The 105,584-nt window shown below is 37.0% G+C and carries 97 protein-coding genes, 1 tRNA gene, 1 other RNA gene and 1 other annotated feature (1 of these 100 only partly in view); of the genes, 14 read left to right on the top strand and 85 right to left on the bottom strand.

Features of this window, described 5'->3' with window-relative positions; translation table 11 throughout:
* Nucleotides 1–62 precede the first annotated feature (62 nt).
* From RYK16_RS03540 to RYK16_RS03420, 25 genes are all read right to left on the bottom strand, one after another.
* Nucleotides 63–2,654 carry a type I restriction-modification system subunit M gene (locus tag RYK16_RS03540; protein WP_314850809.1) on the bottom strand — a complete coding sequence of 864 codons (2,592 nt, stop codon included), beginning with the start codon at nucleotides 2,652–2,654 and terminating at the stop codon, nucleotides 63–65.
* On the bottom strand, nucleotides 2,651–2,875 hold the full coding sequence (locus RYK16_RS03535; protein ID WP_314850807.1) for a helix-turn-helix transcriptional regulator: 225 nt from the start codon (nucleotides 2,873–2,875) through the stop codon (nucleotides 2,651–2,653). The genes RYK16_RS03540 and RYK16_RS03535 overlap by 4 nt, the downstream gene beginning before the upstream one ends.
* A gap of 347 nt (nucleotides 2,876–3,222) precedes the next feature.
* Nucleotides 3,223–4,518: a group II intron reverse transcriptase/maturase gene (gene ltrA, locus RYK16_RS03530; RefSeq protein ID WP_314850806.1), complete on the bottom strand. Its 1,296-nt coding sequence runs from the start codon at nucleotides 4,516–4,518 to the stop codon at nucleotides 3,223–3,225.
* 602 nt (nucleotides 4,519–5,120) lie between these two features.
* Nucleotides 5,121–5,921 carry an ATP-binding cassette domain-containing protein gene (locus tag RYK16_RS03525; protein ID WP_314850805.1) on the bottom strand — a complete coding sequence of 267 codons (801 nt, stop codon included), beginning with the start codon at nucleotides 5,919–5,921 and terminating at the stop codon, nucleotides 5,121–5,123.
* Between the two features lie 3 nt (nucleotides 5,922–5,924).
* On the bottom strand, nucleotides 5,925–6,815 hold the full coding sequence (locus tag RYK16_RS03520; protein ID WP_314850804.1) for an ABC transporter permease subunit: 891 nt from the start codon (nucleotides 6,813–6,815) through the stop codon (nucleotides 5,925–5,927).
* Between the two features lie 8 nt (nucleotides 6,816–6,823).
* The gene (locus RYK16_RS03515; RefSeq protein ID WP_314850802.1) at nucleotides 6,824–7,792 is read right to left on the bottom strand and encodes an ABC transporter substrate-binding protein; all 969 of its coding nucleotides are present in this window, start codon (nucleotides 7,790–7,792) and stop codon (nucleotides 6,824–6,826) included.
* Between the two features lie 58 nt (nucleotides 7,793–7,850).
* Nucleotides 7,851–8,089, bottom strand: a binding site (T-box leader).
* Nucleotides 8,090–8,140: 51 nt separating this feature from the next.
* Nucleotides 8,141–8,794 carry an ABC-2 transporter permease gene (locus RYK16_RS03510; protein WP_314850801.1) on the bottom strand — a complete coding sequence of 218 codons (654 nt, stop codon included), beginning with the start codon at nucleotides 8,792–8,794 and terminating at the stop codon, nucleotides 8,141–8,143.
* The gene (locus RYK16_RS03505) at nucleotides 8,794–9,633 is read right to left on the bottom strand and encodes an ABC transporter ATP-binding protein (RefSeq protein WP_314850800.1); all 840 of its coding nucleotides are present in this window, start codon (nucleotides 9,631–9,633) and stop codon (nucleotides 8,794–8,796) included. Before RYK16_RS03505 ends, RYK16_RS03510 begins: the two co-directional genes overlap by 1 nt.
* Nucleotides 9,626–10,012 (bottom strand): GntR family transcriptional regulator, encoded by a 387-nt coding sequence (locus RYK16_RS03500; RefSeq protein ID WP_314850798.1) that lies wholly within the window; start codon nucleotides 10,010–10,012, stop codon nucleotides 9,626–9,628. Before RYK16_RS03500 ends, RYK16_RS03505 begins: the two co-directional genes overlap by 8 nt.
* A gap of 79 nt (nucleotides 10,013–10,091) precedes the next feature.
* The gene (locus RYK16_RS03495; protein ID WP_314850796.1) at nucleotides 10,092–12,608 is read right to left on the bottom strand and encodes a DNA translocase FtsK; all 2,517 of its coding nucleotides are present in this window, start codon (nucleotides 12,606–12,608) and stop codon (nucleotides 10,092–10,094) included.
* Nucleotides 12,608–14,275 (bottom strand): ribonuclease J, encoded by a 1,668-nt coding sequence (locus tag RYK16_RS03490; protein ID WP_314850794.1) that lies wholly within the window; start codon nucleotides 14,273–14,275, stop codon nucleotides 12,608–12,610. The genes RYK16_RS03495 and RYK16_RS03490 overlap by 1 nt, the downstream gene beginning before the upstream one ends.
* A gap of 61 nt (nucleotides 14,276–14,336) precedes the next feature.
* Nucleotides 14,337–15,770 (bottom strand): tRNA (N6-isopentenyl adenosine(37)-C2)-methylthiotransferase MiaB, encoded by a 1,434-nt coding sequence (miaB, locus tag RYK16_RS03485; RefSeq protein ID WP_314850793.1) that lies wholly within the window; start codon nucleotides 15,768–15,770, stop codon nucleotides 14,337–14,339.
* A 67-nt stretch (nucleotides 15,771–15,837) separates the two neighbouring features.
* A complete protein-coding gene (locus RYK16_RS03480; RefSeq protein WP_314850791.1) occupies nucleotides 15,838–16,536 on the bottom strand; it encodes an N-acetylmannosamine-6-phosphate 2-epimerase in 699 nt (232 codons plus the stop codon).
* Nucleotides 16,529–18,028 carry a PTS transporter subunit EIIC gene (locus tag RYK16_RS03475; RefSeq protein ID WP_314850790.1) on the bottom strand — a complete coding sequence of 500 codons (1,500 nt, stop codon included), beginning with the start codon at nucleotides 18,026–18,028 and terminating at the stop codon, nucleotides 16,529–16,531. Before RYK16_RS03475 ends, RYK16_RS03480 begins: the two co-directional genes overlap by 8 nt.
* 57 nt (nucleotides 18,029–18,085) lie before the next feature.
* Entirely contained in the window at nucleotides 18,086–18,922 is an 837-nt protein-coding gene (locus tag RYK16_RS03470) for a PRD domain-containing protein (RefSeq protein WP_314850789.1), read from the bottom strand.
* Complete coding sequence (locus RYK16_RS03465) at nucleotides 18,909–19,373, bottom strand: PTS glucose transporter subunit IIA (protein WP_314850787.1); 465 nt, start codon at nucleotides 19,371–19,373, stop codon at nucleotides 18,909–18,911. The genes RYK16_RS03470 and RYK16_RS03465 overlap by 14 nt, the downstream gene beginning before the upstream one ends.
* Nucleotides 19,374–19,537: 164 nt before the next feature.
* Entirely contained in the window at nucleotides 19,538–19,717 is a 180-nt protein-coding gene (locus tag RYK16_RS03460; protein WP_294206100.1) for a 4Fe-4S binding protein, read from the bottom strand.
* Between the two features lie 62 nt (nucleotides 19,718–19,779).
* Nucleotides 19,780–20,556 (bottom strand): TIGR00282 family metallophosphoesterase, encoded by a 777-nt coding sequence (locus tag RYK16_RS03455; RefSeq protein WP_314850785.1) that lies wholly within the window; start codon nucleotides 20,554–20,556, stop codon nucleotides 19,780–19,782.
* Nucleotides 20,557–20,603: 47 nt separating this feature from the next.
* Nucleotides 20,604–22,172, bottom strand: a complete 1,569-nt coding sequence (gene rny, locus RYK16_RS03450; RefSeq protein ID WP_314850783.1) for a ribonuclease Y — start codon at nucleotides 22,170–22,172, stop codon at nucleotides 20,604–20,606.
* A gap of 95 nt (nucleotides 22,173–22,267) precedes the next feature.
* On the bottom strand, nucleotides 22,268–23,815 hold the full coding sequence (locus tag RYK16_RS03445; RefSeq protein WP_314850782.1) for an ATP-binding cassette domain-containing protein: 1,548 nt from the start codon (nucleotides 23,813–23,815) through the stop codon (nucleotides 22,268–22,270).
* A gap of 228 nt (nucleotides 23,816–24,043) precedes the next feature.
* Nucleotides 24,044–24,535: a phosphatase PAP2 family protein gene (locus RYK16_RS03440; protein ID WP_314850780.1), complete on the bottom strand. Its 492-nt coding sequence runs from the start codon at nucleotides 24,533–24,535 to the stop codon at nucleotides 24,044–24,046.
* 91 nt (nucleotides 24,536–24,626) lie between these two features.
* Nucleotides 24,627–25,679, bottom strand: coding sequence for a recombinase RecA (gene recA / locus RYK16_RS03435; protein WP_314850778.1), 1,053 nt, complete (start codon nucleotides 25,677–25,679; stop codon nucleotides 24,627–24,629).
* A 49-nt stretch (nucleotides 25,680–25,728) separates the two neighbouring features.
* Entirely contained in the window at nucleotides 25,729–26,322 is a 594-nt protein-coding gene (gene pgsA, locus RYK16_RS03430; protein WP_314850777.1) for a CDP-diacylglycerol--glycerol-3-phosphate 3-phosphatidyltransferase, read from the bottom strand.
* Nucleotides 26,323–26,429: 107 nt separating this feature from the next.
* An RNA gene (gene rnpB, locus RYK16_RS03425) (RNase P RNA component class B) lies at nucleotides 26,430–26,768 on the bottom strand.
* 14 nt (nucleotides 26,769–26,782) lie between these two features.
* Nucleotides 26,783–27,115, bottom strand: a complete 333-nt coding sequence (locus RYK16_RS03420; RefSeq protein ID WP_006526167.1) for a DivIVA domain-containing protein — start codon at nucleotides 27,113–27,115, stop codon at nucleotides 26,783–26,785.
* A 109-nt stretch (nucleotides 27,116–27,224) separates the two neighbouring features.
* Here RYK16_RS03420 and recU point away from each other — a divergent pair, with 109 nt between their 5' ends.
* From recU to RYK16_RS03405, 3 genes are all read left to right on the top strand, one after another.
* Entirely contained in the window at nucleotides 27,225–27,815 is a 591-nt protein-coding gene (gene recU, locus RYK16_RS03415) for a Holliday junction resolvase RecU (protein WP_314850775.1), read from the top strand.
* Nucleotides 27,805–30,477 carry a transglycosylase domain-containing protein gene (locus RYK16_RS03410; RefSeq protein WP_314850774.1) on the top strand — a complete coding sequence of 891 codons (2,673 nt, stop codon included), beginning with the start codon at nucleotides 27,805–27,807 and terminating at the stop codon, nucleotides 30,475–30,477. Before recU ends, RYK16_RS03410 begins: the two co-directional genes overlap by 11 nt.
* Nucleotides 30,478–30,611: 134 nt before the next feature.
* Nucleotides 30,612–30,773: a hypothetical protein gene (locus RYK16_RS03405; RefSeq protein WP_294020383.1), complete on the top strand. Its 162-nt coding sequence runs from the start codon at nucleotides 30,612–30,614 to the stop codon at nucleotides 30,771–30,773.
* 73 nt (nucleotides 30,774–30,846) lie between these two features.
* On the opposite strand, the gene RYK16_RS03400 is transcribed toward RYK16_RS03405, so the two are convergent.
* The 13 genes from RYK16_RS03400 to parE form a co-directional block, all read right to left on the bottom strand.
* Nucleotides 30,847–31,629 carry a ZIP family metal transporter gene (locus RYK16_RS03400; RefSeq protein WP_314850772.1) on the bottom strand — a complete coding sequence of 261 codons (783 nt, stop codon included), beginning with the start codon at nucleotides 31,627–31,629 and terminating at the stop codon, nucleotides 30,847–30,849.
* Between the two features lie 76 nt (nucleotides 31,630–31,705).
* Entirely contained in the window at nucleotides 31,706–32,641 is a 936-nt protein-coding gene (locus RYK16_RS03395; RefSeq protein ID WP_314850771.1) for a hypothetical protein, read from the bottom strand.
* A 57-nt stretch (nucleotides 32,642–32,698) separates the two neighbouring features.
* Nucleotides 32,699–34,573 (bottom strand): flavocytochrome c, encoded by a 1,875-nt coding sequence (locus RYK16_RS03390; RefSeq protein ID WP_314850769.1) that lies wholly within the window; start codon nucleotides 34,571–34,573, stop codon nucleotides 32,699–32,701.
* Between the two features lie 172 nt (nucleotides 34,574–34,745).
* On the bottom strand, nucleotides 34,746–35,648 hold the full coding sequence (locus RYK16_RS03385; RefSeq protein ID WP_314850768.1) for a DegV family protein: 903 nt from the start codon (nucleotides 35,646–35,648) through the stop codon (nucleotides 34,746–34,748).
* Nucleotides 35,649–35,681: 33 nt separating this feature from the next.
* The gene (gene nth, locus RYK16_RS03380) at nucleotides 35,682–36,335 is read right to left on the bottom strand and encodes an endonuclease III (protein WP_314850766.1); all 654 of its coding nucleotides are present in this window, start codon (nucleotides 36,333–36,335) and stop codon (nucleotides 35,682–35,684) included.
* On the bottom strand, nucleotides 36,335–36,871 hold the full coding sequence (locus RYK16_RS03375; protein ID WP_314850765.1) for a DnaD domain protein: 537 nt from the start codon (nucleotides 36,869–36,871) through the stop codon (nucleotides 36,335–36,337). The genes nth and RYK16_RS03375 overlap by 1 nt, the downstream gene beginning before the upstream one ends.
* A 12-nt stretch (nucleotides 36,872–36,883) precedes the next feature.
* Nucleotides 36,884–37,576, bottom strand: coding sequence for a YjjG family noncanonical pyrimidine nucleotidase (locus RYK16_RS03370; protein ID WP_314850763.1), 693 nt, complete (start codon nucleotides 37,574–37,576; stop codon nucleotides 36,884–36,886).
* 60 nt (nucleotides 37,577–37,636) lie between these two features.
* Nucleotides 37,637–37,969, bottom strand: a complete 333-nt coding sequence (gene rsfS, locus RYK16_RS03365) for a ribosome silencing factor (protein WP_294206132.1) — start codon at nucleotides 37,967–37,969, stop codon at nucleotides 37,637–37,639.
* Nucleotides 37,962–38,762: a bis(5'-nucleosyl)-tetraphosphatase (symmetrical) YqeK gene (gene yqeK, locus RYK16_RS03360; RefSeq protein ID WP_314850762.1), complete on the bottom strand. Its 801-nt coding sequence runs from the start codon at nucleotides 38,760–38,762 to the stop codon at nucleotides 37,962–37,964. The genes rsfS and yqeK overlap by 8 nt, the downstream gene beginning before the upstream one ends.
* Entirely contained in the window at nucleotides 38,759–39,049 is a 291-nt protein-coding gene (gene yhbY, locus RYK16_RS03355; RefSeq protein WP_294020398.1) for a ribosome assembly RNA-binding protein YhbY, read from the bottom strand. Before yhbY ends, yqeK begins: the two co-directional genes overlap by 4 nt.
* Nucleotides 39,046–40,095 carry a ribosome biogenesis GTPase YqeH gene (gene yqeH, locus RYK16_RS03350; RefSeq protein ID WP_294206139.1) on the bottom strand — a complete coding sequence of 350 codons (1,050 nt, stop codon included), beginning with the start codon at nucleotides 40,093–40,095 and terminating at the stop codon, nucleotides 39,046–39,048. The genes yhbY and yqeH overlap by 4 nt, the downstream gene beginning before the upstream one ends.
* Nucleotides 40,096–40,097: 2 nt before the next feature.
* A complete protein-coding gene (gene parC / locus RYK16_RS03345) occupies nucleotides 40,098–42,605 on the bottom strand; it encodes a DNA topoisomerase IV subunit A (protein ID WP_314850760.1) in 2,508 nt (835 codons plus the stop codon).
* Nucleotides 42,605–44,524 carry a DNA topoisomerase IV subunit B gene (gene parE / locus RYK16_RS03340; protein ID WP_314850759.1) on the bottom strand — a complete coding sequence of 640 codons (1,920 nt, stop codon included), beginning with the start codon at nucleotides 44,522–44,524 and terminating at the stop codon, nucleotides 42,605–42,607. Before parE ends, parC begins: the two co-directional genes overlap by 1 nt.
* Before the next feature lie 178 nt (nucleotides 44,525–44,702).
* Here parE and plsY point away from each other — a divergent pair, with 178 nt between their 5' ends.
* Both plsY and RYK16_RS03330 read left to right on the top strand, forming a co-directional pair.
* Nucleotides 44,703–45,329: a glycerol-3-phosphate 1-O-acyltransferase PlsY gene (gene plsY / locus RYK16_RS03335; RefSeq protein WP_314850758.1), complete on the top strand. Its 627-nt coding sequence runs from the start codon at nucleotides 44,703–44,705 to the stop codon at nucleotides 45,327–45,329.
* Nucleotides 45,317–46,105, top strand: coding sequence for an alpha/beta hydrolase-fold protein (locus RYK16_RS03330; RefSeq protein ID WP_314850757.1), 789 nt, complete (start codon nucleotides 45,317–45,319; stop codon nucleotides 46,103–46,105). Before plsY ends, RYK16_RS03330 begins: the two co-directional genes overlap by 13 nt.
* A gap of 34 nt (nucleotides 46,106–46,139) precedes the next feature.
* On the opposite strand, the gene RYK16_RS03325 is transcribed toward RYK16_RS03330, so the two are convergent.
* From RYK16_RS03325 to RYK16_RS03270, 12 genes are all read right to left on the bottom strand, one after another.
* Nucleotides 46,140–46,979, bottom strand: a complete 840-nt coding sequence (locus RYK16_RS03325) for a DegV family protein (protein ID WP_314850756.1) — start codon at nucleotides 46,977–46,979, stop codon at nucleotides 46,140–46,142.
* Nucleotides 46,980–47,114: 135 nt separating this feature from the next.
* Nucleotides 47,115–49,430 carry an endopeptidase La gene (gene lon, locus RYK16_RS03320; protein ID WP_314850755.1) on the bottom strand — a complete coding sequence of 772 codons (2,316 nt, stop codon included), beginning with the start codon at nucleotides 49,428–49,430 and terminating at the stop codon, nucleotides 47,115–47,117.
* Nucleotides 49,431–49,509: 79 nt separating this feature from the next.
* Entirely contained in the window at nucleotides 49,510–49,848 is a 339-nt protein-coding gene (locus RYK16_RS03315; RefSeq protein ID WP_314850754.1) for a hypothetical protein, read from the bottom strand.
* Nucleotides 49,848–51,188 (bottom strand): replication-associated recombination protein A, encoded by a 1,341-nt coding sequence (locus tag RYK16_RS03310; protein ID WP_314850753.1) that lies wholly within the window; start codon nucleotides 51,186–51,188, stop codon nucleotides 49,848–49,850. Before RYK16_RS03310 ends, RYK16_RS03315 begins: the two co-directional genes overlap by 1 nt.
* 76 nt (nucleotides 51,189–51,264) lie before the next feature.
* Nucleotides 51,265–51,816: a hypothetical protein gene (locus RYK16_RS03305; RefSeq protein ID WP_314850752.1), complete on the bottom strand. Its 552-nt coding sequence runs from the start codon at nucleotides 51,814–51,816 to the stop codon at nucleotides 51,265–51,267.
* Nucleotides 51,813–52,394, bottom strand: a complete 582-nt coding sequence (locus RYK16_RS03300; RefSeq protein WP_314850750.1) for a hypothetical protein — start codon at nucleotides 52,392–52,394, stop codon at nucleotides 51,813–51,815. Before RYK16_RS03300 ends, RYK16_RS03305 begins: the two co-directional genes overlap by 4 nt.
* Nucleotides 52,395–52,407: 13 nt before the next feature.
* Nucleotides 52,408–52,986, bottom strand: coding sequence for a hypothetical protein (locus RYK16_RS03295; RefSeq protein WP_314850748.1), 579 nt, complete (start codon nucleotides 52,984–52,986; stop codon nucleotides 52,408–52,410).
* 1,287 nt (nucleotides 52,987–54,273) lie between these two features.
* On the bottom strand, nucleotides 54,274–55,116 hold the full coding sequence (locus RYK16_RS03290; RefSeq protein WP_314850747.1) for an ABC transporter ATP-binding protein: 843 nt from the start codon (nucleotides 55,114–55,116) through the stop codon (nucleotides 54,274–54,276).
* Between the two features lie 15 nt (nucleotides 55,117–55,131).
* Nucleotides 55,132–55,509, bottom strand: coding sequence for a GntR family transcriptional regulator (locus RYK16_RS03285; protein WP_294206176.1), 378 nt, complete (start codon nucleotides 55,507–55,509; stop codon nucleotides 55,132–55,134).
* A 100-nt stretch (nucleotides 55,510–55,609) separates the two neighbouring features.
* A complete protein-coding gene (locus RYK16_RS03280; RefSeq protein ID WP_314850744.1) occupies nucleotides 55,610–56,272 on the bottom strand; it encodes a hypothetical protein in 663 nt (220 codons plus the stop codon).
* Entirely contained in the window at nucleotides 56,263–57,030 is a 768-nt protein-coding gene (locus RYK16_RS03275; RefSeq protein WP_314850742.1) for a GNAT family N-acetyltransferase, read from the bottom strand. The genes RYK16_RS03280 and RYK16_RS03275 overlap by 10 nt, the downstream gene beginning before the upstream one ends.
* Nucleotides 57,030–57,842: an enhanced serine sensitivity protein SseB C-terminal domain-containing protein gene (locus tag RYK16_RS03270; protein WP_314112247.1), complete on the bottom strand. Its 813-nt coding sequence runs from the start codon at nucleotides 57,840–57,842 to the stop codon at nucleotides 57,030–57,032. Before RYK16_RS03270 ends, RYK16_RS03275 begins: the two co-directional genes overlap by 1 nt.
* Nucleotides 57,843–57,931: 89 nt before the next feature.
* On the opposite strand from RYK16_RS03270, the gene RYK16_RS03265 reads away from it, so the two are divergent.
* Both RYK16_RS03265 and RYK16_RS03260 read left to right on the top strand, forming a co-directional pair.
* A complete protein-coding gene (locus tag RYK16_RS03265; RefSeq protein ID WP_314850740.1) occupies nucleotides 57,932–58,489 on the top strand; it encodes a rhomboid family intramembrane serine protease in 558 nt (185 codons plus the stop codon).
* Nucleotides 58,490–58,640: 151 nt separating this feature from the next.
* Nucleotides 58,641–60,017 carry a trypsin-like peptidase domain-containing protein gene (locus RYK16_RS03260; RefSeq protein ID WP_314850738.1) on the top strand — a complete coding sequence of 459 codons (1,377 nt, stop codon included), beginning with the start codon at nucleotides 58,641–58,643 and terminating at the stop codon, nucleotides 60,015–60,017.
* 99 nt (nucleotides 60,018–60,116) lie between these two features.
* Here the strand turns inward: RYK16_RS03260 and RYK16_RS03255 are convergent.
* A tRNA-Ser gene (locus RYK16_RS03255) sits at nucleotides 60,117–60,207 on the bottom strand.
* A 113-nt stretch (nucleotides 60,208–60,320) separates the two neighbouring features.
* Between RYK16_RS03255 and RYK16_RS03250 the strand changes: the two genes are divergently transcribed.
* Complete coding sequence (locus RYK16_RS03250; RefSeq protein WP_314112147.1) at nucleotides 60,321–60,884, top strand: TetR-like C-terminal domain-containing protein; 564 nt, start codon at nucleotides 60,321–60,323, stop codon at nucleotides 60,882–60,884.
* 23 nt (nucleotides 60,885–60,907) lie between these two features.
* On the opposite strand, the gene RYK16_RS03245 is transcribed toward RYK16_RS03250, so the two are convergent.
* The 12 genes from RYK16_RS03245 to RYK16_RS03190 all read right to left on the bottom strand — a co-directional run bounded on the left by RYK16_RS03245 (nucleotide 60,908) and on the right by RYK16_RS03190 (nucleotide 73,518).
* The gene (locus tag RYK16_RS03245) at nucleotides 60,908–61,807 is read right to left on the bottom strand and encodes a PfkB family carbohydrate kinase (protein ID WP_314850737.1); all 900 of its coding nucleotides are present in this window, start codon (nucleotides 61,805–61,807) and stop codon (nucleotides 60,908–60,910) included.
* 10 nt (nucleotides 61,808–61,817) lie between these two features.
* The gene (locus RYK16_RS03240) at nucleotides 61,818–62,129 is read right to left on the bottom strand and encodes a rhodanese-like domain-containing protein (protein WP_294206195.1); all 312 of its coding nucleotides are present in this window, start codon (nucleotides 62,127–62,129) and stop codon (nucleotides 61,818–61,820) included.
* On the bottom strand, nucleotides 62,130–63,395 hold the full coding sequence (locus RYK16_RS03235; RefSeq protein ID WP_314850735.1) for a histidine phosphatase family protein: 1,266 nt from the start codon (nucleotides 63,393–63,395) through the stop codon (nucleotides 62,130–62,132).
* Nucleotides 63,396–63,519: 124 nt separating this feature from the next.
* Entirely contained in the window at nucleotides 63,520–63,915 is a 396-nt protein-coding gene (locus RYK16_RS03230) for a hypothetical protein (RefSeq protein ID WP_314850733.1), read from the bottom strand.
* Nucleotides 63,916–63,937: 22 nt separating this feature from the next.
* Complete coding sequence (locus tag RYK16_RS03225; protein WP_314850732.1) at nucleotides 63,938–65,305, bottom strand: aminopeptidase; 1,368 nt, start codon at nucleotides 65,303–65,305, stop codon at nucleotides 63,938–63,940.
* A gap of 3 nt (nucleotides 65,306–65,308) precedes the next feature.
* Complete coding sequence (gene hflX / locus RYK16_RS03220; protein WP_314850731.1) at nucleotides 65,309–66,550, bottom strand: GTPase HflX; 1,242 nt, start codon at nucleotides 66,548–66,550, stop codon at nucleotides 65,309–65,311.
* 13 nt (nucleotides 66,551–66,563) lie between these two features.
* Nucleotides 66,564–67,055: a GNAT family N-acetyltransferase gene (locus tag RYK16_RS03215; RefSeq protein ID WP_314850730.1), complete on the bottom strand. Its 492-nt coding sequence runs from the start codon at nucleotides 67,053–67,055 to the stop codon at nucleotides 66,564–66,566.
* Nucleotides 67,048–68,619 (bottom strand): amidohydrolase, encoded by a 1,572-nt coding sequence (locus RYK16_RS03210; protein ID WP_314850728.1) that lies wholly within the window; start codon nucleotides 68,617–68,619, stop codon nucleotides 67,048–67,050. The genes RYK16_RS03215 and RYK16_RS03210 overlap by 8 nt, the downstream gene beginning before the upstream one ends.
* Before the next feature lie 101 nt (nucleotides 68,620–68,720).
* A complete protein-coding gene (locus RYK16_RS03205; protein WP_314850727.1) occupies nucleotides 68,721–71,477 on the bottom strand; it encodes an ABC transporter ATP-binding protein/permease in 2,757 nt (918 codons plus the stop codon).
* A 108-nt stretch (nucleotides 71,478–71,585) separates the two neighbouring features.
* The gene (gene trxA, locus RYK16_RS03200) at nucleotides 71,586–71,897 is read right to left on the bottom strand and encodes a thioredoxin (RefSeq protein ID WP_294206221.1); all 312 of its coding nucleotides are present in this window, start codon (nucleotides 71,895–71,897) and stop codon (nucleotides 71,586–71,588) included.
* Nucleotides 71,898–71,958: 61 nt separating this feature from the next.
* A complete protein-coding gene (gene nagB / locus RYK16_RS03195) occupies nucleotides 71,959–72,687 on the bottom strand; it encodes a glucosamine-6-phosphate deaminase (RefSeq protein ID WP_314850725.1) in 729 nt (242 codons plus the stop codon).
* A gap of 18 nt (nucleotides 72,688–72,705) precedes the next feature.
* Nucleotides 72,706–73,518 (bottom strand): aldose 1-epimerase family protein, encoded by an 813-nt coding sequence (locus tag RYK16_RS03190; protein ID WP_314850723.1) that lies wholly within the window; start codon nucleotides 73,516–73,518, stop codon nucleotides 72,706–72,708.
* A 165-nt stretch (nucleotides 73,519–73,683) separates the two neighbouring features.
* Between RYK16_RS03190 and pta the strand changes: the two genes are divergently transcribed.
* Nucleotides 73,684–74,688 carry a phosphate acetyltransferase gene (pta, locus tag RYK16_RS03185; protein ID WP_314850721.1) on the top strand — a complete coding sequence of 335 codons (1,005 nt, stop codon included), beginning with the start codon at nucleotides 73,684–73,686 and terminating at the stop codon, nucleotides 74,686–74,688.
* Between the two features lie 93 nt (nucleotides 74,689–74,781).
* Here the strand turns inward: pta and RYK16_RS03180 are convergent, their stop codons facing one another.
* From RYK16_RS03180 to RYK16_RS03165, 4 genes are all read right to left on the bottom strand, one after another.
* Nucleotides 74,782–75,177 (bottom strand): NusG domain II-containing protein, encoded by a 396-nt coding sequence (locus tag RYK16_RS03180; protein ID WP_314850719.1) that lies wholly within the window; start codon nucleotides 75,175–75,177, stop codon nucleotides 74,782–74,784.
* 37 nt (nucleotides 75,178–75,214) lie between these two features.
* On the bottom strand, nucleotides 75,215–75,778 hold the full coding sequence (locus RYK16_RS03175) for a haloacid dehalogenase-like hydrolase (protein WP_314850718.1): 564 nt from the start codon (nucleotides 75,776–75,778) through the stop codon (nucleotides 75,215–75,217).
* A gap of 87 nt (nucleotides 75,779–75,865) precedes the next feature.
* On the bottom strand, nucleotides 75,866–77,479 hold the full coding sequence (gene groL / locus RYK16_RS03170; RefSeq protein WP_314850717.1) for a chaperonin GroEL: 1,614 nt from the start codon (nucleotides 77,477–77,479) through the stop codon (nucleotides 75,866–75,868).
* 20 nt (nucleotides 77,480–77,499) lie between these two features.
* On the bottom strand, nucleotides 77,500–77,781 hold the full coding sequence (locus RYK16_RS03165) for a co-chaperone GroES (RefSeq protein WP_298666106.1): 282 nt from the start codon (nucleotides 77,779–77,781) through the stop codon (nucleotides 77,500–77,502).
* Between the two features lie 130 nt (nucleotides 77,782–77,911).
* Between RYK16_RS03165 and RYK16_RS03160 the strand changes: the two genes are divergently transcribed.
* Both RYK16_RS03160 and RYK16_RS03155 read left to right on the top strand, forming a co-directional pair.
* Nucleotides 77,912–79,756, top strand: coding sequence for a phospholipid carrier-dependent glycosyltransferase (locus RYK16_RS03160; RefSeq protein WP_314850715.1), 1,845 nt, complete (start codon nucleotides 77,912–77,914; stop codon nucleotides 79,754–79,756).
* Entirely contained in the window at nucleotides 79,753–81,432 is a 1,680-nt protein-coding gene (locus RYK16_RS03155) for a hypothetical protein (RefSeq protein ID WP_314850714.1), read from the top strand. The genes RYK16_RS03160 and RYK16_RS03155 overlap by 4 nt, the downstream gene beginning before the upstream one ends.
* A 15-nt stretch (nucleotides 81,433–81,447) precedes the next feature.
* Here RYK16_RS03155 and gnpA read toward each other — a convergent pair whose 3' ends face one another.
* The 6 genes from gnpA to RYK16_RS03125 all read right to left on the bottom strand — a co-directional run bounded on the left by gnpA (nucleotide 81,448) and on the right by RYK16_RS03125 (nucleotide 88,084).
* The gene (gene gnpA / locus RYK16_RS03150; protein ID WP_314850712.1) at nucleotides 81,448–83,589 is read right to left on the bottom strand and encodes a 1,3-beta-galactosyl-N-acetylhexosamine phosphorylase; all 2,142 of its coding nucleotides are present in this window, start codon (nucleotides 83,587–83,589) and stop codon (nucleotides 81,448–81,450) included.
* Between the two features lie 16 nt (nucleotides 83,590–83,605).
* Nucleotides 83,606–84,697: a sn-glycerol-3-phosphate ABC transporter ATP-binding protein UgpC gene (locus RYK16_RS03145; protein ID WP_314850710.1), complete on the bottom strand. Its 1,092-nt coding sequence runs from the start codon at nucleotides 84,695–84,697 to the stop codon at nucleotides 83,606–83,608.
* Nucleotides 84,698–84,708: 11 nt separating this feature from the next.
* A complete protein-coding gene (locus RYK16_RS03140; RefSeq protein ID WP_314673756.1) occupies nucleotides 84,709–84,876 on the bottom strand; it encodes a DUF6903 family protein in 168 nt (55 codons plus the stop codon).
* A gap of 8 nt (nucleotides 84,877–84,884) precedes the next feature.
* Nucleotides 84,885–85,754, bottom strand: coding sequence for a carbohydrate ABC transporter permease (locus RYK16_RS03135; RefSeq protein WP_314850708.1), 870 nt, complete (start codon nucleotides 85,752–85,754; stop codon nucleotides 84,885–84,887).
* An 8-nt stretch (nucleotides 85,755–85,762) separates the two neighbouring features.
* Complete coding sequence (locus tag RYK16_RS03130) at nucleotides 85,763–86,656, bottom strand: carbohydrate ABC transporter permease (RefSeq protein WP_294207160.1); 894 nt, start codon at nucleotides 86,654–86,656, stop codon at nucleotides 85,763–85,765.
* Between the two features lie 81 nt (nucleotides 86,657–86,737).
* Nucleotides 86,738–88,084 carry a carbohydrate ABC transporter substrate-binding protein gene (locus tag RYK16_RS03125; protein ID WP_314850706.1) on the bottom strand — a complete coding sequence of 449 codons (1,347 nt, stop codon included), beginning with the start codon at nucleotides 88,082–88,084 and terminating at the stop codon, nucleotides 86,738–86,740.
* Nucleotides 88,085–88,271: 187 nt separating this feature from the next.
* Here RYK16_RS03125 and RYK16_RS03120 point away from each other — a divergent pair, with 187 nt between their 5' ends.
* Nucleotides 88,272–89,108 (top strand): helix-turn-helix domain-containing protein, encoded by an 837-nt coding sequence (locus tag RYK16_RS03120; protein ID WP_298666083.1) that lies wholly within the window; start codon nucleotides 88,272–88,274, stop codon nucleotides 89,106–89,108.
* A gap of 39 nt (nucleotides 89,109–89,147) precedes the next feature.
* Here the strand turns inward: RYK16_RS03120 and pheT are convergent, their stop codons facing one another.
* The 8 genes from pheT to RYK16_RS03080 form a co-directional block, all read right to left on the bottom strand.
* Nucleotides 89,148–91,544, bottom strand: a complete 2,397-nt coding sequence (gene pheT, locus RYK16_RS03115) for a phenylalanine--tRNA ligase subunit beta (RefSeq protein ID WP_314850705.1) — start codon at nucleotides 91,542–91,544, stop codon at nucleotides 89,148–89,150.
* 13 nt (nucleotides 91,545–91,557) lie between these two features.
* On the bottom strand, nucleotides 91,558–92,595 hold the full coding sequence (pheS, locus tag RYK16_RS03110) for a phenylalanine--tRNA ligase subunit alpha (RefSeq protein ID WP_314850704.1): 1,038 nt from the start codon (nucleotides 92,593–92,595) through the stop codon (nucleotides 91,558–91,560).
* 456 nt (nucleotides 92,596–93,051) lie between these two features.
* Entirely contained in the window at nucleotides 93,052–94,851 is a 1,800-nt protein-coding gene (locus RYK16_RS03105) for an ABC transporter ATP-binding protein (protein ID WP_314850703.1), read from the bottom strand.
* Entirely contained in the window at nucleotides 94,817–96,634 is a 1,818-nt protein-coding gene (locus RYK16_RS03100; protein ID WP_314850701.1) for an ABC transporter ATP-binding protein, read from the bottom strand. Before RYK16_RS03100 ends, RYK16_RS03105 begins: the two co-directional genes overlap by 35 nt.
* A 90-nt stretch (nucleotides 96,635–96,724) precedes the next feature.
* The gene (locus RYK16_RS03095; protein WP_314850700.1) at nucleotides 96,725–97,705 is read right to left on the bottom strand and encodes a GHKL domain-containing protein; all 981 of its coding nucleotides are present in this window, start codon (nucleotides 97,703–97,705) and stop codon (nucleotides 96,725–96,727) included.
* Complete coding sequence (locus RYK16_RS03090; RefSeq protein WP_314850699.1) at nucleotides 97,702–98,427, bottom strand: LytTR family DNA-binding domain-containing protein; 726 nt, start codon at nucleotides 98,425–98,427, stop codon at nucleotides 97,702–97,704. The genes RYK16_RS03095 and RYK16_RS03090 overlap by 4 nt, the downstream gene beginning before the upstream one ends.
* Before the next feature lie 73 nt (nucleotides 98,428–98,500).
* Nucleotides 98,501–99,130 (bottom strand): GNAT family N-acetyltransferase, encoded by a 630-nt coding sequence (locus RYK16_RS03085; protein WP_314850698.1) that lies wholly within the window; start codon nucleotides 99,128–99,130, stop codon nucleotides 98,501–98,503.
* 21 nt (nucleotides 99,131–99,151) lie between these two features.
* Nucleotides 99,152–99,859 (bottom strand): hypothetical protein, encoded by a 708-nt coding sequence (locus RYK16_RS03080; protein ID WP_314850697.1) that lies wholly within the window; start codon nucleotides 99,857–99,859, stop codon nucleotides 99,152–99,154.
* 75 nt (nucleotides 99,860–99,934) lie between these two features.
* Here RYK16_RS03080 and RYK16_RS03075 point away from each other — a divergent pair, with 75 nt between their 5' ends.
* Both RYK16_RS03075 and adhE read left to right on the top strand, forming a co-directional pair.
* Nucleotides 99,935–100,213, top strand: a complete 279-nt coding sequence (locus RYK16_RS03075) for an acylphosphatase (RefSeq protein ID WP_294025322.1) — start codon at nucleotides 99,935–99,937, stop codon at nucleotides 100,211–100,213.
* Nucleotides 100,214–100,382: 169 nt separating this feature from the next.
* Nucleotides 100,383–103,052: a bifunctional acetaldehyde-CoA/alcohol dehydrogenase gene (gene adhE, locus RYK16_RS03070; RefSeq protein ID WP_314850694.1), complete on the top strand. Its 2,670-nt coding sequence runs from the start codon at nucleotides 100,383–100,385 to the stop codon at nucleotides 103,050–103,052.
* Nucleotides 103,053–103,082: 30 nt separating this feature from the next.
* On the opposite strand, the gene RYK16_RS03065 is transcribed toward adhE, so the two are convergent.
* From RYK16_RS03065 to RYK16_RS03050, 4 genes are all read right to left on the bottom strand, one after another.
* On the bottom strand, nucleotides 103,083–103,487 hold the full coding sequence (locus tag RYK16_RS03065; RefSeq protein ID WP_314850692.1) for a hypothetical protein: 405 nt from the start codon (nucleotides 103,485–103,487) through the stop codon (nucleotides 103,083–103,085).
* A complete protein-coding gene (locus tag RYK16_RS03060; RefSeq protein WP_314850691.1) occupies nucleotides 103,484–104,215 on the bottom strand; it encodes an RNA methyltransferase in 732 nt (243 codons plus the stop codon). The genes RYK16_RS03065 and RYK16_RS03060 overlap by 4 nt, the downstream gene beginning before the upstream one ends.
* 19 nt (nucleotides 104,216–104,234) lie before the next feature.
* Nucleotides 104,235–104,987: a class I SAM-dependent methyltransferase gene (locus tag RYK16_RS03055; RefSeq protein ID WP_314850689.1), complete on the bottom strand. Its 753-nt coding sequence runs from the start codon at nucleotides 104,985–104,987 to the stop codon at nucleotides 104,235–104,237.
* 68 nt (nucleotides 104,988–105,055) lie between these two features.
* Nucleotides 105,056–105,584, bottom strand: the 3' portion of a protein-coding gene (locus RYK16_RS03050) for an RNA methyltransferase (RefSeq protein ID WP_314850687.1). It continues 188 nt past the right edge of the window; 529 of the gene's 717 nt are visible here — the last part of the coding sequence; its start codon lies beyond the right edge, outside the window; the stop codon is at nucleotides 105,056–105,058.

Genomic DNA, 105,584 nt, shown 5'->3' with positions numbered 1-105,584 from the left:
CCAACTTACGCTGTTCCCAAGGGTCAGTAAAACCTGAAAAACGGATTTCAGGAACCATCTTTCTATTCTCCATCTTCTTCACCTCTTAGGAGTTTTTTAAATTCTAATATACCCTTGATATCATAGTCATTCCCTGTAAGGTCTGAAAGCATTTCAGATAAAGCCTTTTCTGATTCATCAATCTGTTGAGATATATCATGCATAGTAATATCGTATTTTTTAGTTAAATATTCAAGTTTCTTTAAATGCTGGTTTATAACTTCTTTACCAAGTCCAATAAGCGATTGACACAATGGATCAATCCATTTTTTCTGTAGTAATTCTCTAACTTCTGTGTCGGAAAGGTTCTCAATCTTCGATATTGTCTCAGACTCGAGGTCCTCCTCCAAGTCTTTGATATCCTTTTTGAGTTTCTTCATTCTATTATTGATATCATCAATTTTTATTATGATACTTTCATAGGAACCATCCTCAAAAACCGCACCATTTTTTTGTTCTTTTTTCAATTTTGAAAAAACAGCATTCAGTTTTTTAGACACTACTTCTCCATCATCATCCACGAGTTCTGCTTTATCATTAGGATCGATTGCGTCAAATAATTCATCCTTTTCGTTCTTTTCAGAATCAAGATTTGAAATCAAATTCTCAAGTTTACTTTTTTCTTCTTTAAAATAGATTGACTGAATTAGCTCGAATGGTAATATTCTTCCAATCCAACCTTCCTGTTTTTCATATAATTCATTTGTTTTACTATTTTTCTTTATTACCATCTTTGGATCAACTGCTCTAGCAGCCAATATGCCATCTTTTTGAAGAATCTCTAAATCTAAAGCTATTGTTGTCCAATTATCATCAAAAATCTCATATGCGCTATAATAATCTACCAATGGTATATTACGTACAATCTTCTTCAGTTCTTCTGCTATTACAGACTCTTCTCTAGCAATTTTCACTTTAGAAAAATTATCAATTAACCTATTTGAAAGATACGAAGGAAATGTATTAAATGCTGTTTTACATTCATCTAAATAATACTTAACCTCTTTATTTTTTAATGTAACATTTCTAATATCATCAGTAATAATTTGCGAGTATGGTATTTCACTGTCTGCAAATAATTCATGCTTCAAAGAAGGGAACGTACTCCACAATTGATCTAAATCCGCTAATTCATTGTTAGGGATTCCACCAAACATTGTTGCATAAATATCCCACTTTTCTTGTGATTCACTTGAATCCACATAGCGAGGAATATTTAAATTATAATCATTTTCTTCTATCTCTTTTTTCTCAACTAATCTTGAGTAACCATCTATAGTTTCCCTGTTAATAGCAGTATCAACTATTTTCCGAACATCTTGTGCTCTTAATTTATTCTTATTTCCATCTTTAGCAAATCCTTTTGAAGCATCAATAAATAACACATCATTTGTATTTCTTTGCTTCTTTAGAATAATTATTATCGTAGGAATTCCTGTACCAAAGAACATATTGGCAGGAAGGCCAATTATAGTTTCTATATTATTTTTTTCAATCAGATTCTTTCTTATAATTCCCTCATCGCCACCTCTAAACAAAACTCCATGAGGCATGACAATTGCCATAATACCATCTGACTTTAGATGGTATAAATTATGAAGTAGAAAAGCATAGTCCGCTTTCGATTTTGGTGCAATACCATAGTCATTAAATCTTATATCATTATCAGCATCATCATTCTTCCATGATTGTGAATATGGTGGATTTGAGCAACAACCATCAACAAAAACAGGATAGTATGTACGTTCCTTATCATTCTCATCAAAAAATGGCCAATCATTAACAAGTGTATCTCCATTTCTAACAATAACATTATCAGGTAATATATCATGCATGATAAGATTCATTCTTGTAAGGTTATACGTCTCTGGTATTAATTCTTGTGCAAAGTATTTTATTTTATTAGGATTATCAACATATTTAGCTACTGATTTACCAATGTTAATAAGTAATGAACCTGAACCAGAAGTTGGATCGTATATACTAATCTCATTTCTATCCTTTAAATGATTGGCTATTATTTCACTCATAATGATAGATGCCTCATGTGGTGTATAAAACTCTCCAGCTTTTCCCGCATTAGCCGCAAAATTCTTTAGAAGAAATTCATAAACAAAACCTAATACATCATAGTCTTGACTACCATCAACAGGAATTTGTTGAATTAGATTAAGAAGTTTTCTTATAGCTTTTGTTCTTTCTGAATCACCAGTTCCAAAATCGTTTAACCCGCTACTAAGTGCGTCAAAAATTGAATCGTAAACTTTCCTATAATTAGATCCAATATGTCTATCAAATGCTGACAATGCTGTTCGAACATCTGCAATTGTAAAATCAGATCCCTGATTAATCCAATATGAGAACAAATTCTTATTTTCAATAAAATAACCTATATTATCCTCACAGTTTTTTACAGTATCTTCATCGTCTTCTGTTAATTCACTAAAGTCTTCATCAAAATATAGTTTTTCATTTAAGTACCTTTCTTCTTTCTCAGATAAATACTTATAGAAAATTAAACCAAGCATATAGTCCTTATATGAACTTGCGGAAACTTTTCCCCTTAATTCATTTGCACCTGCCCAAATTTTTGATGCTAATTCTTGTTTATTCATACCTCTTTATCCTCCTTATTATTTTTCACAACTTCCATGATATCCGAAACATCACAATCTAAAGCTTTACAAATCTTTACTAAAATATCAGTAGTAACATTACCGTTCTTTCCAAGCTTAGCTAAAGTTCCTGTACTTAAGCTAGCAGCTTCTAACAAGTCCATCTTACTCATATTTTTGTCAATTAGAAGTTTCCAAAGCTTTTTGTATGAAACACTCATATTTCACCCCAAAAATAATCTTTCTACTGATGACAGAATAGCACTTTTATATACGAAATACCAATATATTTTTATTTTCATGAAAGTTTACTCTACAATATGAAAAATACATAAATTAGAAATCTTGCAAAAAAGTTAATATTATAAATTAAACATTAATTACTATATTAAGAATCTTATACATGCATGCACTAAAAATAGTTAACCTTCTCTTTTTGAACCTTCAAACTATATTAATCTAAAAATAGAGTAGAGTGAGAATATCTTATTCAGATATTCTTCGACCCTCTCATTGCACCGTACGTACGGGTCTCGTATACGGCGCTACATTTGTATTGTTTCTACCTTTACTTAGATTGATAATATTCTAGTGGATTGATTAATCCCGGTCTGTTTTTGTTTTTCATCGATAGTACCTTTGGACTTAATAAGAAGTTTATTGTGTTCCCCTTTGTCTGTCGATACAGTCCTAGTCTAGTATTGGCTGTACTGTAGATTCTTTCATCAGGGATATTTAATTTGAGTATCCGATTAAGGTTTTGTAGGTTGGTATAGATACGTTTTGGTTTCTTCCATTGTTTTAGAATTATTACACGTATCTTGTGTCGCAACCATTCTCCAAATTCTGTTAAGAAGGTCTTCATCGAACCAATCCTGAAGTAGTTTATCCATCCTCTCACGATTTGGTTTACTTTGGTGAATACAGTTGATAAAGGAAGTGCGCTTGCCTTTTTACGGCATAGCACTTCTTTTATTTTCTTACATAGTTTTTGTTTCCTGTCATATGTAGGCTTACTTTTCCATCCATCTTTGTTTCTCCAGAACGTGAAGCCAAGAAACGAACTATTGCTAGGTCTTACTACTTTTGTTTTTGTCATGTTGACTTTTAGAAATAGTTTTCTTTCTAGCCAACTTGATACAGACTTCATGACTCTGTTGGCTGACATCTCACTCTTTACGAAGATATTACAGTCATCTGCGTATCTTACGAATCTTAGTCCTCTGCTCTCCAGTTCCTTATCAAACCTATCTAGGTAGATATTGGATAATATTGGACTGAGTGGACCTCCTTGTGGAACGCCTTCCTCATTTCTGCGGATGATTCCATCCTCCATGATTCCGGCCCTCAAAAAGGACCTTACGAGATGTAGCGTTACATCATCTTTTACTTTCTCTCTAAGTATGGATATCAACTTATCATGATTCACTGTGTCAAAGTACTTTTCAATATCTAGGTCTATTACCCATTCACATCCTTCGTTTAGGTAGAAGAGCACTTCCTCCATCGCTTGGTGGGCACTTCTGTTTGGTCTGAATCCATAACTATGCTCGCTAAAGCACTCGTCATAGAGTTCACTAAACACTTGTGCCACTGCTTGTTGGATTACTCTATCCACTACAACAGGTATCCCCAATGGTCTTTTCTTTCCATTTGGTTTTGGGATATAAACTCTTTTCACTGCCTGAGGTCTATATTTCTTTTCCCATATCGAAGTTTTGATTTCTTCTATATGTTTACTGAAGTATTCGTCAATTTCTTCCACAGACATCTTGTCAATGCCCGATGCACCTTTATTACTCTTGACTCTTTTCATCGCCTCTTGCAAGTTCTTTTGACTTAGAATCTTGTCCATTAATTCCATGGCTGCTCCTCCTTCTATTGCACAAATAATGAAATCCTCTTCTTGCCTTTCACCATCCATAGTTACGTTCTATGGTTCAAGGTGATATCTCAATTCCAGAGTATTCATTTTCTTACATATAGCGATTTGCACTATACAAACATTAACCCCTTCAGTATTGGTGTATACCTACTATGGGCTCAGCTGACTTCTTGTGATAGACCTTTTCCGACCGATGGTACTATAGTTGTTTGAAAACGTCTAGGATTCATCGTCCACAAGACCTCACGGGGTAAGTCACATACCTTTCTCTCTTCTTTCACAAGTTCCTGATTTACTGTTTTGGTTTTACGTTTACCTTTTGGGCTTTGATTTGTAATGCAATCTCACCCACCATTTAGCCTTATATCAGGTTTCTGTTCGTAACCTCGAAAGAATCGCTACACCACTTCCTTCACCCAAAGTCTCACGACTTACGGCTTGTGGTTCGCTACGCTTGGCGGTAACTACCTACGGCTGGACTTTCACCAGTTAGGTTTGTGACATGCCCGTCACACATTAAGACAGCAAAGAGTTCTCTCTCTGCTGTCTTTTTCTTATTAACTTTCTATTTTTATCTATACTTATTTTGCAAGTAAGATACGATCATCTGCAAGATTACTTCCTGTATTGGCATGGAAGCGTTCCATTAAGTCATAAACTGACATATTCGCTCTTTGCTCACCTTTGATGTCTATGACAATATGGCCATCATTCATCATGATTGTACGGTCGCCAACTTCAAGGGCTTGTTGCATCTGGTGTGTTACCATCATGCATGTAATATGATGCTTTTTAACAATTTCTTGAGTAAGTTGCATAATTTTTGCAGCTGCCTTTGGATCTAATGCAGCTGTATGTTCATCTAGTAATAATAATTTTGGTGGTACAATCGTTGCCATTAATAATGTTAACGCTTGGCGCTGTCCTCCAGAAAGATTTCCGACTAGCGTATGCATGCGATCTTCAAGTCCCATATCAAGCATTTTTAGCTGTTCTTTGAATAGTTCGCGTTCTTTGTTTGTAATCCAAGAAAATGGTGATTTCTTTTCCTTTGCACTTAGACAAGCAAGTGCTAGATTTTCTTCGATTGTCATATTAGGTGCAGTACCCTTTAGTGGGTCTTGAAATAATCGTCCAATATAACTTGCTCGTTGATACTCTTTGACATAAGTGATATCAATATCATCCAGAAGAATCTTACCTTTATCTGGGATAATATTACCGGCAATGGTATTTAGAATAGTGGATTTACCTGCTCCATTTGAGCCAATGATACAAATGAATTCACCTGTTTCAACATGTAAATTCAAATCATGAAGTACATTTTTTTCATCGATACTTCCTGCATTGAATGTAACGGAAAGATTTTGTATATCTAACATTAGTTATTTCCCCTTTCTCATATGTAAAGAAAGTTCTTTTTTGATTGTCGGTGCTGCTACTGCAAGTGCGACAATCAAAGCTGTCACTAGTTTTAATGATTGCACGTTGATAATCTTTGTCTGTAAAATAACCGCATAAATCATTCGATATACAACATTACCAACAAAACAAGCTGTTAAATTACGTGATAATGACTTTCTACCTTGAATCAATGATTCACCAATGATTAAACAAGCTAAACCAACCACTACAATTCCAGTACCTGCATTAATATCGCTTGTTTTATTGAACTGTCCAACGAGTGCTCCACTTAAACCAACTAGCATATTAGCTATGACTAGTCCAAGCGTAATCATATTTTTAACATTTACACTAGACGCTGTTACCATCGCACGATTATCGCCTGTTGCACGCAAAGATAATCCTAGTCTAGTTGATAAAAATAAACGTAATAGAATCATGCATACAACCAATAAAACAATCACGAATATGCTAGCATACCAACTACCACCAATATTTATTTTCTTTAGGATTGTAAATATTGTTGTTTGTTTTAAAAGTGATATTTGGCTTGACCATCCCATGACAAATAGATTAACTGTGTATAATCCTGTGCTTGTAATGATTCCTGAAATAATGGATGGAACACCCATACGAGTTTGTAAAAAGGCTGTAATATAACCTGCAGCACCACCTGCAAGCATACCTAATAGGATACCTAAAATTGGATAACCAGCAAATGCACAAGATACAGATATCGCCATACCTAGGACAAAGCTTCCATCTGTTGTTAAATCAGCGATATCCAAAAGTCGATAACTAATAAATAACGCGATTGATACAAATGCATATAAAGCACCTAATTCTAAAGTAGTTTGCAAAATACTTAGCATAGTATCCCTTACTTTCCTGTTGTTTCAACTGTTAATACTTTTCCGAAATCTGCGAAAATATCTGGGTTTATACCTAACTTCTCTGCTACTTCTGTATTTACAGTGATGATACCACCATCTAGTGTGATAAATTCTTCTGTCTTTTTGAATCCTGGCTGTAAGACTTCATATGCAAGCTTGGCTGTCTTACTACCAGCATCTGTATAATTCACTCCACATGTCGCAAATGCACCTGATCTAACAAAGGAATCGGCTCCTGCGTAATGTGGGATATTCGCATTCATAAATGACTCATAGATAGCAAGTTCAGAAGACATAATCACGTTATCTGTTGGTGTAAAAACTGCATCCACCTTACTTGCGATAAGAGATGATGCGGCGGCGATTACTTCTTGACTTGTATTTGCGGTTGCTTCGATATATTTAATTTTCTTTTCATCTAAAATCTTTTTCACTTCTGCAATTGGCTTTTGTGAGTTTGCTTCTGAATTTGAATAGAGTAAACCAACCGTCTTTAAGTCTGGATTTTGTTTTAACATCATGTCAACAAATTGCTTTGTATTAAGTGCATCAGATGTACCTGTTACTCGATCAATTCCCGTTAAGGAAGCTGCTTCTGGATCACTTATTGTAGCGTAAACCACTGGAATTTCTGTATCCTCACTTGCTACAACCATTGTTTGTGCTGCTAGTGTACCAATTGGGATAATCACATCTGCTCCATCTATTACTGCTTGCTTGCCAATTTGCATCAATGTAGATTGATCATTTTGACCAGAATAGATTTCTACTTCTGCTGTTTCGTCTAACTCTTTTAATTCATTTTCAATTGCGACTGCAATTTCATCAATGGATGCGTGATCTAATTGCTTTACGATCACATACTTTTTCGCATCCTTTTTTGATGCAGAGGGTAAAGAACACCCAATCATCATACTGCATAATAAAACACAAATTACCTGTACTAACTTTTTCATGTGATATATCCTCCTTCTCTCTGCATTTTCAGTCACAACATACAAAAACGCCTGCCCACAAAAGGACAAGCGTTAACCTGCGGTACCACCTTTTTTAATAGTCTTTTGACTATTCTCTCTTTGAAAATGCAATCACATTCTCTGTCCTTTAACGCTGACATTGCGTCTTAAATACTTGCATAAGCTTTCCTTAAGCCCTCATGGGTCCATTTGCATACCGCATGCCTGCAGGTTTCCACCATCCCCGCTCTCTAGAAGTTGCCTTTGTATGTTTGATTTCCCAATCATCGGTTTGTTATGTTGAAATAGTATGATAGTCAGTTACTTTTGTCAATTACTTTTATTCATTTAAAAATCTCTTTTTGCGTATGACTGATGAGAAAGTTTTAATGAAACAACTACAATGACAAAGAAAATGGTGCAAATAATCCCCATAGCAATAAATGGATTCATCACTAGAAATTGTAATATAGATTTTAGAGATTCATGAAAGTATGTAGAACATACTGTACCAATCGCAAGTAATAACATTGGTACTGCTGTTAATGTTTTTCCCTTTTTATATCCATATTTAAAATAGATTGGATACTCAATGAAAATAATAATTAACGAGATCAGTCCTATATATGGTGCTGCTAATAGTAAGCTATAGAATAAATCTTCCATCGGATATGCAAGTCCTATAAGCATTGCCATAATAACACCAACCACAAGCATGATAATCACAGATACTGTTGCTAGTAGGTATCTACCTTTTACTACATCTTTTGAAGAGATACTAAACAGTTTATATAAAGGATCAATCCCAGATTCTTCGCCTACCATGAAAGGATAACCCGAGAATAATATTGCAAACATCTGTACCGTAGCTAAAACAAAAGCTGGATTTTTTGATAATACACCATAGAGAGTTCCAAGTCCTATTAGAATGATCAAATTTTTAATTGTTAAATATGGTTTTATGGATAATAAATCTAACTTCAACACTTTAATTGCATTCATTATTTTTCCCTCCCATATAAAATCATAATCTTATCAATTGTAATTGCATCTTCTACATATTCATTTGGTATCTCATCAATCGCATCTCGTTTTACTAAGTACTCAATATTATATTTTGTTTTCTTTTGTCCTAAGATTGCGGATGAATCAAGTATATTTTGACTTTCTAAACCACACTTTAAAATCATGAAATAGTTTATGAATTCTTCTTTTTCTAAAGCTAGTACAATTTCTCCATTATCAATAAAGACAATGTAATCCGCGATTGTTTCAAGGTCTTGTGTAATATGTGTAGAGAATAATACGGTATGCTTATCATCTTGCATATAGTCAGAGATTACTTCTACAAACTCTTCACGCATACTTGGATCTAACCCACTCGTTGGCTCATCCAAGATTAAGAGTTCTGCGTTGTGAGATAAAGCGATCGATAACATGAGTTTAATCTTCATCCCACGTGATAATTCTTTTACTTTCAGTTTCTTATCAATATTGAATTTCTCTAAAAAATTCCAATATGTATTCTCTTCCCACTTATCATATCCAACTTTCATCGCTTGATTGACGAGTTCCATATTCCAATCTTTTGCAAGAAATGAATCATCCATAATCACACCAATCTTTTGATTATCCAACTTTTTTTTCTCATCACCATGTATGGATAAAATTTCTCCTTGATACTGAATCAAAGATAATATTGATTTGATGGTTGTTGTTTTACCCATACCATTTCTACCAATAAATCCCGTAACGTATCCTGCAGGAATCGAGAAATTTACATTTTTTAATGTGAAGTTTTGATAGTCTTTCTTTAGGTTTTTGATCTCAATTTTATTCATCTTCTATACCTTCTTCATAAATATAATTGAATAGTTCTGTTAATTCAGATTTGTTCAGATTGATTGTTTTTGCAATCTTGCATGCTTCAAGTAAATGAGCTTCTATGTCTTTTTGTTTTTCATCTCTTAAAATATCTTGATTCATTGTCGCAACAAATGTACCTAGCCCTTGCCTGATGACAATAAATCCTTCTCGCTCTAGTTCGTCATATGCTTTTTTGACGGTTAATATACTTACACCTAATTCTTTGGATAATTGTCGTACAGACGGTAGTTGTGCATCTGATGATACTGTGTTTTCAATGATGTTTTCTTTAATTGCATTTTTAATCTGCTCATATAATGGTGTACTACTTCCGTTTATTAGAATAATCTTCATTGTATCTCCTTACATATAACACTATATAACAGTATATAACTATTTGCAATCCATAAAGAAAAGACACCAACTGGTGTCTTCACTCTTTGATATATACTTCTCTAGGTTTACTACCCTGTGCTGGTCCGATAATGCCATGTTCTTCGAGGGCATCAATCATTCTTGCAGCTCGGTTATAACCGATGCCGAAGCGTCTTTGTAGTAAGGATGTAGAAGCTTTTTGTGCTTCGATAACGTATTCTTTGATTTCCTTGAAGAGTGGATCATCACTGATTTCTGTCACGATACCACCTTCTCCTGATTCGATTCCATCTAACTGTACAAAGGAATCATCATATACTGGAGAAGCTTCTGAGGATACAAAGCTTGTAATTCTTTGTACTTCATCATCTGTCACAAATACACCCTGTACACGGGTTGAACCTGTTTGTCCAATTGGCATGTAAAGCATGTCACCATAGCCAAGTAATCGTTCTGCACCTACATGATCTAAGATTGTACGTGAGTCCATACCACTAGATACCGCAAATGCAATACGGCTTGGGATATTTGCCTTAATAATACCTGTAATAACATCTACAGATGGTCTTTGCGTTGCGACGATTAAGTGAATACCTGCAGCACGAGCCAACTGTGTAATACGTTGAATAGATTGTTCAACTTCTTTACCAGCGACTGCCATTAAGTCTGCTAACTCATCGATAATCACAACAATATATGGAATCTTCTTCGGTGCTGGGGAACCATCTGGATTTGGTCTACCACCCTGTTGTTCAACCATGTTGTTGTAGACTTCGATGTTTCTTACACCAGCAGCCGCAAACATGTTATAGCGTTCATCCATGATACGTACAATGACCTTTAGGGCATTACTTGCCTTGTTTGGATCATTAATAACCGGTCCAATCAAGTGTGGAATATTACGATATGGTGTAAATTCTACTTTCTTTGGATCGACTAGTAACATCTTTACTTCATCTGGTTTTGTACGCAATAACAATGAACAAATGATAGAGTTCATACATACTGATTTACCTGAGCCTGTCGCTCCGGCAATCAACATGTGTGGCATCTTATCTAAGCGACATGTTACGGTACGTCCCAGCAAGTCTTTACCAAGGAAGAATAGTAATGGTTGATCTTTATCACTACCTACGTCATTGATGATTTCACGCATCTTAACTGGCGTACTCTTCACGTTTGGTATTTCAATACCTACCGCATTACGGCCTGGAATTGGTGCTTCTATACGAACATCTCTAGCTGCTAATTGCATCTTAATGTTATCTGTTAAGCCAAGAATCTTGGATACCTTAACGTTTACATCAGGACGAATCTCAAACTGTGTAACAGATGGTCCGATATGGATATTTAATAACTGTGCTTCAATATCGAAGTTATTTAAAATCTGTAGTAATAATTGTGATTTTTCTCTAGCAGCCACTTCATTTTCTGGATTACTACCCTTTGGAGGAAGTGGGTCTAAGAGTGAAACCTTTGGTAATTGATATGGACGTGTACGTTTCTTTGGCTTTGGTGCCTCGGATGGAGGATAGATATTACTTTCTTGATCAGGATGTTCATCCACGATTGTTTCATATTCTTCTGTCGAAGATAAATCTTCCTCTTCTTCTCGATCGACTGCCATTGGCGTAAAGCGTGATGGTTCTGGTTGACGTACAATGGTATCTTGCATTAGCGTTGTCTTTTGTTCCATGCGAGCATGGTCATCACTTAAATCATCCACATCGATGAATACAGAATCTTTCTGTGAGATTGTCTCTCCTGGAAGTACGATAATTGGTACTTCTTGGGTTGGATCATCTGGATGAATACGATTGATAACTCTTGCAGTTCTTGGCTGTTCTTCTTGAACAGTTGGTAAGCTTTCTGTCTTACCATCTGCCTTAATATTTTGGAACAGTGAACTAGTTGTCTCTTTGCCTTTATCAAGTATCTTCCAAAGGTTAGCTGGTTCTTTTGGCTCCTCTGGCTCTTCTTCCTTCTTGCTTTCTTCAACTTCTGGCATCTTAAAGAATGCGATGACAGAGCGGAATGCTCTCTTGTAAACTTCCATATCCACCAGCAACAACATCGCAATCATGAAGAGTACGATGATAACAAGTAGCGAACCGATACGATTAAACATCATTGATGTAATCGCATATAAGAAGATACCGTAGATGCCTCCACTAAATTTCAAAGTTGAATCTGGCATGAAGTAATCTAAAGTGTGATTGATATAGTCATATAAGGCATCCATACCTGTTACATTTGGTACTGCAAGATATGCCTCTAGGAGTAATAGTGCAGAGATTAGTAAGATAATTGGTATCCAACTAATTTCTTCTTCCTCCTGTTTTCTTTTAATAATATTAATTAATAGAACAATGACTACCATTGCAATCACAAACCAGTAAAGGTTACCTGCTAGGTAACCTAATAAGTTATAGATGAATAGACCAACGATGCCTGCTTTGGTAAAGCCTAAAATGGCAAAAGCTAAGAGGATCACAATTGTAATCACTCTAAAGACGAGCTGGTTTTGTTCTGCTTGTTGTTGTGCTTTTGTCTTTCTTGCCACGTATTCCCTCACTAATCCTTTGTATTAATTTCGATAATTGCTGGAAGTATCATAGGTCGTTTTCCTGTTTCCTTCAAGATGTAACGACTAATCTTCTCACGTGCTTCGCTACGACAAGACATATTGTCATAACGTTTTTCTTTCACTGCATCATCAATGGTCTTCTCCATGATGTTGCCAACTTCTTTAATAATGTAGTCTGCGTCCTTCAGATAGATTACACCACGGCTTTGTACATCTGGTCCACCGATGATTTCCTTTGTGACGTGATTCATCACAACACCGATGATAATTGTACCATCCGTACTTAGAATCTCTCTATCTTTTAAGACCATACCGCTAGCGTCTAAACTATCATTACCATCTACCATGACATCATCCACATCAACCTTGTCATAAGACTTCGCCATCACACCATCGTTTAATATAGCCACTTGACCATTATCCATAACGATAATCTTATCTGCGTTATATCCCATGTTTAATGCGATATTCGCATTGGCGATGAGTTGACGGTATTCACCCTTGACTGGTACATAGTACTTTGGCTTCATCAAGTAAATCATCATCTTTAGATCTTCAATACTTGCATGCATGCTATAAGCACGACGTGAGTCAATCATAAGTACACGACCTGCTTCTTTGTAGAGGTCATCTTCCATGGATGCTTCTTCTCTTTCTGTACCTGGTACGGCAGGAGAAGCGATAATCACTGTATCCGTAGGACGTAACTCAATTCTGTCATTTTCTTTTGTTGCCATCTTATGAATCTTACGGAAGATGGACTTACCAGTACCTGAAACAATGACTAAGATGTTCTCCATATCATTGCTGAAAGCAGATGGAGCTACCTCTAATCCTGGTGGAATATGATAGTATCCAAGCTTTGCCATATCTGCCATCAAACTCTTTAACTCTTCATCAAAAATCACAACCTTACGGTTATACTTCGTTGCTAGTTCAATAATTTCAATGACACGATATAAGTTCTGATTAAACACAGTAATAAACATACGATTCTGTGTATCTTCAAAGTACTGTTCAATTTGTTCTGTAATGCGGTGATGTGGGCTACTGTTACCAGCACGCGTAGAACCTACCGATTCACTTAGTAACGCAAGTACGCCTTCACTACCTAAGTCTGTAATATTGGTAATATCAAATTTGAAGGCTGCGTTTTTTGTATCGTAGTCGACAATAAACTCTGATGAATATACTACATATCCATCTTCTGTCTTAATTGCCACACCAAAACCATCTGCGATAGACTGCATTGTACCAAAGGTACGAATCTCAGTATTACCAATCTTAAACTTCGCATTGCGACGAACGCGGTGTAAATTTAAATCTTTAATACCCACCTTCTTTAGTTTGCGTTCTAAGATCATCGCTGTTAATGGTGCTGTATACACCGGAATATCCGGAATTTCTTTTAATAGGTTTGGTAGTGCTGCCATGACATCTTCATGACCATGTGTAATGAAGATTGCTTTAATACGTGATTGATTCTCACGTAAGTAGCGGAAATCAGGAATGATCATCTCAATTCCTAACTGATCACCATCCGGATATTTCAATCCGCATTCCATGACAAATATATCTTCGTTGTTTTCAACGACATACATGTTTTTGCCGTCTTCATCAAGGCCGCCGAGCGCAAATATGCGTATTTTACTCATAAATTATATCCTCCAGTAATACTTTTAATCCTATTTTATTATAGAACAAATACTGACGATTTTACAGAACTTTACCCTCAAGATAGTAGCTATGTGTTGCGGTAATTTCTACATTTACAATCTGATTGATACATTCTTTTTTGCTTGTGAAGTTCACAAGTTTATTATCTGCACTATATCCACTATAGACTTCGCTATTTCTCTTGGATGTTCCAATACATAGAACGCTGACTGTTTCACCTAAGAAGCGACGGTTATTTTCTTCCGCTATCTCAGTTAGTAAGTCATTGAGTCTTGCGAGTCTTTCCTTCTTTACTTCAAGTGAAATATTATCTTCCATATTTGCGGCTGGTGTGCCTGCTCTTGGGGAGTAGATAAATGCGTATGCCATATCAAATCGACAATAACGCACAAGATTTAATGTCGCTTCAAATTCTTCATCGGTTTCATTTGGGAAACCGACAATCAAGTCTGTTGTGAATGCAATGTGTGGTACTTTCTTCTTAAGATCATCATATAACTGCTTGTATCTTTCAACTGTATATCCACGTGCCATACGACGTAATACTTCATTTGAACCTGATTGTACAGGTAGATGTAAGAATGGCATGATGTTTGGATAATCACGCATCGCATCGATTGTTGTTGCACTGTAATCTCTTGGATGACTTGTATAGAAACTTATACGTTCAATACCAGTTTTAGCAACTGCCACAAGCAGTTGTGTAAAGCCATCTTCCATCTTTAGGTCTTTGCCATAGGCGTTGACATTTTGACCAAGTAAAACAACTTCCTTACGTCCACTAGCTTTTAGTTCTTCCACTTCTCTTAGAATATCTTCCATGCGACGTGAGCGCTCTCTACCACGTGTATAAGGAACAATACAGTACGTACAGAACTTATCGCAACCATACATAATATTTACAAAGCCTTTGGAATCCATGGAACGCTTTACTGGTACATCTTCGACAACATCTCCTTCTTGGGAGAATACTTCTACTTTGCGCTCATTGCTTTCAATCACTTCTGCTAAAAGATTTGGCATACGGTGAATGTTATGGGTACCAAAGATTAAATCTACATGTGGTGATACAGATAGAATCTGCTTGACTGTCTCTTCTTCTTGAGCCATACAACCACAGATACAGAACACCGTTGTTGGACGCTGGTCCTTTAAATAACGTAGCTTATTTACATCGGATAATACACGGTCTTCTGCCGCTTTACGGATAGCACAAGTATTAAAGAATAATACATCCGCATCATCTGGAACATTGGTGCTTGTATAGCCCATCATTTCCATCATTCCTGCAAGTGCTTCTCCATCACGTACATTCGCTTGGCAACCATAAGTATGTATAAAGTACTTCTTTCCATAACCAAGATTTACGATATCATCGCTTATCTGAAAGTTACTAAAAGTACTCTCTATATTTTTCTTTGTTCGTTTTCTTTCTTCCGCATGAACCGGAAGGATAAAATCTTCTCTTTTCATCTTCAACCTCTATCGGTACTATTATACAGAATACTGACCTCTTATGCACAAGAAAAAGGACCGCAATTCAGCGGTCCTTGTTGATTTCTTTGATAAATCTTGTCGCAATTTCAAGTGGACGTGTAATCGCTCCACCAACCACTACCGCAAAGGCTCCAAGTTCTAGCATTTTACGGGCTTGGGATGGCTCATGGATTCTACCTTCCGCAATACAACGACAGTCTAATTCTTTGACGATTCTAGATACCAAATCAAAGTTTGGCCCTTCTGTCTTATCGTCTCCAACGTAACCGTTTAGTGTTGTACCAACAAAGTCAAAGCCAATTTCTACTGCAGCTTTCGCCTCATCAAAATTCGAGATATCTGCCATGAGTAGTTGATTTGGATATGCTTGTTTGATTTGATGGAATAATTCTTCGCGTTTGACGTTATTTGGATGAATGCGATCTGTATAGTCTAAGGCAATAATCTCCGTGCCTGTTTGTACAAGTGCACTCACTTCTTCAAATGTAGGGGTTATATAGATTGGTGAGTCCAAATAATCTTGCTTGATAATTCCAATCGTTGGAAGCTTTACTTTCGCACGAATTTCGTTAATATCTCGTACTGAATTACAACGGATACCACTGGCTCCTGCTAGCTCTGCCGCATAGGCCATTAACGGCATAATTCCACCCGCTTCTGTATAGAGTGGTTCTCCTGGCAGCGCTTGACAAGAGATGACTAGTTTTCCTTTTAAGGCTGAAATAATTTCTTGATTATTCATCAATACCTAAGATTTCTACGATATTGTTCTTGTAGAGGATAGCCTTTGCACCATAGATAGCTTGGATACCTCCACCAACTTCAAGAACGTCTGTAGCACCTAACTTCTTCAGTGTGTCCTTATCAACCTTCGCAACATCCTTCACACTGACACGTAAGCGTGTAATGCATGCGTCAACATCTTCGATATTTTCCTTACCACCTAAAGCAGCGATGATCTTATGACTATCTTCCTTCAGTGTAGACTTTGTTTCTACAACTGGTTCAGCATCATCACTTTCTTCACCACGACCAGGAGTCATAACGTTGAACTTTGTAATATACCATCTAAAGAATGTGTAGTATAGACATGCCCATACCAAACCAAATGGAATTTCTAAAATCCAGTTTGTCTTTGCGTTTCCTTGTAGGATACCAAAGAGTGTAAAGTCAATGACACCACCAGAGAATGTATTACCAATAGAGATATTGAGAATATCTGCAATAAAGAAACTTACACCATCAAAGAATGAGTGGATGACATAAAGAATTGGGTTTACGAACAAGAACATGAATTCGATTGGTTCTGTAATACCTGTAATAAAGGATGTTAACGCAACACTTAAGAATAAGCCCTTGTATTTGCTTCTTCTTTCCTTAGGTACACAATGGTACATCGCAAGACATGCGGCTGGTAAACCGAACATCATTGTTGAGAAACGACCAGCGAAGAAACGTGTTCCTTCTGTATATAAACCGATATGATTTGGATCTGCTAATTGTGCAAAGAAGATCTTCTGTGCACCTGCTACAGCGACACCTGCAACAGTTTCAACACCACCAAGTTCTGTGTACCAGAACATTGGATAAATCATGTGGTGTAAACCAACAGCTCCACATAGACGCATTAAGAATCCATAGAAGAATGTTCCAACTGGACCAGCTTGTGCAATGAAAGCACCTGTAGATACTAATAGTGTCTGGAATGGTGGCCATATCAAGAAGAACACTGCACCAACGAAAATACTTGCGAATGAAGTAACGATTGGTACGAAGCGTGATCCACCGAAGAATCCTAGTACCTGTGGTAATTCAATGTTCTGATATTTGTTGTGTAATGTAACAGCAACTAAACCAACAACGATTGCACCAACAACACCAGTATCAATTGCTGCACCTTCAGGTGAGAAAATACCTAACAACGCCTTAATTGTAGCGTTCATTACTAAGAAACCAACAACACCAGCTAAGGCAGCAGTTCCCTTGTCACGCTTTGCAAGTCCAATACATAGACCAACGCATAATAACATTGCTAGATTTGCGAAAACAACTGTTCCCGCTTCACTCATAATTGTGAAGACACCCTGTAATACTGGATTATTTAATACAGGATATGTCGCCACTGTAGTAGGGTTGGATAAAGCTCCACCGATACCTAACAATAAACCAGCTGCTGGTAAAATTGCGATAGGTAACATGAATGCTTTACCAATCTTTTGAAGCATCTTAAACATAAATATCCTCCTTATATTCCACATGTGTAATACCCCTTACTACACATGTACGAACCATTATTTGCGATACATCACAATATTTTGTAAATGTATCGTTAGATAGCATCTTTCTCCTTCTCCGATACTAATGCCATATGTATTTTCAATGTGATCTCCTATCATGCATGCAATCTGGTATGACTTGCGATATTTATCATGAACTAGATCACCAATCAGGTTGTTAATCTCTACCCCATCTACTGAGCGTTTGATGGCAAACTTTAAGTGTGTTACCAAACGCTGCTTCGCAACTTCATAATCATTCAAATTGATTTGCATTTCTCTTTCGATGATTGCGAGTGTCTCTGTTAATATCTGTGCAATCATCGTAGAAAGACTGGCACTTTCACCCTGTAAGGCAGCGTGAATATGCATGCATATAAATCCAATCTCGCTGTTATCCAAGTTAATATTTAAGCGTTCATTAATCTTCGCTAGCACTTCCTTTGCGAATTGAAATTCCTTCGGATATAGGAATTGAATTTCATCCGTGAATACATTTTTAACAGTAATCTTTTCACGGTAACGCTTTACACTAAATTGAATATGATCAAGTAATGCCAGGTGGATACGCTTATCGTATGCACCAAAACTGTTTGTCATCTCACTGATGACTTCTTCTGTAACTTCTACTACTTCATCATCTGCACTATTGACTAACTCTTCATAGCGTCTACGATCTTTTAGGTCGACAAGTTCATATACGTTTTGTATTTGTTCTGTAGGAACAATATCGTTCTCTTTCTTTTGAAAACCGATACCCTTTCCAAAGACAATATATTCTCTAGGATCATCATCGCTATGACATACAACAACGTTATGATTTAGTATTTTTGCAATATTATATGTTTTCACAATATGCTATCTCTTCCTTTACTTTTAAGTTACCTGCTTGTCTGATACGCACATCCTTATGATTTGTCACAATCACAAGAACATCTGTTTGATAGCCTGCTTGTTTTAGCATTGCTAAATCACAGTTTACAAGTAAGTCTCCAGCCTTTACGCTGTCTCCTTCCTGTACGCTAGTCTGAAAGCCTGTCCCTTTTAACTGTACAGTATCGATACCAATATGCAAAATATATTCAATATTGTTTTTATCTGTAATACCAATCGCATGTTTTGTTGGAAATACCATTGTGACTTTACCATCAACCGGTGAATGGATATCTCCTGTGTCAGGAATAACCGCAAAGCCTTTTCCCATTAGTTCTTTCGAGAATACCTCATCCTTTACTTCACTTAATGGTTTGAATGTACCATTGCATGGTGAATAAATAGTTGATTTTTTATGAAATAAGAACATAGAATCCTCCCACGAAAAAAGCCCATCAGAAAAATACAATTTTCCAATGAGCTAATGCCTGCTTTCCAGTAACACGCTTTTGTTATCTTTATCATAGCAAAGCAAAATCACTTGTCAATCACCTATATGAATAAAAAAATCGGTGGGCACCGATTTTCTTATATTTAGTTCTTTTCTGTAATTGCTGAAACTGGGCATACTGGAATGCATGAGAAGCATGAGATACATACATCTTCATCACATCCGGACTTTCCATTTTCGTCTAAAGCGAGTGCTGCAACTGGGCATACTGCTACGCAAGCACCACAACCGATACAAGTATCTTTATCAACTGTAACTGGCATTATTCGAGTCCTCCTTTATGAACTACATAAAGTATAGCACCCTACTATTTTGTTAGTAAATGCTAACCTTTTGGACGAATTTGAATCCGTTCAATGAAGTTTGCTCGATTTGTTTTGTCATCGATATCGATGAGGACACCAGAGATAACTGCCGGACCCTGTGCAGGTGTATAACGTGTGGATTCATTGTAGATACTTCTAGCAATGACTTCCTCAGTATCTCTTCCTAAGATCGACGCATATACCCCACACATTCCTGCATCTGTGATATATGCACAACCGTTGATAATTTGTTCATCCGCAGTTTGTACATGCGTATGTGTACCAATAACTGCAGTCAGTCTTGGCGCAAAGTAATTTACGAAGGTCATCTTTTCTGCAGTGGCTTCTGCGTGTAAATCCACAAAGATAATATCTGCGTCAATCTCTTTTAAGAGTTTTTCCATTGTGATGACAGGGTCTTCACGACATACATCCATGAATACCTTTCCTACTAGATTGACAACCGCAATACGTGTTCCATTTACTTCTTTGATGACATAACTTTTTCCAATATGGAATGGCTCCATATTGGCAGGACGTACAACACTGTTCATCGATGGAAAGTGATTTAGGATTTCAGTTTTGGAGAATGCATGGTTACCAAGTGTAATCACATCGATACCGGATAAGAGTAATTGATTATAGATTTTGAATGTAATCCCTTTGCCATGTGCAGAATTCTCTGCATTTACAATGACAAAATCTGGTTGATATTGTTCTTTTAATGCGTCTAGTTGTGCTAGAACTGCATCACGTCCGCTCTTTGCGACGATATCTCCTAAAAATAGCACTCTCATAACATATTTCCCCTATCTTTTTCAAAAAAAGAACCGTGAACCGGTTCTTATTTCGCTAATTCTTGTGCACGTACTTCACGGATCAATGTTACCTTGATCTGTCCTGGGTAAGTCATCTCATTTTCAATTCGTTCACGAATATCATGAGCTACCTTCACCATACGTACATCATCAATCTTCTCAGGCTGTACCATAACACGTAATTCACGTCCAGCTTGAATTGCGAATGCTTTCTCAACTCCTTCAAAGTCTAATGCAATCTTCTCAAGATTTTCTAGACGTTGAATGTAGCCTTCCATAGATTCATAACGTGCACCAGGTCTAGCAGCACTGATGGTATCAGCTGCAGCGACAAGTACAGAAATAATATCTGTTGGAGCTGTATCGCCATGGTGAGCTTCAATAGAGTTGATAACGATTGGATTTTCACCATACTTCTTAGCAACCTTGGAACCTAACTCAACATGTGTTCCTTCTGTTTCAAAGTCTAATGCCTTACCAATATCGTGTAATAAACCTGCACGCTTCGCAAGTGCTTGGTTTAAACCTAATTCAGCAGCCATCATACCAGCGAAGTGCGCAACTTCTACAGAGTGTGATAAACCGTTTTGGCCATAGCTGTAACGGAATCTCATACGTCCTACTAGTTTGATTAGTTCACGATTCATCTTACCAATACCTAGTTTGAATACTGCTTCATTACCAATCTTGAAGATTGTCTCTTCAAGTTCATCTGTAACTTTCTGTACAACTTCCTCAATACGTCCTGGTTGAATACGTCCATCCTTCATCAGAATTTCTAATGATTGACGCGCGATTTCACGACGAATTGGGTTAAAGCAAGAAACAGTAATAATATCTGGTGTGTCATCAATAATTAAATCAACACCTGTAGCCTGTTCGATTGCCTTAATATTTCTTCCCTCACGACCGATGATACGTCCCTTCATCTCTTCACTTGGAAGCGTCACTGTACTAACGGTACGCTCGATTGTTTCCTCTTGTGAGTAGCGATGAATCGCTAAAGAAATAATATTACGTGCAACAGAAGAGGCTTCTGCTTCTGCTTCCTCTTGTTTATCACGTAAGTAAGTAGCGATTTCGGCTTCTGTCTTCTTTTCGACAGCTTCCATCAACTCTACCTTTGCGTCTGCCTGTGACATATTTGCCACACGCTCTAGTTCAACTAATTGCTGATCAATCTTAGCCTGCAAATCTTCTTCCATCTTAGTGATCTCTGCAAGTTTTCCAGTAATCTGCTGATCTTTTTCGTCAATTTTCTTCTCTTTTCGGGCAAGATTCTCCTCACGGAAATTCAAACTATCCTGCTGGCGCATGAGTTTATTTTCAACTTGTAATAATTTATTTTGTTGATTCTTAATCTCTTTTTCTGCCTGTAGTTTTAATTCGTAAGTTTGCTGTTTCGCGTCTAAAGTAGCTTGGCGCGTAATTGTTTCTGCTTTTGAATTTGCTTCTTCAAGAATATCTTGCGATTTTGTAATCGCACGATCAAGACCGTGTTTGCCAGCAACCTTCATAATACCGATGCCGACAAAGATACCTAGAATAAGAGCTAAAATGGCAGGAATTACAGGGTCATGAATGATATACCCCATTTTTAATCCTCCATTATTCTTAGAGATTTCTCTCTTTAGTATTATACGGTTTTTTTCACATTTTCACAATAGACACACAAAACAATGAAAGCGTTTTACTCCGATTCAATCATATAGCGATGTAATCCCGTTGCATTTAACAAGTAGATATCGTCAAAAACTTCCTGAATAAACTTTCGATCATGGGATACAGCGATGATTGCCCCGCCAAAGTTTTTTAGCTCTTCTCTTACAACTGGTGCAGACAATGGAGAAAAGTTGCGGGTAGGTTCATCCAACAATAAGACATTCGCTCCCTCCAGATGCATCTTTAGCATAAATACCTTTGCACGTTGACCACCTGATAGTTCTCGTAATGAATGTTCCATCTCATCAGAGGTAAACTTCATTGAACCTAAATATTGACGTATCCGTGTGATATCTTCTTTATCCCCTACAGTTATTAAGAAATCAATTGGTGATTCATACGCATCTAGGATCTCGTCATAATTTTGTGGCATATAGCCAATATGGATATCTTCTCTTTCAGACAAATATTCATGAATCTTATGTAATAATGTAGTTTTCCCACAACCATTATTACCAACAATACATATCTTTTGATTGCCAAATACTTGTAATGCAATATCACTTGCTAGTATTTTCGATTCATCTTTTGTCATCAGCTTATCTAAGTGATAATCGAGAATCTGTTTATCACTCGCAAATGGTTCAACATCAAAGTGAAAGAATATCGCATCCTCACGAAGTGGAATCTCCGTCATATTCTCACGTTCTCTTTCAAAACGCTTTCCCATTGCTTTGACACTTCTCATCTTTTTCTTGAGATTAGCGGCAGTCTGTGGAGCTTGGCGCGATACAACACGTAGCTCATGTTGGACGCGTTCGTAAACCTGTTGGTATTTTTCCATGCGTAACTTGTCTTGACGACGCTCGCTTTGTGCATCCATCATCTGTTTATCAAATTGTTTATCACGTAACTCTTTATATTCATCATAACCAATATTCATAATTGTATGACGTGCTTCTGTCTTACGTTTGACGAGTTCTAAATGAACAATGCGATTTGCGGTATTCGCCAGTAGTGTTTCATCATGTGAAATATAAATAATTGGAATCGTAGCATTTTTGATAAACTTCTCTAACCATGCAAGCGTACTGATATCTAAGTCATTGGATGGCTCATCTAGCAGTAAAATACTAGGCTGTTCTAGAAGGATTGCTGCGAGTTGATACTTAATCTTTTCTCCACCAGAAAGTGAAGACATCATCTGTGTTTGATAATACATCTCTACATCGCATCCTAAACGATGTGCAATATCATTTAGCTGTGATGGTGTTGCTAGTGAAAATGCTTCACTTTCACAGAAGTATTCATACACAGTTTTCTCTGCATGCTTTTGTTCAAGCTCTTGGGGTAAATACCCTATTCTTTCGTTCTTCGAACGTATCTCTCCTTGCACTTCACAATAACTTTCTATGAGTTGTGAATCTACGATACATTTGAGCAATGTTGATTTTCCATTTCCTTCTTCACCAATGATAGCAATTTTGTCAGTTGGTTTTACTGTAAGTGTAAAATTATCAATAATCTTACGTAAATCATATCGATGGCATATTGTTAAATTATGAATTTCTATCATTCACTACCTCCTACAAAAAATCTGCTCTTTTCATACGAAAAAAGCAGATAAAAAATCTCTGTATAGAGGTTTTAATCCGTTTCCACGCATGAAAAGATGTTTATAAAATGTTCACTTTTCATATGTTTAAAATCGGATTAAAGGCGCATGTTCTTCTCAATCACCACACATCATACGATGTGACCTTTCTAGTATGTTATATCATATAACTTTAAAATCTTAAACGTTTTATAAGATCAATAGTCCAAATAAAACGCCAAGAAAATATCCAACGATTACATCCCGTGGATAATGCACTCCCCCTACAACACGGATATACCCTTCTACTGCAGCTAGCACTAGTAGTATGCATGCAAGTATTGAAGAAACCGTGAAGCACATCATTGCAATAATTGCGGCTGAAAATACATGTCGACTAGGCATTGCATTATGTTGTGTTTCTTTTTCTAGGATTTGGTCAATTGGATATTCCTCGTAAGGACGAGGATGTGCTAGAACTTTTCGTAACAATGTTATTGCGACAATTGAAAGTAGCGGAATCAGAATTGTCGGTAATAATTTTTCACTTTGTTTTGCAAATAGATATAACAACAGTAATGGATATACAACGTAATATGTATTTGTCACAATTTTATTACACAGACGTAATTGATTTTTCTTTTCGTCTGTCTGATAGTTTTTTGAAAGTTCTTCATAGAACTTTAAGTAGTTTATTTTCATACAGTATTATCATACAACAAATTAGAATTCTTTTCTTTTACCTGCTTGATAGAAAGAAAAGACCTTCACACTTTATGTAAAGGTCTAACGATTATTCTTCTGTTGTTTCTGTGGAATCAGCTTCTGTTGTAGGGAATAACTTCGCTTTTACAAGTTCTGTAATTTCTGCATCAAATTCTGGGTGGTTCTTCATATACTCACGTACAGAGTTGAAGCCTTGTCCAAGTTTTTCTCCATTATAGGAGAACCAAGCACCTGCTTTTTCGATGATGTCGTTTTCTACTGCTAAACTGATAACTTCATCGATATGAGAGATACCTTGGCCAAAGATCATATTGACTACTGCCACCTTAAATGGAGGAGCTACCTTATTCTTAACAACCTTTACCTTTGTGGCAGAACCGATTACTTCACTACCTTCCTTGAGTGCTTCGCCCTTACGTACATCTAAACGTACGGATGAGTAGAACTTCAGTGCACGACCACCTGGAGTTGTTTCTGGGTTACCAAACATGATACCAACCTTTTCACGTAACTGGTTGATAAAGATTGCAGTTGTATTGGAACGGTTCATAACACCTGCTAACTTACGCATCGCCTTTGACATCAAACGTGCCTGTAAACCTACAGATGCATCTCCCATTTCACCATCTAATTCAGCCTGTGGGACAAGTGCAGCTACAGAGTCAATTACAACTAAGTCAATCGCACCTGACTTAATCAATACTTCTGTAATTTCTAATGCCTGCTCACCAGAGTCTGGTTGCGATAAGATGAGTTCATCTATATCAACACCTAACTTTTTAGCATAGAGTGGATCAATTGCGTTTTCTGCATCGATAAATGCACATCTACCACCTTGTTTTTGGCATTCTGCGATTGCATGTAATGCAAGTGTTGTCTTACCAGAAGATTCTGGTCCATAAATTTCAATGATTCTTCCCTTTGGGTAACCACCGATACCTAATGCACTATCTAATGCTAAAGAACCGGATGGGATTGCGTCTACTGATACATCAGCACGGTCTCCAAGGCGCATAATACTGCCTTTTCCGTATTCCTTTTCAATTGCCTTAAGTGCATCCGCAAGTAGTTGATCTCGCTTATCTGCGGTAACTGTCTTTTCTTTTTTCTCTGCCGCCATAATAACTCCTCCTGATTATATGTATGTTTGTTTTAAAATAATTCCACGATTATTTTGATTCTAAAATATCATCTTTCATCTGCATGAAGTACTGTACACCAGAAATGAAACTTACTAGTGCAGAGAACCATAACATGATCATACTCACTGGTAATCCTAATAGTTCAAATGGAAGATTGTTTAATAGAATTAACGCAACTGTGACCATCTGTAACACTGTCTTTAGCTTACCCATTATACCAGCCGCAACTACCTTACCATTTGCACTCGCCATCATACGACAACCATCCACGACCGTATCACGTGCAATCATAATAATAACTGGGATAACCGGGATAATACCTCTAGAGATAAACAATAGGAACATTGTCGTTGTAAGTAGCTTATCTGCGATAGGATCAGCAAACTTACCAAATGTAGTAATCATATTTCTGCTACGAGCAATATGGCCATCAATCGCATCTGTGATGGCTGCTAAGATATAGATTAATAAAGCAGCGATATCAATCACAGAGATTGATACATGTTGTACATAGAAACTTATCGGTGTAATTCCAAAAGCACTATATGGAAATAAATAAACCAGAATAATTACTGGAATCAGTACAATTCTGAATAATGTCAATCGATTTGGAAGATTCATGATTTTCCCTCTCTTTACCGTTCTTTAGTATACCATATTCTATCATTTGTTTATATCTGTATGAACGCAAGAAAAAAGGAGGAAATTCATCCTCCATAAATGCGTACAATTGTAAGCCATGTTCTGTCCTGTTTCCAGGGGCAGCCATTTATCTGTGCTTTCGCACCTGCATCACGCTTCAGTTCGCCTTCTGCAGTTCCTCTACCAAATTTGAGTTTCTCGCTTGCGGGGTTTATCTCGTTCCACCCGATAGGTTTCCCTATCGGCTACGTCACTGTGACACCTTAAGGGCTTAAACCATGACCGAAGTTTTAGGTTCTCGCTCCGCCGTTATCTTTCGATACCCGGTCTTATTGATTGGGCCGGCACAAACACTACCATCATCGCAGATGGTGCGAGCATGGACTTTCCTCTAACACCATAGGTGCCAGCGACTGCCTCATGTACGTATATCATTTTCTTATTCGTTATTGTTTGAGAATACTTGTCTTTCAAGACGACTCAGACGTTTCAGAATATCAACATTAGAAGCACCTTGTGAGATTGGATCTAAGTCTTCTTGTGCTTTGATCTTACCTTCTACTTCGATAAGCTTTGCACGGAGTGAAGCGTTTGTACGTTCCAACTCTTCAGCCTTCTTTGTTAAATCTGCAATCATATTTTCATATGTCTGATAGTCTTGAATGATCTCATCTAAAAGATGGTCAACTTGATCAGGATTATATCCCTTAAAATCAATATCAAGTTCTTTATCAACAATTTTCTGTGGATCTAGATTTAATTTACCAGCCATAACTATCCTCCTATGAATGCTTATTTATTATCTCATTTCACTATCCTAAAAGCAATAAAACTTCCTTATTTATGTGAACATCTGTATAATATAAATGGGAATTTTTTGTATGGTCAATTATCCAAACGGAAAGAAAAAAGCATATATATCGAAACCTACTTCTGCTGGTGGCAGAGGTATGGCACTTGAAAAAGATATTAACGTAACAAATATGTTTTATCTCAGTATTGATAAAGCGGTCATTCATAAGAAACCAACACCGGTTACGATTGTAAAAGTCGATTATCCAGCACGCAGTGCTGCCAAGATAACGGAAGCTTATTTTAAACTTCCTTCTACGACCGACTACAATGGTATCTATCGTGGAAAATACATCGATTTTGAGGCAAAGGAATGCGCTTCTCGTACCTCTTTTCCTCTCAAATCACTACATGCTCACCAAGTTCAACATTTACAAAATGTAATCAATCATGGTGCTATCGCCTTTTTGATTGTAAAATGGACATTGTTCGATGAAACCTATTATATAAAAGCTGAGGATGTCATTCGCTTTGTCAAAGAAAGTGAGCGAAATTCCATCCCTTATCAATGGTTTCAAGATTATGGGCATGTGATTCCCAGTACATATGTAACTCCGATTGATTATTTAAAGATTATCGATCAGTTATACTTCATCTCAGGAGGAAACAATGACAAATAAACAAAAGAAAAAACCTGGCGTAAAGCGTAAGATACACGGTTTTAGAATTCTAACGTTATTTATGGCAATCATCGTTGGCTTTGAATTTGTTGGAGCTGCTGTTGGTGCTATCGCTATTAGTACACTCTTAAAAGGAACACCAGAATTCAAACTGGATGACTTTACAAACTTCCAATCCACGATAGTGCTAGACGCAAATGGCAATAAGCTGGCTGACGTTGGTCAAACACTACGTGAAAACGTTGTTTATAATCAGATCCCAGAGTCTATGATTGATGCATTCTTAGCAGTCGAAGACTCACGCTTCTTTAGCCATAATGGATTTGACATTCCACGTTTTACAAAGTCGATTATTGAAACTGTACTTCGTGGTTCTATGCAAGGTGGTTCTACATTTACGATGCAGCTGGTTAAGTTAACCTACTTTGTAGATGATCAAGCAGGAACTTCCAAGACCAAGAACATCCAATATAAGGTACAGCAGATTGCTTTAGCAATGGAACTTGAAAAGAATTCCTCCAAAGAAGAAATCTTTACAATGTATCTAAATAAGATGAATTTCGGTGGTGTCGGTAATATCCGTGGTGTACAAAAGGCATCCTTACAGTATTATGGTAAGAATGTTTGGGAATTAAACCTTGCAGAAAGCGCAATGCTTGCAGGCGTCATTAACTCACCATATACATTTGACCCACATAATTACCTTGATAAAGCGACAAAACGTCGTAATACAGTATTAGACTTAATGGTTTACCATGGCTACATTACCCAAGAGGAATGTGACCTTGCCAAGTCTATTAAAGTTGAAGACTTACTCATTGACTCAAAATCAACACTCAATTCAAACTATACATATCAGGCATATATTGATGCAGCTCTTAAAGAGGCTCGTGAAGTAACTGGACTTGATCCAATGAACGTTTCAATGGAAATCCACACAAACATGAACCCTACTGTGCAAGCACAGCTTGAAAGTATTCAGGCTGGTACAGCTGGTATTGATTTCCCTGATGACTTATATGAATTAGGTTCTATCGTTATCAACAACCAGACAGGTGAAATCGTAGGTATCATGGGTGGTAGAAACTGGGCTAGTGGTGGATCGATGTTGTTGGATCACGCTACCGAACAGTTCAACCAGCCTGGTTCTGCAATCAAACCAGTACTTGATTACGCATTAGCGTTTGAAGATTTAGGTTGGGCAACTTCTCATACCGTTGTCGATAAGCCTGTTACGTATGGTAACTGGACATTCAATAACTTCGACAATACAAAATGGGGTGTTGTTGATTTATCTAAGGCTGTTGGTCTCTCTCTAAATTCTGTCGCAATCAACGCATTACAAGCTGTCATTGATAAATCAGGCGTACAGCGTGTTACAAACTACTTAACCTCTTTAGGATTTAGCCAGTTTAAACCAGAGCTATTTGATATTAGTTTCGCGATTGGTGGTGGTAATATGCGTGTATCTGCTAAGGAATTAGCAGCTGCTACAGGTGTACTTATTAATGGTGGTAACTATATCAAGCCTCATACAATCAACACAATCTTCTACCGTAACGGTCAGAAAGATCCATATGTCGCTCCTACAACCGGAACATCTGTTCTATCCCCTCAAGCTGCTTACCTCGCCTCTTACTTGATGCGTAATGCAGTTGACCAAGACTGGGGTAACTACATGTACGCAATTCGTAAGGGTTATCCAGTATATGGTAAGACAGGTACATCTGACTGGGGTGATGCTGGTCTTGAGTATGGCATTCCAGTTGGGGCCGCTAAGGATGAATGGATGGTTGGTCAAACAACACAGTTTACAATTGCTGTATGGTCTGGTTATGAAAAGGCCATTGCTGGTGCAGATACGTACTTCTCAAGATGGAAGTTAAATATGAATATCCCTGGTGCTATTATCAGTACTGTTCTAGATACATTAGAAGGTATCTATGGTACTCCTGGTGAACTTGCAATGCCTGAAGGTATTAGTAAGATCACCCATATCAAAGGTCTATACCCATATGTCGCACCAGATGATACAATTCCATCTGATTATGTTTCTACAGGTCTTGTCAAGACTGAGTTCTCTAAACTTGGTACATATACAAACCTCATTACAACTCCTCAAAACCTATCATCCTTTACAGCTTCTTATAATGATAGTAACGATACTGTAAACTTCGAATGGACACCATATCCTGACGCAGCGAAACTGGTTGAAGAAAGCCATGATGATAAGACCTTCGATATTTCTTGGATCACTGGTCCAATTACATATAAGGCTCGTGTCGTTCAAAATAGTGCTGTTGTCGCAACGATTAACTACACAGGTGATAAACTATCGAAGGTAATCGATGGTCTTCAACCTGATACGGATACACAGGTATGTGGTTACTATGGATACGAAAAGACAGATACAGTCGCTTCAAATGAAGTCTGCGTAAGCTTCCGCACACCAGTTGCGAAAGTCACTGTCCCAAGTTACAGTGACCCTCGTCAATACGTTGAATGGGGTAACGCAAACAACATCACAATTAACCGTGCTGTTGGAGATACCATCGCATCCATGAGTGGTAGAGTACAGGATGTACGTGATAGTAATGGTAATAGCCTCATCGGTAAACAAATCAGAAAAGGTTCTACTGTTACAGTCTACATTTACTTCTAAAAAGTCTTCTTCGGAAGACTTTTTCTATGCATTATATTTGCAAAAATAGATATTGTGCCCTATAATCTTTCAAAGATAAGGAAGTTGTAACAATACATTTCATTTATCCAAGAAAGAAAAGGAGGTTTTTCATATTGAGCTATAGAATTGAATACACAGCCAATAGTAACGGTAGTACAGTCATTGAATATGCAGATGCCAGCAGACAAGCTGAACTAGTCCGTGAAGCTGAATCCGGTACAATCAATATTATTAACGAGTACCGCTATGAATCTTATGCAGAAGTTTCTGCATAATCAACCCAAACAAATACTCTTTAGAAGAGAAAAATATAAAAGACGATTCTTCCTACGAAGAATCGTTTTCATTTTATCCAAGTGCTACATCTAAAATCATCATCGTCACAAAGCCTAACGAGAATAAGACCGTTCCAATATTTGTATGTGTTCCTTCTGACATCTCAGGAATCAGTTCTTCTACAACGACATACATCATCGCACCTGCCGCAAAACTTAAGAAGTACGGTAGTAATGGTACAACTTGTGTCGCAAATAAAATTGTGATAATAGAACCAATTGGTTCAACCAAACCTGATAACACACCATATACAAAGGTCTTCCACTTTGGCATTCCCTCTGCTCTAAGTGGCATTGACACAATCGCACCCTCTGGGAAGTTTTGAATTGCAATACCAAGTGCTAAGGCAAGTGCACCAAAGTAAGTAATCGAAGTATTTCCATTTAGCCAACCTGCATAGACAACACCAACAGCCATTCCTTCTGGAATATTATGCAGTGTTACTGCAAGTATCAACTTGATGGAACGTGATAAACGATTCTCTTTAGGACCCTCTTCTGTGTTATCTAAATGCATGTGTGGAGTTACTTCATCTAAGAATAATAAGAAACCCACACCTACCAAAAAGCCTACAGCTGCAGGAATAAAGGATAACTTTCCAAGGGAAGATGATTGTTCCAGGGCAGGAACTAATAAACTCCAGAAAGATGCAGCGACCATGACACCTGCCGCAAATCCAGTTAACCCTTTCTGTAGCTTCTCACTCATTTTATCTTTTAAGACAAATACCATTGCGGCACCTAAAGATGTGCCGATAAATGGTATTAATATACCGATTGTTGTGCTCAATAACATATAATCCCTCTTTCCCTCAAATTATATGAGATTATAACACCTATCTATTCTCCTCGTTATTCATTTGCCCAGTTGTTCAATTGATTGTTTCTAGAATTGTTTCTAGATATGTATGGCCACGATAGATAAACTTACGGCAAGTTTGATCAATTTCTTTCAATAAGATGATAGGTAAATCTGTAGATGATAGTCCTGTATTTTCTAAACAGCGTGTATAGATTCCTTCATAGTCTAAACCATAGGAAAGATCATTCCATACTTCATGTAGAAGTTGGTCAACCTCTTCTTCCTCTATCTGATTTGATAATAGGATTGTTTTTAATCTCTGGATGCCTTCTTGTTGGATATCATAATCATATTCAAATAACATCTCAATTTCTTCAACTGTAGGTATATAGTAGTCAAATCGTTTTTGAGACACGCGATACTCCTTTAACATGGCAGAATTTGGCAGTGAGCGCCAATAAACCTGGTTCTCTTTCACCGCTATCTGCACCTCAGCTATAGGAAGGTCTTGTAAAAGAGCTTGAATATCAACAGCTTCTCTAAAACACTCTTTCAAACAGAGTAACTTTTGAAACTGTGCAATTGAACACTCTCCCCAATAGTGTGTCACAACTTGTTGGCACTGTAATAACCATACCTTCTGTAAACGTTCTTGTTGAAAGGATAATTCATTTTGTAAGTTTAGGAAGATTTCCTTTACTTCCTCAACAACGAATAGTTCATCCCCTTCAAATGCGATTAAATCGTAATCCAATAAACGCTCAAGACGTAGATTATCTTTCTCTTCAATTTCTTCATCTCTAAGTACCTGCAAGAATACTTGATAGGTTTGATCATCCAGTATCGATAATCTTTTTTCGATATGGTGATCATTGAGAATTCTCTCTACTATTGTTTCGTAGAGTTCTTCTGGCAAAATATCTTTCACCGTTTTAATACCTAGATCTCTTGCATAAAAATATAATGATTGTTCGTCATACTGACGTAATACATCTTTCAGTTTCATATGTTCTCCCGTTGTACATAAAAGGATACCTCATCGGTATCCTTTATGTAAATGTGATTATTTAGCGTTGTCTGCTGCACTTTGTCCAGCGATTCTACCGAATACTATAAAGTCAGCTACAGCGTTACCACCTAAACGGTTAGCGCCATGAACACCACCAGTCACTTCACCAGCAGCGAATAATCCAGAGATAGCTTCTCCCTTTTCATTTAATACTTCTGCCTTAGGATTGATTACGATACCACCCATTGTATGGTGAACAGCAGGTGTAATCTTAATTGCATAATAAGGAGCTGTATTTAAAGGATTTGCGAAGCTTGTACGGTTGAATTCCGCATCACTCTTAGCTTCTACTGCTTGATTCCAAGTATTCATTGTGCTTACGAATGTCGTTTCATCAACACCCATAGCCTTTGCGAGTTCTTCATATGTAGCACCTGTTACTGTGTAACCAGACTTGATGTAGCCAGCGATAACAGCAGACTTATCAACCATTGACTGATCAATCACTAACCAAGCACTCTTTTCTGGTTGAGCGATAATAGCTGCAGATACCTTATCACGTGTAGAAACTTCATCATAGAATCTCTTACCTTCAGCGTTTACTAAGATAGCACCATCTCCACGAAGTTTTTCTGTGATTAAGTGTGCATTGCCATCTTCTTCAATATGTACTGTTGGGTGAATCTGAATCTGATCCATATCTACTGTAGCAGAACCTGCTGCTGTAGCCATATCAATACCCTGACCCTGTGCACCTTCTGCATTTGTTGTCGCAAAGCCCTTTAATTCTGGCTTGTACTTTTCAACCATTTCAGCGTTAGCACCGAATCCACCAGTTGCGATTACAACTGACTTCGCATTGATAGTTACCTTGTGACCATCCTTACCTGTAGCCTTGATACCAACTGCCTTACCATCCTTCATGATGATTTCGTTAGCTGTTGTATCAAATAAGAACTGAACATTACGATCTTGTAAGTTCTTTTCTAAGATTGGAACGATATATGAACCTACGGCAATTGATTTACCTGATTCATTAACAGGATAGTGAAGTCTCTTAACAGAAGCACCACCGAATGCACCAACGTTCTTAACTTCTGCGCCGATAGATGCTAACCATTCAATAGCATCTGCAGAATTTTCCGCAAGAGCCTTAACGAGTTCTGGGTTATTCTTGCCCTTACCACCGATTAGTGTATCTAATTCCATTAATTCAACAGAATCAAAATATCCCTGTGGGTTTGCTTGGTATGCATCCCATTGTTCCTTAACAGTAGCTGCTAACGCTGTAATTGTTGCGTTATCTGCGAACTTCTCTGCTGCGGTCGCTAATGTCTTTTCAACACCTGCAGCTTCTTTAAATTCATTCTTATCTTGGTATGGTGTCTTAGCCGCATTCATACCACCTGTTGAACGTACAGAGTTACCACCAGCAATTGGTTGGCTTTCTACTACGATAACTTTCTTACCTGCATCTGTTGCAGTAATAGCGGCTGTCATACCAGCTCCACCTGCACCAACTACAACAACGTCTACTGTCTCTTCAATATCCTTTGCCTTTGTTGTGCTTGTATTCTTGCTTACTAAATCTGATGGTTCAAGTCCTGCTTGTTTCAAAGCTGCTGTAGCTGCTTCGATGATAGCCTTGGATGTCTGTGTAGCACCTGATACACCGTCAACTTCTAATGAGTTAGCTGCGACGATTGCACCTGGCATTGTTTCTGCTGCCTTTGAACCAATACCATTTGTTTCATGAGACGCATCAACTTCTACCTTAGTGATTGTCTTATCTTTGATTGTTAAAGTAACTTTAACTGGGTTTTCCTTGTCATGGCCAAATGCTTCACCAGTATATGTCTTACCTGTTGAGCATCCTACAAGTGACAAAGCCATTGTTGCACTAGCTAATAATGCTGTTAACTTTTTCATTTTCCCTCCCTGTTATGAGTAATCCCTCATAAGCCATACTATCGTAACATCTATAGAATCATGTGACAACTCATAATAATATATTCTTTTTCGCTTTTCCCATTATATTTGTATCAACCCAAAGTTTCATCGCTAAAAAAATGATAGGTTTCCCTATCATTGAAAAAATGTATTATGCAATTTTTTCAATTACAGAACGATCCTTACCCCAGAAGAACAATGTGACTGTTCCAGGCCCTGTATGCGCGCCAATAATTGGCCCAATATTGAAGATAGTAATCTTCCCTTTTGTATTTGGAAACTTCTCTTCGACCAACTCTTTTACTGCATTCGCATCCTCTAAACAATTACTGTGAGAGATAAAGACTTTCCAATTATAGTCATGACCATTCTCGGCATATTCTTCCATCTTTTCTACGATGGCACGCATTACTTTTTTCTTACCATGGACTTTCTGACGTACAACAAGCTTCCCTTCTGAATCCACCTGCATTAACGGACAAATTCGCAACATATTACCAATGGTTCCTGCCGTCTTTGAGATTCTTCCACCGCGGATAAAGAAAGTTAAATCGCCTGAGAAAAACCATGCATGACATTCTAATTTATGTGCTTCAATCCATTCATGAAGTGTATCAATATCCATGCCAGACTCCTGGAGTTCCTTTGCCTTTTCTACAAGTAATCCAAAACCTGAAGAAGCATTCTTAGAATCCACAACATAGATTTTACGTTCTGGATATTTTTCACGCATTGCTTCTGCCGCCATGCGTGCAGAGTTATAGGTACCAGAGATTCCAGAAGATAATGTAAAGTGCAATAAGTCATTTCCTTCTTTTAAAATACTCTCAAAAAAATTTTCGTAACCAATCTGGTTCATCTGTGAAGTACGTGTCATTGCACCATCTACCATTGCTTGATAGAAGTCACCAGCGGATACAGATTCAAATAAGTCATCTGTATAGGTTGTATCAGCCAGTTCATATTCAAAACATAAATATGGAATATTTCGTTCTTCAAAATAGTGTTTATTTAAATCAGCTGGCGAACAAGCTGATATAACATATGATCTCATTAGTTCTCCCCCTTTTAAAATAGAGATGAAAGGTTATTTTGTTTTAGGTGGTGTTAAATTCTTCTGTTTTTCATGACATCCATTCACGAATGGACAACGGTAACACTCTGGATTACGTGCATGACAGAGATAGCGACCAAAGAATATCATCTGATGATGGGTTTTAATCCAACGATCACGTGGAATCTTACGCATTAACTTACGCTCTATCTTTTCCACATCATCCTTTTGATAACATAGTCCAAGTCTTCTAGAGATTCGTGCAACGTGTGTATCTACAGCTATGCTTGGAATATTAAAACATTCAGCCATAATGACATTTGCACACTTTCTACCAATACCCGGTAATGTCGTTAATTCTTCCATCGTTTGCGGAACTTTTCCACCAAACTGTTCGACAACACCTTTGGCAAATCCTACGATTTGTTTCGCCTTATTACGATATAAACCAAGAGATGCAATATACTTCTCTACATCCTTGGTTGGTGCTTTTGCTAACTCGTATGGAGATGGATACGCTTTAAATAATGCAGGTGTTACACGATTAACGGATACGTCTGTTGTTTGGGCAGAAAGGATTACCGCAACAGATAGTTCATAGGGATTACGATGTGTCAATTCACAATGTGCGTTTGGATGTAACTTCTGTAGATACTCCAAAATAAATGGTACAGATAAACGTTCCATTATTTTTTCTCCGTTCCTATGGAATCTGCTGTGATATTCTTCTGTTTCCAATCAGATAAAATCTTTTCAATATACCCTAAGTTTAGATGTTGGTAAGCACTAGCTTCACGTAATGCCGCAATAATCAAACGTTTGTCTGTCACTTTATTCCAATCACTAATTTTCTGCATTTCATTTTGACTTAGCGTTCTGCCGAATTCTGTTTCAAATGTATCGATGAGTGAACGATCTAGAATATTTTCAACTCTAGCGATATCCGTTTCAAATAGTCCTGATAAGTCGAAGACAACAGCTCTTGCGGAAGCTTTTATCTTTAAATATTTCTTTGCACAAAGTGCAGAAATGACACGGTTTAATTCCTCTTCTTGTATTCCTGTTTTTTCCCGAAGGGCATCCATTGTGATTTCCATATGATTTTGATTCATAAAATCAATGAGTAAAACAACGACAAGCTCTATACTATCCATACCAAGCAAGCCCATTTGATCAAGTATCCAATCTCGATGATTTACATATTTTTGTTCATACCACTTCATATGTTTACTCCCTTATAACTGTTTTAATAATTCTTGGAATGCAAGATGCGATGTAATCGTAAACTCTGGTTTGACATCGCTATGATTTTCTTTATTGTATGGATGATACCAACAGGTATGAATCCCTGCACGTATACCTCCAGCAATATCACTCGTCAAAGAATCACCGATGATAATGACTTCATCAGGATTTTTTGTTGAAATTCTATCAAAGACATAATTGAAGAATTCAATATGCGGTTTTTCATATCCGATTTCATCTGAGATAAAGATACCATCAAAGAACTCTTCGATATGTGCTTTGGCAATCTTCTTACGCTGCAACTCTTTTACACCGTTGGTTACGATGTATTGTTTATATTCTGGGTGTAGTTTCTTTACAGTTTCATATGCCTCAGGCATAAAGACAACTGTATCTAGTAATCCATTTAAGTAAGCTTTATTAAACTCTACAACACGAGTGGTTTCCACACCAATTTTAGTAAAGAAATCCACAAAACGTTCTACGAGTAGTTTTTCTTTTGTGAGTTCTCCCTTTTCAAGTTTACACCAATAGACATCATTAATTCCTTCGTACATGTGTAGAAGTTCATCTGTGATTTCACCATATCCAAACTTCTTGAATGTATTTTTCAACGAATTTTCTGCGCTTCTATGGAAGTTTAATATTGTACCATCGATATCCCATAAAATTGTTTGAATCATACTGTTAACTTACCACCCTTCGTTTGAAAAGAAGATGTCGCAAAAACATCTTCATATTTGTTACATTGTTTCTTGTGGCTGATCAGCCCATAAAGCTTCTAAGCGATATGTACTTCTAGCATCTTCTGTAAAGATATGTACAACCACTTCATTCATATCAATGAGTACCCAAGTTGATTCCCTTTCACCTTCACGAAGACGCACATCAAAGCCATTCTTCGTTACTTCTTTTTCAACAAATTCCACAAGAGAATTTGCGTGTCTAGGATTCTTTGCAGTACAGATGACATAATAGTCTGTATATGCATTGACATTGCGAATATCGATTGTAACGATATTCTCTGCCAATTTCTCATCTAATGTATGACGTACTAAGTTTAGTAATTCAGACATGTTTTCCCTCCTTTTCGAGTATGTATTTTTTCGCATCTTCAAGGACATATTCTGCCCCTTGTTTGAGATTTCTCTCTGCGATTTTTGTATGCATGGTCACATCATAATGACGACCTGGTTCAATCTTATCTGCGATATATAAGATATGGTCATAAGCACTTTTGCCATCCCCAAGGGTATGGTGTTCGATTGCTTGCAAGATTTTCTTGTTATAACAGCATAAATTCTGTTTTAACCAAATAACTGCAGTATAGCTATGCCAGATTGCAGGATCTAGTTTTAATATTTCAGGTCTAAAGTGTGATAGAAGTTGATATCCCTCTTCATCACTCATTTTCTTTGTGACATCATGTAATAAACCCATTTGATATGCGAGCTGTTTATTCAGATGATGAATTCTTGCAAGTTTCAGTGCAGTATGGCCTACACGAACAGAATGTGCTGCACGCTTAGGATTACATTGTGCTTTCGTCACTTCTTCAAAGTAGTAACCATTCTCTAAAAGTATCTTACGAATTCCTTTTGCGCTTAAGTAGAAGTATCCTTTTCGCACTTCAGTTTCTGTTTCTGATTGAAGTGCGATGCATGTATCATCTTGTTTGATATCTACGATATGTAGATAGCGATATGGACTACATGCACGCATACATAACTTCTTACGCTTGTCATAGTTTAGGATACCATCACCAACTATCGCAAGTGCAACAGGACCACCAGTTTGTTTATGATGGTTTTTTAACTGTTTCAGTTCATCATCAGTAATTGGATCAAAGGGTGCTGTATATACGATCATGGTAAAACGATCTTTGGTTCCTTTGCCTTCTTATAGAGAACGATTTGTCTTCCGATAACTTGTACAAGTTCAGACTTTGTATGCATGCTTAAATCAAATGCTAGTTCCTTAAGGTCTGTAGTAACTGTCTTAAGCACTGAGATTTTAATGAGTTCTCTTGTACGTAAACCATTGTTTACAGTTTCTACTAGGTTATCACTTAAGCCGTCTTTACCAATCTGGAAGATTGCACGTTCTGTCTGTGCGAGCCCTCTTAGATACGCTCTTTGTTTTGTTGTTAAACTCATAACATTGCCTTTCTGAATGTCACACTGACACTCTTTGGTACATGTACTGTAATTGTACTGACCTCTCCACTTACACATGCCCATCCTAAGCCATCAATCACGATGTCTACCTTTGGCATGTCCTTATGAATTGTATACTTCTTCATTTCTGTTTCAATAGCTGTTGGCACAAACAATGTTCCAACATGTGTATTCCATTTTTCATCTGCGTAGTTGCCATTGGTACGATGAACGTTGAGACGATTACTCAAATACCATACGCAACTTGCATGATTACAACCTGATAAATCTAGACGTGATAAGCCTCCTACAAAGAAGCTTTGCTCACCACGCAGTTGGAACACCTGTGGTTTTACACTCTTGCTTGGCATGATAGTCTTTAAATCTGCCTCATTAACTTCCATTAACATACTATGATCAATTTCAATGCCTGGTGTATCAATGTAAGTATGTCCATCAATTTCTAATTCATTGAATTCTAATGTAGTACCTGGATATCTAGATGTGGTTAGAACTTGTGTAGACATCAAGTTGTTGATGAGGGTGCTCTTACCAGAGTTGGCTTTTCCTATCACAACTATTTTTCTGCCATTTGCGAGTTCATCAACACATTCTTTGATTTCTTCGACACCCATTTTTTCTTCTTTGGACGCAAGAATAAGTCGTTCAATGCGGATACCCAAATCTTTCAGTCGTCCAAAGACAAAATGTGCGATCTTCTCTTCTCCACATGATGCAGGTAATAAGTCTCTCTTTGTCGCAACCATCACGATATCTTTATTAGCAAATTTACGGTTAATCCCGTTAATAATACCTGCCTCAAAATCATATAGATCAATCACCCATAGAATTAGCGCATCCATCCTTGCAATACGATTAACAATCGCAACTGGATCGATACCTGTCTTCATGGAGATTGTTAAATCATCATAGTGAATCAACCGGAAACATCTTTGACAATATTCTGCTTCAGCTTTAGGACTATAACCAATCATTTTTGAATCAGTTGTTTGTAATACTGCACCGCATCCTTTACATATTGTCATGATTAGCCTTCCTTCTCATCAAATAGACTTAAACGCTCTACATCTTCATGTACTTCGTTATCTGCGTCTGTTGGTATATCAATAATACGACATTCATCAATACCACGATATAAATCCCAACCATCCTTCAAAACGAGTGGTGAACCAAAGCCACTTTCACGTGGTTTGAGTGGTATTTCAGAAGCACGTATTACTTGTCTTTCAGGATCTTTGAAGACTAACTCTTCTCCTGCACTGACTGCCTTAGCAAGTGTTACGATACTTGGATTTGTCTTTAAACGTTTACAAATTAAGTTACCCTTCATTGGTCGATTACCAAAGACAATTTCTTCCGTATGAACACGCTTCATCTGTCCAACGTTTGTCATAAAGAGAACAGCTGGATCATCTGCATTCATTACACAACCCCATGCTAATTCATCACCTTTACCAAGGTTCATTGCCTTGACACCCTTGGACTTAACACCTGTGGCTGGAATATCTTCAACCGCAAAGCGATAAGAGTAACCATCTTTACTTACCATCAAAATCTGTTGGTTACTATATGCAATAAAGGCATTGATCATTTCTGCACCCTTACCAAGGTTCATCGCTGTCATGACTTTATTGTTACGCTCTACTTGCCAGTTAGTTACTGGTGTCTTCTTGATTTGTCCAGCAGAACTTACTGTCACAATCCATGCATACGTATCGAAACTCTTGATAAGAATCGCATTCTTAATCTTATCTTCACCATCGATACGTACAACTTTATTTAAATGCATACCAACATCTTTCCATTTGCCTTCTTCAATTTGCCAAACTGGAATAGATGCGTAGTTACCTTTGGATGTAAATAGTAATAGTGTATCGAGTGTATCACACTCTGTTGTACCAATCAGTACGTCTCCATCTTTGATAGCTGTTTCTTGGTCGCCGACTGCGTTATAGCTACGCATGGATACACGCTTGAGATAACCATCACGACTGACAGTTACTACAACACGCTCATTTGCGATCATCGCCGTCTTATCATAGTTGATTTCTTCAACTTCAGCTTCAATACGTGTACGACGTTCTTGACCATACTCTTTCTTCACATTTCGTAATTCCTTGATAATTACGGAATGCAATACATTTTCATTTTCAATGATTGCCTTTGTCTCTTCAATCTGATTGACAAGTTCCGCAAACTCTTCGCGTAATGTAATGATATCCGTATTCGATAAACGATATAGACGTAAGGAAACAATAGCTTCAGACTGTGGTTCATCAAAGCCAAATTCATTCATCAAGTTACGTTTCGCATCACCCTTATCTTGGGAAGCACGAATAATACGAATCACTTCATCTAAGATTGAAACAGCCTTCATCAAACCTTCAATGATATGACAACGGGCTTCCATCTTATCTAACTCATAGCGTGAACGACGCAATACGACTTCCTTACGGAACGCGATAAACGCATCCAATAATCCAAGTAAACCTACCTGAACAGGACGCTTATCAATGATTGCGACGTTATTGTAGTTATAGTAGACCTGTAGGTCTGTATTCTTATAGAAATAATTCAGAATCATATTGGCATCGATATCCTTGCGAACATCAACGACAATACGCAAACCTTCACGGTCAGATTCATCACGTACATCTAAGATACCATCGATATCTTTGGATACACGGATTTCATCCATCTTCTTAACAAGCTGTCCTTTGACAACTTCATAAGGGATTTCTGTGACAATGATTTGTTGGCAAGATTTCTCCTCATGAATTTCACACTTGGAACGTACAACAATTCTACCCTTACCAGTTATGAAGGCATCACGAATACCAGCTTCACCCTGTACGATACCGCCAGTCGGAAAGTCAGGTCCCGTTAAAATATCCATCACGTCTGTTAAAGCACTCTCTGGATTTTGAATACGATAGATTGTCGCATCCACTACTTCATTTAAGTTATGTGGTGGCATGTTTGTGGCATAACCTGCCGCAATACCTGTCGCACCATTCACTAACATGACTGGAAACGGTACAGGTAGTACTGTTGGTTCATGTTCTGTATCGTCAAAGTTAGGTGCCATTTCGACGGTATTCTTATCCAAGTCTTCTTCCATTACTTGCGTAACCTTGGCAAGTCTAGCTTCGGTATAACGCATCGCAGCTGCTGGGTCATCATCAATAGAACCGTTATTACCATGCATGTCAATGAGTGGTAACCGTACCTTCCAATCTTGAGACATACGTACCATCGCATCGTATACAGAAGTATCACCATGTGGGTGATAATTACCGATTACAAGACCAACTGTCTTAGCAGACTTGCGGTATGCATGGTCCCATGTATTTCCATCATGGTACATCGCATATAAAATTCTACGCTGTACTGGCTTTAAACCATCACGAGCATCTGGTAATGCACGCTCTTGAATAATATATTTGGCATATCTACCAAAGCCAGCTCCCATAATATCTTCGAGTAGCTCTGGTCTATATTTTGTATTGTCAACGATTGTCTTCTTCTTAACCATTAGCCCTCCAAGTCAAATGTATCTTCTAATGTAAATGAAACGTTATCTTCAATCCACTTACGACGTAATTCTGCTTTATCTCCCATGAGTACAGTTACACGACGTTCAGCCTTTACACCATCACTGATACCCACTTTAATTAGTGTACGTTGGGATGGATCCATTGTTGTCTCCCATAACTGCGTAGCGTTCATTTCACCCAAACCCTTATAGCGTTGAATTTCCACTTTACCAAGTTTACGACGTAAAGCATCTAACTCTTGATCGCTATAAACATATTGTGTCGTCTTACCCTTTGTTACTTTATAGAGTGGAGGTAAGGCGATATATACCATTCCCTGCTCTAACAGTGGACGCATGTAACGATAGAAGAATGTTAGTAATAAAATCTGAATATGAGATCCATCATCATCCGCATCGGTCATGATAATGACTTTGCCATAATTCGATTCCTCGTAGTCAAAGTCAGGACCAACACCCGCACCTAATGTATAGATTAATGTATTTAACTCTTCATTCTTTTCAATATCGGCAAGTGTACATTTCTCAGTGTTTAATACCTTACCACGTAGTGGCAAGATTGCCTGATAGTGAGAATCTCTTCCTTGTTTTGCGGAACCTCCGGCAGAATCACCCTCGACCAAGAATAATTCCTTTATACGAGCATCCTTTGTCTGTGCAGGTGCTAACTTACCAGATAATACCTTTTCACCCTTACCAACACGCTTACCTTTACGGATTTCATCTCTAGCCTTACGTGCAGCGATGCGGGCAAGGGATGCCTTTAACATCTTACGTACTAAGGTGTCAGATTGATTGCGATTTTCTTCTAACCAGAAGGACAACTTTTCGGAGACAACTGCTTCTACTGCAGTTTTCGCTTGTGGAGTTCCAAGCTTACTCTTTGTCTGTCCTTCAAACTGTAATAATCCTTCAGGGACAGATACGGAAAGGATTGTTGTAAGACCCTCACGTACATCTCCACCTTCAAGATTTTTATCCTTCGCCTTTAATAGGCCATATTTTCTTGCATAGTCATTGATAGCTTTTGTAAAAGCACCCTTAAAACCAACTTCGTGTGTGCCACCATCGCCAGTACGAACAAGGTTAACGAAGCTATAGGTATTCTCTTGATAGTCATCTGTATATTGGAAAGCAGCTTCTACTTGGATACCATTGGCTTCCCCACTGAATTTCACAGGGTTCATCAAGACATTGCGATCTTCATGTAAGTATCCTAAGAAAGCTATCAATCCATCTTCGTATAGATATGTTTCAGTTTCATTTTTCTTATTGCGCTTATCGCTAACGACCATCGCAATTCCACTTAACAAGAAAGCTTCTTCACGTGCTCTTTCACACACAACATCATACTTGTATTCAGTTGTAGAGAAGATACGTGGATCAGGTTTAAAACGAACTGTAGAACCAGTACGGTTGGTCTTACCTAAATGTTCTAGCTTACCGATCTTCTTACCACCATCCGCAAATTCCATACGGACGAGTTCCCCATCATGTGCAACCTCTACAGTTAGCCATTCACTTAACGCATTTACGACTGACGCACCTACACCATGTAAACCACCAGCCGTCTTATAGCCACCTTCACTGGAGAACTTACCACCAGCGTGAAGCACAGTAAAAATGACCTGCAATGTATTTACACCGCTGGCATGTTGACCGATAGGCATACCACGACCTTCGTCCTGAACAGTAACACTACCATCTGCCTCTAACGTAATTTGGATTTTCTTACCATAACCGTTTAACGCTTCATCGATGGAATTGTCAACGATTTCCCAAATCAGATGGTGTAATCCCCTACTATCGGTAGAGCCGATATACATGCCAGGACGCTTTCTGACTGCCTCTAAACCTTCTAAAATTTGAATACTGTTATCATCATATCTATTCGCCATGCAAAAACTCCTAATAACCTTTGTATTATATCATAATTAGGCTACTTTAATATCCTTGTCTAACGACAATCTACACGTTCATATCACTGGATTTTGTCACAACAAAGCCTATTTCAAATATTTTGATTTTATATCTAAATTACTGATGTGATAATATATCAACAGGAGGATTTATTCTATGCTAAATTTCATTGGCGTTATTATATTAAGTTATTTATTTGGATCTGTTCCATGGTCACTTGTCATTGGAAAAGTATTCTTCCATAAAGATATCCGTACAGAGGGTTCAGGTAACCTTGGTGGTACAAATGCTGGTCGTGTTTTAGGCAAGAAAGTTGGTATCATTGTCATTATCCTAGATGCACTCAAAGCATTCTTCTCAATGTTACTAGCCAGCTTTATCGCAAAGGATGCCATAATCTATGCAGGACTTGCTTGTTGTATTGGACACTGTTTCCCAATCTTTGCACAATTTAAGGGTGGTAAGGCAGTTGCGACTTCCTTCGGTTTCTTCTTAGGTATCGCTACATTTATCAATCACCAATACTTCTATCAGTTCTTCTTACCACTACTTGTTTTCTTAGTAAGTCTCTATCTTTGTCGTATGGTTTCCTTATCTAGCATGATTGGTTTAGGCTCTGGTATCATCATCAGTTTCTTGATTGGAAATCCAATATCAATCACACTATCAATCTTTGTATTATGGCTATTTGTGGTATATCGTCATCACGCAAATATCGAACGTATCAAAAATGGTACGGAGAGTAAAATCAAATGGATGGGTAAAGCACTATGGGAAAAATAGAAAAATTCACACTACCAATCGAGCCTTTACACCAAAGTCCTCGCAAAGTCTGGGTATATCTTCCAGATAGTTATGATACAAGTAAAAAGAAGTATCCAGTTTTATATATGTTTGATGGTCATAACCTCTTCTACAATAAAACAGCTACTTATGGTAAATGCTGGGGTATTAAAAAGTACTTAGACAAGCAGAAATTAGATATCATCATCATTGGTCAAGATTGTAATCACATCGGTGATGAGCGCCTGGATGAATACTGTCCATTCACCGCAGAAAAGACTTTCGCAGGCATTCAAATTCAATCCTGTGGACAGATTACTGGTAAGTGGTTTGTCGAAACACTCTTGCCATACTGTCAAAAACGTTATCGCATTCATACAGACCGTAAACACGTAGGTATCGCTGGTTCCTCCATGGGTGGAATCATGTCTGAGTTTATGATTAGTGAGTATAACGATTATTTCTCAAAAGCAGGTTGTGTATCTCCTGCCAACATCTTCAACTATCATGTATTATGTAATCACATTCAAAAAACGAAGTTTAAAGAAACGCGAATTTATCTTGATTTTGGATCAGATGAAGAGCGCACAAAGAAAGGCCTTGTAAGAGAGCTGGATATGTTATTGAATATCAACCACCTCTTTACACAAGGTGGTTGTGTAACTTATCCAAATCTTGTAGTAAATGGTACACACAGCGAAGAATCTTGGGAAGGCATTTTCCCTATCATGTTGGAATTCTTATTTCCAGAATTATACAAAAAGAAAAAGTCATAAAAAGCCGCAATCAACCAAGATTACGGCTTTTTGTTTAACAATCACTATCTTCAAATCCAACAATCAGACCTTGGTCAGATACATAGTAGGCACACACAATGGTACATGGAATCATATCAACCTTAGCCTCTGGGAAAGATTGTAGAATTAAATTCTTAATATCATTTGCCATCGATTCATTATTGCAGTGTGCAATATGAACTTTCTTTCCGTTATAGCGGTGTGCAATCATCTCTTCTACAATTTTGCTTGTGGCCTTCTTTTCACCACGACACTTATGTAAAATTTCAAGTGTACCTTGATCGGATGCCTTACCAACACAACGAATACCCAATAAACCAGATAACTTCGCAATTGCTGGACTCACACGACCATTACGCGCTAAATTGTCTAAGTTTGCAATATTAAATAATAAGTGTGTATGTTTCTTATATTCATTAATCGCATCACAGATTTCACTAAAGCTTAATCCCTGCGCAATTAACTCCTTTAACTTTTCAATAATTAATAGAATTTCTGGTCCTACGGATAATGAGTCAATGACGTAGATATTCGCTTCTGGATGTTCTTCCAAGAAGAGTGATCTACCCTGCATCGCTGCAGAATAACAACCGGATAATCCACCCGTAACTGTTACCGCAAAAATCGTATCGGCACCATCAAATGAACTTGCCCACTCATAGGCATTTGGACATGAAGTGGATGTTTTTCCCTTCGTATGTTTGAGTACGGATAAGAAACGCTCTACATTCGTGCGTTCATCATCGAAGAACTCTCCCTCATTCATAATAACCTTTAGAGGAACTGTTCTATAGTCAATATCTTCCATGTGAAATACGTTAGAAGATGAATCTGATACAATTCTATACTTCATCGTGACCTCCTGCTTTTTAAGCTACATGCATTATAAATATTCATTTCTTTCTACGCAAAGCAATTCACAAATGTTTCACGCAAACAGAAAAAAGTCGGTACAATTCACCGACTTTTGTAACAAATCACAAAGTGATTATGCTTGTTTCTGCTTTGGTTTTCTTGTTGTTTTTGCCAGAATACCAACTGCCTTCAGGACTTCATCCACCTGTTCAACTGGGATAATTGTTAACTTTTCTTTCACTTCTGGTGCGATATCCTTTAGGTCATCTTCATTCTCTTTTGGAATATAAACCGTCTTTACACCAGCTCTAGCAGCTGCCATCAGTTTTTCAGGCAAACCACCAATTGGCATCACACCACCACGTAAAGATACTTCCCCTGTCATCGCAATTAATGGAGAAACCTTCTTCTTGGTAATCAGTGATGCTAAAGCAGTTGTTAAAGTGATACCTGCAGAAGGTCCATCTTTTTTAACAGCACCCTGTGGAACGTGGATATGAATATCATGTGTCTTTAAAATCTTATCTGCTTCTGGGAATTTCGATTTCACAAGAGATAATGCAATCCGTACAGATTCCTTCATCACATCGCCAAGTTGTCCCGTCACAATTAACTGTCCACTACCCTTTGTTAGTAGGGTTTCGACAAAAAGAATTTCACCACCACTTGCAGTCCATGCAAGACCTGTTACAATACCAGGATTCTTTTGAACTGTGAGTTTTTCATGGTGAAGTGGTTTCATATCTAGTAGTGTAGGTAAATCACTTGCCTGAATGACAATCTTTTCTTGATGACCTCTTGCAAGTTTAACGGCGATAGCACGGCATACAGAATCAATTCTCTTCTTGAGTCCACGTACACCACCCTCCATCGTATAGTCCGCAATGATTGAACGTATCGCATCCTCACTAAATTCTAACTGTTCAATTGGAATGCCCATCTTTTCAATTGCTTTAGGAATTAAATGTCGTTGGGCAATCTGGTACTTTTCACTTGCTGTATAACCTTGGAAGTCAATCACTTCCATACGGTTTAGTAAAGGTTCAGGGATAGAATCCAATGTATTTGCGGTACAGATAAAGAGTACATCAGAAAGATCATACGGAACATTCATGTAGTGATCTGTAAAGGTATTGTTCTGTTCAGGATCAAGCACTTCTAAAAGTGCACTTGCAGGATCACCATTATAAGACATACTCAACTTATCAATTTCATCGAGTACCATCACCGGATTAGATGTGCCAGCTTTCTGAATACCATCCATAATTCTTCCTGGCATTGCACCGATATAGGTACGACGATGACCACGAATATCTGCTTCATCACGTACTCCACCCAGCGCAACTCGTATATACTTACGCTTAAGTGCATTTGCGATGGAGCGACCAATACTTGTCTTACCAGTACCTGGAGCACCAACAAATAAAAGAATTGAACCAGACTGACGCTTATTCAGATCCATTACCGCAATCTGTTGTAAGATACGCTCTTTTACTTTCTTTAGACCGTAGTGATCTTCATCCAAAATCTTCTCCGCAGCTTGAAAGTCAATCTTCTTTGTACGTTCTTTCTTCCAACTGATACTTGTTAAAAAATCTAGATAGTTGTAAAGATTACCATACTCTGGAGAGTTACTACCTTCTTGTTTTAGACGGTTTAAAACCTTATCCGCTTCACGACGTGCAGTTTCATTCATACCAGATGATTGAATCTTCATCTCCATCTTACGAATATCTGTAACATTCTCTGGATGCATGTCATCCAGTTCCTTTTGAAGATATTCGATTTGTTTCTTAATGGCCATCTCACGATAGGCTTTTTTATTGTCATTTTCTTGTGCGGCTGAAGCTTCGTTAGTTACGTCCGTCATTTCTGTATATTCATAGATATACTGTTCAATCTTATTTAATAGATTAGAGCGAAGATTTTCTTCAAGTAATGCATACTTTTCTTCATCCGTAATGTTTAACCATTGTGCCATGGCACTGATGATATCCTCCATCCCCTTTAATTGAGAGATGAAATTGCGTGCACCTAATGCCCATTGATAGTTCGCGGTTGCCTTTACAAGTGCACTCTTAAGTTGCTCAACCCGCTTCTTTTCATCCATTGGATCTAAATCATTGGTCATCGGTTTACGGATGATGGATAAAACTTCTAAAGTCTTATCACTATGTACAACGATATCTTCAATATTGATACGTGATTCTGTCTTGATTACCACAAAACCACTATTACTAACTTCTGTAATAGTTCCTGATACACTTAATGGATAAAAGTTTTCAGGACGAAATTCATCTGTAGATAAAGCCTTCTTTTCAATCGCAAAGATAATACGATCTCCTACAGCAGGTTCCTGTCCAGTTGCGTTTTTATAGCTATCACTGGTCAGATAAATATTTGTGTCTGGTAATAATACCGTATTATAAATCGGAACGATAATTGCCATTATTGTATACCTCCTTATGAGTATAGAAGTATTTTAGCACTTTATAATAAAGAGTGCTAACATTTAGCACTCAGATATTTTATTCCATTGTTTCAAGATAACGGACTGCTTTACCAGTTGTCTTTGCGTACTCAATTTCAGACTTTGTACTAGAGCCGATATAGCCACCAACATTGATAACAAAAATTTCATCAGCCATATCAATTTTACGTTTATGCATATCATCCAACATCTCTTTTGTCTTTGTTAGAGTGCTCTCATCCATATTTTCCCAAACTTCATGATCGCCACTATGGCCAAATAATCCAACATTAATTACAATGTTTCCAGCAAGTGTCAAATCTTTCTGCGCTTTCATGAATTCATCTTTAAAGCGTGTGCTTCCACATAAGGTAATAACTTTATATTTTCCTTGCATTATTTTTTCTCCTTTTGATAATCATTCTTACCAATCGAATTGAAGTATTGTTGGAGCTTGGCTTCATAAGCTACATCTGAGAAGTGATATAGTCTTTCATTCTTAATCGCATCTGGTAGATATTGTTGTTTCACATAGTGATTTGGATAATCATGTGCATATTGATACCCTACACCATTGCCGAACTTCTCTGAACCTGCGTAATGAGCATCCTTTAGATATGGTGGAATCGGAAGATTACCTGTTTTTTCAACCAGATCCATTGCCATAAAAATACCATTGGATGATGCATTCGATTTAGGTGCATTGGCAACATAAGTAGCCGCATTTGCAAGTATGATAGCTCCTTCTGGCATTCCTACCCTTTCAACGGCTAACGCCGCATCAACCGCAATCTGTAGCGCTCTAGGATCTGCATTACCACACTCCTCTGCTGCCGCAATCATAATTCTACGAGAGATAAAACGAACATCCTCTCCTGCCGTTAACATGCGTGCAAGGTAGTATAACGTCGCATCTGGATCAGAACCACGCATCGATTTAATAAACGCAGAAATCGTATCATAATGGTTATCCCCATCCTTGTCATAGCGTATTGCCTTCTTTTGAATACATTCCTCCACAACCGACAAGGTAATATGAATGTAGCCATCGTCACTACGATCTGTTGTAAGATCTGCAAGTTCTAACGCATTCAACGCAGCACGTGCATCTCCATCACAAATCTCTGCTAAAAATTCAGCAGCTTCCTCATCTAAGATAACATTGTCTTTGCCGATACCCTTTATCGCATCTTCAGCAGCACGCTTTAAAAGAGTTATAATATTCTCTTTTGACAGTGACTTTAACTGGAAGATACGAGAACGTGAAATCAACGCTTGATTCACTTCAAAATATGGATTCTCCGTTGTCGCACCAATCAAGATAATTGTGCCATCTTCTACATATGGTAATAGATAATCCTGTTGTCCTTTATTAAATCGATGAATCTCATCGATAAATAAGATTGTTTTCTTTTGATACATCGACATCAAATCAATCGCATGCGTAATTACCTGTTCAAGATCTTTCTTACCTGCAATTGTTGCATTGACTTGTTGGAAATCAGCAGAGGTACTATTCGCAATGACTTGTGCAAGTGTAGTCTTACCCGTTCCTGGAGGACCATAAAAGATTAATGATCCAAGCTTATCCGCTTTAATTGCACGATATAACAATTTATCTTTGCCAATGATATGTTCCTGACCAACAACTTCCTCTAAAGTAGAAGGTCTCATACGTGCCGCTAAAGGCTCTTCTTTTTTCTTTATCTCTTCGCTTGCGTATCCAAATAAATCCATAGAACCCCCCTTTATCTATCCCATATTATACTTGTAATTACTTCATTCAGAAAGAAAAAGCTCCTTACGAGAGCCTTCACTTATGATTTTTTCTGGTACTTTGATGATACATCCAGAAGATACAGAAACCAGTTAGGAATAGAGCGATAATTAAAAGCTGTAATAAGTCAGGAATCACAACTCTTAAGCCAATGACAACCGCAGAGAATAAGATACCCAAAACCAATGATAGTTTATAATTTTCAATTTGATATAAAAATGTTTCTTCTAGCACAAATAATACCAACAATGAAACTACAAGAATTTCTAAGTCAAGTGGATGAAAACGACGAAGAAAACCAGAAAATAAAGTATATAGTATACTACTACTGAGTAATGCCAATAAGATACGCTTGACGCGAGGTAATATTCTCTCTTTGATAGAAAGTGGATAAAGAGAAAGATTATCTAAATCTAACTGCTTTTGGTACAATAATCCAGCCACATAAGCTGTCCCGTATGGAAATAAATCTACCAAAATACTATAACTGCGCTCTGCCCCAAGCAAGTAATACAAACTTGGAACCAAACATATAAACCCTATTAATCCAATTAAAGTGTAAGTCTGATAAAATGATAATTTCTTCATATCGATTCCACCTTACGAATTTCATGCATACATGCAAACAGAAGAATAGTAATAATCGCAAGACATATCAAATTTCCAAATACAACAATTGAATTAGTAATTTCCGTATTATTTCTAATCCATGTAAGCACAAGTGCAGCAATCATAAACAGTATATATCGAATAATCATTTGATTTGACTTCACTGTGGTCATCGTTTTGAAATTTCGTAAACAGTAATACAAACAACCAATTGGAGCTACCACAAATAGTAAACTCAATTTTGAAATCAAAGTATGGAACCAAATCGTACACAACACATATAGAGCGTAGAACACAAAAGTTATTTTCATATATGCATTGAAGTAATCTTTCTTGCGAACCGGAAGAATTTGTAAGATCGGATTCCAGTTTTCATCAATCAAAATAGTAATGAGTTGTACTTGAAAAAAGAAGAAGAAAACAATTCCCAGTATTTCTTGAAACGAATATATCGGTATCTGCATGAATGAAATATAGATAAGAAATATCACAAAATTTATTGCGACATTTTCAAAGTTAAATAAACGATGCCGATATAGTGTATATAGACCTTGCATAACCTTTTCCCTTCTACCAATCTTTATTAGTTAAGATACGAATGGATGAAATATAAGCTAGTGTATAAAGAACCGTTGCATATCCCAAAAACTGAATGACAGGATGAATATCTGTTTTTACATAAACAAGAATACTCACACCAATCGCAATTAACATCATCAACAAATGTTGAAAATAATTCCGATGCCATATCTCGACTGGCAAAATGTCCGGAATTACCAAAGCCTCAATCAAAACAATAATATTTAGCACAACCCATATTTGGCCCACGTCCTTAAACGGGAAATAAGAAATAGAAAGTCCTACAAGTAAGATCATATTTAATATAAATATTTCTAAGAAAAGAGTATTGATTCTTTCTTTCACACTAACCGGAAACAATCTCACAGTTCCCTTCATCGATTGTTCACGTTTCGTAAATTCTGTTATCAAATTAATTGAAAATAATATCATAAGAAAATTATCATAAGTTGGTTTCTTATTCACAATATACAATAATGAAAAGATCGAAAATACAATATATAAAAGTGGAAGGATATATTGTTTCTTTTTCATGAATGTTTCAAACTCTAGTAATAATAATGCTTTCATATTCTTAGAAATCCCTTTCTAAAATAGATTATTATGCTTTGTTAAAATTTATTATTCGTTTTTAGTATACGAATGGATGAGATATAGGTTGTTACAAATAGTGTAACCAAAAATATGAGAAAACATGCTTCATGATTTATCATTGTCTTAGTTACAACTATCCAATAAATTCCTGCAACTGTAAGTATGATAAAAATATGTTCAAGATAATGTTTGGGCCATTTATAACTCGAGAAAGCATTTGGAATAAACATGCATTCAAACACAAGAATAAGCTCTAACCAGAACATTTCTGGTATATTGAAATTGCCTGCCATTGTACAGTAAATCAACCAACCTATTGCAAGAACCAAATTATTGATGCAAAATTCCAAGAAAACTATTAATAAGCAAGATTGAGGTTTAATTGGCAGTAGTCTTATACTATTAGACTTTATGAAATAATTTTTAGAAAAATTATTAATAACAACATAAGAGTACAGAAGAAGCGGGTAACTGTTAGGTTGGGCATGATTAACGCGGGAAATTATTCCACTAATAAAACTCAATATAAAGCATACAATATATGCATAATATCGTTTATCCTTAATAATTTGTTCATACTCAGCTATCAACAGTACTTTCATATTCTTAACACCCCTTTAAATATTGATGATTTCACTTCGTTAAATTTCTTTTACTTTGAGAATACGAATGGAGGAAAAGTATGTCATTACAATTAAGGCAGCAGTAAAGAACAGAAAACCGATATTCTTATCCAATGTTGTTTGAGTTATGATAACTCCAGAAAAGCACGCAAGAAGTACTAATATTAAGATATGTTCTAAATAAGGTTGGGTCATCTTTTTCTTTGGTAATATGTCAGGTATGAGCAAGCTTTCAAAAATTAATAAAAATCCAGTCTCTATCAAATCTGGAAAAATTAATCTTCCAAGAACTACACAATAGATGAGCCAACCTAGAATAATAATAAGATTATATATTCCTGCTTCTAAGAATAAAATCCTTACAAGAGATTGTTGTGTAACAGGTAATAATCGTATGCTTCCAGATTAATCCAATTCCACTTTTCGAAATTATGTATTAAAAATATTATCACCATAAAAGTGGGAAATTTGTCCTGAGGATTCAAACTTTTACTCGCAAAAACTCCACTAACACCACATAATAATAGATATAAAATACATGATATGTATCTCTTATTTTTAATAAGTCCTTCATATTCAGCTATTAATAGTGCTTTCATATACTTCGAAATTCCTTTCTGATATTGGATGATTATGTTGTCTAAATAATACCTTTCACAATACCTACAAAGATTTCTTCTAACGTCGCTGGCTGTAGACCTTCTAGATTTGGAGCATGCTTACGATCGATTAAAAGTTTTACCTGATATGGTGTTTCTTTCTTTGCGACAATTGCACCTTCTGGAATATTTGTGATTTCTTCTGGTGCTACATTCAATACTCCATAGCTAGATAGAATATTATCTTTTTCGTCATTGATTATCAGTTCACCTGCATGCATGAACCCAATGTAATCGCACATCTTTTCAAGATCTGTAACGATATGGGAAGAGATAAGAATTGTACGGTCTTCTTGACGTGTATATTCAATGAGAAGTTCTACAACTTCTGCTCGAATCGCAGGATCTAATGCATTCATTGGTTCATCTAATACTAATAGTTTTGCGTTGTGACTTAATGCAATCGCAATTGCGATACGCATTTTGTTACCTAAGGATAGCGTCTCATATTTTGCTTCTACATCAATTTCAAACTGTGTTAATAGTTTTATAAATTGTTCATGATCCCAATGTTTGTAGATTTTACTAAAGATTTCTTCAATCTTATATACTGTTAGGATATTAGGAATACCCATATCATTGATTACAAAACCTAACTGGTCTTTAAGTTCTACTTCATTGATGAAGTTATCACTTCCTAATACCACAACATCCCCATAGTTTGGTTGTACAAGTCCTAGGATACAGTTGATCAGTGTTGTTTTACCTGCACCATTTTCGCCAATCAAGCCATAGATTGTTCCTTCTGGAATCTGTAAAGATACATGATTTAAACGAAAGTTATCATACTTTTTTGTAATATCCTTTACTTCAATTGCATTCATAAACTTTTCCCCCAATTATTCATTTTCATCCCAAATGACTTTCATCATTTTGGCTACTTCCTCTTGTGATAAATTACAAGATACGGATAGTTTTTTTATTTCTGCTAGATGTTCTTCAATGATGCGTAGATTTTGTTCTTGAATGAGTTGGACATTTTTTCCTGCCACAAAACTTCCTTTTCCTGGAATTGTATAAATATAACCTTCTCTCTCCAGTTCTTCATATGATCGTTTTGTGGTAATGACACTGATACGTAGATCTTTGGCAAGTGTGCGAATAGACGGTAAACTTTCATCTTCTGCTAAGGTACCATTAATAATTTGATCTCGTAATTGATTATAAATTTGGTCGTATATTGGTTGTCCACTCCTGTTGTCAATAATTAGTTTCATAATTATCAACCTCCAACCTATCTGTATATATACAATATATACAGTCTATATGTTTTAGTCAATAGGGAAACAAGAAAAAACTCAGTCAATTTTGACTGAGCTAGTTCGTTGTTTCATATACCCATTTATGAATACGTGGCTGTAGTTTCTTTGTGAAGTAGCCTAGTAGTGGTCCAAAAGTAAAGGCTAATATAATTGTCCCTTCACGCATTGGGAATATTGCATGGAAGAAGAACCAACAAATGAATATCAGTATGATAAAGACCACATCTGCTAGCTGCCGCACTTTACCAAACTCCATCTTTAAGTTCTTCGCAAAAATCATGCATGTACTTTCAACTGCAAGTCCTATCATTCCACTGGCAGTCATTATTGCATCCCCAAATGAACAAATGATGATAAATACAAACAATAAAATCATACGTATCATATAGGAATCTGAATTCATTCCTGCAAATACTGTGTAGTAAAAATAATTAATAGTGATTCCCATCAGGAATGATACTGGAATCTGTAACAGAAACATCAGACGATATTTCTTTCGTAACATTAGTATTTGTATAGCAATGCAGATGCAGTTAGTAATTAAACCAACTGTTCCTACTTCAATTGCAGTTACTGAACTAATACTTAATGCCAAAGCATCATAAGCACCTGTTCCTAGCGCTACCTTCATAATTCCAGCAGCACCTATCGCCAAAAGAATTAAACCCATAATTTCAATCAGGAGATGTTTTATAAACTGCTCTTTTGTTATTTCCATAAGATTCTCGTCTCATAGAACTGTTGTTCAAATCCAACAGCCTGAATAATTTCATTTTCATCAATATTTTCCGTAACACGGGTGACGATGAAATAAGAACGGTGATCATCTTTATGATAGATAATACCACTAACAACACCTTGAAACGTGTCTAAAGGTTCCTTAGGACCAATGACATACGCATCTTGGAACTCACCATTCTTCTGGAATAGTTCTTCAACATAGCCTGTATTAACAGGATAAGTTAAATCTGCAATATGTGGATGGAAGCTTCCGTATGTATGATCGATAATAACTGTTATAGTTTTCCCTAACCATTCTCTTCCAATAAGATATTCCATTGGTGTGTAATTCATTCCACCAGCTTCAGTGGATTTTCCAGTATCCTCAAATCCATAGTGATGATAGAAGTCTACTGCTGAATCTACAACATTGGCACTAATCTTTGAAAGATGATTCTCATCAGCTTCTTCTTTCAAATGATTTAAGAGTGCAGTCGCATATCCCTTCTTACGGGAGCCTTGTCTTGTTAGTAATAAAATGACATGCATCTTATCTGGATCATAGGCTAAGATACTCTCTAAACCATCTACGTATAAACCATAAACTGTGAATTGTTTTAGGCGTTCTGCCATAAATTCACTGATACTATTAGCAGCCTCTTTACTCCATGAAGCATCCTTCTCAGAGAGAATCACTTCTTTGGCCAGAATGATTGCTTCATCAAGTTCAGCTGCAGTTAATGTTCTAATATCCATTAGAAGTTGATGTTACGGTCATACATCGCAACCGCCTCTTTGATCACATTCTTACGTAATTCATCATTGATGAATACAACTTCAACTGGTAAATCCTTAGCATGTGGTACTGCAGCCTCATGAATCTTTGTTAAAATATCATGTTCTTGTTTTTCAGCTTCAACAACTAAGAAGAATGCCATTGTAGGTCCATATAGTTTAGACTTTAACCAAACTCTACTAATCGCATCATTTGTTTCACAATAATCATATACAGCATTTACCAAACGTGTTGGATATACATTTGGCTCAGAATATGTCACATTCATTGGTGCTGTTGGTTGTACAGGTTTTGGTCTTTCTCTACCTGCAAGTAATGCAATCAATGGCTTAGGAATGACAATATTATCTGTTCCTGGGTTGATGATAACACCTTGAATCTTTGTGTTTGGATCGGATAATAATGCATCGTATTCTTGAATTGTTCTTACGATGTTCTTTGGTGTATTATCCTTCTCACCAGCCACTTTAAACTTTGTAGATTCTTCAACATCTGTAAATGCTGGGAAGAATGCTTTACCATCATTTGTATTGATGAGGAAGAATTTAATCTGTGATGGGTTTACAGTTGGTAAAACACCATTGTGATCTGGTTTTAGTTCTACATCAAAATTACAAGGTGCTAGTAATCTTGCTTTCTTTAATGCGTTGGATAACGCTTCTTGTTTTTCAGGGGTACTTCCAAGTTTTAAATCATTGATTGCTTTCTTTACTTCTGGATTTGTAACAGGTGCAATCGTTCCCTGTTGGATTTTTGCTTTTTTATCTGACATGATGTACTCCTTTTCGCTCCTAGTAATTATACGCTTTTTTTTGATATCATTCACCTGTTATAATAGAGAAGATTTAAAGGAGTCAATATATGAAAAAAATAACTTGGAATTCACCAGTAATCTTATCGTTTGCCCTAATTAGCTTGATTGCATTAGGATTGAATACCCTAACAAACGGTACTACAAATCAACTCATATTCTCTGTATATGGTGGTTCATTACTAAATCCCCTATTCTATCTACGTTTATTCACGCACGTATTAGGACATGCAGATCTATCACACTACATGAATAACATGTTGTTATTCTTATTAGTAGGTCCAATGCTAGAAGAAAAGTATGGTAGCCAACGTTTGCTTATCGTTATATTAGTAGTTGCCCTAGTAACAGGTATTGCACATATTATCATCGCTCCACACACAATGTTATTGGGTGCTAGTGGTGTTGTATTTGCCTTCATCCTATTATCTGCTGTAACAGGTTCTAAAGAAGGTATCCCTCTTACATTCATTATCGTTGCAGTACTCTATATCGGAACACAAATTTATCAAGGTGTATTCAACGTTGATAATGTATCTCAACTAACTCATATTATTGGTGGTATTATCGGTGGCGTCTTCGGTATGACACTTCGTAAGAGTCATTAATTTTATGCAACGTAATGCTAGATTCGAGTGGAGTCTAGCATTTTAATTTGTATATATTTTGTGAAATTGCACATGAAATTCGAGTATCATTCACACTTTGTTCACATTTGTACTCTAAGATAATAAGCGTAGTAACAAGGAGGACCGAAAAATGTCAGATAACTTAAATGAGACTAACAACGAAATAAATGAAACAAACGAAATTGAAACAGCTGAAAATAAAACAGATTCTGTCGAAGAACAACATACAGAAGATGTAACAGAAGCAGCTCAGGAAACTGTGAAAGCCGTTGAAGATAAAACAACTAGCCAAACAGTCGTAGTAGCACCAGTTGAAAAGAAAAATGGAATCGGCTCAAAGGTCATCTCAACAATTGGTAAAGCTTCTCTTGCAGTACTTTGTGGATTTGGTGGTGCTTGGTTATATACAGCACAAATTGGAAACGGTGGTAGAACAGTTGTATACCAAACAACAGAATCCGGAAGTAGTAAAACGACTTCTGTTTCTAATGAATCAAATGGTTCTGGTTTAACAGTTGCACAAGCAGCCGCAAAGGCAGCTCCATCTACAGTAGAAATTCAAACAGAAGTCACTCAACAATCCTACGGTATGTTTGGTGGTACATATACAACAAACGCTGCAGGTTCTGGTGTAATCATCAGTAAAGATGGTTATATCGTCACAAATAACCACGTTATTGATGGTGCACAGAAGATTACAGTGAAGACAAGTGATGGTACGGAATATGATGCTAAGCTTGTTGGAACAGATCCAAAGAGTGATATTGCGGTATTAAAGGTAGAAGCAAATGACCTAACACCTGCTACTCTCGGAGATTCTTCCAAGATTTCTGTTGGTGATACAGCAATCGCAATCGGTAACCCATTAGGTACACTTGGTGGAACTGTTACAGACGGTATCATCTCCGCAACATCTCGTGAGCTTGTCGTAAATAACGAATCCATGAAACTCATCCAGACAAACGCAACAATCAACTCTGGTAACTCCGGCGGTGGATTATTTGATGGTAATGGTAACTTAATTGGTATCGTACAGTCTAAAGACTCCGGTACATCCTCATCTGGTGCAACTATCGAAGGTATCGGCTTTGCAATTCCAGTTAATGACGCAATGGAAGTTGCTGAACAGTTAATTAAAAATGGTAAAGTTACAGATCGTGCAACACTAGGTGTATATTTACAAACACTTACAACACAACAAGGTAATTACACTCCAGGTGTATATGTTACTAACGTTATCGATAGTAGTGGTGCACAGGCTGCAGGCTTAAAGGCTTACGATAAGATTGTTGGTGCAGATGGCAAGGAAGTTTCTAGCTATCCTGATTTATCCGCAATCCTAAAGATAAAGAAGCCTGGTGATACAGTTGATCTAACAATTGATAGAGATGGAAACCAAATTCAAGTAACAGTTACTCTTACAGGCACATTAGATACAACACAATCACAAAACAACAATCAACAGACTCTCCCAAATCAAGGCGAACAAAATAGCGATAAGAAATAACGAAAAATACAGAGTATATCCCCCATACTCTGTATTTTTTATTTCAAATAGTTGACCAATATAAAAGAAAAACCCGCTATTTTAGCGAGCTTTATTCTATGGCGCAGGAACAGGGATTTGAACCCTGGCACCGTGTTACCGATCTACAAGCTTTCCAAGCCTGCCCCTTCAACCGCTTGGGTATTCCTGCAAAATTTTCATAGGACATGAATTATAATACCAATTATTGTTCAAAAAATAAAGTATTATTGTAGAAATAATTTAATATTACACGTAAAATAAACGTAATGGAGGTTATACAAAATGAGCGATTTGACAAAGAAAGCATTAGGCGCTTCTCTAAAGAAGATTTTATTACAGAAGCCTCTCGAAAAGATTACAATCACCGATCTTACAAATGATTGCGGTGTAAACCGCCAAACATTTTATTATCACTTCCATGATATTTATGATTTGATTGATTGGATTTATCTTGCGGAGGGTGAAGAAGCGATTGGAACTCAACGCAGTTATGATAGTTGGCAAGATGGACTTCTGTCTGCCTTCAAGATTATTGAAAAAGAAAAACATTTTATCTTAAATACAATTCACTCCCGTTCACAGTCTCATATCATGCGTATGCTAGAAGATGCGGCTGAGTACTTACTATTAAATGTAATTCGTGAACTATCTAAAAATTATAATGTTTCAAATGAAACAATTCATTTCATAGCATCCTTCTATCGATTCAGCTTTGCCGGAGTAGTATTTGACTGGATTGAAAATGGCATGCATGAAAATCCACAAAAGATTGTTGATCGGGTAGCACTTCTAATGCAAGGTACATTCTCTGCCGCATTAGAACGTTTCGAGAAAGCCAAGATGTAAGAAAGACCACATATGTGGTCTTTTTAAAAGTATTGATGATATATTTCTAATGCGGATGCAGGTTCTAAGCCTGCTCCTTTTTTAGATACGACTGCCCCTGCTATATCATTTGCAAATAACAAGATATCTTTCATGTCTGCATGCATGCATAATCCTGCAATCACAGCACCTACATGTGAGTCTCCTGCACCGATAGTATCGGCCACAGTTACTTTCTTTGATGGTGCATGTACAAAGTTTGAACCATCATAGCTTGTAGACCCATTTTCACCCAAGGTGACAATTACAATATTCCCTGTTCGTTTATAGAGTTCTTGTAGACCTTCATTGATATCCGTCTTACCACTTAAACCACGTAACTCAATCTCATTAACATGTAAAATTGGTTTAAGTGCATAGATTCGATTCATGATTTCTTGAGAGATATGTGCATATCTTGGACCTGGCGCAAATACGACCTGACCATCACATGACGCTAAACAATCCACGATACGTGGACCATCCTTGTCTTCAATCTCTATCCCACAAGCATAGATATATTCATAGGATGAAAGATCTAGCGAATCTGTCCATTCCTTTTGAAATGTATACTCTGCACCATGGTAAGAAAGAAATGTTCTTTCTCCACTATCCTCAACCAAGCAATAACAACAACCATTTTCTTGTGCTGTACGGATAGTGGTAGTAATCCCTGCTTTTTGTAATTCTGTTTCTACAAATTTTCCATATACACCTGTGCCTACTGGAGAAAGAAATGTATATGGTATGGATAACTGATGTAATATCGATACTACATTAAATGCACAACCACCAATCTGTAATGTTTGACCGTAGATATTCGCGTCCTGTGCAGATGCAGGTATCTCTGGTAAGTTAATAATGACATCACAAACGGTTGAACCAATGATTAAACAGGGTTTCATATTTTATCCTCTATGCTTTCTTATAATGCATAATGCCACCAATATTCTTGGCATTTGTATAACCCAATCCTCTTAACATCATGACTGCTGCACCAGATCTTCTGCCACTATGGCAATAGACAAATAGTGGTGTATCTTTTGCGTAATGCATGTCTTGAATCTTTTCTAAATTGGAAAGCGGAATATTTACACTTTCTGGAATATGTTCTTCTTCATATTCATCCACTTCTCTAACATCCAGTAGTACTGCTCCTGGTGTTTCTTTCATTGTCTTAAGTTCTTCGTTAATGTCTGTTGAACGAAAGATATCAAACAATCCCATTTATTGAACCTCCATGAATTCTTCTGGTGTTACCATTAGTTGATCTAACTGATATGTTCCTTGGCTAAAAGTGAACTTCGCAATCCCACCATTCGGCATGATATGTTTCCCTTTCGCCTTCATTTGTTCGGTTAAATCTGCACGATAAATATTAAATAAATACTTTATCATCGTCATATATAGTGAACCATGTGCTACTAGTAGTACATTTTCTTTGTCTTTTGCACGTGCAACCGCAAGCGTTAATATTCGTTTGATACGTTCAATCACTTGTTCTTCGCTTTCCCCACCGACATCGCTAAAGTCAACGCGTGGATTAAAGCGTTCATATAATTCATCCATGATAGAGTCACGCACTCTAGCTTCATAGGTACCAAAGTCAATCTCTCTTAGATCACGATTTGGTATTGCACTAATATCATGTGATTCTAAGATATACGCTGCAGTATCACGTGCTCTTTCTGCACTTGAACAGTACGCAAACGCAAAATCAATGTTATGTAATGCTTTCCCCGATAACTTCACCTGCTCAATTCCTTGTGCAGTTAGTGGGCTATCGCTTCTTCCTTGCATACGGTTATAGTGATTAAACAGTGTCTCCCCGTGTCTAACATAGTAGAGATGCACCGTCTTATCTTCCATCTTATATTCGAAGTTCTTTGGCTCTACCGGGAGTTGTTGAATCTGGTATTCACCATCTTCATATGTAAACACCATGATTCCACCGTTTGGAATCATACTACGACCTGCTTCATCGCATTCTTGACGTAAAGCCTCAAGATCAATACCCAACAAGAACTTCATCGTACAGATTTGATACATGCCATGACCTACAAGTAAAATACGATCACCATCTTCAGATTCATCAATAATCGTACGTAACGTATTGCGGATACGAGCTTCCATCATCGCTGGGGATTCACCACCTGCTGAACTATAATCTAAGCTTTCTTGGCATCGACGAATCTCTTCTTCATGCGTTGTGTGTCTAGACCCATCTAATCTACCAAAACTCATCTCGTGTAATCCTGAAAGTAGAACTGGTTGAACCTCTCTATCCTTCGCTATGATATCCGCCGTATTCCAAGCACGCTCACTTGGTGAAGAAAAAATACGATCAAACCAGATATCTTTGAGTTGATCGGCAGTTTCATACGCCTGTGCAATTCCACGCTCTGTTAACGGGGAATCACAGCTTCCTTGCATACGACCTAAATGATTAAATAATGTTTCTCCATGACGAACAAGATAAAAAGTAATTTTCATGTCTGTTCTCCTAACGCATTTATACTATCATTTTCTGCTCATTATAGTAATCGTGTTACACAGAATTCAAATAATATTTCATACAAAAAAGAAGGACTACAGTCCTTCTAGGATTAAAACTGGATTATTTCATTACAAAGCCAACTGCAGAACCACGACGTACAGGTGATAAGCGTACATATGTTTCAATCTTTGGATAACTGGATACCTCGTGGTATTCAATCTCATCCCACTTTAAACCTGTATTGTGTGCAGTTAAGAAGTCATCTACACCAAGTGACATCTCTGGTACAGGAACTAATGTAATTGTTGGACTATTATCATCCAAATAGTTCCAAGCAGCCATAATGCCTAGTGTTTCATCTAGACTTTCATGGTACATGATACTGAGGTAACGGCTATCTGGAGTACGTCCATGATAGTCATAAGTATTACCGATGAATAACGCACCGTTTTCATCACGATATAATACAACAACGTTCTGATACTGATCTAATGATACTTTTTCTTTGAGTTCCATAATTAACCCCCTTGTATCAATACTATTTCATATCCTTGAGGAAAGCAACATATGCGCGATATGCTTCGTATACGTCTGCCTTGGATACTGTTTCAAATGGAGCGTGCATGTTCTGAACACAGATACCTGCATCGATAACATTCATATTCTTATTGGCAAGGATATAAGCGATTGTTCCGCCTCCGCCAACGTCAATCTTACCTAGTTCGCAAGTTTGGAACATAACGTTGTTATCATCCATGCACTTACGAATCTGTGCCATAAATTCAGCACTTGCATCGTTTGAACCAGACTTACCACGGGAACCTGTATACTTGTTGAAGCAGATACCCTTTCCAAAGTATGCTGTATTCTTTGGTTCATATACTTCTGGATAGTTAGGATCGTAGGCAACAGATACGTCACTTGATAACATGGCACTATTTTCAAGAGCCTCATGTAAGTTAACTAATGTTGCGCCAACTTGCTTGTCTAATAATTTTGTAACAACATGTTCAAAGAAGTCACTCTGGGCACCAGTAGCACCTACTGAACCGATTTCTTCCTTATCTACTAAGATACATACAGATGTACGTTCTGGCTTGTCAATTTCCGCAATAGCGCGTAGAGATGTATAAGCACATACCTTATCATCGTGACCATAACCTAAGATCATAGAACGATCCAAACCATAATCACGTGCTTCACCAGCAGGTACAACTTCGATTTCTGCTGAGAGGAAGTCATCTTCTTCAATATCATATTGTTCCTTCAAGAGGTCTAAAAGATATGCCTTAACAGGATCTTTTTCAACATCCTTCTTAGGAATAGAACCTACTAATAGGTCTAATTTTTCACCTTCTACGACAGTCGCAGCTGGTTTCTGTAATTGTTGTGCAGCTAAGTGAATCAATAAGTCTGATACACCTACAACTGGATCACCTGGCTTATCACCGATGTTGATTTCAACTGTTGTGCCATCTTTCTTACATACAACACCAACAAGTGCCATTGCACGTGCTACCCATTGGTACTTCTTGATACCACCATAGTAGTGTGTATCCATTAATACTAAGCCATCCTTTTCATAGATTGGCTTTTGCTTAAGGTCCATACGAGGTGAGTCGATATGTGCACCTAAGATATTCATACCTTCTGTTAATGGTTTCTTACCCATTACAAATAAGATAACGTTCTTACCCTTATTTACAGCGTAATAACGATCACCGGCCTTTAGCTTCTTTGCCTTTTCGATTGGCTTAAAGCCATGTGCTTCCGCAAACGCAACAGAGTTAGTCACAAAGGTACGCTCTGTCTTTGAGTTGCTTAAGAACACACGATAGTCTTCGTTGAATGCGTGTAGTTTCTTTAACTCTGTTTTATTGAGTTTTTCCCAAACTGTGTTTCCCATTTTTTATTCTCCTTTAATCTGATACTTTGCAAAGACATGTAACATCTTTTTCTCACCTGTAATTCGAACAATCAAACCATCATCGTGATACTTTAAGATATCCATATCTAAGATTGCTTTATATGTATCGAACATGCTTATTTTATCATAGCCTAGTTTACATACAATGCTTTCTTCTGCTGGATAAATCGTTTCAATGATTTCTTCCAGTAATGTATCTAAACCTTCTTTGGTGTAACAAGAGATGGTTAATCCATCTACTCTTTCAGGATGTGCGAGTTTATCTACCTTATTGAAAACATGAATCTGTGGTATATCATCCGCATGTATCTCTTTTAAGGTTTCTTGGGTGATAGCACTCTTTTCTTGCCAACTAGGATCAGCCACATCAATTACGTGGATTAGTAAATCTGCTTCTCTTGCGGCATCTAGGGTACTCTTGAACGCTTCAATGAGTCCATGTGGTAAGTCTGATACAAAACCAACCGTATCATACAACAAGAATTTCTTATGCTTACTTTGAACCATACGAACACTCGTATCCAAGGTCGCAAATAACATATCTTGTTCTAGCACTTCTTGTCCACCAGACTCTTGCATAGAAAGAATTGCATTCATCAAGGAACTCTTACCTGCATTGGTATAACCAACTAAGGCAACACGTTTCAATAATGTCTTTTGACGTCTTCGCTCATCCTGATAACGACGTACTTCAATCTTTCGTAGTTCTTCTTTTAAGTCACTAATTTTCTTTTGGTATCTTGCGGCGATGATGGATGATCTCATCTCACCAGCACCACGGTTTGTGACTGCACCACCACGTGAACGTTCGTTATCATTATCCGCATGTAGTACACGTGGTAAATCATACTGTAAACGTGCTACTTCTGTCTGCAATTTTGCCTGACGACTGCGTGCACGCTTTGAGAAGATATCTAGAATTAGCGCAGTACGATCAATCACATTAACTCCACAATACGCAGAGATACGCTCACTGACCTGTATCTTTAAGGGATTATAGAAGATGATGCCATCAGCACCCAACTCCTCACACATCGCTTTTAATGTTTCTAATTTCCCTGTACGGAATGCCGTATGAGGATCCATACTTTTGGATTGTTGTGTAATCGTTCCAAGCACTTCTAGGTCACACGCTTTACAGAGTGCTTCACATTCCTGCATCGCACTTGTAAAGGCACTACTATTCGCTTGTAAACAAACACCCGCAAGAATGATTTTTCTCATATATCTTTCTTCTTTATTCGCTTTCTAACTGTAAATAATAAAAGCTTACTGCTAACCACTGATTGTGTTTATATCCAATATCCTCAAACGTTGCCTTTTTGACAAAGCCATATCTTTCATGTAGCTTTTCGCTTGCGATATTCCCTGCTGTAACAAGTGATACGATATTCTTATATCCAGATTTTCTAGCAATCACCATCATCTCCTGCATCAAGATTTTACCGTAACCATGATGGCATGCTTCAGGATCCAAGTAGATTGCTAAATCAACTGTACATGCATATGCTTGTCGACTATTAAAGTCAGAATAATATGCATATCCAAGCGGTTTACCATCCTCTTCCAAAATAATCCATGGATATTTTTCTGTGATGAAAGCAACGCGTTGTTTCAATTCATCTAATGTTAATTCTTCTGTTTCAAATGTTGCAGTACTATTTCTGATATACCAGTTATACCAATTTAGAATAACTGGTATATCTTTTTCTTCAATTTTTCTAATCATTAGAGTACACCGTGTTACCATCCATCACTGTTAACATTACCTTTGTTCGATGGATGTCAGAAACAGGTATTGTACGAATATCCTTTTCTAATATAACAAAGTCTGCGTAATAGCCTTCTTGGATTGCACCGATACAATGATCCATGAATAACATCTTGGCACCATTTATCGTAAAGGAAGCAATCGCTTCGTCAACTGTTAGACATTCTTCTTCATTCATGCATGCATTATAAGAGATCGATTTTCTTGTGACTGCACATTCAATTCCTTTCAACACATTCGGCATTTCTACTGGTGCATCTGAACCGTTCGATGTAAGTGTGCCATCAAATAGCGTTTTATATGGATAGGAAGTACTTGCAAGTTCCTTGCCGACTCTCTCTTTTAGGATTTGTGCATCATAATCGATAAAGATTGACTGGAAATAGCATGCCAACTTCTGTTCAAGTACTTGCTTGATTTGATCAGGTCTCATAATCTGGCAATGTACAATACCATGGTGTAAAGGATTACCTTCTAATACCGTATCTTTATATACATGCAGTATATTATCTAATGCTGCATCTCCAATCGCATGAGCAATGGTTGGCATATTGAACTCATTTGCTAAACGTACGTAAGTCTCGATGATATCTTCTTCCAAGGATGCGATACCTTTCGTTGTCGGATCATCTGCATACGCATTCTTCATATATGCTGTTCTAGCACCCAATGAACCATCTGTAATCAACTTTAATGGCCCAATGCGGAAATAGTCACCACCTACATCAAAGGTATAGCCATCATCTAAGAACTTCGAAAATTCCTTTGGATTATTAAACTCACATTGTTCATTGACACGTACAGTCATATCTTGTTTGAACGCCAGTGATTCAAAGGCTCTTAACACAGGTTTATAGTCATGTGTAACTGCTAAAAAATCATCACTACCAACCGTTGTAATACCAAATTGGTTTGCGTATCTTGCACCGATATGAATGTATTCTTTAATCTTTTCTACATCTGGTTGTGGGTATGCATTATGAATATTATTTAATGCGTTCTCTTCCACAAAACCATTTGCGTAGTCGATGTTTCCACCTTCTACTTTTGTATGTTCTGTAATCCCAGCAGCGTTCAAAGCAGCTGTATTCGCAGATAAAACATGACCACATGCACGTGTTAAGGCAATTGGAACTTCTGTACTTATTTCATCAAGCATCTTTCTTGTTGGTTTTTGGTGATCCGGGAAAGATTCTTCATTATAGCCACGACCAATAATCCACTCACCTACTTTTATGCTTGCAAGCTTTTCTTTTACCTTTGCAATAACTTCTTCATTGGAGTGACAATCATCCAATACAACATTGGATAAGTACATACCCAGTTCTGCTAGATGCATATGGCTATCTACAAAACCAGGCACAACAAACATGCCCTTTAAGTCAACAATTTCAGCATCTTCGTTACAGAGTAATTCTTCAATCTCTTGGTTTGTGCCTACTTTGATAATATATTCATCACTCGTCGCAAAAGCTGTTGCTGGATTTTGCCAAATATTACAATTAATATAACCTTTTTTCATGTGTGATGATCTCCATTTCTTCTTTAAGATTATACTATCAACCACTCATTCCTTCATAGGAAATAGCTAAAAATCACCACACTTTCGCATGGTGATTTGATTTATTCAGTACGTAACGCTTCTACAGGATCTTTCTTCGCTGCACTACGAGAAGGAATAAATCCTCCAATCACCGTCATGATGATGCTGATGAGGATCAAGACCCCTGCGGATTCTAGTGGTAATACTGCACTTAAATCTTCAATCTTGGATACTGTTTGGATGATATTATTGATTGGAATTAACGATAGCAGCGTAATACCGATGCCAAGAATACCAGAGAAAATACCAATAATAAATGTCTCTGCATTAAATAACTGTGAGATATTCTTCTTAGAAGCACCAAGTGCACGAAGAATACCTATTTCCTTCGTTCTTTCCATTACAGAAATGTATGTGATGATACCAATCATAATAGATGAAACAATTAGAGATACTGCCACAAATGCAATGAGTACATAAGAGATACCATTAATAATAGTCGTTAAGGATGAAGTCATTAAGGCAACATAGTCTGTATAGGAAATCTTTGAATCTTTATCCACAGTATTGTTGTAATTTTCAATTGCTTTCCCTATCGCATTCTTGTTTTCAAAACTATCTGCGTAAATACTGATACTAGATGGCGAATCATAACTCACTGCCCCAAATAATGCGAGATTTTTCTCTAACGATTTACCACCGATATAATCATTGTAAATCGTAAGAAGAGTGTTCGTATTTGGACTATCTTTTAGATAGTTTTCTAGCATACTTGCCATACTCATTTCTGGACTCATCGATAATCTAGATAAAGCACTGATATCAAAATCATTTGTATTATCCTCTTGGCTTTGACGATTACCATCATAATACATAATCAATTGATACATATTTGCCTTTTCTTCATTACTGAGATTTAATAGGTAATCTTTAGTATCTTGTATCTTTTCTTCATCAGTTGTAGCGCTAAAGCGTACTCCATTTAGTACATTGATTTCTGATGTATTCTTTTGTGCTTGAACGATGGCTGACTGGTTTGCAAGATCAATCACATGATTGGTCAATAGATTCGTATATGCGACGACAGTATTGATAGTCGCATTTTTCGCATCTTTCTTAGGACGAATAATACCTGTTACCTTTAAAGGAATCGCTTTATTCATCAGTCCATCCGCATCATATTCTGGATTTTTAATTTGGCTATAGATACCATTATCATCTTTTACATAGTTTTCACTTGATGGCACAAGATAGAATGTCTTCTGTAGCATGTCCTCATAATTGAGTGTAAAGTCGTCTCCATCTTGTTTATTTGCTAGTTGATTTTTAGCAGCTGTAAATTGTTCCTTTGTGATAAAGCCAAGTTGATACATGGATTGTACTGGGATACTGTTATTCTCATTTAGTACCATTACAACTTCGTTATATGCAGTTGGCCAAGAACCAGACACCATATCATAACTATCTGTTACAACAGATGAAATAGATTGTCCACTTGTACCAGCAACCATCTCTGAGAAGTTCTTCGCTGATTGGTTACTTACACCCATATTTGCAAAGTTGAACATGCGGGGACGATTGGAACTTCCATTTCCTCCATCTAGTTCAATGTTTGTATCGATGAGTTGTTGATTTGGATTTTGCGCATATACACTAAAGTTAACGTTATAACTATAAATAATTCCATTTTCACCTACATATTGGTGAATCTCAGAAGTAGAATCATCAAGATACTTCTTAAATTCTGCTAGATTATTTTGAATCAGATTATTTGTAATGGCATCACTTTGTTTCAGTGATTGATAGTCCGTATGGACCTTTCCATCATCTGCTTTTGTTTCTGTTTGGGAAGATAAGCCCATCATCTGACCACGCAGCTGCATAATTGAAGTTGCGTCCACTGTCTGTGAAGAAATCGTAATTGGGTAGGAAGTCATCGTTTCCTTCTGTACACGTGTTATATACTGATTCATTCCTGTTGATAAGGCTAAGATCAAGGCAATACCAATAATGCCGATACTACCTGCAAAAGAAGTCAAAATTGTTCTTCCAATTTTTGTTCGAAGATTAGCAAAAGATAAACCCAAGGATGTCCAAAATGACATTGATATACGCTTCGGATTCTTTGCAAGTTTTTCTTCAATACTTCCTTCTGGTACGTCATATGGATTTGTATCACTAATGATTTGGCCATCTTTTAAGTTAACGATACGTGTTGAATACGCTTCTGCAAGTTCAGGATTATGTGTAACCATGATAACAAGCTTCTCTTCAGCAATCTGTTTTAATAGATTCATGATTTGAATACTTGTCTCTGTATCGAGTGCTCCTGTTGGTTCATCTGCAAGTAAGATATCTGGATTATTGATTAACGCACGTGCAATTGCAACACGCTGCATTTGTCCACCAGATAATTGATTTGGTTTTTTATGGATATGATCCTGAAGCCCAACTTTTTCTAATACTTCTGCTGCACGTCTTTTTCTTTCCTTGCGTGAAATGCCAGAAAGAGTTAGTGCCATCTCAACATTAGAAAGTACATTCTGATGGGGAATCAGATTATAACTTTGAAATACAAATCCAATCGAAGTATTACGATACGAATCCCAATCAGCATCTCTATACTTCTTTGTGGATACACCATTAATGACCAAATCACCACTATCATAACGGTCTAAACCACCAATAATATTTAACATCGTTGTCTTACCAGAACCTGACTGCCCTAGGATTGACACGAATTCATTCTCTCTAAAATTTAAAGATACACCCTTTAAGGCAACTTGTGTCAGTTCACCTACCGTGTAACTCTTTACAATGTTCTTCAGTTGTAGCATAAATGAAACCTCCTGATACAAATTAAGAATAACATACTAGAATTTAGATTTTATAAAACCTTTTTTAAGATGAAAAAAAGCAGATTTTCATCTGCTTTCTAGACACTCTTATAAAGTCTGCTTAACAACAGCTTCGAGCTCTTCTCTTGGCATGAAACCTAAAGAAGAAGCTACCTTTTCGCCATTCTTGAAGCCGATCATTGTAGGAATAGACATAATTCCATACTGTTGAGCAATCTCAGGATTGTCATCAACATTTACCTTTACAAACTTAATGTCTGTATAGTCCTTAGAAATTTCTTCAAGAACTGGTCCTACCATCTTACATGGTCCACACCAGTCAGCGTAAAAGTCTACAAATACTGATTTGTTATCTGCTAATACTTGGTCATATTCTGCTTTATTCTTAATAATATCCATTTTTGAATACCTCCGTGAACATATTATTGCATAAATATATTTGATGCAAAAGAATTATGCCCTATTTAATTTTTGCGGCAGCTGCTTCATCTAGAATAACAGTTACATCTGGGTGATCTTGTAAAATACTTGCTGGACATTCTGTTGTCTTAGGACCCTTGATCATACCATATACTGCATCAGCCTTATTTGCGCCTGTAGCGATTAAGATAATCTTCTTTGCACGCATAATTGTGCCTAAACCCTGTGTAATTGCAAGTGTTGGAACTTGTTCAATATCACCACCGAAGAAGCGAGCGTTGTCCTTACGTGTTTGTTCTGTTAGTTCCATTGTATGTGTCAAACTATCAAAGGCAGCACCTGGTTCATTGAAAGCGATATGTCCATCAGAACCAATACCAAGAATTTGTACATCTACAACATACTTGGCCATTTCACTTTCATAGCGTACGCATTCAGCTTCAGCATCAGCTGCTTCACCATTAGGAATATGAATATTCTCTTCAGGAATGTCAATCTCATTGAAGAGATTATCATGCATGAATGTGTAGTAGCTCTGCTCATGATTACGTGGTAAACCAACATATTCATCTAGGTTGAATGTAATAGCATTCTTATAAGATGTACCATTTGTCTTATGGTCTGCAATCATCTTCTTGTACAAACCAACTGGTGTAGAACCTGTTGCCAATCCTAATACTGGATTTTCCTTCTCTACAACCTGACGCATAATCTTAAATGCTTCTTCACTTACTTGGTCATAGGAATCTGCGATAACAATTTTTAACATTTTTCTTTCTCCTTCTTTTTAGAATAGTGTTATTGAATACGCTGTTTGCCAGCTATCATTTACATCTAGCAGAATTGTTCCTTCACGTTTTTCAAACGGAACTTCATTCTTTTCAAAATCTGTATGAGAGTACCATGGTTCAATACATACAAATGGTGCATATGGTGACCAATATGCTAGCCATGGATAACCCTGATATTCCACCTGTACACCATGTGTACCGTCTGTTAATTTCGTGCATGTACTACGTGGGTTTTGGATAATGATCGTTTTCTTTAAAGCATCTTTGTCCAAAGCAATCACATCTACTTCTTGATTATCCACTACTTCCTTTTGATTTAACTCTAAGTGGTACGCATCAAATGCTTTCCCTTCTTCGAGTGGACAATTGAAGGCTGGATGTAAACCAAAGTTAAATGGAATTGTACAACCATCTCTATTTTCAATACGATATGTAATATCTAACTTCTTAGCTTCTAAAGTATATGTAACTTCAAGTCGGAAGCGAAATGGATATTGTGCTAGCGTTTCTTCACTATCACAAAGTTCCATTACGATTTGAGTATCAGTATGTTTGATACATTTAAATTCACTATTTCTAGCAAAGCCATGGTTTCCAGTACGGTACTCTTTACCTTGAATATGGAGGATACCATCCCAAGTCTTCCCAACTATTGGAAACAGAATTGGATTTCTTCCAGCCCAATAAGTCTTATCACCTTGCCAGATTGCCTCAATTTTTGTTTCACGATCAAAGAAACTATGAATTTCTGCTGCATGTTCATCAATCGTTACTGACACAAATGAATTTTGAATTGTATACGTTGACATATATTCCCCCAACTCATTGGTTTTATTATAGCACTTTGAAAGATTTATAAATTTCAATCCTTCCACAAAATCTATAAATTCATATTTTTTTCAAGAATTTGACCATATAATTGGACTTTTTTCACAGTTAGCGTGATAATTTTAATGTTCAAGGAGGAAATTAGTATGTCATTTATAGACGGAATTAAAGAAAGAGCTAAAAAAGATATAAAAACAATTGTATTACCAGAATCAGAAGATGAGAGAACACTTCGTGCTACTGCTAAAATCTTAGAAGAAAAAACAGCGAACATTATCTTAATCGGTGATGAAGCAACTGTAAAAGCAGATGCCGAGAAATATGGCGTTAACATTGATGGTGCAACAATCATTAACCCAGAAACTTCTGACAAGTTAGAAGAATATGTAAACACATTATATGAATTACGTAAGGCTAAGGGTATGACTCCTGAAGCTGCTCGTGAAGCATTATTAAGCGACCGCACAACATTCGGTGTCATGGTATTAAAGACAGGTGGTGCTGATGGTCTTGTATCAGGTGCTTGCCACTCTACAGCTAATACATTACGTCCAGCATTGCAGATCTTACGTACAGCACCAGGTGCAAAATTAGTTTCAGGCTTCTTTATCATGGACGTTCCAAATTGCGAATTTGGTTATAATGGAACATTTGCATTCGCAGACTGCGGTCTAAACCAAGATCCAGACAGCGAAAGTTTAGCAGCTATCGCTAACGATACAGCAAATACATTTAAAACACTTGTAGGAGCTGAACCAAAGGTTGCTTTCCTTTCCCACTCTACAAAAGGAAGCGCAAAACATGCATTAGTAGATAAGGTTGTAAATGCGGTTGAAATTGCTCACCAACAATATCCAAATTTAGTATGTGATGGTGAATTACAGTTAGATGCTGCTATCGTTCCAAGTGTTGCGGCAAGCAAGGCTCCAGGTTCCCCTGTTGCAGGTCAAGCTAACGTATTAATTTTCCCTAACCTTGATGGCGGTAACATTGGTTACAAGTTAGTTCAGCGTTTAGCGAAGGCTGAAGCTTACGGTCCAATGTTACAAGGTATCGCTAAGCCAGTTAACGATTTATCCCGTGGATGTTCTTGGGAAGATATCGTTGGTGTAGTAGCCTTAACAGCTGTACAAGCACAAAATAGCAAATAATAATTTCTTGTATGCTTGCATACAAATCAAATAAGAGATATCTGTACGGATATCTCTTTTAGTTTATACGATAATCATTGATTAAATATAATTTTAATTTTGAAATGCATTTGCAGATACTATGTAAATTCCATTAGGAATACATTGTATTGGAAGTATACTGTCCGTACTCGCCCAACCCATTTTTTCACAATTATGATTTGGACAATCAACTTCACTTACATGCCATTTACCATCTTTTACTTCTATTGTTAAATTACCAACATTACCTTTGACCGTATATGAAGCATCTACACCAGAGTCAAACCATTTAATAATTTCTCCACGATATACAACTACAATCCATTCACCTTTTTCCTTTTCATTTGGGGCTCCATTAAGTGAATTATTTGTTCTATTTATCATTGTAGGAACAAATTTAAACACCAAAAGTAGCATAATAGATAAAGCAACTATGATTCCAAGTGCAATATATTCTTTCTTTTTCATATTTGCCCCCCTTTTTTATTTGAACGGTACAGACCGGTTATTTCTTATCCCAAGGAAGTAAGTTATCTCCCTTTACGAGATATGCATTCTCTGCGATTCTTGCAAGCGGTGTATCAGAGTATGAATCGGAATAGAAGTTTTCAATCTTTGTATCATTGAATACTTCACGATAACGACGCACCTTCTCGTCCCCATGACAGTTTAGTCCGTTATATTCACCTGTATGCATATCAACAATACTTGCCATGCATGTTTTAATACCAACCTTCTTACAGAAAGATTGAATTAAGAATTCTGGAGAAGCAGAAATAACTACATCATCTTCTTTCTGTGTATCTTTATACCACTGCTTTACATGGTCTAAATGGCTGCTCGTATAGTCTTCTACTACTTTTTCCATATCTTCTACATAGCGAAACATACGATATAGATTTGATTTAAAAGTTAGCTTAGGCACAATGTGCAGTACATATAAAAGGCCAAACCAAACTGTACGTGGTAAATTAATTAATGTTTTAGGGCGATGTAGCCAAAGATATTTCACAAAACCTACTGTAGAATCACCACGGTAGATTGTATCATCCCAATCGTAAACGTTCATTTTTGTCTCCATTCTGATTGCTTTTACAAGATAAGATATCTTTCTATAAATTGCAAGTCCCATAAAAAAGATAGCCTAAGCTATCTTTTAATATTGTCCCATTGCTGGAGGTACTGGAATTTCCTTTTCAGGTAATTGTGCTATTGCGGCTTCTGTTGTAATAAATAGGCCAGAGATACTTGCAGCATTTAATAATGCGGAGCGAGTTACCTTCGTAGGATCGATGATACCTGCTTCATACATATCAACCCATTCACCAGTTTTCGCATTGAAACCATAGTTTTCTTTCGCTGCTAACTGTTGTTCATAGATTTCATTACCATCAAAGCCAGCATTTTCAGCTATCTGCATGATTGGCATCTTAAGTGCGTCTAATACAACATTGATACCACGCTGTACGTCCACAACATCTAATTTTAATGTCGCACGTACATCTTTATAGGCTTGTACTAAGGCAAGTCCACCGCCAGTGACAACACCCTCTTCAACGGCTGCTTTTGTTGCGTTAAGCGCATCTTCGATACGTAACTTCTTTTCCTTAAGTTCTGTTTCTGTTGTAGCGCCAACCTTGATTAAAGCAACACCATTTGTAAGTTTACCCAGTCTTTCTGCTAGTCTCTTCTTATCATAATCAGACTTTGCATTTTCGATTGTCGCTTTAATTTCAGAAACACGTTTAGCAACTTCAACACTATCACCAGCACCATCGATAATTGTTGTCTTATCTTTACTTACCACTACTTTCTTAGCAGAACCTAAATCATTCATAGTCATATCTGCTAAGTTCATATTTAAATCTTTCGCAAAGAAGTTTGCACCTGTTAATACTGCAATATCTGCTAATTGATTCTTTGCATCATCACCAAAGCCAGGTGCCTTTGTCGCTACAACATTGAATGTACCACGTAACTTATTGATGATTAGTGTACTCATTACTTCATTGTCATAATCATCTGCGATAAGAAGTAATGGTTTATTGATTTTTACAACCTCTTCTAATACAGGTAAGATTTCTTGGATTGTATTGATCTTTTGATCTGTTACCAAGATATATGGGTTATCCATGGATACTTCCATCTTGTCTCTATCACTTACCATGTAAGGAGATACATAACCCTTATCATACTGCATACCTTCTGTCATCTCTAAGACTGTTTCGAAGGAACGTGATTCATCCACGTTGATAACACCATCATTACCAACCTTTGCCATCGCTTCTGCAATAATCTTACCAATTTCTTCAGAACCTGATGAAATTGTTGCGATGTTTTTTACATCATCATTGGTTGTAACCTGGTGAGAGTTCTTTAATAAAGCATCTGCCACAACATGCGCTGCCTTTTCAATACCCTCGCGCATGAGTACTGGGTTAGCACCTTTTTCAACTGCCTTAAGGCCAGCTGTAATCATTGACTGTGTTAGGATGGTTGCTGTTGTTGTACCATCACCTGCTAGTTCATTTGTGTTATTGGCTGCTTCGTAAACTAATTTAGCACCCATATTTTCAAACTTATCTTCAAGTTCTACTTCTTTAGCAATTGTGACACCATCATTTGTAATGACTGGAGAACCAAATGATTTCTCTAACACAACATTTCTGCCCTTAGGGCCTAAAGTTACCTTTACTGCATCTGCTAATTTATTAACACCATCCAACATCAGTTGGCGTGCATCTTTTCCATACTTTAATTCTTTTGCCATGATAATTCCTTCTTTCTATCCTATTCCACAATCGCAAGAATATTCTCTGCTTCAATTAAAAGATATTCTTTTTGATTTTCTTTGATTTCTGTTCCGGAATACTTCTTATATACAACCTTTTGACCAACCTGTAATTCTAGTGGAACGAGTGTTCCATTTTCCATCTTACCTGGTCCTACAGCCACAACAATACCCTTTCCTGGTTCTTCTTTTGGCTGTTCTGTCAAAATAATACCGCTCTTTGTTTTCTCTTCTTCTTTTGCTTTTTCTAAGACTACATAATCACGTAATGGTTTTAACATGTTTATTCCTCCTTTTAGCACTCTAATATATATAGTGCTAACATAGTTTATCTTAGCACTTTCTATCACTCTGTCAATAAGAGTGATGATGTTAAAACTTTTCTAGTATAATAGGTACGGAGAATACATTATGGAAAAGTTAAGTTTGTTATTGTTTTCAAATAGTGAGTTTCTAGTTCTATTGTGTTTCACATTTGGAATACTTGGAAGTGGCTATTTTTTATATCGTTTAGAGTACTTTAAAATAGATAAACATCGTAGTATTTTATCACTAGTTTTAATGATGATAATCTACTCGATCATTTCATTTTGGAAACTTGGCTCAACGCGTTTTCCTACTACTACTTGGCAACCTATCGCCGAGAAACAACAAATCACATTTGACTTTGGAAATAGTGAGAAATTTGATGCTATCTATACAATCTATGGAGAAGGTGATACAAACTCCAATCCTTCCGCATACCAAATTGGAACCAATCATATTCAAATTTATGCCTCGAATGATTTAAAAAATTGGACACATATTGCAAGTTTAAACCAGGGAAATATTTATACTTACGCGATTGAACAAGGCAATTGGCAATATCGTTATATTAAACTCATCAATCTCAACACAAATAGTTCATTAACAGAAATTGGTTTCCGCAATGAAGATCATACTGGATTTTTACCAATTTCTATCTTGCGAGATAAGCAGAAAGATGGACCATATCCTGGTAGCTTACTCATTGATGAACAAGATAAATTAGTACTATCCCCTACCTATTATGACCAAGCATACTTTGATGAAATTTATCACGTACGTAATGCATGGGAAATCGCAAATGGGCAGTATATGTACGCGAATGTTCATCCACTTCTTGGCACCAACATTATTGCCCTATCAATTCGTTTATTTGGAATGAATCCACTTGCTTGGCGCTTACCTGGAGCTATCGCTGGTGTATTAATGTTACCGGTATTGTATGGCATCTTAAAATTATTATTGAAACGAGATGATTTATCTTTAATTGGTTCATTCTTATTAGCAGCAGATTTCATGCATATCACTACATCTCGTATCGCTACACTAGAACCATTTAGTATTCTATTCATATTATGTGCATTCTATTGGATGTTAAAGTACTGCATGTCTAGTTTTTATACCCTACCAATGCGCAAAGGAATTCTGTATTTACTTACATCTGGTATTTTTATGGGTTTATCAATTGCGGCAAAGTGGACAGGATGTTATGCAGCTGTAGGACTAGCAGTGATGTTATTTACAAACTGGATTCAAAGATACCTCGAATATAAGAAAGATAAGATAGTTCATTCACAGTTCTTTCAAATACTGCTGAAGACAATGTTATTATGTGTATTATTCTTCATCATTATTCCAATCACAATCTACTGTATTTCTTATATCCCTGATCAGATTTTCCGCAATGAACCATGGTCTATCGCGAACGTTTGGAAACAAGCTCAACAAATGTATTTCTATCACGTTAATCTAAACGCAACACATCCATATCAAAGCACTTGGTTCCAATGGGTATTTGATTTACGTCCAATGTGGTATTACGTTGGAACTGTTGGTAATGTGTTCCATACAATCTCTTGTTTCTCAAACCCACTACTAACATGGGCAGGTGTTCCAGCAATCCTCTTTACAACATACCGTGCACTATTTAAGAAAGATACAGTAGCTTGGTATATTGTAGTTGGCTATTTTAGCGGTCTATTACCATGGATTATCTATGTCCATCGTATCGTATTTGCATATCACTTCTATCCAACATCTCTATTTACCATTATTGCGATTGTTTACTGCATCTATCACCTTCAAGAGCGTAAATATCAGATTGTAGTACCAGTATATCTAGCATTTTATCTAATATTGTTTATCTTATTTTTACCAGTTATAACTGGATTTGGTACAACTGTACAATTCGCTAAATTTCTAGCATGGCTACCAGGATGGTATTTTGGATGAGAAAATATCGTAAGTTATTGATTGATATCGCAATCATCTTGGCATTTACTGTACTACTCATGTTTCCATACCTAACAAAGAGTTTTCTAGCGATCGAACATGATACCCTCTTTCATGTATCACGTATTGAACAATACGCAAAAGCACTTCAACACGGACAGGTGCTTCCCGCGATCTATCCTTATGAAAATGGAGGATTTGGTTATGGAAGTCCACTGTTCTACTCCGATATATTCTTACTATTACCAGCAATCCTACATAACTTAGGACTAGTCTTGATTGATAGTTATAAGCTTACTGTATTTCTTGCAAGTTTCTTTTCAGGAATTACAATGTACATGCTTGCAAGTAAATTTACTAAGAAGTCATCACTTCGATTACTTGCAGTCGCTGCGTATCTTTTCAGTAACTATCACATCACAGATATCTATGTACGTGGTGCACTTGGTGAAGTGTTTGCACTTATTGGTATTCCACTCATTCTATCTGGTCTATATGAAATCTTTGAAACCAATCAAAAGTATTCACATTCTTATTTAATCGGTTTAGTAATTACTGTACTATCACATAATTTAAGTTTCTTATTTTGTTTTATACTGGTGGTCATAGTATCTATCATATATCTACCCAAGTGTTCATTTGATAGATATAAAACACTAGTTTGTGAAAGTTTGCTGGCATGTTTGTTAACTGCCTTCTATACCTTCCCAATGATAGAACAACTAAAGTCACAACAGTTCTATCTCAATTACTATGCATCTAGTTCTGCATTAGAAAGTCATGCAATGGCGTTCTGGCAATTCTTTGCCAACCAAACTGTGTTTGGTTTATCCGGTAATCAATATAACGCAAGTAATGCAATGGTTGTTAATATCGGTTTGTTTTTGAGTATTGCACCTATCAGTTATCTCTTTCTAAACAAGAAAGAGAAACATACATTCCTAACTATCATGTTAGGAATCGGATGGATTTGCATGTTATTGCCTGCGCAGATATTTCCATGGAAGTACATGTCATTTGCTAGAGTATTACAGTTTCCATGGCGATTAAATATGTTGGCATTACCACTATTATGTATTCCTTCTGTGATAGGTATAGAAAAGCTTACATACAAACTAAAGTATTTACCTATCTGCTTCGTATTGTTATTAAGTTTAGAGGGAATCTTCCATCTCTATCCTGCAACGAAACGTACATTTATTATGCCACGCAATACCACATGGCAAGAAGTAACTGATGGTAAACTTATTGATCCATACTACTCTGCACAATATATGCGTGTAGAACTTGCGGGTGGTGATTATCTTCCATATAACTCTCCTGATTTCCGTAGTTATTCAAAGACAATTCAAACTACATCAGGTGAAACAATTACAACTGGAGAATGGATTGACTATGGTAGTTATCGCTTTACAATTACCAATCCACAAACTGTCATACTTCCAATTACGTATTACAAAGGCTATATCGTTCGTAATATTGATACAGCAGAGATTCTAGAGACCTCATTAAGTCACAATGGTCTTGTCAGTGTTTCAATACCATCTGCAGGTACGTATGTATGTCAGTACCAAAATACCATTATGCGTATGGTATCCATATGGATTTCAATTCTTACATGTATGATAAGTTTTGGCTACATCATTTATCGTAAACGAAAAAAGGATATTTTATAAATATCCCTTTTTTGTTTAGATTTGGTACCACTTGATTTCGTTAGCTTCTAAGTGTAATGAGAAGGATGAGCCATCTCCACGGTAGATAACAGTATCTTGTGGTTCATATGTGTTATTTACAACGCAATAGCTTTGTGTAGAAGGATATACATTTACGTCAACGTTATAGTTTTCTGAATACCACTTCTTCATGTCTTCTTCACGATGGCAGCTATAGTAGATTGCGCGATAGAGAAGTCTTGCATTTTCAAAGCTAAATGGTAAACCATTCATGTATACTGCTCTACCCTTACCATATTCATTCACAGCCAGTTTCACACTAAGGTCTTCTTGCTTGATAACTTTTGTGCCTGGTAATGCGTAAACGCTATTTACGTTTTCACCCCAGTCTTCATGTTCTAACTGTTCTGTAATGAAGTGATCATGGCACTGCCAGTTGTACTTGTCTGTATGAAGTGTGAAGTCTAGTTCTTTATCAACACCTAATACATCATAGAGTGTGAAGAACTTACCATTTCTTGCACAAGCTGTCGGTTCACCAATGCCGATGAATCCACCACCATTATCTACATAACGACGTAGGATTGTAATAATCTTTTCATCGAATTCTTCACCACCACTAAAGCTTGTGTAACTACTACCGTAGTTTAGTACTACATCAATATCGTTTAAGATATCTGGATTTTCACGTAGTTCTTCAAAACTGATGAACTTCACATCAAATGGGAAACCGCTGAGTGATTCTAGAACACCTGTATAGGAGTAGATTTGCTTGTAGCGAATTGCGTGATGTACAAGATGTGCACCCCAACGACGAAGTTCGCCATAGCTATTTAATACACCAACCTTGAGTAGGTTGTATGGTGTTTGTTTTCCAACATGTTCATAGAGTTCTCTAAATTCATCGCATACTTCGGAAACATACTCGATAAACTCTGGGAACTTTAATGCAAGTTTCAAGTATCCACCATAACCGATACGATCAACTGGTGAACGTAAGATTGCACGACGTGCTGTTACCCAGTTTACTTTTGCCTCTTGTAATGGATCTCCACCTTCATGGAATGTATCTGGGAAGAAGTATGGTAAGAATCTACCTTCTGTATACTTCACACCCTTGATATCGGAAATCAAGCGTAATGTAGAACCTGAACCAACACTACCTACAACAGCATCCAATCCAATTTCAGAGAAGTACTTACCATATGGTTCTGTACCAATCCAATGGTCTCCCAAGAACATCATCGCTTCCTTACCATAGGAATGACAGATGTCTACGAGTACCTTTGCAAGCTTGCATACTTCTCTTTGTTGGAAGTCAATAAAGTCTTTATATTCCTTGGAAGGAACACAGAATTGACTGTTATGGAAGCCTTTATTAATAATAAATTCTGGACGGAACTTATAGCCAACTTCCTTTTCGAACTGTTCCAAAATATATGGGGATACAGATGCACTATATCCATACCAGTCAACAAACTTCTCGCGAGCAAACTCATCAAACTGTAGTGTGAACTGATGGAAGAATGTTGTAAAGCGTACAACATTTACATCTTCTCTTTCTTTACAGAACTTATGTAACTTCTCAATGACGTGTTTCTGTGTTTCTGGTAAACGTACATCTAATGTCATCTGATGTTCTTCATCTACCCAATCATTTGTTAAGAAATTATACATGTGAACTGGATCCCACACGATAAATGCTAAGAAGCTGACTGTGTATGCATGATAAGGAATCGCTTCCTCAATTACAACATCACCATTCTCTTCATCAAAATACCAATTAGAAACAACTGTATCTGTTGTACGATCAATGACTTCCCACCAACGGTGAATATCATTTGTTGGGTTTACTTTAAATTGATCTTTGTAGAAATGTTCCATGATTTTGATGCGTAAGCATGTATCTTTTGCGGTAACAAAGTCACTCATCAAATACATCTGTTGCATCTCATCCGGATGTTCTTTTGCCCACGCATTATCTTTACGTGTTGTGTAATATGTAGCGTATTGCTTAATATCCATCTTTCGTAACGCTTCTGGCATATCTGTGCCATCACAATCACGAATCGCATCAGCCTTCCACTTCTTGATGATTTCGATTGTATCCTCAATCACATCAATATCGGTTGGGACTGTAACTCTTCCTGTACTCATACTTAATTATTCTCCCTTAAACGATACGGTTTTCTGTCTCTGGATCAAAGAAGTGTACTTTCTCTAAATCCATTGCCAGTCTAAAGGATGCACAATCTGAAAGGTCATAGCGTGCATTCACTCTTGCCTGTAATTTTTGCCCTGCAATCTTGCCATGTAGGATAAATTCATTACCTAAAAGCTCACTTACATCAATCGCAAAGTCAAACACAGCACTTGGATATGTTTCATTTACAATTTCTTCTGCGTGTAAATCTTCTGGACGAATTCCCATTACAATTTCTTTACCTTCATATGCTTGCATGTCTTTTGTAAACTGCTCTGGTAAAGCAATATGCATATCACCTATCATGAATTTTCCACCAGCGTATGTTCCCTTTAGGAAGTTTGTGGCTGGAGAACCAATAAATCCTGCTACGAACATATTGACTGGATTCTGATAGATTTCTTTTGGTGTTCCAATCTGTTGGATGTATCCATCTTTCATGATGACAATACGGCTAGCCATTGTCATCGCCTCTGTTTGGTCGTGTGTTACGTAGATTGTTGTAGCACCAATGTTTTTGTGTAGTCGAATGATTTCACTACGCATCTGTACACGAAGCTTAGCATCTAAGTTAGATAATGGTTCATCCATCAAGAATACCTTCGCATTACGTACGATTGCTCTACCTAACGCTACACGTTGTCTTTGACCACCAGATAAAGCCTTAGGCTTTCTATCTAAGTATTGTTCAATCTCTAATGCTTTTGCGGCTGCACGTACACGACGGTCGATTTCATCTTTATCAGTCTTACGAATCTGTAATCCAAATGCCATGTTTTCATAAACAGTCATAAATGGATATAACGCATAAGACTGGAATACCATCGCTATCTCACGATTCTTAGGTGCAACATCATTCACCAATTTATCATCGATATACAATTCACCATTTGTGATATCTTCCAAACCTGCAATCATACGTAAAGTTGTTGATTTACCACATCCGGAAGGACCAACCAATACGATGAATTCTTTATCCTGAATCTCTAAGTTAAAATCAAATACTGCCTGTACTTTATTATCGTAAATCTTATTGATATGACGTAATGATAAGTTTGCCATATATCGTCCCCCTATTTAAATCTCTTGTTATACAGATGTATAACTAACAAAATGCCAATCAGTCCAACTACCTGAATACCAAGATTCACATAGCCAACTTCTCTTTGACCAATAATTACCATTGCTAGACTGACAACAAATAGAATTGCCATCAAGATTGATTGTGTTGTTCGATTCATATGTCCTCCTAGTCCTTAAGACCACCCAAGGTCATACCTTGTGTTAAGCGTCTTTGTACAAGAATGTATAAGATCAATGTTGGCAACATTACAATCACAAGTCCTGCATACATCGGTCCATAATTAGTCGCTGCTTTCTGTGCGGACATCAGATTCTGTAATCCTACAGGTAGTGTCTTTAGTGCCTTTGTCTGCACAAGTGTTAATGAAATAATGTATTCATTCCAGAATGCCAAGAAGTTAAATAGGATAACTGTAATAATACTTGGCTTTGCCATACGGAACATGACTCTTACCATGGTTGTAAAGTAACCACAACCATCAATTTCCGCAGCTTCTTCATACGCCTTTGGTAAAGAACGGAAGTAGCTTGCAAGAAGATATACTGTAAATGGAATTGCTGTAGATGCATATACAAGCGCAAGAACGAAACGGTTATTCATAAAGAACTGTAGACCGCTCTTTGCTAGTGACTTATCCCAACCATTCAACATTAAGAAGATTGGCACAACAATATAGTTTACGTTAATAAATAAGCCAGCCATGATGAGTGTATTGAAGAACTTTCTGCCTCTGAATTGGAATCTAGCAAGTACATACGCAGCTGGTAATGAAACTACCAGTAAGATTACTAGAGCCATTGCAGTTACAAGTGCTGAGTTCAAGATGAAATCACCAACTTGTGCAATTTGGAAAGCATCAATAAAGTTCTGAATATTAAATCCTTGTGGTAATGCCCATGGGTTTCCATAGAACTCAGCATTTGTTTTAATCGATGCTAAGAATACCCAGGATACCGGAATAATAATGGATATCGCTAAAGAAATCAGCGCAACATATATAAAGATTTTGTATAAATCAAAATGTTTTCTCTTCATATTGCCTCCTAAATCTCAATCGAATCACGATGTGTTACGCGATTGATTGCCCATGATAAGGTAAATGAAAGAATAAATACAACTGCACCGATTGCCATACCATAGCCATAACTTGAACGATTATATGCTTGCAAGTACATATAACTGAGCACTGTTTCACTAGCTCCATCAGGACCACCACCGGTCATGACTTGCACAAACAAGAAACTCAGATTAATGGTTGAAATGACGAAGAATGTAAGTGTTGTACGGATATTGTCCCAAATCATCGGAATCGTTACCGAGAAGAATTGTTTTACTTTTCCACTACCCTCTAAAGACGCAGCTTCATACAGGTGTTCTGGTATCGTACTCATACTTGCCATGTACATAACCATGTAATAACCAATCGCCTGCCAAATTAATGCGGCAATTAACGCATATACTACTAAACCAGGATCACCAAGGTACTTTGTTGTACCAGCACTACCGTTGAAAAGTCCTACAAGTGAATTTAATAAGCCATTTTCAGATGGATCATAAATCGCACTAAAGATTGCAGAAATAACAACGACAGAAAGGATATTTGGAATATAGAATATGATTCTAAAGAAGTTTTGTCCCTTTATCTTTTCACGAACCAGAATAGACGCAAATAAGATTGCGAAAGCCATCGTTACGATTGTTACTAATACGATGATCAAGATTGTATTCTGAAGAGCACGGATAAAACTCATATCTTTGAATAACAGCTGGAAATTCTTTAATCCTATAAATGTGCGGTTATCACTTAAGCCACCCCATTTAAACATCGACATCATAAACACATTTATCGTTGGATATATCATAAATAGTGTTAGTAATATCATTGCTGGAGCCAAGCATATTGTGATAAACAGCTTCTTCTCAACACTTTTTTTCATTTCATTACTCCCTTCCTTAAAATAACGACGGCTGTCCACCATCGTTATTTTAATGAATTCTAATACTTAACAGCGAATTGATTATTTGTTTGCTTCGGCAATCTGTTCAACAGCCTTCACTGTTGCGTCATACCATTCATCAACTGTCTTGGAACCATTTACGATTGAGTTTACAGTTGCGTAGAGAACACCTGTATTAGCATCAGCTACACTCACACCTTCAACGATGTTGTCCATAACTTGGAAACCTACAGCATTTGACTTAGCGCCATTGTCATAGATTGTGTAGTATAAAGCATTTTCATCATCCTTGCCGATGAACTTAGAAGCATCCTTTGTTGGCATTACAGCACCACCGTTTTCATAGAATAACTTTGTAGCTTCATCAGAATATAAGAATGTAATAAACTTCTTAGCTAATTCTGGATTCTTAGCTTCTTTAGGAATAAATACCTGTTCTGTAAATGTTGTAGAGTAAGCATCACCTGTAGCAGTTACCTTAGGTAAAGCTGTAAATCCCCATTCAAATCCTGCAGCACGTGGAGCTTCAGCCATTTCGCCTGGTAACCATGTTCCGTTAGGAACGAATAATGCTTTGTTATCTAAGACTAATTGTTGGTTCTTCTTGAAGTTATCGCCGTTAGCGTTAGCTACTGTTGTTGGTTCAACATACTGAGCAAGCTTGCCTACGATTTCGAATGCCTTCTTAACTTCTGGTAACTTCCAAGCATCAACGTTATATGTCATTAACTTCGCATATACTTCAGGTCCTGCTGTTTCATTTAATAAAGCAGAGAAGAATGCATCGAAGTAACCTGTTGTTGGGTATGTGAATAATGAGATACCTTCAGCCTTAGCCTTTTCTCCTAATTCCCACATTTCATCCCAAGTTTTTGGAACACTCCATCCCTTTTCCTTGAATAGGTTAGCGTTATAGAATAATCCACATGGGCTGTAATTGATAGGTGCTAAATATAGCTTGCCATCAGCGTATGGTTCTGTAGCTAAACCTTCATAGATACCATCAATGAGCTTATCCTTTACCTTTGTATCTTCACCATATACTTTTTCATCAAGTACACTTGTGATGTCTGTTAACATCTTTTCAGCGATCATTGTGTCTGTTAAGCCACCCTTAGATCCAACTGACAAGTAAACTAAGTCAGGATATGTTCCAGCTTGAACTTCACTACGTAATGTATCAGCGATGTTCTTTTCTAAACGAAGGTCAACCTTAACGCCTTCCTTTTCTTCGAAAGCCTTAACAACAGCTTCCCAACCCTTTGTGCCATATCCGCCATCTAGACCAGAAATGTGCAATGTTGTTTCTTCACTTTCCTTCTGTGAAGAAGCAGCTTCTTTTTTACTACAGCCAATAGCACCGACTGCGAGTAAACCAGCTAATGATAATGTCAATAACTTTTTCATATGTTCCTCTTTTCCTCCTAAGAAACTTATTTGATAATTTCAGTTTATGGGTGAAAACGCTTTCAAACAAGAGATATATTGCTAAATATTATCGAAATATTGCTCTAATATATCTATTTCGCAATATTTCATATAATCAATTAAAACTTAAGAATGCCGATATGCGTTACATGGTATGATTAAAGCGATGATTACAGCTATTTCTCAGAACCAAAACGAAGATCGTTCACTAGGTAAGATCTTGTATGTTACCCACTCCCGTTATGAAGGAGATTGGCATTCAACTCCGCACAGTCATGCATGTGCAGAGCTTTTCTACGTTATTTCTGGCGAAGGTAAATTCTTTGTTGAAGGCAAATACTTAGACATTCAAGCAGATGACCTGATTATTGTAAACTCATATATTGAACACACTGAGGTTAGTAAAGAGAATTCCCCTCTTGAATATATTGTAGCAGGTATTGAAGGTTTACACTTCCATAGTGATGATAAACGTTTCAATAGTAACTTCAGTATGCATAACTATAAAGCATATAAGAATGATATTCTCTTCTATCTCAAAACATTACTGCATGAAATGGAACATCAGGATGAATACTCCCAACACTTAGTAAATTCCTTATTAGAGATTATGCTTATTAACATGGTACGTCGTACCAATACAACATTAAATGTATCACCAGTAAAAAAGACAACGAAAGAATGTATCTTTATCGAAAACTATATCAACGATCACTTTAAAGAAGATATCGACCTAGACAAGCTCAGTGAATTAACATTCTTAAATAAATATTATTTAGTACATGCATTTAACCAATATAAAGGGATTTCTCCGATGCGTTATTTGATACAACGAAGAATCTCTGAAGCAAAATTCCTATTAGAGACTACTAGTTATAGTATGAATGATATCTCCGCTATCATTGGTTTCTCAAACCAAAATTACTTTACCTTTGCGTTTAAACGTGAGATTGGTTGTTCCCCAAGTACGTATCGTAAACAATTCCTAAAAACAAAAGACTAATAAACATGCATACAAAAAAGCCGATAACTCGGCTTTTTGTTATGAACGTAAGTCTGCAGATAGCTTTTCTTTGAGTTTTTCAAGAATCGCATCGTGAACAGTATGTACTTCTTCATCATTTAGTGTATGATCAGAAGCTTGGTATGTAATACGTAGAGCCACAGATTTCTTACCTGCTTCAACATGTTCTCCTTCGTAAATATCGAATACTTCTGATTTACGAACAAGCTTCTTACCTGTACTGTTGATAATCTTTAACATTTCTTCAGCTGTTACTTCTCTATCTACAACTAACGCAATATCACGTGAGATAGATGGATAACGATCAATCGGTATAAACTTCACCTTAGAAGCACTTGTTTCATTTGCGACATCCAATGAAAGTTCCGCATAAGTCACTCTCTTTAAATCATACTTCTTCGCATAGCTTGGATGTAATTCTCCAAATAGGCCTAATGGTTTACGGTCTAGGAGAATCTCTGCACTACGGTATGGGTGAAAATGTTCAACATCTGTTGTATTTGGACGTACCGTAATACGTGCATCATTGAAACCACAACGATTTAACCATGTCATTAAAATTCCCTTTAAGGCATAGAAATCACCAGCTTCATTAATCTTATGGAGTGGATCATTTTGAACATTACCGTCTAATACAACTGCAAGTCTTTCTTCTTCCTTTTCCTTTGCATAAACCTTAGAGATTTCAAATAACAAGTTATCTGTATTCTGATGTGCTTCATTGTATTGCACACTTGTTAATACAGAGTTTAATAAACTTGCACGGATGTACTTACGATTCTCTGACATTGGCATCGCAAGAGGGATTGCTTCACCAAGTGGAGATAACGCTGTCTTCATCTCTTCTTCAGAGATCAATGTATATGTAACGATTTCATTGAGACCAAAGGCCTTCAATGTTTCGCGTGTCATACGTCTGAGTTTCTGCTTTGGTGTTAATTGACCAACTGTTGTAGTCATTACTGGTAATGTAGACTTCAAACTATCAAAACCAATCAGACGCACGATTTCTTCATCGATATCTGCACGACCTTCAATATCAACACGGTAACTTGGGATATGACATGTAATCTCATCACCATTTACTTCTGGTTCAAAGTTCAACCACGTGAGTGTTTCCTTCACTTCATCCATTGTAAATGCAGTACCTAATAAAGCATTACAGTGAGAGAGTGTTTCCTTTACCACAACTGGTTTGTAACCATCTGTGCCATAAGTAACTGTCTCTTCAAATCCATCTGCACATGCATACTCTTGCAAGAGTTGTACAGAACGGTCCATTGCCTTTTGTGCTGCCAATGCCTCAATACCCTTTGTAAAGCGTTGGGCTGCTTCAGTAATGAGATTTAAACGAATAGATGAGCGACGAACGGAAGTCTTATTGAAATGTGCGGCTTCGATAAAGATACCTTCTGTTGTTTCATCGATCATAGATTCTTCCCCACCCATGATACCGGCAATACCAGTCACTTCACCATTTGTAGTGATAAGGATATCACCCTTTTCAATCGCAAACTCCACACCATCCAGTGCAGTCATCTTTAACTCACGATCATCTACAACTGTAATTTCTCTTGTTGGAAGCTTTGCAAGATTGTAATAGTGTAATGGTTGTCCTGTTTCGAGCATTACAAAGTTGGAAATATCAACCACATTATTAATAGAATTGATACCTGCCGCATGTAAGTATTCCACCATCCACTTTGGAGATGGTCCTACCTTTACATGATTTACAACTTTACCCATGAAGAAGTCACACTTTTCAGTGTTGCTTGTCACTTTGAATGTGGATGGTGTTCCGATGTTGGATTTACCGGCATAATCAGGCCACTTTACCTCACGGTGTAAGATAGCACCAACTTCCTTTGCCATATTCCACATGCTAGAACAGTCTGCACGATTTGGTGTTAATGATACATCTAAAATCGTGTCGTCATAGCCTATGTATCTAAGCACGTTTGTTTCACCCACAGGTGCATCTTCTGCTAACTCTTCAATTCCGTTAATTTGTTTTTCTGTAAGATATTTATGATCAATACCTAACTCACGTAGTGAGCAAAGCATACCATTTGATTCAATCCCATGAAGTGGTTTTGCTTGAATGGTAATACCTGGTAAAACCGCACCTGGTAGAGCTGCGATTACCTTTAAACCTAATCGGCAGTTTGGAGCACCACATACAATTTGTGTTGTGTCATTTTCACCTGCTCCATAGCGAACAATTGTACGGTGTAAATGTGTATCCGGGATATCTTCACATTCAATCACTTCCGCAATCACAAGACCAGTGCCTTGTGCCATTGGTTCAATTCCTTCAACTTCTAATCCAGCAGTTGTTAATTTGTCTGCTAGTTGTTGTGGAGTAATATCACTTAAATCTACATATTCCTGTAGCCATTTATAACTTAGTCTCATTGCCTTCCTCCTCTTAGTCAAAACGATCGAATGTCTTCAAAAAGCGAACGTCATTTGTATAGAAGTTGCGAATATCATCAATTCCGTATTTCAACATCGCAACTCTTTCTAGTCCTACACCGAAGGCAAATCCAGAATACTTCTCAGGATCAAATCCATTCATGCGTAATACATTTGGATGTACCATACCTGCACCTAAGATTTCAATCCAACCAGATCCCTTACATACGTTACATCCCTTACCATTACAGAATGGACAAGAAACATCAACTTCTACAGAAGGCTCTGTAAATGGGAAGTATGATGGACGGAAGCGAACTGTTCTACCTTGACCAAACATTGTGCTAGCCATGTATTCTAATGTTCCCTTCAGGTCAGCTAAAGTAATATTTTCACCAACAACAAGGCCTTCACACTGCATAAACTGATGGCTATGTGTCGCATCGTCGTCATCACGACGATAAACCTTACCTGGGCAAATTAACTTGATCGGAACCTGTCCCTTTGCCTTCTCTAATTCACGCATCTGCATCGCAGTTGTGTGCGTTCTTAATAATGTATTTGGATCGATATAGAACGTATCCTGCATATCACGTGCTGGGTGATCTTTTGGTGTATTAGCCAATTCGAAGTTGTAGTAATCCTGTTCCACTTCAGGACCTTCCGCAACCTTATAACCCATACTCAAGAAGAGATCTTCAATCTCCTGTTGAATCATCACAAGTGGATGTGTCGTTCCAAGTTTATGAATATCTCCAGCTAATGTAACATCAATCTTTTCGGCTTCTAGCTTACCTGCAAGAGCCGCAATCTTTAACACTTCTTCTTTTGACTCTAATACTTTGGCAACTGTATCCTTACATACATTTACCTTCTGTCCAAAGGCTGGCTTTTCCTCTGGTGGTAAAGCTTTCATCTCAGACATGAGTGCCTGAATACTACCCTTTTTACCTAAGTATTGAATTTTGACTTGTTGTAATTGTTCCAAGGTTGTTGCTTGCTCAATCGCAACTAACGCTTCTTCTTGGACCTGCATAACTTTATCGCTCATCGACCTTATCCTCCATAAAAAAATTCCTGCAAAATATTGCAGGAACGTTATTCACGCGGTACCATCCTGATTCGCACAATCGTGCGCACCTCAATTAATCTGTAACGTAGATATACGGGGATGATTAATCCCACTGGAAAAGTGAATTCACCAAGCGTCTTCTATAGAACCCTTTCAGCGTTTAGGTTCCTCTCTTTCTATAGCGTATTTGGCTACTACTCTTTTCGTTATCGCTTTAATAGCCATATTATACGGCAAATCACATAAGAATGTCACTAGTTTCCACAAAATCAATTTCCTTCAGATGAAGTTTTCCAACGTCAATTGTAGATTCTCTTTGTAATAACTCAATAGCTACTAATTTTTATAGACATACCCATAATCCATGTGACAGGTGACAAATGTTGTCTTCTTTTGCCTAAAGAAAATATACTGTCGAAACAGTATACCTTCTTGTTATTGTTGATAATACTCTGCCTGTGCTTGATAGAGTGTGTAATATTCACCTTGTTTATGCATGAGTGAATCATGATTACCATCTTCTACTAACTTACCATCTTTAAAGACAACAATACGATCACAGAACTTACATGAACTCATACGGTGAGAGATATAGATAGCTGTCTTACCTCCAACAAGTTTATCAAAGTTCTCATAGATTTCTGCTTCTGAGAATGGATCCAAAGCTGCAGTAGGTTCATCTAGGATTACAAATGGAGCGTCTTTGTACAATGCACGTGCGATTGCTAACTTCTGTGCTTCACCACCAGATAACTTAACACCTTCACTATTTAAATCTTCTAATACACAATCCAGTCCATCCTGATTAGATGTAAAGCGCTTCTCTAGACCTACATCTGCAATAATCGCATTGATATCTTTTTCTTCATTGTGATGACCGCACTCTAGATTTTCTTTTGCGCTGATATTGAACATACTAAAGTCTTGGAATACTGGACTAAAGATTTTTGTATACTCATTGAAGTCAAACTTTTGAATATCAATACCATTTAACAAGATTCTTCCTTCAGTCGGCTGATACAAGCGACATAGTAACTTGATGATTGTTGTCTTACCTGCACCATTTTGACCAACTAACGCTAACTTTTCACCAATCTTAAATGTAAGATTCACATTGGATAATACAAGTTGTTCACTATTTGGATAGTGGAAACTTACGTTTTCAAAGCAGAACTCATATGCATTATCATTTCTCTTTTCAATTGGTAATGAACCTGTGCTACGAATAGATTCATCATGCAAGAAATCCGTAAAGTAATTTAGATAATCCAATTGGAATACTGCATCACTATAAGATATGATACAACCCGAAATGTATTGAATAAGTTGTTGCATCGCACCTGCATATAAGAGTACAGAACCAATTGATAAATAACCATGCAAGCTTAAATAAGCGATATAAATATATGTACATGCTCCAAAGATACTTAATACGAAGTTATAAACCGATTCATATCTTCCTTTTCTCTTAGAGAAATCCAAATAAACATGGAATGTTTTAATGATATTTTTAAAATACTTTTCGAACAACTGACCCATTCGATTAATCATCATTTGTTTCTTGTATTCTACATTGACCATTGTTGTGAGTAGATAACTAAACACGGAGTTGTTATGAATATTTCTTTTATTTAAGTCTTCATAATAAGCACTCGTGCGCTTTAAAATCATAACGCCCAAACAAATACAGCCAACTGCCAGTAATAGTAGTAATACTAAATAGAACGAATACTGCATTGCCTGATAAAACAAGTACCCTACAAAACAGAATGCATATAGAGCAGAAAATAAGTTAGTGCATAACAGAATAATGATCTGTAAGAAAGAACCCGTTCCTCCAGTAGCATTCATACGATTACTTACTGCACGTACTTTTGTCATACTATCGTTATCTTCAAAAATATCATAGCGCATGTTAAACGACATATAGTTCACCTGACTCATAATTACTTCATCTGTAATAAATTCATATCCCTGTAAATAAGAATCAATCCAATTACCAATGAAGGATAATAGATAACTACTCACCAGCATAATCGTGACAACTTGAATTGCGGCTTGAAACTGGCTTGTAAGTAATAAGTCTAAGATACGTGAATATCCAAACAATACAATGAAGTTAGGTGTACTTCTACAGAAAGCTAATGTAATCATCTGTACAGTAATATGAGGAAATTGAACTTTTAATAGTTGAATCAAATCATGCGTTTGTTGATAGAATTGCTTGAGTTTCATCTTGTTCTTCCTCCTTGTAGTATTTTGCCTGTACATCAAACATCTCTGCGTATTTACCATTTAATTTCATAAGTTGCTCGTGCGTTCCTTGTTCAATAATCTCTCCATTTTCCAAGAAGACAATATTGTCGCAGAAACGAGTTGAAGCTAAACGGTGCGAAATAAATAATGCACTTTTATCTTTTGTGATTTCCTTATACTCTTCATACATATCCTTCTCCGCAAGTGCATCAAGCGCTGCTGTAGGTTCATCTAAGATGAGTAACGAAGGATTTTTGTAATATGCCTTTGCAAGCAATAAACGTTGTTGTTGTCCACCACTGAAGTTGATTCCATCTGGTGATAGATCTGTATTGATATAACTATGAATTCCCTTAGGTAATTGATTTACAATCGTATCTAACTTAGAGATGCGCAACGCTTCTTGTACACGATTTTCATCATAGTCTTCTTCATGCATGCAAGAAATATTTTCACCAACCGTCATAGAGAATAGATCAATTTCTTGGAATACGATTCCAAGCTTTCCAAAGTAATCTTCTTTATTGATTTCTTTCAAATCGATACCATTGACTAAGATTCTTCCTGAAGTTGGTGTATACAATCCACTTAACAGTTTCACGATTGTCGTCTTACCAGCACCATTTACACCCACAAGAGCGAGTTTCTCTCCTGTTGTAAAGTGTAGATTAAAATTCTTTAAGACATACTTTTCACTTTCTGGATATTGGAAAGATACATTCTCAAAAATAATATCGAATGGTGCACTCGCTTTCTTACCATCTTGATTAATCACATTTTTATCCATTTCAAATTCATACGTTCTCTTTGTTAAATCTAGATTAGAATGTAATTTCGCAATCTCAGCAGTTAAAGCTGTGAATCGTTGACCATAACTAATGACAATACCGATATACAGAACGAAAGAACTCATTTCAATCATACCATGCATCATCAAATAGATTAGATATCCATAGGTAATTCCATCACGGATAAATCCTAAAATAACATCCGTTTGTGCTATCCATCCTTTGTATTTTGAAGCAGCGATAGTCTTCTGTACGAGAATATCGTTGTTTTCTTGCATCTTCGTTTTCAAAAGATCTTGCATTTGATAGAGACGGATATCCTTTCCCTTCGCACTCTTTTGAGAAAGGCTATTAAAATAACGCGACTTCGAATAATTCTCTGCCTTTTCTTCATCTTTCTTTAAATACAATGCATAGCATTTTTCATAGATTCCATAATGAAGAAAGGAAATACATAATAGAGCTAAAAGGATTGGCAGGCCAATTCGGCTGATAAAAACTGCATATAGTATCAAACTGAAAATTGCAGAGAAAACAATCACAGTATTATGATAGACACCTTCCGCACCTTCCATATTCATATTTAATGCACGAATTCCATTTTCAAGTTTTTCCTGAGCAGGCTTTGTTTCGTAGTAGGAATAGGTTAATTCCTGTACCTTTTTTGCGACTGGTAAGATAAATAATTTTTGTCTTGGAATAACATATTGCATACTATTTCTTGTTGCAAGGTAAACATGCCACATGCTAAAGAGTCCATACACCGCAAATAAACCAAGTATCTGTAATACCAATGTTGTCCAATCTTGGGTTGTAGTAATAAATTGAATGATAGCAGCTGGTAATAATACAGCGATAAATCCTTCTATTACTGAGATAACAATCTCTAACAACATCATTTTGATTACATGTGGGTCGCATTTCCATAATCGGTAGAGCATATCCTTATAAATATTCCATCTAGTAAGTTTCATAGTGATTACCTCCTTGCAGAAATACAATACTTCATATGACAGAAGCAAATAAAAAAATGCATGAATTGTTCAAATTCATGCACGAAATGCTTATAGAGGTAGTACAATCTCTGTCGCAAATACACCTGGTTCATTCTGACGATTAAGATATCCATCATATTTCTTAACGACTTGGTCAACTCTCTTTAGCCCATGTCCATGATCGCCCCGCTTCGTCGTGAAATAGTGATCAGTACGTTGTTTTACTGTCTCACTTGTAGCGTTTGTAATTGAGATATAGAGTTGTTTCTTTAAGATACCAATATATACACGAATAAATCGTTCATCTGGATTCTCTATCTTTCGACAAGATTCAATCGCATTATCTAATAGATTTCCTAAGATAACACACAAGTCTAAATCTGATACATGTAACTGTGGTGGAATTGACGCATCACAATGAATACGTATTTGCCCTTTCTCCGCAATTGCAAGTTTCGCGTTCAAGATTGAATCTAATTGTAAGTTGCCAGAATGATAGAGTGTATCAATCGAGTCCAAATCTGTCTCAAGTTCATTGAGATAGTTTTTCATCTGGTCAACTTTATTCAAGGAAAGATATCCTTTTAAAGACTGTAGATGGTTATGATAATCATGTCTCCAGCCACGCATAGTCATGTAGATATTTTCAATTTCATCCATCTGCTGTTTCATTAGTTTATTTTGATAGATGATTGTTTTATCTTCTTCACGCTTCATGATTCTTTGTAGAAGATATTCCAACAAAATAAAGATTAGTGCCGCAATACCACCTGCGATAAAACCATCATAATAAACACCAAGGAATAGAATTCCAAGATACAACAGAATGACGATAGTTGAAAAGATTCTTTCTTCTTTTAAGAAATGATAATGATTCCAAATAAAACATAAGAGAATCCATACAACTATCATATAAGAGAAGCGATAAACAATATATCCTATAATTCCTAGTAAAACGATTGATAAAATCACATGCATGAATGTTGGCTGTATCTTCTTTATTATAGCTTCATAAAGTGTTAATCCCACCAATATAATTACAGCCATCATAATGCACCTCGATTGGCCACGATAAATTCCTGCATACACATTTCATAATTACCACGTGCGATTGGGAATTGTATACCATCTTCACCAATACAATCCTTCTTTGTCACACGTACAATATTTTTCATATTTACCGCAAACGAACGATGAATTTGTAATAATGGCATATTCAACATCTCAAGAACTTCACGAATACTCTGTTTGATAATAATTGTTGTCTCTTCACTCATACCATCACTACGCAAATAAATCTTTGTCTCATGGCCAAGTGCTTCAACACCAATCACATCACGATGATAAATTTTATATACTTCCTTCTTAGAAGAAATAATCGAAAATTCATCTGATATATGTAATTGCTTGATTGCCTTATCTAAAATCTTAAATAATTGGTCTTTCTCATAAGGTTTTAAAAGATAGGCTAATGCGTCTACATCATATCCTTCAAAGACAAAATCTTTGACACCACTGATAAAACATATCAAATGATTTAGACGTGCTTGTCTCATCTTACGAGCAAGTTCAATCCCTGTCATATTCTCCATTTGAATATCCAATAAAAGTAGATCTGCGACAAGACCATTCTGCAAATCCCACCAGAGATTATCACAATCTGTATATTTTAATATTTCAATTTCCAAATGATGTACTTGTGCATATTCATGAATGTACTTACACAAGATATCCATTTGAATCTGTTCGTCATCACATACAATATATTTCATGCAACTATCATACCTTTTTCATCATAGATGTCCAACTTATATTTTGTTATTCACCGAATACTACTGCATATTTCTATATATGTTTCCCCAATATATTTTGTGGATAAATCAATGTTTCCGGATGAGAAAACTCTAATGTTATATTTTTATGTGGATTAATCAAAAGATTCAAAATCATTGGTTCTTTTGTATTCTCAGAGGTAGTCATCATTAGTTTGCGATATGGTTGGAAACCACATTTTTCTTGAACCCTCTTTGATTGTTGATTAAACGAAAAATACCCACAAAGCAGGAAGTCATAGTTCAATTCGTTAAATAAATACTTGATAACTGTCTTTACTGCTTCTGGCATGATTCCTTTTCCCCAATAGTCTTTACTTAAAACAAAACCAAGTTCTCTTCCTTGATAGGCCGCAAACTCTGTCAAAGCTTCTTCTCTTCCATACTTATGAACGCCAAGAGAACCAATCACTTTTTGATCCTCTTTATGGTAGATTGCAAATACTTGGTCACCCTCGATAAACATATCTAATATTTTTTGCGTTTCTTCTTTACTAGCATGATGTTTCCAACCAGCCATTTCACCGACACCTTCAACAGAAGCGTAAGCATAAAAATCGTCTAAGTCCTCTTTTGCAAACGGTCTTAAGATAAGTCGCTCTGTTTCTAGTTGTCTTCCATTAATATGAAAATCTGCGTTCATTAACAATTTCCCCTTTAGAAGTTATACATCATAACGATAACTATCATAGGCACGATAGATATCATCTAGATGTGTATGATTTAAAACGAAGGAATCTCCAAGTAATGTAAATTCACCATCCACGATTAAAAGACCACTGTTTTTAGGGATTGCCACAACAGGATTTCCTACATCTTCAATTTCACGAATGATTATAGATAAATGTTCTTCATCTTCGACATAATTAATATCTACATCAAATTCTGATAGTAGACCAAGTCCTTCTTGTAGTTCAAATGTGTTGTCGAGATTTGACTCGTGAAATGTATCTAGTTGTACAAGTGCTCCTGCATGATGTCCAATTAGGATACCATCAAAGTTACACAACAAATCACGTAAGCCTAAGTCTTCAATTCTCTGCATGATCCATTCGCCACAATCACCAGTGATCACAATAATATCCGCAGCTTCGATTTTCGCTTTTGCGCTGGCATAGTTATCTTGGTAATAATTATACCAACTGATTTGCTTTTCACGGATGCCATAGTTATAGAAAGGACGCACCATCATTTCATACGCTGGTTTCCCTTTCGCAAAGAAGTCATCCCATGTCGCAAATTCATTAGACCAACCATCGTTATACGATAACGGCATCATCAATACCTTCATATCTTTTTCAATAAGTTGAGACAGTTCACCAAAGCCCCAAGCTTGGTCGAATGTAAATTGATTTAATAGTATATGTATCATGTTTATCACCTGCATTCATTATATGACTTGCCCAGCAGAAAATCTATTTTGTATAATCACTATAAGGAGGATGTTATGGTACGCTATCATATTTTTGTGGAAGGTAGAGTCCAAGGTGTTGGCTTTCGTTACTTTGTTTCAATGCACGCACAATCTTATGGATTAACGGGAAGTGTGAAAAATCTAGATAATGGCTTGGTGGAAATCTATGTACAAGGAGAAAGTGATACCATTGATCAATTTCTTGCGACAATCATCAAGGGTGATGGTCGTTTCATCAAAGTCGATGATTATTCCTGTAAAGCTGTCCCTATCATCCCAGATGAAAGACGATTTTCCTGTCAGTATTATTAACATGCATACAACATTTTCTAAGGGCTAAAAATGCCCTTTTTTCTTTCGAAAATATTAATTTTCAAAATGTAAGCGATTACTTGTGATTTTTTTATCATTTAGTATTGTTTTAGCTATATAAACATGATATTCTTGCTTACGTGAAATAATTCACATGGAGGAAAAGGACATGGCAGTCAAAAAGAAAGTAACAAAAGAAACAAAAGTAAATACAGCCCCTGTGGAAGTTCGTGTCAAAGAAGTAGACGATAAAGTTGCCTTAGCATTAAAGGCACTTAATGACTACGCATCATTTGACCAAGAGAAGATCGACTATATCGTAGCAAAGTGTACAGTAGCAGCACTTGACCAACACGGTACATTAGCTAAGATGGCTATCGATGAAACAGGACGTGGTGTATTTGAAGATAAAGCAACAAAGAACTTATTTGCTTGCGAATACATGGTAAACTACCTACGTGATCTTAAGACAGTTGGTATCATCAGTGAAGACCCTGTTACAGGTATCACAGAAGTAGCTGAACCAGTTGGTGTTGTTGCAGGTTTAACACCAGTAACAAACCCTACTTCAACAGCAATCTTCAAGAGTTTACTTGCATTAAAGACAAGAAACCCTATCATCTTTGCATTCCATCCAAATGCACAAAAGTGCTCTGCTGAAGCAGCACGCATTGTATATGAAGCAGCTTTAAAGGCTGGAGCTCCTGAAAACTGCATTCAGTGGATTGACCATCCATCAATGGACGCAACAAGTGCACTCATGAATCATCCAGGTGTTTCTACAATTCTTGCAACTGGTGGTAACGCAATGGTTAAGGCAGCTTACAGCTGTGGTAAACCTGCATTAGGTGTAGGTGCTGGTAACGCTCCTGCATATATCGAAACAACTGCAGATATCAAGCAAGCAGTTAATGACATCGCAATGTCTAAAGCATTCGATAACGGTATGATTTGTGCAAGTGAACAGACAGTTATCGTTGATGAAAACATCTATGAAGATGTTAAGGCAGAATTCAAACACTATAACGTACACTTCTGCTCACCTAAAGAAAAGAAATTACTTGAAACATACATGTTTGGATATACAGCTCACTCCAAGGGCGTAGAAAATGCAAAGTTAAACGGTGCAGTTGCTGGTAAGCCAGCTGCTTGGATCGCTGAACAAGCAGGTTTCAAAGTAGATCCTCAAACATCTATCTTAATCGCTGAATTAGAAAAACCAGGTGTTCAAGAACCACTATCACGTGAAAAACTATCACCTGTACTCGCAATGGAAAAAGCAAGTTCCGTTGAAGATGGATTTGATAAAGCAGAAGCTACTGTTATGTTAAACGGTGTTGGACATACAGCTGCGATTCATACACGTTCCGAAGAATTAGCGAAGAAGTTTGGTGAACGCATCAAGGCTTGTCGTTTAATTTGGAACTCCCCTACTACATTCGGTGGTATCGGTAATATCTACAACTCCTTTATTCCATCATTAACACTTGGTTGTGGATCTTATGGTCATAACTCAGTATCCGGTAACGTTAGTGCAATTAATCTGATTAACATCAAGAAGATAGGTAAAAGGAGAAATACAATGCAGTGGTTCAAGATTCCAAGCAAGATTTATATTGAACAAAATTCCATCACATACTTACGCGACATGCGTGAAATCAATCGTGCATTCATCGTTACAGACCGCACAATGGTTGATTTAGGTTATGTATCAAGAATTACTGAACAGTTAGCAGCTCGTAAGAATAAGGTACAAGTTCAATTGTTCTGTGACGTTGAACCAGATCCATCCTTACAGACAGTTAAGAAGGGTTGGGAATTAATGCAAGCCTTCAAACCAGATACAATCATTGCTTTAGGTGGTGGTTCCTCAATGGACGCTGCTAAGGGTATGTGGTTATTCTACGAACACCCAGAAGTTGACTTCGCTGACTTGAAGCAGAAGTTCATGGATATTCGTAAACGTGCATTCCAGTATCCTGAATTAGGTAAGAAGTCTCACTTAGTATGTATTCCTACTACATCAGGTACAGGTTCTGAAGTATCACCATTCGCAGTTATCACAGATAAGGTTAACAAACTCAAATATCCATTAGCTGACTACTCATTAACACCTACAGTCGCAATCGTTGACCCAGCACTTGTAATGAGCTTACCTGCACAGGTTACAGCTGACTCTGGTATGGACGTATTAACACACGCATGTGAAGCATACGTATCTGTAATGGCAACTGACTATACAGATGCTCTTGCATTAAAGGCTGTACAGATGGTATTCGAATACTTACCAAGAGCTGTACACTATGGTGCTAAGGATGAAGAAGCTCGTGAGAAGATGCATAACGCTTCCACTATGGCTGGAATGGCATTCGCTAACGCTTACTTAGGTATGTGCCACTCTATGGCTCATAAGATTGGTGCTGAATTCCATACAGTACATGGACGTACTTGCGGAACATTATTACCATACGTCATCCGTTACAACGGCACAAAACCAGAAAAACCAGGTCTATGGCCTAAGTACCAATACTACAACGCTGATGAACGTTACTGCCAATTAGCACACGCTATCGGTCTCAAGTTCAACACAGTACAAGAAGGTGTTGAAAAGTTTGCCAAGGCAGTTCACGATTTAGGTATTGAAGTTGGTATGGCAATGAACTTCAAGTCACAAAACGTTGATAAGAAGGAATGGGAAGAAAGCTTAGAGAAGTTAGCTTACCTCTCATACGAAGACCAGTGTTCTCCAGCGAACCCACGCGTTCCAATGATCAAGGATATGATCGAACTAATGCGTGCAGCTTACGAAGGAACAGAAATTCATTACGAACAACACTAATGACAAAAGGCACATCGCTCGATGTGCCTTTTACTTTTTCTTCTGTTGTAACTTACTGTGTACTTGATTACACCAACCAATCCACTTTTCTTCATATTCATGAGCAGAAATCACTCTATCAACCAAATCATATGGAGAATGAATTCCCTTTTGATTACATTGTTCTACACAATAATGATATAGATTCCAATCCAGTTCATCTTCTTCATAGACTAATGGTACCGATTCTAAGCCTGCAAGTATTGCTGCGACTGCCCTTGTATGTCCATCCGTCAAGATTGGGATACCATCTAATACCTTCACAGGTAAAGGTTCAAAGCTTGATAAATCATCTTTATGAAACCATGCTTGAATGTTCGATAGTTTTGCTTGCGAAATATAAAACTGGGATGGTTGTAAATCTTTTAATAAATAGTTTGGATCCTTATGACTCATTTACCACTCCGATAGTGATACATAATAATTCCACCTGCTACTGCTACATTTAAAGACTCAAAGCCTTCCATCTCAATGCGCAAACGATAGTCAGCCTGTGCAATGATATCTTTATGAACACCCTGCCCTTCATTTCCCATTACAAATGCCATACATTCTGTTACAGGTATCTCACGCATTGTCGTAGATTCCTGTAAGGAAGTCGCAATGACTTTTACACCCTGACTTTGTAATGTAGGAATGAGAGTAGAGAAGTCTTTGCGTACAACAGGAATATGAAATAATGCGCCTTGAGTAGAACGAATTACTTTATCGTTATAAAGGTCACAAGTCTCAGTTGAACAATACACACCATCAAAGCCAAATGAAATTGCGGTACGGATAAGTGTACCAAGATTACCAGGATCTTGTATGCCGTCAAGTAATAATAGACGATTTTTCTTTGTAATATCTAGTTTACGTTGACGACAAACCGCAATGTAATGCACGTTCGAAACATTCTCAGATAACTTCGCCATAATAGCTGGTGTTACTTCTACCACATGTTCAAAGTCAAATGGTGAAGTTGTATCTGTCACAATTGTTTCTACGGCATTGGCCGCTAAAGCTTCACCAATGAGATGCTCTCCTTCCACAAGAAATAAACCTGTTTCATCGCGATATTTCTTCTTATGTAGTAGAGTCCAGTTTTTTATTTTTGCATTCTGTAATGAACTTATCTTTTCCATAGTCATAATCATACCACATCTATTTGGTAGCGACGATTTCAAATAGAGGTGTAGAAGCGTAATTAATCTTCTCCTCTTCTGTCCAAACTCTTTGGTATACTTCCCTATCAATTTGAATATTTTGAAAGCCAATCTTCTCTAGTTCTACCCGATCCCACGATGGTCTATCTGTTAGGGTCATCGGTAATTGTTCTGCGATACGTTCCATCTGGTCAAAGTTTTTGCCAATATTATGGTCATACAGATGCGCTCGTTTTACATTTTGGCGATCTTCTTCATACGCTTTGCGTAACTCTTCAGAGAATAAGTAGTGATACCAATTCGCATCGAAGACAATCAGTTTTCCTGATGGTTTTAGTACACGATACCACTCTTGATAGGCAGCTGTAGGATTTTCTAGATTCCAAGTGAGATTACGGTTGATAATTACATCCACCGAATTATCTTCAAACTCTAGAAATTCTGCTGGTTGTTTGAGAAAGCGAATAGAAAGATGATACTTTCTAGCGTTTTCATGAGCTTGTTTTAACATCTCTTCGGTACAGTCAATACCTGTCACATGGTAACCTGCTCGACTGAGAAGAATTGCCATAAAGCCTGGACCAGTACCGATATCTAATATCTTTAGGTCTTTCTTCCTTGGAAAGTGGCTTGTTAGTTCACTTAGCCAGGCAACCGTAGATGTCCCTGCCAGCTCTTCATTATTTTCAACGGAATAACTATCCGCACGCTTGGTCCAATATTGGATAATCTTTTCTTGTATTGTATGCATGTCTCTTAATCCCTTATTGTGTTTTATTCTATCATAGTTCAAATGAAAACCCGAATTTCTTCGGGTACTTATCGTCTTTGCCGATAGACTTCAAAGGATAATACAGCAGCAGCACTGGCTGCGTTTAATGCATTGCGGAAATCATTTGCGTATGGAATATAGATATTCTGTTCAATCTCATTTCGTACTGCAGATGATAATCCTCTCATCTCACCACCGATAGCTAGTAAGCATGGAATATGATAGTCAGCTTCTAGATATGTAATAGCATCTTTACGCATCGCTGCGTAGGTTTTAATACCGTGTTTTTTAATATCTTTAACTAGCTGTGGTAAGTCATCTGACATCACAATATTTAAGTATTCAAACGCACCCGCACTCGATTTAGCAATTGTGCTTTCCGCACTTGCCCAATCATGTCTAGGTAGAATCAATCCATCACAACCTGCACTATATAAAGTGCGGATAATATATCCTAAATTAAATGGATCCTCTACCCCTTCTAGCAATACAAGAAATGGTGTTTTGCCATGCATGCATTCAGACAGTTCTTGATAGACTCTAGAACCAACTTTCGCAACCAATCCACCATGTGTT

Origin of the sequence: uncultured Solobacterium sp. (assembly GCF_963550625.1) — a bacterium.
Lineage (GTDB): Bacteria > Bacillota_I > Bacilli_A > Erysipelotrichales > Erysipelotrichaceae > Bulleidia.
Note: the sequence above shows the minus strand (reverse complement) of the source record. Positions and strands in the feature narration are given on the sequence as shown.

Excerpts from the sequence above, each read along its gene's own strand:
- RYK16_RS03500 (WP_314850798.1), bottom strand. The coding sequence starts at position 10,012 with ATGAAGATTATTCTAATAAACGGAAGTAGTACACCATTATATGAGCAG.
- RYK16_RS03250 (WP_314112147.1), top strand. The coding sequence starts at position 60,321 with ATGAGCGATTTGACAAAGAAAGCATTAGGCGCTTCTCTAAAGAAGATT.
- RYK16_RS03475 (WP_314850790.1), bottom strand. The coding sequence starts at position 18,028 with ATGTTTAAGATGCTTCAAAAGATTGGTAAAGCATTCATGTTACCTATC.
- RYK16_RS03325 (WP_314850756.1), bottom strand. The coding sequence starts at position 46,979 with ATGAAGTATAGAATTGTATCAGATTCATCTTCTAACGTATTTCACATG.
- RYK16_RS03175 (WP_314850718.1), bottom strand. The coding sequence starts at position 75,778 with ATGAACGTTTACGATTGGGATGATACAATCTACCGTGGTGATTCTACA.
- RYK16_RS03270 (WP_314112247.1), bottom strand. The coding sequence starts at position 57,842 with ATGTCAGATAAAAAAGCAAAAATCCAACAGGGAACGATTGCACCTGTT.
- RYK16_RS03160 (WP_314850715.1), top strand. The coding sequence starts at position 77,912 with ATGGAAAAGTTAAGTTTGTTATTGTTTTCAAATAGTGAGTTTCTAGTT.
- RYK16_RS03265 (WP_314850740.1), top strand. The coding sequence starts at position 57,932 with ATGAAAAAAATAACTTGGAATTCACCAGTAATCTTATCGTTTGCCCTA.
- RYK16_RS03525 (WP_314850805.1), bottom strand. The coding sequence starts at position 5,921 with ATGTTAGATATACAAAATCTTTCCGTTACATTCAATGCAGGAAGTATC.
- RYK16_RS03155 (WP_314850714.1), top strand. The coding sequence starts at position 79,753 with ATGAGAAAATATCGTAAGTTATTGATTGATATCGCAATCATCTTGGCA.
- pta (WP_314850721.1), top strand. The coding sequence starts at position 73,684 with ATGTCATTTATAGACGGAATTAAAGAAAGAGCTAAAAAAGATATAAAA.
- groL (WP_314850717.1), bottom strand. The coding sequence starts at position 77,479 with ATGGCAAAAGAATTAAAGTATGGAAAAGATGCACGCCAACTGATGTTG.
- RYK16_RS03140 (WP_314673756.1), bottom strand. The coding sequence starts at position 84,876 with ATGAATCGAACAACACAATCAATCTTGATGGCAATTCTATTTGTTGTC.
- RYK16_RS03120 (WP_298666083.1), top strand. The coding sequence starts at position 88,272 with ATGATTACAGCTATTTCTCAGAACCAAAACGAAGATCGTTCACTAGGT.
- hflX (WP_314850731.1), bottom strand. The coding sequence starts at position 66,550 with ATGAGAAAAATCATTCTTGCGGGTGTTTGTTTACAAGCGAATAGTAGT.
- RYK16_RS03390 (WP_314850769.1), bottom strand. The coding sequence starts at position 34,573 with ATGAAAAAGTTAACAGCATTATTAGCTAGTGCAACAATGGCTTTGTCA.
- recU (WP_314850775.1), top strand. The coding sequence starts at position 27,225 with ATGGTCAATTATCCAAACGGAAAGAAAAAAGCATATATATCGAAACCT.
- RYK16_RS03235 (WP_314850735.1), bottom strand. The coding sequence starts at position 63,395 with ATGAAAATTACTTTTTATCTTGTTCGTCATGGAGAAACATTATTTAAT.
- plsY (WP_314850758.1), top strand. The coding sequence starts at position 44,703 with ATGCTAAATTTCATTGGCGTTATTATATTAAGTTATTTATTTGGATCT.
- RYK16_RS03300 (WP_314850750.1), bottom strand. The coding sequence starts at position 52,394 with ATGCAAGGTCTATATACACTATATCGGCATCGTTTATTTAACTTTGAA.
- RYK16_RS03135 (WP_314850708.1), bottom strand. The coding sequence starts at position 85,754 with ATGAAGAGAAAACATTTTGATTTATACAAAATCTTTATATATGTTGCG.
- RYK16_RS03205 (WP_314850727.1), bottom strand. The coding sequence starts at position 71,477 with ATGCTACAACTGAAGAACATTGTAAAGAGTTACACGGTAGGTGAACTG.
- RYK16_RS03125 (WP_314850706.1), bottom strand. The coding sequence starts at position 88,084 with ATGAAAAAGTTATTGACATTATCATTAGCTGGTTTACTCGCAGTCGGT.
- RYK16_RS03075 (WP_294025322.1), top strand. The coding sequence starts at position 99,935 with ATGGTACGCTATCATATTTTTGTGGAAGGTAGAGTCCAAGGTGTTGGC.
- trxA (WP_294206221.1), bottom strand. The coding sequence starts at position 71,897 with ATGGATATTATTAAGAATAAAGCAGAATATGACCAAGTATTAGCAGAT.
- RYK16_RS03145 (WP_314850710.1), bottom strand. The coding sequence starts at position 84,697 with ATGGCAAACTTATCATTACGTCATATCAATAAGATTTACGATAATAAA.
- RYK16_RS03400 (WP_314850772.1), bottom strand. The coding sequence starts at position 31,629 with ATGTTATTGAGCACAACAATCGGTATATTAATACCATTTATCGGCACA.
- yhbY (WP_294020398.1), bottom strand. The coding sequence starts at position 39,049 with ATGAGTTTAACAACAAAACAAAGAGCGTATCTAAGAGGGCTCGCACAG.
- RYK16_RS03210 (WP_314850728.1), bottom strand. The coding sequence starts at position 68,619 with ATGAAAAAAGGTTATATTAATTGTAATATTTGGCAAAATCCAGCAACA.
- RYK16_RS03375 (WP_314850765.1), bottom strand. The coding sequence starts at position 36,871 with ATGAAGTGGTATGAACAAAAATATGTAAATCATCGAGATTGGATACTT.
- RYK16_RS03065 (WP_314850692.1), bottom strand. The coding sequence starts at position 103,487 with ATGAGTCATAAGGATCCAAACTATTTATTAAAAGATTTACAACCATCC.
- RYK16_RS03060 (WP_314850691.1), bottom strand. The coding sequence starts at position 104,215 with ATGGAAAAGATAAGTTCATTACAGAATGCAAAAATAAAAAACTGGACT.
- RYK16_RS03190 (WP_314850723.1), bottom strand. The coding sequence starts at position 73,518 with ATGTCAACGTATACAATTCAAAATTCATTTGTGTCAGTAACGATTGAT.
- RYK16_RS03105 (WP_314850703.1), bottom strand. The coding sequence starts at position 94,851 with ATGAAACTCAAGCAATTCTATCAACAAACGCATGATTTGATTCAACTA.
- RYK16_RS03310 (WP_314850753.1), bottom strand. The coding sequence starts at position 51,188 with ATGGATTTATTTGGATACGCAAGCGAAGAGATAAAGAAAAAAGAAGAG.
- RYK16_RS03540 (WP_314850809.1), bottom strand. The coding sequence starts at position 2,654 with ATGAATAAACAAGAATTAGCATCAAAAATTTGGGCAGGTGCAAATGAA.
- RYK16_RS03440 (WP_314850780.1), bottom strand. The coding sequence starts at position 24,535 with ATGAAAATAAACTACTTAAAGTTCTATGAAGAACTTTCAAAAAACTAT.
- RYK16_RS03100 (WP_314850701.1), bottom strand. The coding sequence starts at position 96,634 with ATGAAACTTACTAGATGGAATATTTATAAGGATATGCTCTACCGATTA.
- RYK16_RS03370 (WP_314850763.1), bottom strand. The coding sequence starts at position 37,576 with ATGATTCAAACAATTTTATGGGATATCGATGGTACAATATTAAACTTC.
- RYK16_RS03095 (WP_314850700.1), bottom strand. The coding sequence starts at position 97,705 with ATGATGGCTGTAATTATATTGGTGGGATTAACACTTTATGAAGCTATA.
- RYK16_RS03520 (WP_314850804.1), bottom strand. The coding sequence starts at position 6,815 with ATGCTAAGTATTTTGCAAACTACTTTAGAATTAGGTGCTTTATATGCA.
- RYK16_RS03295 (WP_314850748.1), bottom strand. The coding sequence starts at position 52,986 with ATGAAAGCATTATTATTACTAGAGTTTGAAACATTCATGAAAAAGAAA.
- RYK16_RS03315 (WP_314850754.1), bottom strand. The coding sequence starts at position 49,848 with ATGCAAGGAAAATATAAAGTTATTACCTTATGTGGAAGCACACGCTTT.
- RYK16_RS03260 (WP_314850738.1), top strand. The coding sequence starts at position 58,641 with ATGTCAGATAACTTAAATGAGACTAACAACGAAATAAATGAAACAAAC.
- RYK16_RS03290 (WP_314850747.1), bottom strand. The coding sequence starts at position 55,116 with ATGAATGCAATTGAAGTAAAGGATATTACAAAAAAGTATGATAACTTT.
- RYK16_RS03505 (WP_314850800.1), bottom strand. The coding sequence starts at position 9,633 with ATGAATAAAATTGAGATCAAAAACCTAAAGAAAGACTATCAAAACTTC.
- parC (WP_314850760.1), bottom strand. The coding sequence starts at position 42,605 with ATGGTTAAGAAGAAGACAATCGTTGACAATACAAAATATAGACCAGAG.
- RYK16_RS03480 (WP_314850791.1), bottom strand. The coding sequence starts at position 16,536 with ATGAATAATCAAGAAATTATTTCAGCCTTAAAAGGAAAACTAGTCATC.
- RYK16_RS03180 (WP_314850719.1), bottom strand. The coding sequence starts at position 75,177 with ATGAAAAAGAAAGAATATATTGCACTTGGAATCATAGTTGCTTTATCT.
- rsfS (WP_294206132.1), bottom strand. The coding sequence starts at position 37,969 with ATGTCTGAATTACTAAACTTAGTACGTCATACATTAGATGAGAAATTG.
- RYK16_RS03385 (WP_314850768.1), bottom strand. The coding sequence starts at position 35,648 with ATGAGATCATATGTTATATCAGCTTGTTCGCCAGCTGATTTAAATAAA.
- RYK16_RS03395 (WP_314850771.1), bottom strand. The coding sequence starts at position 32,641 with ATGAAACTGAAAGATGTATTACGTCAGTATGACGAACAATCATTATAT.
- RYK16_RS03515 (WP_314850802.1), bottom strand. The coding sequence starts at position 7,792 with ATGAAAAAGTTAGTACAGGTAATTTGTGTTTTATTATGCAGTATGATG.
- RYK16_RS03465 (WP_314850787.1), bottom strand. The coding sequence starts at position 19,373 with ATGTTCTTATTTCATAAAAAATCAACTATTTATTCACCATGCAATGGT.
- RYK16_RS03535 (WP_314850807.1), bottom strand. The coding sequence starts at position 2,875 with ATGAGTGTTTCATACAAAAAGCTTTGGAAACTTCTAATTGACAAAAAT.
- nth (WP_314850766.1), bottom strand. The coding sequence starts at position 36,335 with ATGGAACGTTTATCTGTACCATTTATTTTGGAGTATCTACAGAAGTTA.
- adhE (WP_314850694.1), top strand. The coding sequence starts at position 100,383 with ATGGCAGTCAAAAAGAAAGTAACAAAAGAAACAAAAGTAAATACAGCC.
- RYK16_RS03230 (WP_314850733.1), bottom strand. The coding sequence starts at position 63,915 with ATGGAACTCAAAGAAAAAGTATCATTAGATCAGTATCAGAACGTTGTT.
- parE (WP_314850759.1), bottom strand. The coding sequence starts at position 44,524 with ATGGCGAATAGATATGATGATAACAGTATTCAAATTTTAGAAGGTTTA.
- rny (WP_314850783.1), bottom strand. The coding sequence starts at position 22,172 with ATGGGGTATATCATTCATGACCCTGTAATTCCTGCCATTTTAGCTCTT.
- pgsA (WP_314850777.1), bottom strand. The coding sequence starts at position 26,322 with ATGAATCTTCCAAATCGATTGACATTATTCAGAATTGTACTGATTCCA.
- RYK16_RS03225 (WP_314850732.1), bottom strand. The coding sequence starts at position 65,305 with ATGGGAAACACAGTTTGGGAAAAACTCAATAAAACAGAGTTAAAGAAA.
- gnpA (WP_314850712.1), bottom strand. The coding sequence starts at position 83,589 with ATGAGTACAGGAAGAGTTACAGTCCCAACCGATATTGATGTGATTGAG.
- RYK16_RS03130 (WP_294207160.1), bottom strand. The coding sequence starts at position 86,656 with ATGAAAAAAAGTGTTGAGAAGAAGCTGTTTATCACAATATGCTTGGCT.
- RYK16_RS03410 (WP_314850774.1), top strand. The coding sequence starts at position 27,805 with ATGACAAATAAACAAAAGAAAAAACCTGGCGTAAAGCGTAAGATACAC.
- RYK16_RS03275 (WP_314850742.1), bottom strand. The coding sequence starts at position 57,030 with ATGGATATTAGAACATTAACTGCAGCTGAACTTGATGAAGCAATCATT.
- RYK16_RS03455 (WP_314850785.1), bottom strand. The coding sequence starts at position 20,556 with ATGAGAGTGCTATTTTTAGGAGATATCGTCGCAAAGAGCGGACGTGAT.
- RYK16_RS03055 (WP_314850689.1), bottom strand. The coding sequence starts at position 104,987 with ATGCATACAATACAAGAAAAGATTATCCAATATTGGACCAAGCGTGCG.
- RYK16_RS03420 (WP_006526167.1), bottom strand. The coding sequence starts at position 27,115 with ATGGCTGGTAAATTAAATCTAGATCCACAGAAAATTGTTGATAAAGAA.
- pheT (WP_314850705.1), bottom strand. The coding sequence starts at position 91,544 with ATGAGACTAAGTTATAAATGGCTACAGGAATATGTAGATTTAAGTGAT.
- RYK16_RS03285 (WP_294206176.1), bottom strand. The coding sequence starts at position 55,509 with ATGAAACTAATTATTGACAACAGGAGTGGACAACCAATATACGACCAA.
- RYK16_RS03280 (WP_314850744.1), bottom strand. The coding sequence starts at position 56,272 with ATGGAAATAACAAAAGAGCAGTTTATAAAACATCTCCTGATTGAAATT.
- ltrA (WP_314850806.1), bottom strand. The coding sequence starts at position 4,518 with ATGGAATTAATGGACAAGATTCTAAGTCAAAAGAACTTGCAAGAGGCG.
- RYK16_RS03080 (WP_314850697.1), bottom strand. The coding sequence starts at position 99,859 with ATGATACATATACTATTAAATCAATTTACATTCGACCAAGCTTGGGGC.
- RYK16_RS03445 (WP_314850782.1), bottom strand. The coding sequence starts at position 23,815 with ATGATAGAAATTCATAATTTAACAATATGCCATCGATATGATTTACGT.
- RYK16_RS03330 (WP_314850757.1), top strand. The coding sequence starts at position 45,317 with ATGGGAAAAATAGAAAAATTCACACTACCAATCGAGCCTTTACACCAA.
- RYK16_RS03085 (WP_314850698.1), bottom strand. The coding sequence starts at position 99,130 with ATGAACGCAGATTTTCATATTAATGGAAGACAACTAGAAACAGAGCGA.
- recA (WP_314850778.1), bottom strand. The coding sequence starts at position 25,679 with ATGGCGGCAGAGAAAAAAGAAAAGACAGTTACCGCAGATAAGCGAGAT.
- RYK16_RS03305 (WP_314850752.1), bottom strand. The coding sequence starts at position 51,816 with ATGAAGAAATTATCATTTTATCAGACTTACACTTTAATTGGATTAATA.
- lon (WP_314850755.1), bottom strand. The coding sequence starts at position 49,430 with ATGGCAATTATCGTTCCGATTTATAATACGGTATTATTACCAGACACA.
- RYK16_RS03460 (WP_294206100.1), bottom strand. The coding sequence starts at position 19,717 with ATGCCAGTTACAGTTGATAAAGATACTTGTATCGGTTGTGGTGCTTGC.
- RYK16_RS03165 (WP_298666106.1), bottom strand. The coding sequence starts at position 77,781 with ATGTTAAAACCATTACGTGATTATGTAGTCTTAGAAAAAGCAAAAGAA.
- RYK16_RS03240 (WP_294206195.1), bottom strand. The coding sequence starts at position 62,129 with ATGGGATTGTTTGATATCTTTCGTTCAACAGACATTAACGAAGAACTT.
- RYK16_RS03490 (WP_314850794.1), bottom strand. The coding sequence starts at position 14,275 with ATGAGTAAAATACGCATATTTGCGCTCGGCGGCCTTGATGAAGACGGC.
- RYK16_RS03245 (WP_314850737.1), bottom strand. The coding sequence starts at position 61,807 with ATGAAACCCTGTTTAATCATTGGTTCAACCGTTTGTGATGTCATTATT.
- RYK16_RS03215 (WP_314850730.1), bottom strand. The coding sequence starts at position 67,055 with ATGATTAGAAAAATTGAAGAAAAAGATATACCAGTTATTCTAAATTGG.
- pheS (WP_314850704.1), bottom strand. The coding sequence starts at position 92,595 with ATGAGCGATAAAGTTATGCAGGTCCAAGAAGAAGCGTTAGTTGCGATT.
- miaB (WP_314850793.1), bottom strand. The coding sequence starts at position 15,770 with ATGAAAAGAGAAGATTTTATCCTTCCGGTTCATGCGGAAGAAAGAAAA.
- yqeK (WP_314850762.1), bottom strand. The coding sequence starts at position 38,762 with ATGATCGTATATACAGCACCCTTTGATCCAATTACTGATGATGAACTG.
- RYK16_RS03090 (WP_314850699.1), bottom strand. The coding sequence starts at position 98,427 with ATGAAATATATTGTATGTGATGACGAACAGATTCAAATGGATATCTTG.
- nagB (WP_314850725.1), bottom strand. The coding sequence starts at position 72,687 with ATGTTAAAAATTGTTATCGCAGATTCCTATGACCAAGTAAGTGAAGAA.
- RYK16_RS03510 (WP_314850801.1), bottom strand. The coding sequence starts at position 8,794 with ATGAATGCAATTAAAGTGTTGAAGTTAGATTTATTATCCATAAAACCA.
- yqeH (WP_294206139.1), bottom strand. The coding sequence starts at position 40,095 with ATGACAATATGTAAAGGATGCGGTGCAGTATTACAAACAACTGATTCA.